We start from the raw sequence: 106,287 nt of genomic DNA, 5'->3' as shown, positions 1-106,287 counted from the left end.
CCTGAAGGGCTCAAGGCGCCCGTCACGATCGACGAAATCCTTGAAGCGCTCTGCGCGTTGGACGAAGGACCGCGTAATCCGCCTGGCGGGAAACCAATGCGACTACGGTCTGTTGAACGGGCAGCAGCATAGACGGCGTAATACATCGCCGCGGTCCGCCCGCCGCCGCGAGGCGCGCCTTGCACGCGAGCCGCTGCAGCAGATGCCGGTGGAGGTGCTGCGGTGTGCTCCGGCAGTGTCATCGAGAAGCTCGCGGCGACAGGCGCCGGCCGACGAGCGTTGCCGTCGGGCACTGGTCAACGAGATCATCGTTGCGTGGTGCATCCAATATTGTATCACCTACGGCGCTGACCACGACCTTCGTTTCGGCGCGCGTCGACGCCGACCCGGCAGCGGTCCGGCGCCGTGACGGTCGTCCGAACCGACCGTGCGGACGCAATGACGCTCTCGGTGAGCTCTGGCCCGTGTTGCCACGTTCTAGCTTCCGATAACCGGCTAGAGCAGAACCTTGCTGGGCACTGGGAATCGCGAGCCGCGCGGAGGTGCATCGAACCTTTATGTCCGGTGGCCGTTAGTTCCCGGGAAAACAGGAGCACTGCCCATGTCCGATAACCTCAAGGAACGCGCCCCCCAGGATGCCAGCCGGATTAGCCTTAGCGAAGACTGGGAGGTTCGGTACTGGACCAAGGCCTTGGGCATCACAAAAGAACGGCTTGAACAACTCGTGAAAGACCACGGAAATTCTGCCGCGGCTGTGCGTAGCGCCCTCGGCAAATGACTTCGTGAAGATCGCAACTTTCAACATCAACAACGTCAACAGCCGGCTTCCGAACCTTCTGCAATGGCTAAAGTCCTCGAAGCCGGATATTGCCTGCCTTCAAGAGCTTAAAAGTACGGACGAGGCGTTCCCGGCTGATGCGTTGCGCAAAGCGGGGTATGGCGCTGTCTGGAAGGGACAGAGGACCTGGAACGGCGTCGCCATCCTTGCGCGAGGCGCGCTCCCAATTGTCACGCGAACCTCCCTTCCAGGCGATCGCGATGACTCGCAGGCGCGGTATATCGAGGCCGCAATCGACGGAATCCTGGTCGGCTGCATCTATCTACCGAACGGAAATCCGCAGCCCGGGCCCAAATTCGAGTACAAGCTTGATTGGTTCAAACGCCTTCAGGCGCATGCTCGTAAGCTCGTGAAGGACAAGACGCCCGTAATTCTGGCGGGCGATTACAACGTTGCTCCGACCGAGATCGATATTTATCCCACCAAATCATGGGATGATGACGCCCTGGTGCAGCCAGAGAGCCGCGCCGCCTATGCCAAGCTCGTAAAGCAAGGCTGGATCGACAGCCTTCGCGAGCGAAATCCGGATAAACGCATATATACCTTCTGGCACTACTGGCGGAATAGCTTTCAGCGCAATGCCGGCCTTCGCATTGATCACTTGCTGCTCAATCCAGCGCTTGCAGGACGTCTCGTGAGTACCGGGGTGGATCTCGGCGCTCGAGGAAAGCCGCACGCAAGCGACCACGCGCCTGTCTGGATTGAAATAAAAGACACAACGGCGCGACCCGCCCGGAAAACCAAACGAGCGGTGAAACGATGATGGACAGCGCGACGCTCATCGGCGGCTTTGCCGCAGTCTGCACGACAATCTCTTACTTTCCCCAACTCAAGAAATGCTGGAACACCGGCGAGACCGGAGATCTCTCGATCGGAATGCTGCTGCTTCTGATCCTTGGTCTCGCGACCTGGGTCGTCTACGGCTTTATGCGCGAAGACATGGTCGTGATCGCTGCCAACAGCATCTCCGTATGCCTCCTCCTCGGTATTCTCGGTTTCAAGCTCCGAGAACTTTTTGGGCCCAACCGGCGCCCGAAGCGCGCATAGCGGGGACTGCCATGGCTTCACTTCCAGATTTTATTCCACCGCAGCTTTGCGAGAACGTTCATCATCCGCCATCCGGCAGCGGCTGGGTTCATGAAATCAAGCTCGACGGCTACCGGATGCAGCTTCAGGTCAAGAAGGGCGTGGCTCGGCTGCGCACGCGCAAGGGTCTGGACTGGACGGCGAAATTTGCGGCCACGGCAGAGGCCGCCGTCAAGCTTCCCGATTGCATTATCGACGGTGAAGTCGTGGCCGTCGATGAACATGGCGCGCCGGATTTTGCGGCATTGCAGGCCGCGCTTTCGGAAGGCCAAAGCCAGGATCTGATCTATTTTGCATTCGATCTTATGGCCGAGAGTGGAAAAGACCTACGCCGCCTGCCACTGAAGGAGCGCAAAGCGAGGCTTGAGACGCTCATTGCCAAGAGGACCGATAGCACGCGCATTCGCTACGTCGAGCATTTTGAGACGGGGGGCGATGCCGTGCTCAAATCGGCGTGCAAGCTTTCCCTTGAAGGCATCGTCTCCAAGAAGGTCAACGCGCCATACGTCTCCGAAAGGACGTCCAACTGGGTCAAAGCCAAATGCCGCGCTGGTCATGAGGTCGTCGTTGGCGGCTGGACAACGACGGGCTCAAGCTTCCGCTCGCTTCTGGTCGGCGTGCACAAAGGCGATCAGTTCGTCTATGTAGGCCGCGTCGGCACTGGCTACGGCAAGGGCAAGCTCGACCAGCTTCTGCCGCGGCTACGTAAAACCGAAGTCAAGTCATCGCCCTTCACGGGCCAGAATGCGCCGCGTCTCAAGCGCGACGTGCACTGGACCAAGCCGGAGCTTGTGGCAGAGATCGAATTCGCAGGCTGGACCGGCGATGGCATGGTGCGGCAGGCAGCTTTCAAAGGTCTGCGTGCCGATAAGCCGGCCGAAGAGGTTGAAGCCGAGAAGCCGGCCAAGCCGCAGAAAGCGACGCTCGCAAAACCGGCCACGCCGAAGCACCATTCTGGCAGGCCTGTCGTCATGGGCGTCATGCTCAGTCATCCGAACAAGGCGCTTTGGCCGGATGCTGGCGATGACGGGCAACTCGTGACCAAGCTGGATCTCGCGAGCTATTACGAAGCCGTCGGTTCGTGGATGATCGAGCATCTCAAAGGTCGGCCTTGCTCAGTTGTTCGCGCGCCCGATGGCTTCGACAAGGAGACGTTCTTCCAGCGGCATGCGATGCCTGGAACGTCGAGCCTCATCACGCTCGCCGCGGTGCGGGGTGACAAGAAGCCTTATCTGCAGATTGACCGTGTTGAAGGGCTTGCGGCCGTCGCCCAAACGGGCGGTCTTGAACTCCATCCATGGAATTGCCAGCCCGGAAAACCGGAAATCCCGGGACGCTTTGTGTTTGACCTTGATCCCGCACCGGACGTCGCATTTGAGGTCGTCATCAATGCTGCGAAGAAGATGCGCGACGTGCTTGAGCTCCTCGGACTCAAATCATTCTGCAAAACGACAGGCGGCAAAGGCCTTCATGTCGTGACGCCGCTTGCCGAGGCTAAGAATTCGCCTGACTGGCCGGCTGCGAAGAAGTTCGCGCGTGATGTTTGCGCGGCTATCGCCGCTCACGATCCTGAACATTTCGTTCTCAACATGGCGAAGAACAAGCGTACGGGACGCATCTTCCTCGATTATCTGCGCAATGACCGGACCGCGACAGCCGTTGCGCCTCTGTCCCCGCGCGCCCGCGCTCATGCGCCGGTATCGATGCCGCTGACCTGGGCGCAAGTGAAGAACGGACTTGATCCTCTTGCATACACGGTACGCACCGTACCTTCGCTTCTGAAGCGCACAAAGGCCTGGGATGGCTATGACGATGCAGCGGAACCGCTGCGCCCAGCGATTGAGCGGCTGAAGGCGGCGCTCTAGACATGAAAGACCTTAGACAAGCATCTCCGCAAAGCTCTGATGCCGGCTTCGTCCGCGTCCGTGGCGCGCGAGAGCACAACCTCAAGGACATTTCCGTCGACATTCCGCGCGATGCGCTGGTGGTGTTCACCGGCGTTTCCGGCTCGGGCAAGTCGTCGCTCGCCTTCGGCACGCTTTATACCGAGGCCCAGCGGCGTTATCTCGAGTCCGTATCACCTTACGCGAGACGCCTGTTTCATCAGATGGCAGTGCCGCAGGTCGATGAAATCGATGGGCTGCCGCCGGCGGTCGCGCTCCAGCAACAGCGTGGCTCTCCTACGACGCGATCTTCGGTCGGAAGCGTCACCACGCTCTCCAATCTATTACGAATGCTCTATTCGCGTGCGGGAGATTATCCAAAAGGCCAGCCGCTGCTCTATGCGGAGTCCTTCTCTGCCAATACACCGGAAGGGGCATGCCCGAAATGCCACGGGATGGGTCGCATTCTTGACGCCACGGAAAAGTCGATGGTGCCGGATGACAGCCTGACGATCCGAAACCGCGCGATTGCAGCGTGGCCGACCGCCTGGGGCGGGCAGAACCTGCGGGATATCCTGGTATCCATGGGATACGACGTGGACACGCCCTGGCGGAATCTTCCAAGGAAGGACCGCCAATGGATCCTGTTTACGGAAGAGCAGCCCACAGTGCCCGTGTATGCCGGATACACCCCGGTGGAGACCCGGCGTGCCCTAAAGCGCAAGGAAGAGCCTAGCTACATGGGCACGTTCACGGGTGCCCGTAAGAATCTGCTTCACACCTACGCCACCACGCAGAGCGCTTTGATGAAGCGACGGGCTTCGCAGTTCATCATCAGCGCCGCATGTCCTGTCTGCCACGGCAAACGGCTGAAAAAGGTAGCGCTCTCGGTAACTTTCGCCGGGCACGATATCACTGAACTCTCGCGCCTTCCACTCAAACAGCTCAGTGCATTGCTGGCGCCTTATTCAAAGCAGGCGAACGCCTTGGAAAGCGAATCCCATCCCGAGAAGATCGTGGTCGTGCAGCGAATTTGCGAGGATTTGCAGGGACGTCTTTCCGTCCTACTCGATCTCGGGTTGGGTTATCTGACGCTTGAACGCAGCACGCCGACCTTATCGCCAGGAGAGCTTCAGCGCCTTCGCCTCGCGACGCAGGTTCGCTCCAATTTGTTCGGAGTCGTCTATGTGCTGGATGAGCCGTCGGCCGGGCTGCATCCTGCGGACACCGAAGCGTTGCTGCGCGCCTTTGATCGTTTGAAGGCGTCCGGCAATTCGCTGTTTGTGGTCGAGCACGAGCTTGATGTCATCCGCCGCGCCGACTGGGTTGTCGATGTCGGCTCCGGCGCAGGCCAGCATGGTGGCGAGATTATTTATAGCGGCCCACTCGCGGGCCTCGCCGAGATCGAGGCGTCGCGTACGCGTCCGCACCTTTTCGAGGAGGCCATGCGCACAAATCGCGACCGTCGCGAGCCGCGTCACTGGCTGACCTTGCGCGGAATTACACGAAACAATCTGAACTCGCTCGATGTCGACATTCCACTTGGTGTGTTCACAAGCGTGACCGGGATTTCGGGATCGGGCAAGTCGACACTTGTCAGCCAGTTTCTGGTCGCGGCGGTCTCTGATGCGTTGGGTCAACGTTCGGAGGCGCTCGAAGCCGACGAGCCTGAAGATGCCGTTGAAACACTCGGCGGCAGAATCAGCGGCGGGGTGGAGCACGTCAGGCGCCTTGTCGTGGTCGATCAGAAGCCGATTGGCCGGACCCCTCGCTCGAACCTTGCGACCTACACGGGCCTGTTCGACCATGTCCGAAAGCTGTTTGCGGGGACGAAGGAAGCTAGATCGCGCCGTTACGATGCCGGCCGCTTCTCGTTCAATGTTGCCAAGGGCCGCTGTGCGACCTGCGAAGGCGAGGGCTTCATATCGGTTGAGCTCCTCTTTCTTCCGAGCGTCTATACGCCATGCCCGACCTGCAAGGGGTCGCGGTACAACGAAAAGACGCTCGAGATAAAAGTCCGCGGCAAGTCCGTGGCGGACGTGCTGCAAATGACCGTTGATGAGGCCTATTCATTCTTTCAAGAAGACGCAGCGCTGGAACGGAGCCTTTCTGTCATCAGACAGGTTGGTCTCGGTTATATCCGTCTCGGTCAATCAGCAACCGAACTCTCCGGCGGAGAAGCACAGCGCATCAAGCTCGCAACTGAACTTCAGCGCGCGCAGCGAGGTGGAACCCTCTACGTTCTGGACGAACCGACCACGGGGCTTCATCCGTCAGACGTTGAAAAGCTGGTCGAGCAACTTAACGGTCTCGTTGATCGTGGCAACACGGTCCTCGTCGTCGAGCACGATATGTCGCTCGTTGCTCAGAGTGACTGGGTCATCGACATGGGACCCGGTGCCGGAGACGAAGGCGGCGCTGTAGTTATCGCCGGGGTTCCTTCGGCCATTGCAAAGGCAGCTAACAGCAAGACGGCGCCTTATCTGACGCGCTTACTCACGGACAAGTCGAAAATTCGGTTTGCGGGCACACTTGGTGCTTCTGGGGACAATTATGGATGACAACAGCCGGCCGGATGATAGCAAAGGCGCGACTAAGGAGACGTTCCTAAGCCGTCTCGGTCCGGGATTGATCACAGGCGCTTCCGACGACGATCCCTCCGGAATTGGGACATACAGCCAAGCTGGCGCTCAGCTAGGCTTCGGCGTCGGCTGGACGATGCTCATCACCTACCCGCTAATGGTCGCCATTCAGGAAATCTCAGGCCGAATTGGCAGGACGACTGGGCACGGAATCGCCGGCAACGTCTGTCGAAATTATCCCGCGCCTGTCATTTGGTCGCTCGTCGCGCTTCTGTTCGTCGCCAATACCATCAATATCGCAGCCGACCTTGGCGCCATGGGCGATGCGCTCAAATTGCTCGTCGGCGGCCCGGCGCCGCTCTATGTCCTCGTCTTCGGCACGATTTCGGTGCTGGCGCAGGTCTTCCTAAACTACGATCGCTATGTTTCGATTCTGAAGTGGCTGACGCTCGTCCTGTTCGCCTATGTCGTCGCGCTTTTTGTGGTCAAGGTACCCTGGAGCGACGCGCTGGCTGGACTTTTCATTCCGAAGATTGAGTGGAGCGGCGCCTTCTTGACGACGCTGGTGGCGATCTTGGGCACGACGATCTCGCCTTATCTCTTCATCTGGCAGTCGTCACAGGAGGCCGAAGAGCAGGATATCGATCCGGACAAGAAGCCACTGAAAAAGGAACCCGAAAAGGAAGCCAAAGAGGTCCGGCGCATCAGAATTGACACGCTCGTCGGCATGGCGATGTCGAATGTGATCGCTATCGCCATCATCCTGACGACTGCGGCCACCCTCCACAGCCAGGGCATTACCAACATTCAATCCTCGTCGCAGGCGGCGGAGGCGCTTAAACCGATTGCTGGCGCATTCGCTGAACTGATCTTTGCGCTCGGGATCATCGGCACCGGTCTGCTCGCCATCCCAGTGCTCGCGGGCGCAACCGCCTATGCCATCGGGGAAGGTCGCAAATGGCCCGTCGGGCTGTCGCAAAAGCCTAAACAGGCAATCGCCTTCTATTCGGTGCTGGCGCTATCCGTGGCCATAGGCATCGCGCTTAATTTCGTGCCCATCGATCCGATCCAGGCCCTCTATTGGAGTGCCGTCATCAATGGCATCCTCGCCGCTCCTGTGATGGTCATCATGATGCTTCTGGTGAGGAAGCAATCGGTGATGGGCGATTTGATCGTAAAGGGACCGGTCTACTGGTTGGGATGGCTCGCGACGCTCGCAATGGCGCTGTGCGTCGTTGGGATGGGATTCTCGTTCTTCTCCTGACCTCGACACGGCCACCCCATCGGTCGACGCGAGAAGACCTGCGAGAATTGAAATACTTGCGCGTCGCTCAGATCGGATGGTGGTAAGAACAACCTGGAGCGGCGATGCTGAAATTTCTGAAGTATTGGCTTTGGGACATCGACAAGCCACCTGATCGCATTGGCCCGATAGGCTATGCGATCATGGGAATTTTCCTGCTGTTTTGCATTTTCATGTGGTTTTACGGGGCTCACCCGGCAGCAAAATAGACTCCGTCACAGGGTCGAGGGCAGCCGCGACAGTGATAAGGAGCCGGCATGAGTTGTGCGGGAAGGCTGTCGGATCGCGCCTACCCCTTTCAGCAGTCAGATGAACGGTTTTCCGCCCGTCACAGCGACCGTTGTTCCAGACGTGTAACTGGACAGCGGATCGGCGAGCATCACGTAGGCGGTCGCCAACTCTGCCGGTTGACCGGGCCGTTTCATCGGCACCTGCTTGCCGAAATTTTTCACGGCGTCTTCGGGCATGGTCGACGGAATGAGCGGCGTCCAGATCGGGCCCGGCGCGACAGCGTTCACACGGATGCCTTTGTCCGCGAGCATCTGCGCGAGGCCGCCGGTAAAATTCTGGATGGCGCCTTTGGTCGTCGCGTAGGCGAGGAGGATCGGGTTCGGCATATCGGAATTCACCGATGCCGTGTTGACGATCGCACTGCCCGGCTTCATGTGCGGAACGGCGGCCTTCGTGAGGTAGAACATCGCATGGATGTTGACCTCGAACGTCGTCTGCCACTCCTCGTCGCTGATATCGCCGATGTCCTTGAAGGTGGCCTGATGCGCGGCATTGTTGACGAGGATATCGACGCCACCCAGTTCTTCGACGGCGCGCTTGACGATCGCCCTGCAATGCTGCGGATTGCTGATATCGCCAGAGATAAGGACTGCCTTTCGTCCCTCTTTCTCCACCAGCGCTTTCACCTCCTGCGCGTCGTCGTCTTCGCTGAGATAGGCGATCAGGATGTCCGCGCCTTCCCGGGCGTAGGCGATAGCGACCGCCCTTCCGATCCCGCTGTCGCCACCGGTGATGATGGCCCTCAAGCCATTAAGCTTGCCGGAGCCCTTGTAACTCTCTTCGCCATGGTCAGGCCGCGGGTCCATCTTGCCGGTCGATCCTGGCATCGGCTGCTTTTGCGTCGGGAACGGCGGCTGTGGGTGTTCGGACGGCATTGCAAATCACTCCGGTTGTTCGACTTCCAACGACTCGCGCTATGTTCCGTTCCGAGCACGCCTTTCGAGCGGCGCCATGACACCCCATATTTGGCGTTATCTCAGCCCCATCTCTGGAATTCCGATTGCCCGACCAGCTCGCCCTCTTTGCCGACGCGCCTGCCCTGCCCGAGGGGCTGAGTTACGCTACGGACTTCATTCCGGAAGCCGTCGAGCGCGACCTCATCGCTCAGGTGGCGGCGCTGCCTTTGCAGCCGTTTCAGTTTGGGCAGTATGAGGGTAAGCGCCGTGTAGCATCGTTCGGCTGGCGCTATGACTATTCCGAGCGGCGCCTGGCGTCGGCAGATCCGATTCCGGACTGGCTCGCGCCTGTGATCAAGCAGGTCGAAGCATTCGGCGGCCCGCAGACTCGGATCGACCAGGTCCTTTGCACCGAATACGAAGCCGGCACCGGAATTGGCTGGCACCGCGACAAGCCGCATTTCGGCCGGATCTTTGGCGTCTCGCTCGGTTCTTCATGCCGGTTACGCTTCCGCCGTCAGGCCGACGACGGCTGGGAACGCCGTGCGCTGGATGTCGCGCCGCGGTCGATTTACGCCATGGCCGGACCATCTCGTTTTGAGTGGGAACACAGCATTCCCGCCGTTGACGCACTGCGGTACTCGATCACGCTTCGCACGCTGAAGGAAAGCGACAGCAAGTCGACGCGCGGCGCAGCAAGCGAGTCGACCTGATGGTGCGGCGAACTGGCAGTGCCGATCTCCCCTTGCACGGCGGCCGCGTTCCGCCGTGGCTCGCCGAGCGCATGGCGTCGCTCGGCGCCGTCATCACGCAGGCGATCGTCCATCACTACGGCCGCGACGAATTCCTTGAGCGGTTGTCTCACCCGTTCTGGTTCCAGTCGTTCGGCGCCGTGATGGGGATGGACTGGCACTCCTCCGGCATTACCACCAGCGTCATCGGCGCACTAAAGCGCGGTCTCGGGCCGCTGCAGTACGAGCTCGGCATCCATGTCTGCGGCGGTCGTGGACGCCACTCGCGGCGCACGCCGGACGAATTGATGCTGCTAGGCGATCGCACCGGCTTTGACGCTGCGGCGCTGACACGGGCGAGCCGGCTGGTTGCCAAGGTCGACAGCGCAGCCGTGCAGGATGGCTTCGATCTTTACCTGCATGGCTTCTTCGTCACTGATGACGGCAAATGGACCGTGGTCCAGCAAGGCATGAATGGCGACAACCGTCAGGCGCGGCGCTACCACTGGCATTCTGAGAGTTTGCAAAGCTTCGTGGAGGAGCCGCACAGCGCCATCGATGGGCCCGCGCAAGGCGAGATCGTCAATCTCACCGACCGGCGGGCCGAGCGATCACGCGCGACGCAGATGGATTTGCTCTCCAGCCTGGGTCCGGGTGGTATCGTCCGCGAATACGAAGCGGTCACAGGGCAACTCGCCGTCCAGCCCGAACTGCCGCATCTTGTCATGCCGGCACATCACGAGGTCCGGTCAAGCGACGTCTTCACCCGCCGGCTCCACGGCACGCTCGCGGCCGCGGCGGAAAGCGGTCCGAAAGATTTCTCGGACCTGTTGCTGACGCCGGGCGTCGGCGCGCGCACAGTGCAATCGCTCGCGATGGTCGCGGAAGTCGTCCACGGCGCGCCGTTCCGATTCCGTGATCCCGCCCGATTCTCGCTGGCCCACGGCGGCAAGGACCGGCATCCTTATCCGGTACCGATCAAAGTCTATGACGAGACCATTCGTGTGCTCAAATCCGCGGTGCAGCAGGCAAAGCTCGGCGCGGACGAGCGCATGACCGCGCTGAAGCGCCTCGACGATCAGGCGCGCCGGCTCGAAACCTCCGCGGATGGCCCGTCCTTTGATGCATTCGTCGCCCGCGAAAGAACTCGCTCGCCATCCCTCGACGGTCGCTCGATTTTTGGTTGGGAGAGCGACCTTTGCGGCCAAGACTTCGCGGGCAAAGACCGATAGACGAAAACGGAAAGAGCGTGAGCGTTTAGGACGTTCGGTCGAGCAGCGCTTGCGGCGATATGAATTTCTGCTGGAGCTGATCCATCGTGCATTGTCGCGCTTGCTTGTCTGGACGCCACCGCAGGATCGTCGTGCCGTGACGAAAACGTCCGCCCGTGAAGTGATCGTAGGACACTTCGATCACGAGCTTTGGCTTCACCGGTGTCCATTCCGACGAACGTTTTGTCGACCATCGGCTCGGCCCACCCGGCATGTTGCCAGTGAAGCTGCGCTCGGCAACGATTGCCTCCAAGCGGTCAGTTAGGCCAGGCTTCTGCGCCGTTTTGAGACCGGAGGTGAAGCCGACGTGATGCAGCTTGCCCTCATCGTCGTAGAGGCCGAGCAGTAGCGATCCTACAAGCTTGCGCCCGCCTGCTTTTCGCTCACCATAACGAAACCCGCCAATCACGCAATCCGCGCTGCGATGGCGCTTGATCTTCTGCATGCCGTCGCGATTGCCGCTCTGGTAAGGCAGATCGAGACGCTTGGCGATGACTCCGTCGCTTCCTCCGCCGGCGGATTGGAGCCATTTCTTCGCGTCCTTGATGTCGCGACTGGCGGGCGACAGACGAAATAGCGATTCAGGGAAGCAACGGCTCGCGAAGGCTTCCAGTTCGCGCCGGCGATCTGGTAGGGTTAGCGGGACAAGGTCCTTCGCCCCGCGCCGCAGAAGATCAAAGGCGAGAAAATGCGCCGGCGTCTCAGCTGACAGTCGTTTGATGCGGCTTGCAGCGGGATGAATGCGCTGAAGCAGAGCATCGAACGAAAACGCCTGTCCGATCGGAACGACCAGTTCTCCGTCGAGGACGAAGCGAGGCTCAGGCAACTCAGCCGCCGATTGTGCCACTTCCGGAAAATAGCGCGTGAGATCCTGGCCGGCTTTTGAGGTCATCATGACGGTCTCGCCATCGCGTGCAAGCAGGCATCGGAAACCGTCCCATTTAGGCTCGTATTGCCACTGCTCGCCGATCGGAATGGCGTCGATGGAGCGCGCCTCCATCGGCTCGATGTGTTTGAGATCGATCTCCTTGATGGACGTCTTCATGCCGCATGCCCCTCCGCGGGTTGATCGCCTGGCTCTGCGCCTTCCCCCTGCGGTCGCTCGCGCTCCTTTTTATGACTCTGTCGGCGTCGATCGACCCAGTTCATCACCGGCGTCGAGGTCACGCCATGCAAGATGACTGAGGCGAGCACAACGAGGGAGGCCAGCGCCCACAGCCGCGGCGCCTCTTCGAAGTGCGCGCGGTTCATGGCATAGGCCAAGTAGTAGAACGTTCCCAGGCCGCGAATGCCGAAGAAGGCGATGAGCGCGCGGCCGGCAGCGGGAAACGGATTGCCGAGAAGCGCGATCCAGCCGGTGATGGGCCTGATCAGAAGCAGCATCGCCGCTCCCGCAAGCGCATCCTCCCAACGCAGCGCCGTGAGGACGCCGGATGCGACTGCGTCGCCGAAGATGACGAGCACGATCACCATCAAAACACGCTCGATCTGTTCGGAAAACTCGGCCATGGCCGAATGAAAATCGTGGCCGCGATCCGTCGCGCGCAAGGTCATGGCGGCGATGAAGACGGCAACGAAGCCATAGCCATGCGCGAGTTCCGTTGCGCCGTACGAGAGCAGGGTGACGCCGACGGCAACCAGCCCATCGCCGGTTTTGGATAGCTTGAGACGCGGCAGTTTGAAGGTCAGCCAGCCGAACGCGCGCCCGGCGATGTAGCCGATGGTGACGCCGCAACCGATCTTCCAGAGTACGATCAGAAGCCAGCCCTTCCAGAGGGTCTCATACGACGCACCGGTCAATCCAATCGCAAGCGCTACAAACGGGAATGCCAGACCGTCGTTAAGGCCAGCCTCCGATGTCAGGCTGAATCGAACCTCACCGCCCTCCTCCTCCCCCGGAGGCCCAACCTGCACGTCGGCGGCGAGTACCGGATCGGTCGGCGCCAACGCAGCAGCGACGAGCAGTGCTGATGCCAATGGAAGTCCCGGCAATACCATGCAGAGGACTGTCATCGCCACGATCGTGAGAGGCATCGCGATGACGAGGAGGCGGAAGGTTAGGTTCCACCTCATCCACGAGAATGGCCGCTCGATGCGCAGCCCGACGCCCATTAGCGCGATGAGAACCACGAACTCGGTGAGGTGCTCCAGAACGGCATCCCGAAACAGACTGCCCGCATATCGCTCCGTGCCGGGGATGTAAGACATTGCGACACCCAGCGCGACCGCGACGATCGGCAAGGAGAGTGGCAGGCGCCGGACGATGAGGGGCAGCCATGCCGTCAGCAGGATCAAAAATCCAAGACTGATCGCTACGACGGCTGGGCTTAGAAAATCGGCCGCCACGTCAGGCTCTGCTGATTAATATGGACAATCCCTGCTGCTGCACCCGGTTCACGCCATCATAAGGCGGAAGTGCGCTGGCGCGACGTGCTCCCCGCCAGTTTCCAGGCAGTGGTTCATCGCCATGCCAAGACACGACTTGTAGCAGTCGAGGCAATTATCGATGCACTTTTGCATTTCGGGGCACAGGGCCATGGCACACCTCGCGTAGGTTCCTGGAGAAACGCGACTCAAATCGCCTCGTTCCCCCTGAGGGTCGGCCGAAGGAATTCACGGAGGCCCCACTGAGCGAAGCCGACCCGGGCAAGGAACCGGCCTCGGATTTGGATGTTTCTAAACTGGTCCAAAAGAGACGGGCGGCAGTCAGCGGCGGAGTCTTGCCGCCGGACAGCGGCATTGTGCTGGCATTTCGCCCCGCGGCTCAGAAAGCATGGAAAGGCGCGGTCACGATGCGGTTCGATGTGAACGGACGCTCCCTGGAGCTGGAATTCGATGCCCGGACCTCACTCCTTGATGTTTTGCGCGAGCACCTGAAGCTCACCGGCACGAAGAAGGGATGCAATCAGGGTGCCTGTGGCGCTTGCACGGTCCTCGTAGACGGAGAACGGATTCTCTCGTGTCTCACCCTAGCGGCCCAATATGAAGGGCGCTCGATTACGACCATCGAGGGTCTGGCATCGGACGGGGCGCTCCACCCATTGCAGCAGACCTTCATCGAGCATGACGGCTTTCAGTGCGGATACTGCACGCCCGGTCAAATCTGTTCGGCGGCCGGCATGATCGGAGAGATCGAACGCGGCGTGCCAAGCCACGTCACCGGCGATCTTGCCAGCCCGACGATCACGCTGAGCCGCGAAGAACTGCGCGAGCGCATGAGCGGCAATCTCTGCCGTTGCGGCGCGCATAACGGGATCGTCGACGCCATCCTCGAAATCTATGGGACGTACAAGGAGGCCGCAGAATGACGCCGCTCGCTTTCGCTCGCGCCGCCGATGCGGCCGAGGCCATCCGCCACGGAGCGGCTGCGCGCACCAAATATCTCGGCGGCGGCACCAACCTGGTCGACCTGATGCGCGAGACGGTCGAGCGACCGTCTACGGTCGTCGACGTGACGAACCTTTCGCGCGACATCACCGAGCGGGACGGCGGACTCGTGATCGGCGGCGCCGTGCGCAATACAGCGGTCGCGGAGCATCCACTCGTGCGCACGCGCTATCCCATGTTGTCGCGCGCCATCCTCGCAGGGGCGTCCGCCCAGATCCGCAACATGGCCACCGTCGCCGGCAACATTCTCCAGCGTACGCGCTGCGCCTATTTCTACGACAACGAAGGTTCACGCTGTAACAAGCGCAGCCCGGGTGAAGGATGCGATGCGCTCGAAGGCTTCAACCGCATGCACGCCATCCTCGGCGCGTCGCCAAGCTGCGTCGCTACCCACCCCTCCGACATGTGCGTCGCGCTGGCAGCGCTGGATGCGACTGTCACCGTCCAGAATGCCGATGGCAATCGCACAATTCCGCTGGAGGGCTTCCACCAGCTGCCAGGCGAGCGTCCCGACATTGAAACCGTGCTCAAGCCGGGAGACCTGATTACTGCCATCAGCATTCCGGCGCTTCCGTTCGCCACCAACTCGACCTACCGCAAGGTGCGAGACCGCGCGAGCTATGCCTTCGCGCTGGTTTCAGTCGCTGGAGCGATTGAGGTCGATGACGGCACCGTCAAAAACGTGCGGCTGGCGCTCGGGGGCGTCGCGGCCAAGCCGTGGCGGGCTCACAAGGCTGAAGCTGCGTTGCGCGGTCAGCCTGCAACCCTTCAATCGTTCCGCGCAGCGGCCGAGGCCGAATTGTCTGCCGCCGTGCCCTTGCAACACAACGCCTTCAAGATCGAACTTGCAGCGCGCACCATCGCGGCGGTTCTTGGCGAACTCTCGGGAGCAACCGAATGAGCATCCTCGACCGCGCCAAGAAGGCTGCGAAGGGCGCCGCTCAGGGCGCGATGAAGAAGGCGATCGAGATCGCGCCGGATCGCATGATCCCAGGCGGTACGCCCGATCCCGCGATCGAAAAGCACGGCCATGTTGGAAAGCCGGTGTCGCGCATCGACGGTCCGCTCAAGGTGCAGGGAAAGGCGCGCTTTGCCGCCGAGTTTGCGGCGGAGAACCTGAGCTACGCGGCTCTCCTGTTCAGCACCATCGCCAAGGGCCGGATTGCGGATCTGGACATCGCGGCAGCAACAGCCGCTCCTGGCGTCATATTGGTCATGACCTACAAAAACGCTCCGCGCATGAAGCCGATGCCGTTGTTCATGACCGATGCGAAGGCCGCGGGCGGTGACAACCTGCCGATCATGCAGGATGACCGCATCCACTGGAACGGCCAGCCGATCGCGCTGGTACTCGCAGAAACCCAGGAGCAGGCCGACCACGCCAAATCGCTGATCAGCGTTACATACGATGCGGAACCGGCCATCACCTCATTCGAATCCGCGAAGGCTGCGGGAACGGACCTCGCGGAATTCCAGGGCGAGCCTCTGAAGCTCGAAATCGGCGATGCGTCAAAAGCTCTGGCAGAAGCCCCGTTCAGCACAGATCAGATCTATCGAACGCCCCGCCATGCGCATAATGCCATCGAGCCGCACGCGGCGACGGTGAGCTGGAGCGGTGACGATTTGATCGTTCACGACGCCACCCAGGCGGTCGTGCACACGGCTTGGTCGCTCGCGCAGGTGTTCGACGTCGACGAGAAACAGGTCCACGTCACGTCGCCTTATGTCGGCGGCGGCTTTGGCTCGAAGACGCTGTGGCAACATCAGGTTCTGGGTGCCGCCGCGGCAAAGCTCGCCGGCCGTCCTGTCCGCATCGCGCTCTCCCGCGAGGGCGTCTACCGAACCGTCGGGGGCCGCAGTCAGACCGAGCAGCGTGTCGCCATCGGCGCCAAGGACAACGGGCATTTCACCGCCATCCTGCATACTGGCACGACCGTCATGACGCGCAACAATGCAATGCCCGAGCCGTTCATCGTGGCGACGCGCAGCGGCTACGCGGCCGACACGTTCAAGCTCCAGGTCGAAGTCGCGTATATGGACATGCTCGCAAACACGTTCATGCGGGCACCGGGCGAAGCGGTTGGAACGTTCGGCCTCGAATGCGCCATCGACGAGCTCGCCGACCGTCTCGGCATCGACCCGATCGAGCTGCGGCTGCGCAACGAACCCGAAAAAGATCCGACCGGCGGCGCGCCCTTCTCGGCACGCCACATCGTGGAGGCTTACAAGTCCGGTGCCGCACGCTGTGGATGGGACCAAAGAGGGCAGCCCGGCGCAAGGCGCGATGGCGAATGGCTGGTCGGGCTCGGCTGCGCGACCGCGACCTATCCCTATTACCGCATGCCGGGCGGCGCGGCCCGCATTACGCTCAAGCGCGACGGCCATGCCACAGTCGCGGTCGCGGCGCACGAGATGGGTATGGGCACAGCGACGACGCAGACGATCGTCCTGGCCGAGCGGCTCGGTTTGCCGCTCGATTACGTCTCGGTCGAGTACGGCGATTCAGTCCTGCCGGGGCTCGTGCTTGCGGGCGGCTCGCAGCAGACCGCCTCCATCGGAGCGGCCGTCATGGCGGCCCAGGCCAAGCTGAACACCGAGCTGCTGAAGCTCGCCGGCAACGACTCCCCTCTCGCAGGCCTGCGAGCCGATGATGTGGAGGGCGCAGATGGCGGGCTGCGCAAGCGCGGCGAGCCCGAGCTCCATGAGAGCTACGAGTCGATCCTGGCCCGCGCCCAACGTGACGAGGTAACGGTGGAGGCTGAAGGGCCAACCCCGCTCGAACTGGTCCACTGGTCGATGCATTCCTACGGCGCAATGTTCTGCGAGGTGAGGGTCAACGCCGTTACCGGCGAAATCCGCGTGAGCCGTTTCCTCGGCTCGTTCGATTGCGGCCGCATTCTCAACCCCAAGACGGCCGCCAGCCAATTCCGGGGCGGGATCATCATGGGGCTCGGCCTGGCGCTGATGGAAGAGACGCAATTCGACGAGCGTAACGGACGCATCATGAATCCGAGCCTCGCCGACTATCATGTGCCCGTGCACATGGACGTCCCCGAGATCGATGTGATGTGGACGGACATTCCCGATCCGCACACGCCCCTGGGGGCACGCGGCATTGGGGAGATTGGCATTACAGGTGTGGGCGCGGCAGTCGCCAACGCGGTCTTCAACGCGACCGGCAAAAGGATCCGTGATTTGCCGATCACACTCGACAGGGTGATGTCGCGGTTGGCTTGAGATTAAGTGCCCGATTGGCTGCCTCGTTTACTATCTGTTCGCATTTTAGACAGAGCATGGAGGTTTCCTGGCACAGGATAACAACATGTCGACTGTGGCCGCACCCATTGCCACGGCCCTGCAGCCGCGGGGCGCCGCGTTGCCGGAAATGGCGACCGCGGTGCTGATCCTGAGCGAGTCGCGCGAGGTCGAGTACGTCAACCGAAGCGCGGAAGATCTCTTCAGCCCCATCGATCCAATCGGATGCAACTTTCCAGACCTGCTGGCCAATTGCGGCGCAACGGCGTCGGGCGACATTTTCGCTCCCGTGGACGCCGGCGAGCCCCCAGCGGAGATACGCATAACGCTCGCTGACGGGCGGCTGCTGGACTGCATGCTCCGCTGCCTGTCAAGCGGCGGCTTCGTCCTCAGCATAGACGACGTGACCGCCCTGGTTCGAAACGCCGAGTTGGCGCGGCGCGACGTGCTGACGGGTTTACCCAACCGAGCAGTCTTCCACGAACAGCTGACTGATCGGGTCATGCGAGCTGAACGCATGGGGGAGCGCCTCGCCGTTCTGTACGTCGATCTCGATCGGTTCAAGGCAATCAACGACACGCTCGGCCATGCGACGGGTGATATGCTGCTGCAGAAGGTCGCTGATCGCTTTCGCAGCGCTCTTCGCGAAGGCGAGCTGGTCGCACGTCTTGGCGGGGATGAGTTCGCGATCATCCAGCCCGGTATGGCGCAGCCGGAGGCCGCCAAGGCGCTGGCGCGCCGATTGGTCGACTTGATCAGCCGGGCTTACGCCATCGCCGGGCATATGCTGCACGTCGGGACCAGTATCGGAATTGCACTCTACCCCAACGATGGCCGCGAGCCGGATGAACTTCTCAAGAATGCCGATCTCGCGCTCTATCGCGCCAAAGCTGATGGTCGCGGTTCGTACCGCCTGTACGAACCCGGCATGGACGAACGCATGCAAGCCAGGCGAGCGATGGAGATCGATCTCCGACGCGCGCTCGCCTTCAAGCAATTGCAGCTGTTCTACCAGCCAAAGGTGCGGGCCGACTCCCGGGAGATCATCGGCTTCGAGGCGCTGATCAGATGGAACCATCCCGATCGCGGTCCGGTATCTCCCGCCGCATTCATCCCGCTGGCAGAGGAGATCGGCGTCATCGTTCCTGTGGGAGAATGGGTCCTCCGAGAAGCCTGCAAGCAGGCGGCGTGCTGGCCCCGGGCAGTCACTGTGGGGGTCAATCTTTCGCCCGTCCAGTTCCGGACGGGTATGATCCTCGAAACGGTGACCTCGGCGCTCGCGCATTCGGGACTGGCGCCGGAGCGTCTCGAGATCGAGATCACAGAAGGCGCGTTACTCGAGAACTCCGAGGCCGTGCTGGAAGTTCTTCACGGCCTACGCGCTCTTGGCGTTAAAATCGCGATGGACGACTTCGGCACAGGCTATTCGTCCCTCGGGTATCTCCAGAAGTTTCCATTCGATACGATCAAGATCGACCGCTCATTCGTAAGCGGCATCGACAAGGACGAGAAGCGACGCTCCATCGTCCGTGCGATCGCGCAACTCGCTTCCGGACTTGGCATGGCGACCACGGCCGAAGGAGTAGAGACAGAATCCGAGCTGGCATGCGTTCGCACAGAAGGCTGCACCAACATCCAAGGCTACCTTACAGGCCGTCCCCAACCCGCCGAGGCTGCGACGAATCTGCTCATCCCGTCGTTTGGTCACCAGGCGACGAAGGAGAGCACGAGATGACGAACAGGCTGAGCAAGCTGGTTTATTACAGCAGAAACCGTGTTGCAGGCGGTCCCGAAGAGCTTGCTGACGCGATCGCATCGATCCTGGCCGCCAGCCGAAAGAACAATGCCGAGGTGGCAGTGACCGGTGCCCTGATGTTCAACGCCGGATGCTTCGCCCAGGTGTTGGAAGGCCCGCAGGGTGCGGTAGAAGGCGTGTTCGAGCGTATCCAGCAGGATGAGCGTCACGGCGACGTGTCGCTGCTCGCCTTCGAACCCGTGCAGACACGGGCCTTCGAGAACTGGTCGATGGGCTTCGTCGGCGCCTCGGTCGCTGACGCTGCCCGTTATGGCTCGATGGCGGACGAAAGCGGATTCGATCCGGCGCGCATGACTGGAGATGCGCTCTTCGAAACGCTGCATCGGCTGGCGATCGAGGAAGAGGGTCGCTCCTTCTAGCTCGTTCCGCCCTCTGGATGGCGATCTCCTGGTCACGTCGAGCGTGATGTCTTGGCGTTTGTCGTCGATACCGCCGATCAGCTAAAGGCTGCAGCCGCCATTGCCGAAATCCGCTTCTTGACGCCTCCCTTGCGTTACTCACGACAGCCGGCCGAGGTTTGACCGGCGAGGCTTCAAATGCAGGACGGCCCAAGCTCTAGCCTTGGCCGTCCTGACTCTGCCCACACCTCTCCCGATCGTCACGCCGTCGCGTTCTGTTTGGAGGCAACGCCCGCTGCGAACTCGCGATAGGAATGCAGCGGCCGACCCAGAATTTTCGTCAGACGCTCGACATCGCCAGGAGCCGGGATCATGCCGTCGCTGACATATCGCTCGGCCATCAGGCGCATCTCGTAGGCCATCCATCTCGGCATGAACGTCGCCATGTTCTGCTCGAAGCCACTGGGATCGTCTCCGCCATAGGCAATCGGGCGGCCGAGCACTTCCGACCAGATCGCGGCCACGTCCGAACCCGTGAGGATATCCGGGCCGACGAGGTTAATCGTCTCGATCGGCAGCTTGCCCGGCGCCCGATCGAGTCGGATCAATTCGATCGCCGCCACCTCCGCGATATCGCGCGCATCGACCATGGCGACACCTTTGCCGCCGATCGGCATCGGATAGACGCCGTGATTGAAGATGACGTCCTTGATCATGACCTCGTTGTCGATGAAGTAGGACGGGCGCAGGATCGTGGCGGAAAAGCCCATCTGCTCGAGCATGCGTTCCGCTCCGGATTTCACGGCGAAATGCGGCACGTTGACGGAGCGGTCAGCGCCGAACACCGACAGGTACACGACACGATCGACCCCCGATTCCCGGGCGACGTTGAGAGTAATGATGGCCTGGGTGAATTCGTCACCCGTCACCGCATTGAGCAGGAACAGGCTGCTGACGCCTTTAAAGGCAGCGCGTAGCGCGTCGACATCCAGCAATTCGCCTTGGGCAACTTCGATGCCGACCGGGAAAGTGGCCTTGGAGGGATCGCGGGTGAGAACGCGGACCGCGGCACCGCGCTGGACGAGTTGGTCGACGACATGGCGGCCAACGCGGCCGGTGGCTCCGATAACGAGGACAGTCATGGGGTGACTCCTGATGTGTGGTTGTTGACACCCCCGAAATTATTGATCCACAGGGAGACCGATAGACGCTATATCTGGACGGATTGTCTCACTGGTGGAACACATGGACCTCCTTGCCCTTGCGGATTTCAATCTCGTTGCCCGCCATGGCGGATTCGGCCGCGCTGCCCGGGCTGCCGGCCGTCCGAAGGCGACGTTGTCGCGTCGGGTCACGGAATTGGAGGCAGCGCTCAATCTGCGTCTTTTCGAGCGTGGCGCGCGGGCGCTCAAGCTGACCGAGGAAGGACGGGCACTGTTCGAGCGCGCAGGTCAGTTGCTGACCGAGTTGGAGGAAACAGCCTCGGCGATCGCCGCCGGCGGCGAACGTCCCCGCGGCCGGCTGCGGATCAGCGCTCCGCTGCTGTTCTCGCAGACCGCGATGGGAAGGATCGCAGCGGACTTCGCCCTGAAATATCCGGAGGTTCGCCTCGAAGTAACGACCGAAGACCGCGCCGTCGACATGATCGAGGAAGGCTACGACCTGGTGATCCGCGTCAACCCGGATCCGGATGAAAGCCTGGTTGGACGCGTCTTTCTACGCGATCGTCTGGTGGTCGTGGCCAGTCCGAATCTCACGCGACCGGTTGCGAACGAAGCTGTGCGTGCTGTGGTGCGCTCGGCCGGCGACAGAGTGCCGTGGCAGGTGAAAACTTCGCACGGTCCTAAAAAGATCGTGGTCGAACCGGTCCTGGCGCTGTCATCCCTCTTGATGGTCAGGGACGCGGTCCGTGCGGGCGTCGGCGCAGGACGTCTGCCCATCTCGCTCGTGAGCCACGACCTGGCGGCCGGCACTCTGGCGCATTGGGCAGATGTTGACGGACCGGAGATCACGTTGTGGACGCTCTACCCCTCCCGGCGGCTACTGAGCGCGCGCGTCGCGGCCTTCCTCGACCATCTCAAACAGGCCTTTCCCATGGGGACGCCAGACGAGTTAGCGGCCTATATCTTCAAGTGAACCAGTTTAACCCAACAGGCCGTTTTGCAATGGCGCCTTAGGCGCGGCGGCATCAGCCACTTGTGGGGCGTTCCGATCAAACGAGACGACGCGTTGATGATATCGCGTCGGCAAGCCATTCCCGGCATCAATCTTCTGGGTGTCCATTCGATAGTTGCGATTTTTCCTGATGAACGGCTCAACCCAATTCTGGTCATGCGCATAGAAAACCGTATCTTCGGCCGAACGCGCGAGAAGTCGATTGATCTCGATTGCCTCTTGCCGAGTGATTTTCTTTCGTTTGAATGAAAAGTTCTTGAAGGCAAAATCGCCGCCACGCTCGTTGATATCTGGCTTGAAGCGAACCGCGATGTGGGGCGCCAGCGGCAACACCCGGTTCACGACGCAGCGATCGTCCGACTGTTCGTTGGCGACCGGGAAATCGCTCGTGAAGAACTGACATTCCTTGTGCTCGTTGATCAGCACATCCCATTGGCAATTTCCGAACGCTGCTACGCGATCGAGGATGTTGGCGATGCCGACCGCTTGCGGCATTTTTGGATCGACGACGATTTTGATGCCGCCGCTGTCGAGCAAATCCGTCAAGTCTTTGCCGCCAAGCTCCGTTGGAGGCGGCGGGAATGCTCCCTTCGCGTCCGCAGCCTTGGCAAAGGCTTCCATATTGCCTTTCACGACCTCGGCGTTCATCCGCATGGCTGCCGGCGAGCATGTGAGAAGGTAGCTCAGGAACCCAGCTATCACATAGACGGCCTCAGTGTTGGGCTTTCCACTCTCAAGAAGCGACACAGAGCCGTTGTACTTACCCTCAATCGTTTTCAAGAACTCTTCGATCGCGCGCGGCTCGGTCAAGAAATCGTTCGTGTTTCCTTCATCCGTGCGGCACACGGCTTTGGAGTTGGGCGTAAACGATTTCAGGTCGCTTTTTCTTGTCGCATGCATCAGTTCGCCGAGTTCCGGCGAATAGAACCGTTTGAGATGGACTTGCGAAACGTAATGATCGAGTGCCATCGGACGCCTGCTAAGCTGCCGCGCCGCGTTTCGGATAGTGGAAATCGAGTTGCGATTGATGTGTCGCAATCCGATGCGCAGACGCGGCGAATAATAGGAACTCGTCGCGGACAATATCTTGCTTCGCCACGCCGAACTTCAGGACATGATTAGTCCCCTCGATCAGGAGCTCTTCCGGCGAGTCATGGAGAATGTGTCTATCGAGGACCGGGACCATGTGGGCGACGTGTTCGGCGATGGTCCGGAATGCCTGTAGCGCCGCGGCGCCGACATCACTCCGTGCCAGAGGGGTCGGAAAAGTCACATCGAAAGTCTGGGTGCGATATCCATCGACAACACGAAGGGTTACCTCATAAATCTTTCCGCCATCGTCCACCGGTGAGTAGCCGGCAATTTCCAGTCGCGGTTCTTCCTGCGGCTCCAGAAGCGCTTTCCAGCCTTGGCCTTCGACCATCTGAACGATCCGCCACTTGTTCGTGAACAGCGCCGCTTCCGCGACTGATCGTCCTTCCACGCCAAGCGGCAGGTTGCCGCGTTGGCGGAGGAGGATCAGCTTGACCTGAACGCCAGGTCGAACATTGCCCAGCTCCCATGCGGCTTTGAGTCCGCCGTGATTGGTTTTTGGTCGCCATAGGTAGAAGCGGCCGTTGCCGTCATTGGCGTCAATCCAGGATGTAACAACGAGGCCGCCGTCTCTGTCGACGCCGCCCCAGAAACCCCGCGCAGTCCCGGTCTCAACCCCCGCTTCGTGGAGCTTGTCGAGAAATTTCCCGAATGGGGGTAGCTGCACAGACATCTGGAGTCCTCCAAGTCGCATCCTACTCTATGTAATAGCTCAGGCAAGTCTATGCCATGTCTCGGCGCCCAACGCGGCTACTTTGAATTGTCGCATTTTTGTCTAGTTGCAATTGACCCAGAGAGGACACATGAAAGTCCCCACTAGCCGGCGCTTTGAATTTTTGCTATATTGTCAATTATGAGTGGACAAGATCGCGCGAAGCTAAAGTTCCTGCTCCAGACGGTCCCCCCGGGCTTTCTGGTCGATGCGGCCTGGATGAAGCGCCATGCCATATCGCGGCAATCCATGTCGGCCTACGTCAAGCAGGGCTGGCTTGAGCGGGTCGCGCAAGGTGTGTACCGCCGCCCGCTCAGTCCAGCTGATTCGATGCCCTTCACGGAGTGGAGGCTTCCTCTGTTATCCGCCCAATGGCTCATGGGTTACAGATTTCATGTTGGGAGCCTGAGCGCGCTCCAACTGCGCGGTCACCAGCACTACCTGCAGCTGGGAGAAGAGCGTCCGATCTCCCTATATGGCGCCGATACGCCCCTGTGGCTCACACGACTGCAAACCGATGTTCGTTTCGTTCGACGGAACGACACATTGTTCGGCAACATGACCGGAGTAGAAGACAGCGAGTTCAGCTTGTCAGTGGAGAGGGATGCCGATTTGGCACTTAGTCCGTGGCGCTGGCCCGTCCGCATGTCCTCACCCGAGCGCGCTATTCTCGAAGCTCTCGACGAACTTCCAACGCATGAGAGCTTTCATGCCGTCGACGTCGTGTTCGAAAGCCTCGTTAACCTACGGCCGAAACTGCTGACCGCACTGTTGCGTGAGTGTCGCAGCGTTAAGGTCAAGCGCCTGTTCTTCATCTATGCCGACAAACACGCTCATGCGTGGCGAAAGCACGTAGACGTGTCGAAAATCGACATGGGCCGTGGAGATCGCGCTCTCACACCGGGCGGTCGCTTGCATCCAATCTATCACCTCACCGTCCCAGCCGATCTCTTGCCAAAGGAGGCAGAAGTTGGCGCGTGAACGATATATGCGACAAGTCGAACTGCTGGTTCGCACGCTGCCTTACATCGCGCGGCAGGAAGCGTTTGCGCTGAAAGGTGGCACCGCCATCAACCTATTCTATCGGAACATGCCGCGCCTGTCGGTCGATATTGACCTCGTCTACTTGCCGATCGAGGACCGGGAGACGACGTTGAACGGCATCGATGCGGGGCTGGACCGCATACGCGAGGATCTTCAGCGCAGTCTGCCTGGCGTCACCGTTCAACGTATCGCCGGCGGCGGCAATAATGATACGCGCGTTCTCGTGCGTCAGGGGGGTGTCGAAATCAAGATCGAGACTTCCCCGGTGGCGCGTGGGACCGTACATGCACCCGAACTGCGCTCCGTGACGGATGTGGTTGCCGATGCTTTCGGTTTCGCGGAGATGCAGGTCGTTTCGTTCGAAGACCTGTTTGGCGGCAAGCTCCACGCGGCCGTCGATCGGCAACACCCGCGTGACCTTTTCGATGTGAAACTTCTTTACGAGAATGAGGGTCTCACAGATGCGCTGTATCGGACGTTCCTCGTCTATGTGGCGAGTTCTGGTCGACCGCCGCACGAACTGATCAAGCCCTCACTTTCCGAACTCGACGAAGCATTTGTCAAAGAGTTCGAAGGCATGACCAACGCTCCGGTCGCCTTGGCCGAACTGAAAGAGGCGCGGTCCCGACTAAACAAAGACTTGCTCGCGCGCCTCGACAATAATGCGATGAAATTTCTTCTCTCGCTTCACGACGGGCAGCCCGACTTCGAGTGCATCGGTTTGTCAGAAGCCGCCAACCTGCCGGCAGTGAGATGGAAACTCCTTAATCTAACAAAACTGAGGGAACAGAATCCGCAAAAGCATGCGCAGCAACGTCAGGCTATCGAGAAATTGTTATCGTGAGCTTCCGGGCGTCCGACAGCTGCTGTGTGGGTGTCAGGCAGCCTAAGCCGGCGCGCGGTCGGTGCTTCAACCGGACCTTTCATGGCATTTACCATCGGTATCGTCTCTGACACGCACGGCCTTCTCAGACCGGAGGCGCTGGCCGCCTTGGCTCATGCCGACCACATCATTCACGGTGGGGATATCGGCAATTCAGAGATTATCAGCGCGTTGCGCACAATAGCCCCCGTCACTGCGATCAGAGGCAACGTGGATACAGGTAAGTGGGCTGCCGACTTTCCTGAGACCACATCCGTAAGACTCGCCGGCCGGCTTTTCTACATCTTGCATGACCTCAATGCTTTGCAGATCGATCCTGCGGCGGAGGGTATCGACGTTATCATTTCCGGGCATTCCCATATGCCGAAGATCAACAACATGAACGGAGTGCTTTACCTAAATCCAGGAAGCGCCGGGCGCCGGCGGTTCAAGCTGCCGGTCACGCTTGCGAGTCTCGAGGTCACGTCCGACGGGCTGAAACCGGCTATCCACAATCTCGTGGTCGCATAGCCCAGCACTACTGACTTAATTCCTCTATCGATTTCGAAGAGCAGGCCGAGCGGCTCGACCCTGCGCGCCCTACTGCTGTCGACTTGGAGGCAGTGTTTTGCTCGCAAAGCTGTCAGGCGACTTCCCGTCTCAACTCGGCTTCGTCAAGGCGATGTAACCGCGCCGTGGGGCACACGCGTTGAACGATTTCGCAAAGATGCTGGTGATGGGTGAGGTAAATCACCTGGCCGACCTCAGCCATTTCCGCGAACAGACGAAATGCCTCTTCAGCGCGGAAATCGTCAAACGTCTCCATGATGTCGTCGGCGACGAACGGCACAGAACTCCGCGCGCGGGCAAACTCGTGATAGCCCGCGACACGCAGCGCAAGGTAGAGCTGGAAGCGCGTGCCTTTCGAGAGCTTATCGGCGGCCTTCGAACCTTCCTCTGCGGAGATCGCGATCAGCGTGTCGCCGTCCTTACCGGGCTGGGCAACAAGGCCGGTATAAGCGCCGCGGCTGATGGTTCGGAACGCCTCCGACGCGCGCGCCATCATCGAGCTGCGATGGCGCTCGCGATAGCTGGCGAGAGCCTGTTGAGTGGCCGAGATGCCGGCACGGAGCTGAAGATATCGCGTGGCGCCATCCTCGATTTCGAGCAAGGTCGTCCGTCGGCGCTCCTCGATGATGGCAACCCTCGCATCTCCACCAATGGCTTCGACTCGATCTTCAGCGGCGGACTTCGCCGCGAACAATTCATGACAGCGCTTGTCCTGGTCTTCCGCCCGCGTCGTCAATTCCGTGAGCTCGCCCTCAAGTGCCGGCCTATCGGCTTGATCGAGCGCCGCCTCCGCACTCTGAATATCCGATGCACGAAGAGCCTCGATGATATCCTGTTCCGCCTCGCGAGCCTGGTTCATGAGGTCGGTTCGTCGCTCGATATCGGATAGCTTCCGGGACACCTCCTCTAGGGAGCCAACCGCGAAAAACGTCGTCATCCGCTGCTTCTGTTGGTCATGAACGGCTTGCGCTTCTGCAAGCTCACGCTGGCGCGCTTCTGCCTCCCCTGCCCGCTGCGTCAGGCTGGAGAGATGATCGCGGGCCGCCGTGGCGCTCCGGACCGTTTCGACGACACGCTGGGCCAGCTCCAGGGCGGGGTGGGGACCCGGTTCAATCCCGAGTAGCCCCGTGAGTGCCGCAACCTCCTCGCTGAACGCGAGCTGGTCCCTTTCCATCTTCTGGATGCGGTCGAGAAGTGCGGCCCGCTTCTCAATGGTGGGAGAAAGCTCAGTGATCGCGGCGAGCACCTCGCGAACTGCGCCGACCGCCGGGGTCTCGGGCCCCTCGCCGAGCCAGCATCCACGGCATGCCGTCACCCACGCCTGCCCCCAGCCCTTCTCGTCCGATGCGGCACGCTCCGCGGCGCGTTCCCGCGCAACAACATCTCGGCGACGCTCGTCGAGCTCGACATCGAGACGGCGCAGTTCGGCTTCGCGATCGAGCGAGGTTTGGGCCATCGCGAGCACGGCATCAAAGCTCGCGTCAGAACCCGGTGCGAGACCCGCACCCGCCATCGCGGTCGTAAGCCGGTCGGAGGCGGCCGCAGCATCACGCTCAGCAGCAGCAATGTCCCGTCCGGCGCTCTGCAACGCGACACGCGCCTCAAGCGCCTTTTCCCGCCGGCTGATCCACGCCTCAAGCTCCACAAGCGACGGTGCCTTGGGAAAGCAGGCGGCTATCGCGCCGGCCCCGGCCACGACCTCGGCGTCAATTGCCCCTAAGGCCGCATCGGCTTGTTGGGCGAGCTCAACGGCGCGCGTCAGATCCGTCTCCGCGACGGCAAGCGCCTGTTCGGTCTGATGCAGCTTTGCGAGCTCGCCCATGTGCGAGAACCGCCCTGCAGTCACGATGTCATCGTGACGCAAGACGGCTTCGAACGTATCTGCAGAAGCTGTGTCGAGCGCCCGACGGTGCGCGGCCCAGGCCTGCTCACGCTGCGAGCGTACTTCCGCGGCCTCGTGATCTGAAACAACGCCGGTCGTCGATGCGAAACTGGCCTTCTCGGCTTCGAGACGCCTGACGATCGTGGTCAGACGTTGAACCTCTGCATCGTAGCGCGACTTTGCCGATACGGCGTCCCCGCGGGTCACCTTCCAATTCTGCAGCGCATCTGCGCTCGGGCAATGCATAGCGACTAATTCATCGGCGGTGCCCTGCCAGGGATGAAGTGCGATGATGCGGTCGTTGAGCGCATCAAGGGCCGCCGCATGATCGCGCTCAGCGAGCCGGCGGCGAACATGATGGTCTGCTGAGCGAAGCGCTTCGACCACGACGGCCAATTCTGCGAATGCGCGCTTTCGCTCGGCCTGGAGCTGAGGATCAGCACCACCCTCCGGCAGTTTCGCGGCGACTTCATCCAGGCGGCGACGCGCCTCGGCAAGCTCTTCAAATGCGTTCCGGTTGGCGGCCTCGATTCCCGAACGAGTTTCAATCAGATCGCGCAGGCGGCCGATGGTCGCGGCGCTCAACACAAGTCGCTTCGGTTCGGCCTCTTCGGGCCGCTCGACGCGCTGAAGGATTCCGGAGATCGCCAAGTCGAGCTCGCGCAATTGGAGCCGTCGCTCGGGGAGATCCTTTTCAGCAGTGACGTACCGTGCGCGCAGGTCGACAAGCCGCTCCACCCGGTCCGCCGTCCGCAAGGCGGTCTCGTCGACGATGACCGCCCGGACCTCGTCGGCGAGTTGGCCTATCTCATCGGCAACCGCGTTGATTTTGACAGCAAGCTCGATCTCCTGCTTTTGAAGCTGCGGCACCTCGACTGCCCAACCCGGCGGTGCATCCGGGATATCCGCCAGGGGTGCGAGCCGTGCTCGGATGCCGCGCAGCGCCGTGAGACGCGGTAACGCAGCGAGATAGCCCCTGATCTCATCGACGCGCCGCTGGACTTCGGCTCGTGCCTTGACCGCGTCATCGTATTGGACGGTTGCCCGGTCCCGGGTGTCCACCAGCCGAGCATGATCCGTCGCCAGTGTGTCGAACTGCTCGCGCTCAGCTTTGAGTTCGGCGAGACGCGCCTTCAGATCCGCGAGTGCTCCGGATCTAGCACGGTATTTGTAGAAGCTGTCCGCGTCTGCCGTCAGGTCGACAAGTCGGTCGCTGAGGTGCGAAAGGCCTGCACTGGCCGAGAACAGCAATTGGCCGAGATCACCCTTACTCGCAAGGATGCTCTCGCCGCCTTTTTCGAGCGTTTCATCATCGAGCGAGAACATGGTCCGATAAGCGTCGCGCTCGATGCCGCCGAGCTCGCCGCGGATCGCGGCTTCAGGAACGCTGCGATCCTGGCCATCGACCAGGCTGTTCTGCGGGCGTTTGAGACGTGCGAACTCCCGTGTCTCGCCTGCGATATCCAGTGCGGCGCCGATGCGCATGGTCGGATAGGGGTGAAGGAAATTGAATGGGCTCTGCGAGCCGATCCCGAACAACAGGTCCAGAAAGGCCGCAAACGCGGTCGACTTTCCCGCTTCGTTTGGGCCGTAGATGATATGCAGGTCCGGCTGTCCATCCACCCGCTCGCCGAAGTCGATGCTGCGGTCGGTGAATTTGCCATATCGGGTCAGCTCAAGGCGGCGAAGTCGCATGCATCACGCTCCTTCGCCCGGAGCTTCGAGGCGTGCCATGACGCCCTCCGCGCCATCGCGCGCGAGCCGGGCCACCGCCTCCCGGAATGACGCCTCGTCCTTGCCAAAGATGTCGCGACATTCCTGCGGCAACTGGCCCCTGATTTCTTCGGCGATGCCCGCAAGTTCATTCTGAAAGGCCGCGGAATCGAGAACGTCGTCTTCGATCAGGCGATGCAGCTCTATAAGCGGATCTCCGGATGCCTCGCTCCGCTGCTCTGCAGGACGGCAGGCGATTTCAAGCTGCTCGATCCAGCAGCTACCGATCACGGAAGCCCGGTCATCCGCCTCGGTTTCTAGCAAATCGCTGTCGCGGCGAATGCGCCATGCCAGCGGCGTCGCACCGGTCACTCGCACGCGGGCGACAAGGTGCTCGGACCGGACAGCATCCCGTTGGTTCTCGAGCGCGCGCGTCACCGCGGACACCAGCTCGCGCCAATCGTCCATTCCTGTGGCATCGACTGACACACGTTCGAACTGCGCGACGCTTGTGACGCGCTCCTCAAGATAGATCGAGCGATCGTCCGCGATGGTCACGAGCGTTACGGATTTCGGCCCGGCTTCATTGATGTCACGGCCCTGTGGCATGCCGGGCATCACGATCGCGCAGGTGCCTTCGGTCGCCGAGCGCTTATGCACGTGGCCGAGCGCCCAATAATGAAATCCGGTTGCCTGCAGATCGGCCAGGCTGCACGGCGCGTAGAGGTCATGGCCGGGAGTGCCGCCGAGGCTCGTGTGCATGAGGCCAATATTGACCGCCCCATCCACGACCGGCCGGAAGCGTCCCAGAAGGCTATCCGGCGCGTGGGGTTGGGCAAAGCTCAGGCCATGGACGACGACAGGCACGTGCCCAGGTGCGCGATCGATCGCGATTGCCTCGCCTCGCCCGCCGAAGATCTTCACGGAATCCGGCAGCACCAATTCCTTGGTGATCTTCGACAGCGCATCGTGGTTGCCGCGGATGATGAAGACACGAATGCCAGCTTGGTCCAGGCGCCGGAGCTGCTCGGCCAGGAAGCGGGCCGTTTTCATCGAGGTCTGATCGCCATCGTAGAGATCGCCGGCGATCAGCAGTGCGTCGACCTGCTCGTCAAGGCACAGATCGATCACCCGGACGAAGGCGCGCCGGGTGGCGTTGCCGATCAGCTCAGCCAGCTCGGAATGCCGCAGCGCAAGCGAGCGCAGCGGCGAATCGAGATGAATATCCGCAGCATGGACAAATCGATACGTCACCCTCGCCTACCCCTGCATTCACGGCCTGCTGGCATGGGTTGGACCTTACCTGCCGGTCAATCGGCGTGATATTGAAATTGCCGAGAAACGCCGGGTTAACCGCGCAATTCACAGAAACAGGCGAGAGTGATAACTTTATCTACGCATTTTGAACCCGTAGCCAGGCGGGAAGTCTTTGAGATCGCGTTAGATTTCGAGGCAATTGCCGCAATCCTTCTGTACCGATACTCGTGTGACGTCGTATCGACATCTAGAACAAACCGAGAGCTTGGCATGGCGCGCGACAGATGGTACCGCAATATCAAGCTTACAGGCAGATTTGTTATCGTGTTTCGCGATATATGATCCGATGTCTCGGACGCTGCTCCCTACACGCTGCTCGATTGCAGCATGATGTGACGGCCTATGCGACGCGTAGGAGTGCCTGTAAGCCTTCTTTCTTCGGTGCTTCACGTTGAGCCTCACGGATCTTCGCGCCACGCGAACCAGACACGAAGTGGCAGCGCTGCTGCGCTATCGCCCAAGCGCCGTGTCGTTCATCGTCCACGCAACGCCGCCGGCGGCCCGCTACACGACCTTCGATATTCCGAAGCGAAGCGGCGGTGTCCGCACCATCGATGCGCCGAACGACCGTCTGAAGGGGCTGCAACGCAGCCTTTCGAAACTGCTTTATGAATGCCTGCGCGAGATCGAAGCGAAAGATCCTCGCCGGAACAAACTCTCCCATGCGTTTCGCCCCGGCGCTTCGATCATCAGCAACGCTAAGACGCATCACCGCCGTCGCTACGTGCTGAACCTTGACCTGAAGGACTTTTTCCCGGCTTTCAACTTCGGCCGCGTTCGCGGCTTCTTTCTGAAGAGCGAACACTTTCTTCTTGCCGAGCCGGTAGCAACGCTTTTAGCTCAGATTGCGTGCAAGGACGGAAAGCTGCCGCAGGGTAGCCCGTGCTCGCCGGTCATCACTGAGTTGATGACGCACTTTCTCGATATCCGGCTGGTGAAGCTGGCGGCGAGGCACAAATGCACTTACACGCGCTACGCGGATGACATCACAATCTCCACAAACCAACGCGAATTCCCATCGGCACTAGCTGAATTGGATGGGACCGAATGGAAGCTCGGCGAGGAGCTTGTGTCGCGCATCAATGACGCCGGCTTTGAGGTGAATGACGCCAAGACGCGCATGCAGCTTCGCGGAAGTCGGCAGATGGTGACGGGGCTTACCGTCAACGAGAAGGCCAACGTAGCGCAGGCATACTACAAACGGGTTCGCGCGACAGCGCATCGCTTCCTGACAACGGGGGCCTATGAACTCAACGGGGTGGCTTGCAACTCCGTGCCGCGCCTCGAAGGTATGATCAATCACATCTATCATGTTCGCGAGCGGCAGATCGACATTGCGATCGCGAACGAAGGCAACAAAGAGAAGCAGCATAAGCTGCACGCCGAGCGCACGAAGATGAAGAATGAGTGGCCTTCGGCGATCCGCGTCGTCTACTACGAACTCATTTTCTTCAAAAGCTTCATCAACCCGCCGCGCCCGTTGATCATCTGCGAAGGGCCGACCGATCCTGTGTACCTGAAGACCGCCATCCGGCGGCTTGCTGCCGCGCACCCACTTCTTGCGTCAGTCGTGGGAGGCAAGCCTGAGCTGAAGGTGAATTTTTTCAAGTATTCTGATCAGGCGCGTGACTTCCTTCAGCTGCGAGGGGGCTCCGGCGATTTGCTGCGGTTTCTGATTTCTTGGAAGGACGCCTTTAACCGCTACAATTTTCGCCCGGCCGAGCATCCGGTCATCGTTCTCATCGACAACGATGATGGGGCTAAGGAGATTTTCAGCTACCTCAATAACAAAAAGAACTATGGCCTCGATATCGCGTGGGACAAGCATGACCCGTTTTTCCATCTCCACGGCCCCCTCTATCTGGTGAAGACGCCGGCGCTCGGCGCGAACCACATGTCTTGCCCCGAGGATTTCTTTGAACCTGCCGTTCTGGCGGAAAAGCTCGACGGCAAATCCTTCAACAAGGAAAACAAGATCAATTCTGCGACCGAGTATGGAAAAGCTGTGTTCGCAACGCGGGTCGTGAGGCCAAGGGCCGGGTCGATCAATTTCGCCGGTTTCACCCCATTGCTCGAACGGATCGAGGCCGTGATCCGGGACTATGCGGCACGAAAGGCCGCGGCGGCGGCTCCAGTGCCAGCGGTCGCAGCAGCCGCTCCCACGCCGTGACGTTGCGATGGTGGGCTTTCGCTGGATGTAGAAGCGATGGGACGATTTCGGAGTCGCGTTAGCTGCACAGCTAGTTCCTCGCGACCGATGAGATCTCAGAATCAGATTGCTGGCACTTGGTAGAGCGAAAAGCCCGCGGGCAGCGAGGCCGATCTCCAATCCATCGCAATAGCTACGCTGTAACGCGCGCGCGTGAGCGCAACGTAAAACGTTGCTCGGCTTTGTGCCGCCAGCTTGCTGTCCGGGTCATTTCTTCTCAGGAGGAAGCCATAAAGCACGTTCGTCATGGATCGCGTCGCCCGGAGACGATCGCGATGATGTTAACGACGGAGGCCGTTGCTTCCAGGCTGATCGCTGCATCTCGGAAACCAGCGGTTCGCTTGTGTGTAGTGTGGTTAGCAAGATCGAGAGCCGAACGCGCGTGCTTTCTGAGTTCCTCGACCGCACCGCCTGCAAGCTCGACAGCGATATAGGCCTCTATCATCCGCTTGAAGTCTGATGGGCCAACGGCCTTGCCGTCGAGAATCGGGTGTCGCGCGGCCACGAAGACTTCCTTGGCTAAGGAAAGAAGGGCCTCACGGCACACCAATCCTACGCTCTGATACTCAACCTCTGTCTGCGCGATTTCCAGCTTCTTGCGCGCAATGCCGATCTGCTGATCGACTAGGCTCCAGCCCGTAGGAGAAACGATGGTAGGCGCCCGTCCGGAGCGCAGTCGAGCAACAAGGGGATCGATCAACTCGGCAATGAATTGGCGGCGTGACTGATAGCTTGGAAGGTCGCCGCTGCTCCAACGCCCATACCACTGCCAAAGATCGGAAAATGGAACCGGGTTCTCTATTCCCTGAGCGGCGAGTTGCTCACTAAGCTCCCCGAAGAGCATGCGGTACTCGGCATCGACCTGCTGAATTCTAGGGCCGCCGGTCGCGACGCCGATCAAAATGTCGCGGGCTCGATCCAGTGCAGCGAGAGTGGGCGCATCGCGTGGCCCGGCGGAGAGATGGGTCTTCTCGTAGTGCTTAATTCCCGTAGCCGTCAATTTCGCGTCGAAGACCATTCCTTCCGGCGCGCGTTGCGTGCTGTGCGTGATCAAACCGTCGCGTCGTAGATCATCGACGACGGCATCGAACAGTTCGTTCTCGTCCGGAACGGTCATTTTTGCGATGGCATTCGCGTCATCGACCGCGACGTCAACAGGGCGCGGCTGCCGCTCATAGAGCTTTGCCAGAATAGCTTGCTTCCAGAGTTCAGATGCCTCGCGTTCAATCATGGATGCTCGCCGATCATCTCCCAGGCCAATGAGGATCTCATATCAGATGATCTCAGGCTTGAGGCGTCCGGCGACGGGCATAAGAGCACCCCACGGGCAAAGTCAGTGCATTCTGGCAAATTTGCTTGGCCTTTCGCTTTCAGAAGAGCAACGCTGGCCAAGCGCAGTGGCAGCTCCGGCACGGTGCCGGTCAGACGTAGGTCGTGTAGCGACGATCATCCACTGCGGATCTAGCGTTTCTGCAGCAGCCAGACCGCAGCTAATATATGCAGGCGTCAAAAGAAAATTTCTCGCTAGTGTCGTCCACACGATTAACCCAGAAGCACCTAGTGCCGAAGTCCGCACTGCGGACGCTGAACGAGGCGATACCGGCGCCGATCTTTGCCTCGGCTTCGGGGTGGCGAAGTATGGCTGCATATAGAAATGCAGCATCCGCGGTGCCGATTTTGTCGCCGAGATCATACTTGTATAGCATCTCCCGGAAGTACGCTGCCGCATCCCCCTTACGTGCGAAGTAGCGGTCACCGATCGTGATTGGCTTGGCAGGCATGCTTTCGCCTCGCTTGTTGCTTAAGCGTCTGTAGTTAGTATTTTTTCTCGTATCTCACGTATGATGATGGACGGAATGTTCATCCCCTCCAAGTGGGTATTGCGGTCGCGCACCCACTCGATACAGGCCTCTTTGCTCAGGTCGTCTCGGGCGATCTCCGCGTAAAGCGTCACCGCTGTCAGTCGAGATAGCCCGAGCTCGACCAGGGAGAGCAGCGTTTGTGAGGAGATGCCGAACTCGAGCTGCGTACCAATATCTAGTGTTTCGTCGACCAGATCTGCTCGGCCAATCTGTCCGAGGTGAAGGTTCAAAACGTCCACATAGGCGGATAGGTACTTTGGAGCGAGGAAGCGTGCGGTGTGCTCGACAAGCTCCATCGTGTTTCGGATCAGTACCGGGAGGCGGAACGGGCGCCCGTTCTCTCTATGCCACCTGATGTTGCGCTGGATCATCGTGGCCAGTGAATAGCCTTGCAACCATTGTGAGACGATCAGCGCATGCAGGGGCACGAGCCCATCCGGCATGAACGCCGGAAAGACGTGCTGATTTATCCTGCGCATGATCGTAATGAACCGATCGTAGGCGTCGCGGCTGGCTATCGGGGCCGGCAGAAGGTTTTCGGGATCGCCCTCGTAGGAGCGAAACGCCACTAGCAACCGCTGGAGACCCAGCGCACTCACGCCTGGGTGTCGTGCCGACAGATCTGAACTAACCTCGATCGTGGCAGCGATTCGCGAGAGGCTCTCCTCTAGGCGGGCGATCCGCTCAGGAGAGTGGCGTTTGGCGAAACTGGCCTGGGCGACGCTTCCCAATCTCATATAGTTGGCCAAAAGATAGGAGCCGACCTGCTCAAACTTTTCAGACTCCTGAAGGGCGTCTTCGCCGTCGGCTGCCCGGCGATCGAGATATGCTGCCATGGCGTCCCCGAGGTCGAGAACGGCATCGCTTTCGCGTCGTATGGGGTATCGGGCGCGGGCCGGAACACCCGATGGCCAAGCCTTGCGATCGCTTGGCTCAATGCAGATGATGTTGCCTTGGAACTCGTTGCCCCAACGTCCGGCGCGTCCTGCTAGGTTCCAGAAATCGTGTGGCTCCATTGGATGGCCCTTGCCTTTACGCGGGCCTCTCACGACGATTGTGCGGCAGGATAGGTTCACGCCCTCGATCAAGGTCGATGTGCAGACCAGAAATCGGATTTTCCCAGATCTGAAAAGCCTCTCGATTTCTTGTCGGATGAGCGAGGGCATGTTGCCGTAGTGGAATGCCACTCCTTTCTCGACAAGAGGCGCCAACTGGTAGTTGGGATGAACCGCCTTCCTCGCCAGATCGGCCAAGGCAGTCACTTCTGGATCGGTGACGTCGCTTTGGGGAAGCAACTGGCCTATCAGGTCGGCCACCTTCTCGGATTCGTCAGCGGTGTTGGCATACACCAGCGTGCCACCGCCTCGCTCACCGACGGCCGCGGCGATAAAGGCCAACCGCTTCCGGACGCCCAGTGGGGAACTTGCGAGGTGCAGTACACCCAGATTCAAGCTGCGGCTGGTCTGAACGGCGGTAAGAGCCCACTCCTTTGGCTTTCTGGGCACCTGCTCGGCGACCACCACGTTCTGGAGCACCGTTGGCGTGTCGCTGGTAACAGAAACCGTAGCCGCGCCCTCCGGTGCATCGGTGAGCAACTCCTCAGGATTTTGAGTTGCCGGGCTTATGAACACTACCTTGACCGAGGGGCTGAGACGGCACACCCGTTCGATTGCGTCCTGAAGGATAACGCCCCGCTGATCGTCGCCGACTTTGTGCGCCTCATCCACGATGAGCAGGTCTAGCTTGACGGCGTCGCCCATCAGGTTAGCCATGAGGTGAAGCCGCTCCTGGGTGAACACCAGAACAAGGCGTTTGCTTTCTGATTTCGTCGTGTCGAACTTGTCTCGCAGCGGCAGCGAGGAGACCTCGATGTTAGATCCGGGGGCAACTATCTGCTTAAGGTTCGCTTCGATCTCCGCAACAAGCGCCCTCGTTGGTGCCAAGTAGATCGCTACGTGGAGATCGTGCGTGAGCATCTGATCGAGCAGCCACTGTAGGACCAAATAGGTTTTGCCTGATGCCGTGGGAGCCGATGCGGATAACCACTGGTTTCTAGCCGCTTCCTCCCAGAACCGCTGCTGAAAGGTGTTTACGCTCAGCCAGCGGCCGCTGGATTCGACAAGAACGGTTTGATCGAGCTGCCTGTGCTGCGCCTCTAACCGCAGTGAAATACCGAGGCGGCTATCCAGGTCCGGAGTGAGGAGCTCTCGGCTGCTTGCGAGATTAATCGCCTGGCGGTTCGAAAGTTTACCGAGCAGTACAGCGCCAGCGTCCTTGATTGGCTGGCTGGAGGAAACCGTAACGGCGCCAGTTGCAATCCGCAGCGCTGCTTCCAGATGGGATCTAACCTCCGAGCGAGCGAGGATGCTTCCCGCAAACACCAGTCGCTGCCAGTCGATGGTGGTCAGCGCGACCGCCTCGGGATCGTGCGCCAGATTGTCGATCTCCGACGCCGCCATGTGTCGCGCCAGCGTTGCCAGATCGGCCTGAACTCCGTCGGTGAGCAACCAGTCCTGAAGCTCAGACAGGCTCATGGCGCCAAGCCCATCGCCTTGAGGAAAGCTGCCCTGAACCCCTCCGCGGATGGTAGAGGGAGGCAGAACAGCTGAATCTCGAAACTGTCGAGCTTTTCGACCGACAGCCGTTCGCCAATTCTCTCCCGCCAACCAGTCAAGGCGGAACGTGCGGCGGTCGCAACTTCCTCGGCAACGAGTGCCAGTTGGTTAGACCCGTAGAAGGGAGCGTCGAATCCGACCAACGCCACGCCGCAGTATCGCACTCGGTTGGACATCGGATCATTGCGGTTAAAGTATCGCCTGATGGCTGCAGTCAGCTTAGGATCGCTTAGATCTGCCTTGTCGCTGAGGAGTACCAGGTCGCGTTCGCGTTCCGCCTCCTCGTGTTCTGGCTCCACCAGGAAGGGAGCCAGCGAGGCTAGGCAGTCCCTTATCGCAGTCGAGGCGTTCCCAAAAATCTTGGACTCCCCCCAGTAGAGTTTCAGAATCCCATCGTCGGTTATTCCGGCATATACGCCATCGGCCCCGTTGTAGTGCACGTTGCCGTCGGTCTTGAGATCCATTTTACAAAGAATCTGGGGTAGTTTCAGAAAGCTCTGGGCGAGAAGAAAGATCAGCATCTCACCGCCTTCGCCGGTCGTCGCAACGTCCGTGAAGCTCCGCTTGGCCTCTTCGACAAGCGCCGCGACGGACTCCGTGCTGTTGAACTTTTCGTCCCGTGCCTTTGCCGCTGCCAGCTTATGTCGTGGGATGGCGTAGTTCGCGACGGAGTTTCGCATGAACTCCGCTAATCTCGCAGGCTGTACCCGACCGTTGCCATCGACAGTGAGGCAGTGGCAATGAACGCGCACCGCGTGGCCATCGATCAGCACATCCTTCTCAATAAGGCTCAAATGTACGTCGAGCGCACCCGGATCTCCCGTCAGTGCAGACGACAAATCAACTGCGGTAATTGTCGACAGGGCGCCCTCCGCGTCGATCTAAATAAATGCAATGGTTATTAGGTAGCTGACTGCCTTCTATGCTGTCTAGCGGTAGAAACTGCGGCCACTTTCTGCCACGCTGCAGAGCGGCCGCTCCTGGCGGAAGCGGTCGTCAGCACTTTGCAACCGGCTGACCGCTTCCCACCCTATCTGAGACATAGGCGTCGCCTCACGGACCGGGAGCTTTCAGGAAATCGCGAAGTCGACCTTAAGGGCCGACATGCGGGCGCATAGCGGTCGTTCTAAGCCCCATAAACCACGTCTGCGCAGGGTCAGAATCCACCAATCGACCGGAAGAAATTCGAACTTTTTGCCGCCAAACGCCGCCGTTTCTACGCTTTTTTGCGCAAGGTTTCGGCGGTTATCGGCGGCAATAGAAAGCCATCGACGGAATTTAGTGCGCCGAACTGAATAAATGTGCGAACACATATGTGATTGAAATTGCGATGTAATTTTCGGAGCCCCCGTACCCTTGCGTGCGGCGATCATTGATCGCCAGCTTTCTTGTAGAGTGTGAAACCTTGCGCATGGCGGTCACCACCACTGCCGGCGAGAACCTCCTGCTGAATGCGGGCGGTCAGCTGGAAATGGCTCGTCCGGAAATTAATCGGGCGCCAACGCCGAGCGGTGAGAGTATCCAGGTGACGGCGGGTTCGGTCGCCCAAGCGCGCGATGTTCTGAGAGGTATGAAGCGCAAGTATCCGAAGTTGGACGTCGAAGCGGCCCTGGCCGGCGCAGAGACCCGTCGATCATATGCGAACGGTGTGATGCGCATTGATTTGAACTTTGGCGGCCCATTGTCTGGCAGGTCTATCGTCAAAACTGCCTTGGCGCTGGCCCACAACGCCAATCTTCCTCTCGATCAATGCCGTGACGCCTTGTCTTATCTACGCCAGGCCGATGCGGCGCCTTGCTTCGGATATTATTACGCCGATGACTTGGTGAGTTGCCGGCTACCGGCCACGCCTCTACACTGCGTTGCGATTGATGCTAACCTGGCGACAGGTTTGATTCTTGGTTACGTAGAATACTTCGGCATCCATCGCGCCGTCGTCTGCCTCGGCCGCAACTATTCAGGGGACCGCCGGACATCCGTCTATGCGTTAGATCCCCGGAGCGGCGAGACTCTCAAAGTTGCGGTTTGCCTCGACTTCGACGACGCGGATGTCCAGGCGATCTATAACTACGAGCGCGACGACGCGGAAAAGCGGCAAGCGGCCTTCGGCGCTGTGTTCGGCCCAGCATTGGCGGCACACCAAGCAGCCGAACGTGACGGAGTGATCCGCGACAGCTTGAACTTCACCTGGGCGAACTGTGGTGGCGTGCCAGATCAACCACTCAGCATTTGGAGAAGCTTAAGGAACTGTCTGCCGATCGTGCGACGCCGTTGTGGAAGCATGTCACTGGGCTGAACGATACCGCGGCACGTCAGCTTGCCCTTGCCTATATCAGCCATGTGCTGGCGGTAGCGCAATCGACGCCGGTTTAGTCCGGCGGTTGGATGTACTTGGGATCTCGGAGCGCGGCATCACCACGGTTTGCGTCAAGAGCCGTTACCCGCCAGGGCGGAGACCCGTCCGGGGCTCCGCGGCGCCGTCTCCGGCGCCGTAGGACCTGACCGTGCGCCGAGGCGCGCGGGGACGCCCTCGTCGTCGTAACCTCCCTGTGCGGATCATTCGGTGCCAGCCCATCGCGCCGGGACGAACGTGTTCCGCGAAACCGTATAGCCGCCTCGCGGCAGCTCAGGATCGTCCAAGCTGCGCAGACGCGATGTACCCCCTAACGGCTGATCAGCCATAAAGTAGAATGATCTCAATATCTTATCATAAGACTTCGGAACGACGCGATTTCTTTCCGGAGGATACTAATTTGGTTCGCAGTCGCTTTGGCTGCGCCTGATGGCAAGGAGAAAATCGCCATGACTGAAGAACTGAAGGCCCTCAAGCAACGCCTGCCCGCCATGAGCCTCGATGAGCTCGACAAGCTCGCCGAAGCCCTGAAGACGCTGAAAGTTGCGGTTGCGACCGAGCAGCGCAAGAAGCGTGGGCGGCGCGGCACGGCGTATTAGGTGTGAACGGCCAGCTGCGCCGCTTCTAGACCTTGTTGTGGGCGGCCACTGCCAGATGCAGTGGCCGCCATTTTTGCGCTGACCCGGGTCCAAGCCTGCCGATTTGCCTATCCGCGCATGCGCGAGGCAAAACGGTGCAAATCGACGCGGTCACTGTCCATCATGACGAAGCCATAAGCCGGATAGTCGGAGACATTGGTTTTCGACACGCGCCGGTCGTCAATCTGCGTGAGCATATAGGCGAATGCGGGATTGAAGCGGCGCAGCGGCCATCCAGATTCTTCATGGAGCGCGGCTGCGCCGATGAAATCCTTCTTGTCCTTTACCAGATCCACGAGCGCCGCGGCATCGACGGCCGGATCCGTCTGAACCGCATGCGGATCAAACGTGAAGTACAGGTTGGGAGTCGTGGTGATGCGCGGGAGGCGCGGGCCGATGTACGACGTCGTCTTCACGAAGTCGTCCCTTGCGAGCTCGGCGACCGCAAAACCAAGTTCATCGATCGTGGCGTCCGGGAATGCGCCGATCAACTCGTCTTCAGGCACGAAATTGCTGTAGCCATGCGTGGACTCCTTCGACGCCCACAAACCTATCCTGATAGCCAGCGGGCTCAGTTCACCGATTTTCAACGGCGCAAGCTCTCTGGCCGCGGGCGCAACCACTGGCTTGCTTGTCACGTTCTCGACTGGCGGCTGCGCGCCATTCGCCAGCCAGCCATCGATGCCGTTGACGACCATTTGGGCTATCTCCGCGAATTGAAGAATATCATCGCCGACCAGCGGGACCGTCTCGCCCAGGCGGGCATCGGCCGCGTGCTCGGCAAAGGCGGCGTCCGCCACGCCAAGATTATGCCCGATGACATGACGCTTCTGGATATTGAGCGTCAGTACCGCCAGTTGGTCCGGCGACAGGGCGCCATACGGATCGAACGCGAACTCAGCGAAACGCTTCCGCCCGCGCTCGATGTTCTGAAATGCGTTTCCGACCGGCTTCACCTCGGGCGAGCTTTTCGGGCACGTTGCCACTCTATGATGATAGACGGTCTTCAGCGTGGCCTCGAAGGCGGTCAGCACATCCTCGTGCGCGTTGCCCAGCAAGCGATACGCCAATTCGCTCTGATCTTCGCCAAGGCTGTCAGCCAGCTTCACTTGGTCGCGGACCAGCGCGACCTCGCGGGCGAAGTGGAGATGGATGTTCGGCGCGCCGCAATCGGGACAGAAGAGCGAGATGGCGAACACGCCATAGTCGCGTCCGCACTCGTCGCAAACCAGTTCGCGCAAAAGATCGCTGCGCACGAAGCGGGGAACGGGCTTGGCGACCGGGCGCGGGCCCGTCTCGACCTTGATGAATTTACTGCCCGAAAATTCCCGCCCGAGATCCGCAAACATGTCATGGAATTGCGCCGCGGCGTCGGCATGAAACGCGTGCTCCACTAGCTTCAAGGCGGCGGCGCGATCGTCCGCGTGACTGAATTCATCATTTTCCGCGACGATGCCGCTGTAAGGGCAGACCGTCTCCGGAATACCCGGCTGGTGTGACATCCTCGGCGTCATGGTTTCAGGCAACGGAAAGCCGCCAACCCGTTGCCCCAGCACGAAGTGCCGCGGATGCGCATCTTCATTGGGTGAGTACCGATAGACCCGACCGTCAGGCGTTTGCGGCAGCGGGATGCTTAGCTGAAGCGTACTGCCCGTCTCCCCGGTCTGATATTTTTCAAGGTTGCGGAATCGCATACGCAAAAACTCCTGCTGGCTCGCCGGCGAGCCTATTGATTCACGTACGGAATCCCGCGCTTTCCCGGCCCTGGAGTCAATGGCCGATATCGGCAGTGGCGGTTATGGGTCAACGCACCACTGCGACGGGGTGACCGGTCATGCGCCAGCCCAGGCCGGGTTGCAGCCAAGGGCTATCCATCGGCCGCAAGGCCAAGAGGCAGCCTCGAAAATTGGTCTTCCGGACTGGCGAGAGCTATTCTCTGCTGTCTGACCAATGCCTTTTCGAGCCCTTATGGACGACCCCACCCAAACAACAGACCTTTCGCGCGAGCAGCAGGACACGACAGCCCTGGTTCGACGGCTGCTCGGCAAGCGTATCGCAGACCGTTATGTCGATTTCTGCCGGCTCGCGGCTGGCGGCTTGCCCTTGCGCGTCTCTGCCCCGCTTGCCGCGCATGCGCTGCGGGAGCTCGAATCCATTCTCCGGCAGACGCTCGATGTCCCGATGGATGTAACCATTCAGCCGACGGAGGAAGAGATTGAGAAACTGGAGGCAGCAAAAACAGCACTGCGGACGCTTGGATATGGTGACGACCTGGTGCTGCGCGCCTCAAACCAATTGAGGCCGCGCCTCAGTCACAAGGAAGAAATCGAGAAAATCGTCACGCGCCTCGACCTCGCACCGGACGGCGATATCGCACGGGCATGGAAGTCGATCTCGCAAGCCCACGGGCAGGCCCATGGGGGACGCGCGCTGCACCAGTCCACGACGGTCGATGACGCCTTTCGCGCCGCGTGGCAGGCCCCGTTCGATGTAGTGCTTCGCGGCCTGATGATTGCCCTCCAAGGAAAATATGCCGCCTTCATGCATAGGATTGACCAACTGGTGGCGATGCCGAACCGAAGCGCTGCGGTCACCAGCTTTTCCAAGGAGATCCCAGGCGCGCTGCCGTTGCTGTGGCATTTCTTCAACAAACTAGAAACGCCGGACTGGCTGCCGCATCTCATGCAGCGAAATCTGCTGACTGCGCCTCCGTCCGAGGAAGACGAGGCTTCCGGTAATGGCCTCCCTTTGCGCCAGTGGCCGGCGGGCCGCTACTTGCTTCACGTGGCAAAGACAGCCGACGAATCTGGCCGGGCGCAAGTCGCTGAAGCGCTCAAACGCGTCGCGTCTTCCAACCATCCGGATGTGCAAATGGCGGGCATGGAAATCATCGCCGCGCTACCCGCCGCTGAAGCCGCGGCTCTCGATGAGATAGCCGAGGGGTGGCTGACGCCAAAGGCGCGCTTCATCATGGCGAAGAGCCCGCACGATCTGATCCGGAATCTTGCAGCAGGCGGCCATGGCGATGAGGCGCTGCGGATCGCGCGGGCGCTGTTTCAGGTTTTTTCCGCGAATGGCCGTCTCGCCACGCTGTTCAGCCAACACATGTACGAGCATTTTCTGCCCGAGACCGTCCGCGCCATTGCTCCCGTTTGCAAACTGGAGGCCGTGCAATTGCTCGCTTGGCTGCTCGATCAAGCGCTCCGGGCGTCGGGTAAGGTGTCGAACGAGCCCCCGCACGACTATAGCTACTACCTGTCCGGCGGCGTGACGGAGCACGGCGTGAAGCACGACGTCATCGATGCTCTCGTCGGTGAGTTGATCCGTGCCGCAAAGCTGGTGATCGAAATCGAGCCATCGGAAACGGCCGATGTGATCGCCTGCATCAAAACCTATGGATGGAAACTTTGCATTCGCATCGCACTGCATGTGCTTTCGTTCGCGCCCGGCTCGGCGCCTGAGACCGCCCAAGCGCTTCTGGCGGACAAGGACCTCATCGACGCCACGTGGGCGCGACCGGAGTACGCGCAACTCGCGCGCAGTTGGTTTCCATCGCTACCACCCAAGGTCCAATCGGATATCCTCTCTTTCGTCGATGCTGTACCTGAGTGCTTCCGCGAACGGTTGAATAAGCGCTTCGAGGAGGTCGAGAAGCGACCGCCGACGGCCGAAGAGCAGAACGAGCGCGACGCCTACATCATCAGGGACATCATCTGGCATTGGCGCGATGTGGTGCCCGAGGGGCGGCGGCTGGCCGCCGAAAAGCTTGGCGACCCGGATGCATGGCGGTGTAGGTTTGATGAGCCCGATGTGAGCCCGTTCGCTGCACCTGATTTCTCTTCGCGTCCGATCGAAGAGATCGTGGCGTTCCTTCAAAGATGGCGACCGACCGCGGAAGAGAAACGCGAAACGACGACTGCGCTTGCTCAGCAACTGCGAGAGGCGGCCAATGCCAACCCGTTCCGCTATTCCAAAGATGCAGGAACGTTTGCCAGCCTGGCTCCAATCTATGTGCGGCGGCTGCTTGAGGGACTTTCACTCGCTTCGAACAATGCAAACAGCATCGCCTGGGCTGGTGTGTTCAACCTCATTGAGGCGATCACGCATTCGGATTTCCGATCCGGCGCAACTGGCATGGAAGGCGACGATCCCGACTGGTCCTGGGCCCGCAAAGCCGCCATCGACATGCTTATGTCCGGCCTCGGGCGGGGCAACGAGGGCATCGCCGCGGCCGACGCGTCGCGTCTTCAAAGTCTCATTCAGGCGCTTTACACAGGTGCGCCGCGCAAACCGGATTCCGATGACTTCGAAGAGAGCTATCGCCAATTCCCGTATCATGGCGCGCGAACGACGTCACGCGGCGCTGCCGTGCAGCTCGTCATGTACTTCCTGTTCTGGCTGAGTAAGACCAATGAAGCTGCGATCGGCCAACCGCCGCGCGGCATGATTGAGAAGCTGCCGGCAATCAGGCAGGTTCTGGAAACAGAGCTGGCCGATATGTCGGCCGATGGCCGCATTCCCCGCGCCATTCTTGGGCGGTTTCTCCAATGGCTTTTCTTCTTCGATGAAGACTGGCTCAAGGATCACCTTGGAGCGCTTTTCCCGGAGCAGTCGCGTACGCTCAGCGACGCGGCATGGCACGCGCACCTTGGCGCCGACAATGGCCCGGTGAGTGTCCTCGCTTGCGCGATGCAGCGCTGCTACGTGACCGAGATTGATACACTCAACGATCCTGACTACGCCCGCGACCAGCGGCATATAGATGACCGGCTCGCCGAGTATCTTGTCATTCTCTACATCGGCGATGCCTTGCCCAACGCGGTGTTCGAGCGCTTCTGGAATACGGCGCCTTCGCGTGCGCTTCAGCACGCCATGTGGTTTCTGGGCGTACAGCTCGAACTGTCGCCGAAGAAGTTGCCCGAGCCGCTTCGCGCTCGTGCGGTGTCGTACTGGGAGCGGCGCTTTGCCGCGGCCAAAGCGTCATCCACACCCGACAGCTTCCGCGAGGAAATCGGCGCGCTCGGACAATTCTTTTTCAGGAAGGGCATCTGCGATGAATGGCTTGTCGACCAAATGATCGCCGCGACTGAGGCCGGCTTTGCACCAAGCGATCTCTACAGTGTTCTCGACCGGCTGGCGAAGGCCTCGCCCAAGCTCCCGGAGCGAGCGGGGCGTGCGCTTGCCGCCCTCGTCAAATGCAAGCATGCCGACGCCTGGACGTATATGACGCAGGGCGCCAGCATGCGGGCCATCTTCGTCAACGGCCTCGCGGCAAATGCGCCAGAGATCACAAACCTCATCATGGAGGCAATCAATTACCTCGCTTCCATTGGTGACACGGGATATCTGGATCTCTTGCCGAAGCGTTCGTGAAAGGCATCGTTAGTCCGCTGCTTGATCAGGCGGAGCCACAGGCTCAGGCTGATCCCCCGGCCATTGCGCCGGCAGTTTGAGCAACGCCGACATCGGTTCGCCTTCGGTGCGGCGATACGTGCCGTCCACTATCTTGAACTCATCAATTCCGAAACCGGTTTCTAGCAGCGGTTTCGCGGCCGAAGGATTGGGGACCAGAACCCCGGTGCGGCCGGCAAAATTCCATGGATCTATTTGGCGAAACGCCATGACCCCGCTTAAGCCCGTGTTTTGCGGCTGCCCGTCGGGAGGGCCATACCAGATGCCGTCCGTCGCGCGACGCTCCTCCACCTTCTCCTCGCCGGAGGCCGTGCGCGAGATGCTAACATAAGGAGTGCCCAGCAAAGCATCGAACACGGCGTCTTCGCGCTGGTGATGACCTAGCGCATTGACCGCCACGAGGTATGGTCGGTCGAGCTTGCCGTAACGTGACGCCTTCTTCTTGAGGGCGCCGTGAACATCCTGGCTTGGCGCAATCTGCGTGACTGGAAAGTGGCGAACTCCGATGGCGCGTGCGTCGTCACCTGCCGGCCTGCTACGCGTCCAGGCTTTCAGCAAGATGGTCATTCCGTGATCTTCATACCGGAACCCGGGTGCATCCTTTGCCGTCTCATCCTTCGGCAGCCCGGCGATCCATGAACGCAACGCCCGTTTCAGTTTCTTCGTGGCGACGGGTGTAGATGGCAGGCCGTGCACGGTAAGATCCAGGAAGTGGTCCGGTGCAGGCGTTGCGTCGATTGCGGCCAGCGCGGTGTTAAGGCGCGCATGCGCCGCAGTCTCGCGTGTCGAACGGCCCGTGGCCATCACGCCTTCAAGGTAATATTGCTCACCGGCCGCGCTCTCGACGAGGAAGTCGGGAGATTTGTCTGTGTGATCGAGTTTCGGCTCGACGGCTAGAACTTTGCCGCCGCGCGCCACTACAAGATGATGCAAGAAGAGTTCGAAGAAGGCGCTTCGGTGCTCATCGTCAATCGACGACCGAAAGCGGCCGATCAGCGTCTTGCGGTGTTCGGCGGGGTACTCGGCAAACCACGCATCGATGAGTTCGCGCACGCGTCCGGCCTCCGGCCGGCCTGACCGGTTCAGATACGCAAACTGCGTGTCGTCGGGAAGCGGCAGCCCCAGGTCATCGCGCGTGATGGCGTCGAAAGCGCTTGGCGCCGGTGTGGCATCTTGCGGTGCTGCATCTGTTTCCGCCATGGTCCGCCCTGATGAAATTGCCGCAACACGTACTTCTACCATGAGCCACAGCATTACTGGACACGGATTGCGGAACCAATGAGTTCAAGATAGTGGACGGCATGTGCAGGTGCACCGAGGGCGAGCCCGAGGGCGCGTCCGTCGCTTCAGGCTATCAGCCAAATCGTCATTCCGTGCCATGAGCACCCGAGCGCGTTCTTCCCTTCTGGCATCATATTGTATTGGCGCGCGAGCGGTAGCGTTTTGGCCATCGAGCCGAAACCGGACCACGCAGATAAATCATCCGGCTTCTTTTGACTTGCTGCGATGAAGCCTCAGAGGATCACCGTACACGTGCATGGCCAAGGCCTTGGCTGGGTCAGCACCGAGTGCCTTCGCAACATGCTGGTTTGCCAGGAAGTTTGCTTCAATCAAAGTCATACCGGTCATCCAGTTATCAAGGAATGTCGGTAGCCACTGGTAGGTAACAACCGAATCCAGTGGCCAAGGCGATGCCACGACCGCTGAACAACCCTGATCGAGAATGGCCTTCGCCAGTCCTGTCGTGGTGACGGCGTCGGGCACCTTATCGGCCCGTCCACCACTGCAAACGAAGAGAACGACAACACCGACATTGCGGAGTGACGCTGCAAGTTCCCGACCGGTCGTGACAAGGCGCCCTTCATCGCTGACCCTCTGGAAAAAGCGTCCATCAAGACCAAGTCCGCCATGCGCGGTGACTATGACAAGCTCGGATTCGGCGAGATTACCTGGAATGACTGGCGCGGTATCAAGTCCGATCCCGTGTTTGTCGAGCGCCTCGCTTATTCGCGCCGCGATTGCAACGAAGGTCTGGCCGAGCCTGTCTTCTTGCGAAATCCAGGCGACCATTTGACCGTTGGTGGTGGGTGGATTTTCACGCGCCGCCTTTAGCCAAGAAAGCGAAGGCGCAGAGGCCATCGGTCTTTTCTGGCCCGCGAAATCGTCGCCTGTCCGAATGATGTTACTGGGCAGTTGCTGCAACTCTGCATCGGCAACCACGACGACAGGACCCTCTGGCAAAGCTGTAACGCGAAGCCGGTCGGTGGTGTTGTAGAATAAATTGACTGTCTTCTCGTCGATCCCGTAGCGAAAAGGAAACTCACTCGTCCAATCACGGTAAGCACTTACGGAGAAGACATCGCTCGGTTCTTTCGTAACGCTGCTATGCCTCTCAACCCAATCAATGCGCGTCAATTGGTGCTTGGCATCGACCCCCAACAAGACAACTGATATACGTTCCTGAGACAGGGCTTGCGCGATATCCGCTGCATCCTCGATCTTTACGAGGCGCGGAAGTGGTTTGGACGTGATTTGCCAACCTGGCGCTGGGATTGCTCTATCAGCGAGCATTTCCACAGCGAATGTCGATATGATCCCATCGTCCCTCGCAGCATCTGTGGCCAACAGACGATGCGCCGCGATGGCGGTAAAACGTGCATCGAAACCACTATCGTCCGCATAGCGCGCGCTCTCGATACTCCGATGGATGTTTAGGATGCCGTTCGCATCAGGCTGGCTCGATGCAAGACTAAGGGCTATCGCTGCGACCGGTTGACTTGTCTTTGGCAAAAGCCTCTCGAATAAATCGACAACAGATTTCGACACGTCCACGTTCGCTAACCGAGACCAGGCTATCAATTGGGCCAATAAGATCGCAGCTGGATCGACGGTATCGAAGCGATCGAGAGCTTGTTGCGCAGCCTGTGCCGCACGGTCCAAGAGGCTGGGAAGTCTCGCTTCAAGATCGTCGGACTGCCTTAATGCTTCTGTCACATCCAAGGACAAGGACATAAACTCATGCCGATGGGCATTGACCTTGGCCAATCCCATGCGCTCTAAAACTTCGCCTCCCTTAACGTGAATTTGCCTGGCCGTCGGTATCATACCAAGGTCTCTCAACAGACGTACCAACCCGTTGATCTCATGCCACGCCTCCTCGCTGGCCACGGCGGTGTCGCCGGCAGCCACGCACGCGAAGGCGATCAAGCTTTCGAGTTTATTTCCCAATCGCTGGTATATATCGGCGACGGCAAACCAGCTCATTCGCATCCGGGCCGAATTGTCTTGGCCCAACCTCAGTGCTTGCTCGGCCATGTCGCGGGCAAGTTGAACGCGTCCGGCGGTTGCAAAGCCACCGGCTGCGACGCGGATCATCGGAAGGTCGTGGTTTTTCGACGCTGTGTGGGCGTTGATCCCGATGCCGAGTCCAACCCACATCATCAAATGATTGACGTCGGCATCCTCTTGAATCTGAGCACTTGTATGCTGAATCATCCGCATGACCGCGGGTGCCAGTTTATCGGCAGGCTCCGTTAGCAGTTCTTTTGGCAGCACGATACGTTCGAGAGAGATCGGCGATTGTTCGGAAAGCCATCGGAACACTGGCTTGAGTGAATCAAATTTTGTCGAAAGTTCTTCAGCAGAAACGCCTTGCTCATCGTCTTCATCAATGAGATCGAGCGGCCGTCCCATGGAATCGAGAATTATTGCCGCGACCAAGGCTATGCCCAGCGTGCCCGTCACATCGAGCGACAACACATGAAGCAGGCGCGTGCGGGTATGAGTGTCGGTCGCATGGCTCGCTAAATATTGGATGACGCGGGCGATCGGGGACTTCAGTTCTTCAGATGAAACCCGGAGCTGGCCGTTCTCGTCACGATCGACTGCCAGCTCCTCGGCCACGTCAATGACCGATCGCGCGGTGATTGACGACACAATCGGTCGACGCGTCGCAATTTCCAGCGCGTGGATCGGCAAGCGGCGTAGCCGCGCATCACGTGTCAGGATGCTAATGATGTGCTGGACTTGGTCACCGAAACGTTTCGACAAACCCGCTTCGATCGCGGCATAGTCTGGAATTCCTTGTTTTGGCAACAATGCGGAAAGTTCGGTAAAGAGATCGCTCGTTCGCGCTTTCCCCTGGCTCTTCGCCAAAGCGGCAAGGCCATCGTAGTCTCCTGAACGGCCTAGCTGCCTCCAGGCCCGCTCCTGCAGGACCGCGTGTTCCGGAAATAGTGTTTCAAGGCGAGCGGCCGCTCGTGCTTCAAGATCCGGCTCTGAGATTTTGGCGGCTGTATCGACTGCAAGCGCAAGCCCTTCCACATTGTTTAGACCATCGATCGCAGGCTCAAGGAATTTGATAGATAGAAAGTCCGCTCCAGCGTCGGCTGCAATACGAGCCAACTTCGTGAGCACGAACGGACCGGTGGCATTGATGGGGTATCTCTCTAACTCTTCGAGAGCCTGGCCGTGCAAGCCGCCGCGATGAAACACCTGAACGCGCTGAAAGGCTTTTTCTTCCGGATTGAGATCGAGCGCTTCTATATCTCGAATGATGACGCCGATGCGCCCCTCCGCAATGAGCTGGTCCCATTTCGCGGTGTTATCACCCAGTATCGCTTCCGTGCTATCGAGCATTTCGCCCCCAAACAAGCCAATCTTGTCGAGCGATTTTAAGGTTTCGATATTCGTTGACCGTCTGGGGACGAACTCGCCCGTATCGAGCACGATGTAGGAATTCTTGCCACTCGTTATCGCAAGCAGATCAGCGCACAGAGATCGGACCTGCGGAACCCAAAAATCCTCGGGCAGACTTGTTCCGGCAGATACCGCCTCGACCTTCTGGTCGCGAAAACTGGCGGCGTCAAAGACAATGATCGCGCATCTTTCTGGAACGTCCCTGACAGCGTCTATCACCGACTGAGATCGTAGGTCGGGCAGTTCGATGAATCGAAATCGTTGGTCAGGATGGTCAGCTTCGGGCTGACGTAGTTCGTCTTTCTCAATTCCTGCGTCCAATTGGGCCTTTAAATGGTCCAATTGCCGGAGGGATCCAGGAGGTGTGATCACCACGATCTGGGTCAATGGCGACTTGTTCTGCTGATCATGAAATCCAAGAAGAAGAAGGATGAGCTTTCCGACGCGCGAGATTATCGATCCGCCGCCGATGCAGAATATGTCTCCTCCGCCGAAACCTAAGCCGTTTTCGCGATAGTAGATTTCCAGCGTGAGGTCGGCGGAGTTCGGTTGAGAATTTTCGCTTTTTTCAGCCATCTGGCGCCGGCTCCGGACGTATCACTATCGTGGGAAAATTTATTCATGCATTAATCGCCGCTGGAAGGGCTCGCTAAGTATTTCGAGATTACGGTTCGCTGCTTCTCTCAAGCGCTTGTAGGCGAGCGCATTGTGAGTGCGAAACTCACATGAACAGGCGGTATGGATAGACGTTCCGCGGCAAGTCCGCAACGTTCGCGCGAGGCGTTGAGAGTAGCGGATGCTGACTGGGACCGGATCGTAGAGAGCGTCATTATTCCAATCCATCTTGGTCAGCGCCAGCGCCTCGTGAGCTGTCAATTCAAGCGGCTGATGCGCAACCGTATCACCGAGGGCGTGGCGCCTGGCCGCAAAGCTTGGATACGTGCCATCGTCGACCGCATCGAGGTCGACCACGATCACTTCCGTATCTTCGGGCGGAAAGACGTTCTGGAACGGGCGATAATGGGCCCCGGTGCCTTTGTGCCGGGTGTTCGCACTTTTGTACCGAAGTGGCGCACCGAGCAGGATTCGAACTATCTGTACCACCCGATCTAGTATCCGGTTAGCTTCGGTTGTTGGGCCTGCGACATCGGATCAAGGTCGTAAGAGACCGAATTTAACCCCGTTAATCTGGACGATCATCCTCTTCAACGAGTTCGGCGGTAGTGATGGGAATGTCCCCACTCAGCATCTTCTCCTTACTGAGCAGGCCGGCGTCCTCGAGCATCTCGATATCCGGCAGATCCCGCAGCGTGTCGAACCCGAAGTGCGACAGGAATGCCTTGGTGGTCACGTAGGTATAGGGCGCGCCGGGCTGCGGGTTGCGCGGGCCGGCCGCGATGAACTCCAGACCGCGCAGGCGGCCGATCGTATCGCGACTGACCTCTTTGCCGAAGAACTGTGACAGCTCGCTGCGGGTGATCGGCTGGTAGTAGGCGATGCAGGCGAGGATTAGGTTTTCGGCCTGCGACAGGGACTTGTCCGCGCCGCCGCCGAGCGCGGTCCGGATCACGACGCCAAAACTCTTCCGGGTCCTGTGCTGCCATCCCCCGGCGACCGAGACCAGCTCGTAGGGCCGGCCGCGCAGTTCGTCGCGGATGTCCTCGATGACGCGATCGAGATTGCAGTCGCGCCCGACGACGCGCGCCAGCACCTCACGTGAGACCGGGCCGGGCGAAGCGAAAATCACCGCCTCGACCCGTCCCATCCATTCACGCCAGCGCAGCTCCGGAGGCAGGTCCGCCAGGTCGAGATCGAGATCCGCTTTTGCGCGCGCCCGCCGTCCCATCTCAGAGCCCGTACAATCGGAAGGTCGGCCGGCCAGTCAGCTCGCGCACGGCGCCGAGCGCCACCAGCCGCTCGAACAGCCGGCGCATGCTGCGGTCGCTGGCGGTCTTGCCGGCGCCGGCGGGCTGGGCATCCTCCATGATCAGGATCGCCACCATGGTGTCGGCGTCCTTGCCGCGCAGTTTTGGGGCCGCCGCCAGCAGACGATCGGCGCGGCGCACCAGGTCGACATAGAGATCGGCCGCATCTGCAGACGCGCGTGCATAGGCCAGGGCGCAGGCCCTCGGCCAGGCGTCGTCCGCCGCGCCGACCTTCGCCGCGGCGCGCAGATCGCCGCGGCGAATCTGACCCGCGATCAACGGCACCGCCATCGGCCATTTCAGAAGCTGGGCGAGCACCATGTCGGCGAGCCACAGCGCGAGCGGTTCGCTTTGCGGGACGAAGCGCAGGCTCGCCGCCGCGATCTCGGCGGCGGCCGCGACGGCATTGCGCTGCCCGGTTATCAGCTTGTCGGCCTGCGCCACGACGTCCTCGAGCGCGTCGCTGAAGTGCACCTCGAACAGCGCCGACAGCCGCAGGGTCCAGTCCTTCGACGCCATGGCGCTGCGCTCGCCGAGATGCCGCCAGGCTTTGAGGATGCGCCCGCCCGGGCCGGGATCGTCGTCTTCGCGGCGCAGATACCAGGCATCGCGCAGCGCCGCCTCATCCTCGGTGCGGCCGCCGTACCGCGCCAGCACTGCGGCATTCGACAGCGACAGCCGATGCCGCCACAACGATCCCAACGGGTGCTCGCTGCGCGCGATCGGATGGAGCGCGGCGAGCGCGGCGCCGGCGGAAAACATCGCATCATCAACGCTTTCGGACGTCACGCCTTGCCGCACCCAGCCCGGAAACGGCGGGAAGGTCGGCGGGGCATCGGGCATGAGTCGCGGGCGTGAGGTCATGTCCGAGGGTAATCCGGCACGGCGCTTTATGCCACATAATTTGGGAAAAACCGCCGCGCCTGTCGGCGAATAAAAATGTCCGATAATGTTGCATTATCGGACGTTTTTTCTCACTATAGCAAAATGAGCCCTGACGCCCCGCGCGACCCGAAAATCAGCCTCCAGGACGGCTCCCCGCCGCAAGAGAGCTCGGCGCGATCGACCGGAAAGAAGCCGGCCGAGGCGCCAGGGGGCCTCCCCTCCCCTCTTCCGGATGTCGCAACGAGCCTTCCGGCGCATCTGGAGCCGCTCGCAAACCGAGCGCGCGACTACATCAAGGCGTCGAGCGCCGAGAACACCCGCCGCGGCTATGGGGCGGACTGGCGCCACTACACGGCCTGGTGCCGGCGGCAGGCGCTCGACCCCCTGCCCCCAGCCGTCCAGACCATCGGGCTCTACATCACCGCCTGCGCGGCTGGAAAGGCCGGCCCGAAGCCTGACGCCGTATCGACGATTGAGCGCCGGTTGTCGGCCTTGAGCTGGCAGTTCCGCCAGCGCGGCGTCGCCTTTGATCGCCAGGATCGCCATGTCGCGACCGTTCTGGCGGGCATCCGCCGCACCCACGGCCGGCCACCGGTCAAGAAGGAGGCCGTGCTGCCCGAGGACATCATCGCCATGCTCGAGACGTTCGATCGCGGCAGCCTCCGGGGCTTGCGCGATCGTGCCATGCTGCTGCTCGGCTTCGCCGGCGGGCTTCGTCGCTCCGAGGTGGTTGGCCTCGATCTCGGACCTGAGCAGACCGAAGATGGCAGCGGCTGGATCGAGATCCTCAAGGGCGGCATCGTGGTCACCCTGCGCGGCAAGACCGGTTGGCGCGAGGTCGAAATCGGCCAGGGATCTTCGGACGCCACCTGCCCGGTTGTTGCCCTGCAGACCTGGCTCAAGCTCGCCCGGATCGGCCACGGACCGCTGTTCCGACGGGTCCGCGAGGCCGGAAAAGATGTCGGGCCGGACCGCCTGACCGACAAGCAGGTAGCGCGTCTGGTCAAATCCGCCGCCCTCGCCGCCGGTGTGCGCGCGGATCTGACGGAAGGCGATCGGCAAGGGAAGTTCTCCGGGCATTCGCTGCGTGCCGGCCTCGCCTCCTCTGCTGAGGTCGACGAGCGGTACGTCCAGAAGCAGCTCGGCCATGCCAGCGCCGAGCAGACCAGGGGTTATCAGCGTCGGCGGGACCGCTTCCGGGTGAACTTGACCAAGGCAGCCGGGCTATAGTTGGCGCAGTCGCGCCGAGCCATCCGCCTGGGACCCGAAGCCTTAGGGTTTTCCAGGCCCCCGCCGCCGACGCCTCCCGAACTCGATGGGCCCTGCCCGGCTTGGCTGGTCCAGTCGGATGAAGACTGTCCGGGACCGCTGAAGCGTGCGACGCACTATCGACAAAGCGTCGCGGCCGTAACTCATCCAATGGCGACCTTCACGGGGGTGAAGCCGATCGCTGTCACTATACCGCGCCCGCTTGATGGCGGGGTCAGTCTGTCCCCCCCCGCGATTCCGGTCTGCGGCTCGACCTCGGCTCTCGGCTAGGACCGCCCCGGCCCACCTTCTGAGCCTGCCGCGAGCTCGGCACTGGAGAGCTGTTCATTCCAGTCGATGGCGTCCGGCCAAAGCCTGAGAAAATTCGCCCCTGTTGCCGTAGCAATGTCTCTCAGCCGCGCTGCGTATGCGTCCCCTTGGTCGTTCGCGTCGGACGCCGCCACTAATTCAGCTCCTGGCCGGCTTGCCAGCATCTTCAGGGCTGTCTCGGCCGCCGGCGCCCAACCCCCGGCCGTGCTCGCGTACAGGGAGTCGGGCCGACAACCCTCGATGCCTGCAAGGCTCATCGCATCGATCGCGGCTTCCGTTACGCAGATTCGACGTGCCGACGTGCTTCCAAAAAGGAAGAGCGCTTTCGCTCCGCCCGTGGCGAAGCCGCGCCAACCAGGCCCCCTCTCCTCCCAGCCGACAAGCCGGCCATCTGTCTCCATATGCGCGGCCCATACCGAACCCCGAGGTCCTTCTCGCAAAATCCCAGCGCTGCTCGCTGCCGCGACGATGGACGATGGAAGGGCCCTCGCTTCTGTGAGGTAGCTCCATGCGGCAGAGCCGGGCGCCGGACGGGGCCGAGCCGACCAACGGCCCAAAACATCCGGAGGAGGAGCGCGGCGGGTTGTTCGCTGCCACGCCGGGTCAGAGGGCTGGAAGCCGATCAGCTCGGCAACCGCCTCGAGCGCCGCGGCAAAGCTTGGCGCACCGAGGTGTTCGGCCAACGAGACGACGTCCCCTTTCGCGTCCGACGTGGGTTCGAACCAGCCGCGGCCCTGATGGATGACGATAACGATCTGCCCCTCTCCGCGACGATACTTGACGGCTTTAGGGGTGCTCTCGCGCAAGTCGATCTTGAAGCCGGCCGCCTCCAGGACAGCGGAACATGGCACCTTGGCCTTGAGAACGGGGATATCGTAATGGGCCATGGCGCTAGCTCCACCGTTCCGGACGACCGATCAGACAGGGACCAGGGTTACAGCTGTTACCCCCCTCACCGAGCGCGTTGAAACAACGCCACTTTCCGGCCTCAAATCGAGCCAGCTCCTCTTCGCCAGTACGACGTGAAGGCCGGCGACGCGCAATAGTTACAGCTGTAACCCCCCGACCGCCGGTCATGGCTTACGCTCCAGGCTACGCTTCAACGCCCCATCGGCAAGCCCGAACAGGCTCTTCTCAAGATGCAGACTGCCTTCGACGCCGCGTTCCACCATCGCGCGGAAATAGCCCCCCGGGCTCGAAATCTGGTCCGGCTGCCGCAGTGCCTTTTCAAGCACGGTAGCGAGGATCGCAGCGGCGGCATAGCGCCCGACGCGACTCATGCCTTCGATCCACGCCGCCTCGGACAGTCCGATCATCACCCTCATGGCCTCGGCCGCGGCGGTCAATTCGGGCCAATTTCTGAACGGTCGTCCGGCAATCTCCGAGGCTTCAGGGCACGCGGCCCTGATCAGGCTAACCGACACCGATCCCAGAATTCGCGTTTGGATTTCGTCCGGTCCTCGCGCGCCCCCGGCTCCGACGCGTGATTGCGGAATCAGGTGGATGTCCGCAGACTTTCTTTCGGTTGATGGGGCGACCGCCGAGCGGTCGTCCTCTTCGGAATAAATTTCTCGCTCGTTAGAGCGAGGCCGTTCATTCTTACTTTCAAATGAGTTTTGAGGGGTTGTATTAATATTAGGAGCGACATCCATGTCACCCTCGCATGACATTTCAGTCGGAACGTACTCATCGGTGACTTCGGAGATGATCCTTTGATGCAGCCGATCGAGCGCCTCGGCTTCATCCTCATCAGTTAGCGCCTGCGCCCGGATCTCCTCCAGCGCCGCCTTCCAGGCCTCGGCCCTCTCTGGATAAGCATCACAAGCGTCAACAATCGCTCGAGAGAGCCGCGTGGTCGCCCGGCGGGCTTCCTGCTCGCTGTGCAGGCGGGCCTGGAAGTCATCGACCAGGCCCTTCAGCTCTTTGATCCGGACACGTGCTGGCGTGAAGTCGAGGCCATAGCCCTTATCGATGCCGCCTTCCTTGTCCCTGTAGACGAAGCGACGGCCGGTGGGACTGTCGCGGTAGGCGACGATTCCGGCTTCAACCAACCGCTTGATGCAGCGGGAAACCTGCCGCACGGAACGCGCGGTGTATTCGGCCAGCTTCGCGTTCGAGATCGCGACGATCGGGCGGTTGGCGCCCTTCCAGTCGTCGGACCGCGAGAGACCGATCAGGATATCCATGATGTGATAAGTCGATCCGTCGATCCCCAAGATAGGGGCGGCCTTCTTGAGGACGATGGCAACCTCCGCCTTCGTCACCTCCGGCACATCATTTGCCATCGCGAGACGAGCGCTCGCGAGAATGGCAGGTGTGACCCGCCGAAACGATGCAATCTCCGTAGCTTGGGCCATAGCCAGCCATTCCGCGGCTTTTGTGGCCGCAGCTCCATCATTCGCGTGGATGAAAAGCCAGCAAAATGGCGCACAACTTCACGCTCTGCCTGGAAAGCAGGGCTTGATTGTGCAAGCGCCTCGTCATAGAATCAGTTTGTCACTGCTGATGCTGACGGAGCGACACCGCTCTGTTGGCCAGGATTACAAGGGCTTGCCGATTGCCGTCGGTGAGCCCTTTTCCTTTGTGGATGTCACCTCATGGTGTGGCCCCTTCTTCTGAGCGCTTGAACTCCTCCACAAGGCTAGGCAGCCGCTCGATCAGCCACGCTGAGAGTCCCGGCGCCGGCGCATGCGGAATGGAAATCTGCGTCACTTTCGGCGTTCGCTTGGCCGTAATCGACAGCCCGTCGCCGACTTCAATTTCCTCGACGCGTGCTTCGGTTGACGGGGCAGGGCGGTCCAAGAGCCCAAGCACGCGTGCAAATCGTTCGTCAGACCCTAGCGATTGCCAATCCACGGAGGCCATCAGCCCGTTCACCGCAGAGTTCGCTGAGGCTGAAAGCTTCTGATCCTTGAAGAACGAACCCAGCTTCTCCCATTTTGGGCGGCCGATGGAGGGAGCGGGCCCGATCTTCCGGATCAGCTCCTCGGGAAGGGCGCCGGCGGTCGAGGTGAGAATCGAGATGTAGGGCAGACCTTTTTCTTCGCTGCGCCCTAATGCCTTCGCGATGGTCTCGCGCGTGAAGCCACGCTTCTTGAGTTCGATGGCAAAGAGCGCCTGCTCGATGAAGGAAAGGTTTTCCCGTTCGGTGTTCTCGATGCCCTGCGCGACCACCAACTGCTCGTCTGTGAGCGGCATGACGATGGCACGAACCGGAATTTCGAGGAGCTGGCACGCGCGCAAGCGGCGATGTCCGTAGGCGACCTGATAGACTCCGGCCTGATCGGGCATCGGGCGGACCAGGATGGGAAGCTTCTGGCCGTCTCTTCGAATACCTTCGACGAAGTCAGGAAAGTGCGGATTCCCTTCGATGTCGAGACGATCTCGAACGAAGGACGGGACGACTGACTTAGGGTCCAGTTCCACGGCGGCTTCCGCCGACTGGAGTTGCGCGCGCAGGCGCTCGTTCTCCGCCTCGACTGCCGAGAACGAAAGCTGCATCGACTTCACTGCGCCCGACATGCCCGACGGATTTGAGCGGGACTTGTCGTTCGAAGGGGAGGGGAGCTGCTTCTCAAGCGCAGCTCGATCAACATTGCCGAACAAGCTCTTCATCCGATTGGAGCGATCCTTGGCGTTCGTCATGTCCGGCCCCAAACGTGCTTGAGGTGGTTCAAAATTTCCTGATTGACCGCATCAACTGATTCAATCGCACGGCTGAGGGTGTCGCGTCCGACCGCTCCTCTCGCCATCTCGTAGAGGCTCTTCTTTTCGAGGCCCGCATTGGCGATGGCCGTCGTCTCGACAACGACAGGTGCGAGCACATCCTCGCCGAAAAGAGACCGCAGCAGCGCGACGATGTTCACCTGGGGGACATCGTGCGGATTATGGCGGGTCAGGACATATCGAACGAAATCGTGCTGCAGCTCGCCGCCAGCATCCTGGATGACATGCAGGATATCGCTCGTCATCTTGAGAAACTGGTTCATGCTCGACACGTCGAGCATCGCCGGATGCACGGTGACAAGCAGTGCTGTCGCGGCGAAGAGCGCACCCAAGGTCAAATATCCGAGCTGGGGCGGCGCATCGATCAAGACGACATCGTAATCGTCCTCGACGGTCCCGATGACCGACCGCAGCCGGCGGAAGAACATGGCTTCGCCGCGACCATCCCCACGGGCGATCGCCTGCGGCGTCTCATGTTCGTATTCCATGAGCTCGAGATTGCCCGGCACCAGATCGACGCCGTCGAAATAGGTCTTGCGGATCACGTCGCGGAGCGAAACGCGAAGGTCCTCGTCATATCGGATCGCGCCGTAAACGGTCTGATTCTCATCGACATCAAGCTCCGGCTGAAAACCGAACATGGTCGACAGTGATGCTTGTGGATCGAGATCGATGGCGAGCACGCGCAGACCCTGCAGCGCCAGGAAATGGGCCAGATGCACCGTCGTCGTCGTCTTCGCCGACCCGCCCTTGAAGTTGGCGATTGCGACGATCTGGAGCTTTTCTCCGGATCTGCGGCGCGGAAGGAAGTCGATCGCATCCTTCGGACGCTTCTTGGCAAGATGTTCGCGGATTTCGTTGATCTGTCCGAGCGTATACGCACGGCGCCGATTGTCCTTGCCGTGAAGCTCTGGCACGACACTCTCGCCATCGAGGGACATTTGCCGCAGTGTCGACTCGGCAATCCCCACCATCGCGGCCGCCTCGCGCGAGGTGAAGGTTTTGAGCGTCTTTTGTGCCTCCGGAGGATACAGTTGCGACCGGAGCGCCTGCAGCTGCGCGGCGAGGAGATGCGAATGCCGCGTGATCTTCGCGATCGACGCCTCGCTGTCGGCTCTGATTGCAACTGCAGCAGTCATCTGGCTCTCGACGGAATTTTTCCGATAATCGCTAAAAAAGCGTCGCCGGACGATTGCCCGATTCCTTCAATCGGTCAAACTTTATTTGGTTAACAGAACCTTAACGGCGGCAGCTGTCGAACGCCCGGCAGAACGCGATTCGCTCTCATTCGCCCAATGTTATCGCGGGTTTATCGCGTAGGCTCTCGCGCGCGAGGCCGCCCCTGTGGCACCCGTTATTCCTACAGTCCAGGCAAGAATTTTTCTGATCATTTCCAAGACCCAAGAACGGCATTTGAGATCTCACTGCGCGACTCAGTCGTTGTTGAAGCTCCCGGAGCCCCCGTTAATTCAACAGGGCAAGCTTTCGTCCGCCACATGCTGACCTGCCGCCGTTCACCTGTCCGGCGGAGGAATCGGCGAAATGCGGGCAATTGCGATCGATGCGAACAACCAGGTCAGCCGAAAATCCCTGCTCGACGAGATGTTTCGCCTACGGGCACGGATCTTCGCTGACCGGCTGGGTTGGCAGGTCCGGATCGAACAGGGGCGCGAGCGGGACCAGTATGACAGCCTGTGCCCCACCTACATCCTCGCCCTGACAGGCGAGGGCGCCGTCGCGGGCTGTGCACGGCTTCTGCCGACGACGGGACCGACCATGCTGTCCGAGACATTCCCGCAGCTTCTCGCCGGCGGGACATTGCGCGGAGCGCGCACAATGGTCGAGAGCTCGCGTTTCTGCGTGGACACAAGGGTGGCGGGGCGGGGACAGCTGCACGAAGCAACCCTCACCATGTTCGCCGGAATCATCGAGTGGTCGATGGCGAACGGCTTCAATGAAATCGCTACCGCGACCGATGTGCGTTTAGAGCGGATTCTTCAACGGGCCGGTTGGCCGATGAAACGCCTCGGGAGCGTGGAGCTCATCGGCGAGACCTTGAGCGTCGCTGGGATATTGCCGGCGGACCAGACGAGTTTCGAGCAGGTTTGTCCGCCGGGCTATCGCTCCGAGCTGCGGCGCGCCCCGCGCGCCGCAGCGTAGGCGATCATTGCCATGGCCCAACTTCGTTCGCATCCGCGGCTGGTCCGCAAACTTCAGGACGCGCTTGGCGACCAGATTTGCGCCGCGCTCGATGATCCCGCCGTGGTCGAGGTGATGCTCAATCCCGATGGACGCCTTTTTATCGAGCGACTCGGTCAGGGAATGGCAGATGCCGGCAACATGCCGGCCGCCACGGCCGAGATCATCATCGGCAGCGTTGCGCATGCGCTGCAGTCCGAGGCCGACGACGAACGACCGATCATCTCGGGAGAGCTGCCGATCGGCGGTCATCGTTTCGAAGGTCTGCTTCCGCCTGTGGTCGGCGCACCCACCTTCACCATCCGAAAGCGGGCTTCTCGGCTGTTCGATCTCGGCGACTACGTCACGCAAGGCGTCATGACGGCCGACCAGCTTGCCGTCATCCGCAATGCGATCGCTTCGCGCTTGAACATAGTGGTGTCGGGCGGAACCGGGTCGGGCAAGACGACGCTCGCCAATGCGGTGATTGCGGCGATTGTCACGCAGGCGCCCGAGCATCGCCTGGTCATCCTCGAAGACACGGCAGAAATTCAATGTGCGGCCGAAAACGCTGTCTGCCTTCATACAAGCGACACCATCGACATGGCGCGTTTGCTCAAGAGCACGATGCGGCTTCGCCCTGATCGCATCATCGTCGGCGAGGTCCGCGATGGCGCGGCTCTGACACTGCTCAAGGCTTGGAACACAGGCCATCCGGGCGGCATCACCACCATACACGCCAACAACGCGTTGTCCGCGCTGCGTCGTCTCGAGCAGCTGACGGCCGAAGCCAGTCAACAGCCCATGCGCGAGGTCATCGGCGAGGCGGTCGATTTGATTGTCTCGATCGAACGTACCGCTCGCGGTCGCCAGGTGCGCGACGTGCTGCACGTCGAAAGCTTTTCGGCTGGTCAATACCAGACGGAATCCTATGCCCGAACGGAGGAGCTTCATGTCGCCTAAGAATGCGATGATCGTTTGTGCCGGCGGCATCCTGCTCGCATCTCTCATGCTCGACCCGGCTTTTGCCTCGACCAGCGGCGGCGGCAATCTGCCGTGGGAAAGCCCCCTGCAACAGATCCAGCAATCGATCACCGGTCCTGTGGCCGGCTTCATTGCTCTCGCGGCCGTCGCGGTCGCCGGCGGCATGCTGATCTTCGGCGGCGAGCTCAACGATTTCGCGCGACGCCTCATGTACGTCGTCCTTGTCGCCGGCATTCTGCTTGGCGCGACCCAAATCGTTGCGCTGTTCGGTTCGAGCGGCGCTTCTATTGGTGACGTGCCGCCGATCGCCGATAGGGCAGGGGATCTCGGTCGTGGCTGAGGTCGGCGCCAATCTTCGACGCAATCGCATTCATCGCGCATTGTCGCGACCGAATCTTCTGTTCGGCGCAGACCGCGAGCTCGTGCTGCTCACGGGCCTCGCGGCGGTCATTCTGATCTTCGTGGTGCTCACCTGGTACGCCGCCATATTGGGCGCCGCAATCTGGATCGTCGTGGTCGCCGCGTTACGCATGATGGCGAAGGCCGACCCGATGATGCGCCGAGTCTATGCCCGCCACATCTCCTATCGGCCATACTACCGGGCGACCTCGACGCCCTGGCGTCGCTACTGAGGTCCCTCATGGTCGTGCTGCGCTCCTTCCGACACACCGGCCCGTCCTTCGCCGATCTTGTGCCTTATGCAGGCCTCGTCGCGAACGGCATTGTGCTGCTGAAGGACGGCTCGCTGATGGCGGGCTGGTATTTCGCGGGTCCCGATTCGGAGAGCTCGACCGACGCGGAACGCAACGAGGTCTCGCGTCAGATTAATACGATCCTGTCGCGCCTCGGCTCCGGCTGGATGATTCAGGTCGAGGCCGTGCGGGTCCCGACGACGGAATATCCGGCCCGGCAGGATTGCTATTTTCCGGATCCGGTGACCCGCGCCATCGACGACGAGCGCCGCGGCCGTTTCGAGCAGGAGAGCGGGCACTTCGAAAGTCGGCACGCGATTATTCTGAGCTGGCGGCCGCCTGCGCGTCGGCGCGCCGGCCTGGCGCGCTATGTCTACTCCGATATCGAGAGCCGATCGGCCTCCTATGGTGATACGGCGATCGAAAGCTTCAGCACCTCCGTGCGCGAGGTCGGGCAATATCTTGCCAGCGTCCTTTCCATTCGCCGCATGGCGACGCGGGAGGTCGAGGAACGGGATGGCACGCGCGTCGCGCGCTATGACGAGCTCTTTCAGTTCATCCGTTTCTGCATCACCGGCGAGAACCATCCGATCCGCTTGCCCGAAATTCCGATGTATCTCGACTGGCTTGCGACGGCTGAGCTGCAGCACGGGCTCTCGCCGATGGTCGAGAGCCGGTATCTTGGCGTGGTCGCGATCGACGGTTTTCCGGCCGAGAGCTGGCCCGGCATTCTCAATTCCCTCGACCTCATGCCGCTGACCTATCGCTGGTCGTCACGCTTCATGTTCCTCGACGACCAGGATGCGCGCCAGAAGCTCGAGCGCACGCGCAAGAAGTGGCAGCAGAAAGTGCGGCCTTTCATCGACCAGCTTTTCCAAACCCAGAGCCGCTCGATCGATCAGGACGCGGCCGCGATGGTGGCGGAGACGGAGGACGCGATCGCGCAAGCCTCGTCGCAGCTCGTCGCCTATGGCTATTACACCCCAGTGATCGTGCTGTTCGACGAGAGTAACGCGCGGCTGCAGGAAAAGACCGAAGCCGTCCGCCGTCTGATCCAGGCAGAAGGATTCGGCGCACGCATCGAGACGCTGAACGCAACTGAAGCCTTCCTTGGAAGCCTGCCCGGCAATTGGTACGCCAACATCCGCGAACCGCTCATCAACACGCGCAACCTCGCCGACCTCATTCCCCTCAACTCGGTCTGGTCCGGCAGTCCATTTGCGCCATGCCCGTTCTATCCGCCGGCGTCACCGCCGCTGATGCAGGTCGCGTCCGGCTCCACACCTTTCCGGCTGAACCTGCATGTCGACGATGTCGGTCACACGCTGGTGTTCGGTCCGACAGGCTCCGGGAAGTCGACGCTGCTGGCTCTGATCGCAGCACAGTTCCGCAGATACGCCGGTGCGCAGATATTTGCCTTCGATAAGGGCCGCTCGATGCTGCCTTTGACGCTTGCAGCCGGCGGCGACCACTATGAAATCGGGGGCGACGACTCGGATGGCGCCGCCCCGCTCGCGTTCTGTCCGCTCTCTGATCTGTCGACCGACAGCGATCGCGCATGGGCGGCGGAATGGATCGAGACGCTCGTCTCGGTGCAGGGTGTGACGATCACCCCCGATCATCGAAACGCCATCTCGCGTCAAATCGGGCTGATGGCCGAAGCGCGCGGACGCTCACTTTCCGATTTCGTATCGGGCGTGCAGATGCGCGAAATCAAGGACGCACTGCATCACTACACCGTCGATGGCCCGATGGGCCAACTGCTCGACGCCGAGCGAGACGGCTTGCAGCTGGGATCGTTCCAGACATTCGAGATCGAGCAATTGATGAACATGGGCGAGCGCAATCTCGTCCCGGTTCTCACATACTTATTTCGACGAATCGAGAAACGGCTGACTGGTGCGCCGAGCCTGATCATTCTCGACGAGGCCTGGCTGATGCTCGGCCATCCCGTCTTCCGCGACAAGATCCGCGAGTGGCTGAAGGTGCTGCGCAAAGCCAACTGCGCGGTCCTGCTTGCGACGCAGTCGATTTCGGACGCCGAACGGTCCGGAATCATCGACGTGTTGAAGGAGAGTTGCCCGACCAAAATCTGTCTGCCGAACGGTGCGGCACGCGAGCCGGGCACACGCGAATTCTACGAGCGCATCGGGTTCAACGAGCGCCAGATCGAGATCGTCGCGACGGCCGTGCCCAAGCGCGAATACTATGTCGCTTCGCCGGAGGGTCGCCGGCTCTTCAACATGGCGCTCGGTCCGGTCGCTCTATCGTTCGTCGGCGCATCCGGCAAGGACGACCTCAAGCGCATTCTCGCACTGAAGAAGGCCGGCGCCGACTGGCCCGTCCATTGGCTCAAGGAAAGGGGGATCAGCCATGCCGAGACACTTCTCGCCATGCCGTAAGACGCTTGTCGTCACCTTGATCGTGGGGCTGTCGAGCTGCGGGCAGGCAATCGCCGGCGCGGCCGGCGGAGGCTCGACCGAGTTCACCCAAATCATGAATAACGGCGAGCTTGTCAGCCTCGTCGGCCAGTCGACGACGCAGATCAACAACCAGATTCAGCAGATTTCACAACTCGCGACACAGATCCAGAACCAACTGAAGATCTATGAGAACATGGTGCAGAACACGGCTCAGTTGCCTGCCCATATCTGGGGCCAGGTTGAGAGCGATCTCACCCAACTGCAGAACATCGTCAACAAAGGGCAGGGCATGGCGTTCTCGATGGGCAACATCGACGATGTGCTCAAGCAGCGCTTTCAAAGCTATTCGCAGTTCAAGACCAATCTGCCGAACGGCACGAGCTTCGCTTCGACCTACCAAAACTGGTCGAACACGAACCGCGACACGATCTCGGCCACCCTGCAGGCGGCAGGGCTGACCTCCCAGCAATTTTCGACCGAGAATTCGACGATGTCGCAGCTCAAGACGGCGTCGCAGAGCGCCGACGGGCAAATGAAGGCCCTTCAGGTCGGCCACGAGATTGCCGTGCAGGAAGTCGCGCAGATGCAGAAGCTGCGGGGCCTGATTTCACAACAGACCACCATGATGGCGACCTGGTTCCAGTCGTCGCAGGCGAGCAAGGATTTGTCGCAGGCGCGCCGCGAACAATTCTTCAACGCGACGGCGCCAGCGACGTCCGGCGGACAGACGATGGAGCCGCGGTGGTGAGATTGCCGATCGTCATCGCCGTCATCGCGATCGGTTCGGGCGCTGTCGTGGCGTGGTTTGTGTTTGCGCCACGCACATCGGGCGCGGGCCAAGACGCCGCCTCGCGGGCGCGCAGTTTCTTCAAGCCTCCACAAGATTACGACACGTCTGGTGGCCAGCAGATGAAGCCGCGCTGGTAGGGAAAGGGCAGGGGGATGCGTGGGGTGAAGCCGGGACTTATTCTCATCGTCGCGATTGGCATCGTCGTCGCCGCGCATCCCGCCCTGGCGCAGCAGGACGGCAGCGTTCTGACGACGCTCGAAAATTCGGTGACAACGGCCGCCAAGGGTTGGCAGTCGACGGTCACGCAGGCCGCAAAATCACTGTTCTGGATTCTGGCGGGAATCGAGGTCGGTATCGCCGCGGTCTGGCTCGGCATTCAGGCCGCGACGCTCGATGCTTGGTTCGCCGAGATGGTGCGGCGGATCATGTTCATCGGCTTCTTCGCGTTCGTGCTCGACCAGGGATTCACGTTCGCCAAGGCCGTCGTCGACAGCCTCTATCAGATCGGAGCAGGGGGCGGCTCCGCTTCGCCGGCCGATGTCTTTAACGCGGGGCTCAAGGTCGCCTCCTCGATGTCGCAGAACGCGCAATTCGGCCTGTTCCAGGACAATGCGCTGGCGATCGCGTCGGTCTTCGCGATGGTCATCGTGGTGATCGCCTTCTCATTGGTCGCGGCGATCTTCGTCGCAGTGATGGTCGAAATGTATGTCGGCCTGCTCGCCGGCATGATCATGCTTGGTCTCGGCGGTTCGTCGTTCACCAAGGACTTCGCCGTCCGCTATCTCGTCTACGCGTTCTCTGTCGGCATGAAGCTGATGGCGCTGGTGATGATCGCCAAGATCGGTTCCGACGTGCTCATGAACCTCGCCAACCAGACTGGCACCGGGAATGACGCGTTTGTGGGGACGCTTGCGATCGGCGGCATCTCGGTCGTGGTGTTCATGATCTCGATTTATGTCCCGAATATCGTCCAAGGCGTCGTGCAGGGCGTTTCGGTTGGCAGTGGCATGGAGGTCGTCAAGCACGGCGCTCAGGTCGCAAGCTTCGCTGCCGGCAGCGCCGCGCTTGCCGTGGGCGGCGCGCGAGCGGGCGCCGCCGGATTCAGCGCGGCGCGCGCCGATGGTGCGTCATTCGGCGCGGCAGCTTTGAAGGCCATGAGCGAAGGCGTCGGCACCACGAGCGGCGCACTCGCATCTGCCGTTCGCGATCACGCCATTGGCGCATCGTTCGGTTCAACCACGCTCGGCCTCGCCAATGCGAAGCTCGATCAATCGCGCGCGGAAAAGAAGTCGAGCGGAAAGACCTGAATGTCCCCAGCCTGACAGATCATGAGTGGAGATTTTTACTCGAATGGCCGCGCCGAATCCGCCTGACAATCCCTATCTCGCTGCTCGCCAGGAATGGAACGAGCGTTATGGCTCCTATGTCAAGGCAGCCGCGGCGTGGCGCACCATCGGGATCGTCGCCATGATCATGGCCGTGATCGGCTTTGCTTATGCGCTGTTTCAAAGCACGCAGGTGAAGCTCGTCCCCTACATCGTCGAGGTGGACAAGCTTGGGACCGCCGCGAGCGCCGGCTATCCGCAACAGATCGAATATGCGGATCCACGCGTGGTGCGTGCGACCCTGGGCAGTTTTGTGTCGAATTTCCGCTCGGTCACCCCCGATGCGGTCGTGCAGAAACAATATATCGATCGCACCTACGCGCTGCTGCGAACGACGGACCCTGCCACCCAGAAGATCAACGACTGGTTTCGCAGCAACTCACCATTCGAAAAGGCAAAGACGACGACGGTTGCCATCGAGGTCAACAACATCGTCGCGCTGTCGAACCAAACCTATCAGATCGACTGGACCGAGTTCGAACGCGACAGGAAGGGAAAGGAAACTGGCGGGCATCGCTTTCGTGGCATCGCAACCGTCACGCTCACTCCGCCCCAGGACGAGCAGACCATCAGGCTCAATCCAATCGGCCTCTACCTGCGTGATTTCGACTGGACGGCGCAACTATGAAAGGGGCGGGGATGCCAATGCCATCAAATTTCAGAAAACGTGGGACGGCCGCCATTCTTGCGGCATCGGCCGTCGCCTTGCTGTGGGGAAACGGGCAGGCGGCGGCGCAGGCCATGAGCGCCAAGGAGCGAAAAGGGGCGACTCTTTCACGGCAATGGCGCGGATCAAACGGGCTCGTGACGCGCGGAGCGGACGGCAAGGTCATCTTCCTATACGGCGAAGTGCAGCCGTCCGTTTTATGTTCGCCGCTTGAGGTCTGCGACATCGAGCTCCAGGCTGGCGAAGTTGTCCGCGACGTGCTGGTTGGCGACACCGTGCGTTGGAAGGTCGAGCCCGCCACGTCAGGCGCGGTCGGCGGCCAGGCCATTCATCTCATCGTGAAGCCCTCGGAGCCGGGGCTTGTCACCTCGATGGTGGTGACGACGTCGAGGCGGACCTATCACATTCAACTGAAGTCGAACGCGAGCCAATACATGGCCCGCGTCGGCTTTGAATATCCGGAGGATGTCGGCAGCAAGCTTGCGGACATCAACGCTCGCCTCGGCTCCGATACGATTCCGGGGGCGGGGGTGCCGGCCGAGCAACTGAACTTCTCCTACAGCGTCAGCGGCAGCGCCTCATGGCGGCCGACCCGCGTCTACAGCGACGGCGAGAAAACCTACATCCAGTTTCCCTCCTCATTGTCCGGTCAGGACGCGCCCGTCCTCTTCGTGGTCTCAGGCGGCCAGAACCGCATCGTCAACTACAGGCTGAAGGGCGACATGATGGTGGTCGACTATCAGATCGACACGGCCATCCTGGTGTCCGGCGTCGGCTTTTGGAATCAGGACAAGGTGACGATCCGGAGGGGAGGTTGATCATGGTCGTGTTCTCGACGGCCCGCCGGTGGCTCGTTCTCTCCCTGCTCGCAGTCTCGCTTGCCGGATGCGCATCTCTTGGAGGTGGAGGTCTGGTGGCGAGCTCCGCGCCGCCCGATTTGACCGGCCCCGCCGCGTCGGCGATCGCCGGCGATCTGGTGACCAAGTTCGCGGAGCAGATCGGGCCGGGCTCCGGCACGATCGTTCTGAAGCCCGATGGCACCCCGTTCGGCCGGGCGCTGGAAACATCGCTCAAGAGTTGGGGCTACGCGGTTGCGACCGACCAGAAGACGGGTGGCGACACAGCCATACCGCTTGCTTATGTGATCGAGTCCTATAACGGCCAGGTCCTCGCGCGATTGTCGACCGGTAGCCTCGAGCTCGGCCGCGCTTATGCGGCCACGGCCGCGGGAGCGTCGCCGGCGAGCCCACTCTCGGTCATGCAGCGCGGATAGGGGACGGTCATGGCGCAATCCTTGAAGCTTGGCGGCAGTCCCGAGGCAGCGGGAACGGGGCTGCGCCGCATCAACCGCCTGCCGATCATCATTGGCATCGTGCTGGTGGTGGTATTTTTTGCGGTCATCTTCTATGGCCTGACGTCGCGAGGTCTGTATTTCCGTCGCGATGCCGGGGTCGATGGCGCGTCGTCGACACCAGCCTCGACCTATGCCGATCAACTCAAGAAAGGGATTTCCAACGGCATCATCGGCGATCCCTCGGATGCTCAAACTTTCCAACCCGCACCGCCGCAGCAGGAGGCACCGAAGCAGCCAAATCCCTTCGCCGAACGAGAGCCGGACCGCTCAGCGGCCTCGCAGCTTGAGCCGGAAGCGCTATGGCGCGCGCGGCTCGATCGGGAGGCGCACGAGCAATACCTCCGGGAGCAGCAGCGCCAGCGGATGGCGAGGGTTCAGGCGAACGGTGCCGCATACGACTCGCCGCTCGCCGTGAACCTCGCCAAGCTCCAGGCGAGCGCCGCGTCCGTCAACTCGGCGACGCCCGGGAACACCGGGGCGTCGCCTGCTGCCGGCCGAGCCTCCGACCTCTACGCGGCGGCGCTACGGGCGGGCTATGGCGTGCAGAACATCGATCCGAACGGTCAGGGGGCAAAGGAAGATTTCTTCAACGCGGATCTAAAAAAGCTTGGATATCTGCCAAACAAGGTGGTCGCGCCCACGTCGGCCTATGAGCTCAAGCGTGGTTCGGTGATTCCGGCCACGCTCATCACAGGGATCAACTCCGATCTACCTGGCCGCATCACCGCCCAGGTCAGCCAGAACGTCTACGACAGCGCCACAGGGCACCTGTTATTGATTCCGCAAGGCGCCAAGCTGATGGGTCGGTACGATTCAAAGATATCGTTCGGGCAAAGCCGCGTCCTGGTCGTGTGGACGGATATAATCTTCCCGAACGGCTCGACATTGCAGATCGGCGGCATGTCGGGAACCGACGCCGAGGGCTATGGCGGCTTTACCGACGAAGTCGACAATCACTATTTCAAGATATTCGGCTCGGCGATCCTCGTTGCCGCCATCGGCGCCGGCATCGATATGTCAATGCCAGCGGGTTCTCCATACGGCTATCGGCAGACGCCGACCGACTCGGCACGCAACAGCTTCGCCGAGACGTTCGGGCGCGTCGCCGAGCAGACCATCAGCAAGAACATGAACGTGCAGCCCACCCTGGAGATTCGACCGGGCTACATCTTCAACGTCCTTGTCGACCAGGACATGGTGTTTCCGTCCGCTTATCGCGGGTGACATTGGGTGCGCCGCAGCTTTCGCCGAATTGTGCGGGCAGGGCAGGGGAAAACAAAACGCACCCGATCGGCTCGATCGGGTGCGTGATGCACGACAGCAAGGGAATGGGCGAAGCGGTAGAGCTCCTCAGAAGCTGCTGAAGTGGTAGTTCAATCCGGCCTTGACCGAACTCATCGTCAAGTCGGTCCAGTTGCGATAGACGTGCCCCACCGGCGGATCGCTGATCGAGGTCTGATTACCCTCGTTCTTCGAGCCAAAGTCGAAATACTGATATTCGACCTTCACGCTGACGGCCGGGGTCAGAAAGTGTTCGACGCCGGCGCCGACCGTCCAGCCGTTGAGGCCCTCCGCGGCGTTGGTGACGAAGCCCGGGTTCGTCGTGGTCTGCGAGGAAGCGCCATCAAAGTAGGCCCAACCCCCCTTTGCGTAGATCAACGTCTGCGGGACGATGGCATATCCAAGCCGAGCAGTCGCATCGGCATAGAAGGCGGAAGACAGTTCAAGGTCCTGGTGTGCTGTTGCGATCGATGAGCCAATGCGGCCTTTTCCGGAGAAGCCCATGTATCCGACGTCCCCCTCGACGCCCACAAGCCACGCCCCACCAATCTGCCAGTTGTAACCGAACTGACCGCCACCGAAGCCACCTGACGGGATGTACTTGAACGGGCCGCCGGGGATGCCATCGGCGACGTTGTCGAGAACCGATACGTCCGAGCCAACCCAACCTGCATGCAGGCCGCCATAAAGTCCGGACCAGTTGAAGCCGACAGGCGGCGTCGGTTCTTTGGCTGGTGATCGAGGTGCGAGATCGGCCGCAACCGCAGCGCTCGTGCCCAGTACGAAAGCAAGTATTCCGCAAGCTAGTTTGTTCAAAGGACTTCCCCCACGTTTGCTGAAACACTTCGTTCTGCGCGCCCCGCGACGCACGAAGCAGATCATGCAAACGGATTACTTGCCGTAAGACTGGAAGCACAGCGACCAAGTGTGACGCGCCGAAACGAAAGCTCGCGACTTCTGTCGAAATTTGTTGCGGTCTTGCCGCATGCAGGCGGAAATGCGATCCGAGCGACGACGACGAATTCTTTGGCCCGTCGGACGTGATGCTTGCGGTCGAAGTTAACTTGACCCGGCGGGGCGCAGTGAAGCTAACACCGGGACATTGCGCTCAGACTTCCAGCCACGCCGATCGAAACGTGACCGGCGGGGGAGTTTGTCGGTTTGCTGCGAATGTCGGGATTTGACCACCTGAGACGTCTTCAAGGGATAAAGGCGGTTCTACGCCAAGGAGACAGGCAGCATGAACGACGCCGACCAGACACACACAGCGTCGCGGCTCATCTCTGCCAGCTCGGCTAGCATCTACGACGCATGCATCCGGCCGGAGAAACTCATCCGCTGGATCGCGCCCGCAGGTGCGCGTGCTGACATCAAGCAGTTCGACGCCCGGGAGGGGGGACGCTTCAGGATTATCTTGTCGTTCAGGGCAGATATTGGAAAGACGTCGTCTCGGACGGACGTGGTGTCGGGACGGTTCGTCAGTCTCGTGCCGGACGCGAGCATTGTTCAAGCGATAGAGTTCTTGTCTGACCGGCCGGAATTTGCCGGCACGATGATCATGAGCTGGGTTCTTCGTCCGATAGGCGAAAAGACGCTTGTGAGCGTTATCGCGGAGCAGGTGCCGCAAGGCATTGGGAGGGCCGATCATGAATCGGGGATGGCATCTTCCCTCGCCAATCTGGCGGCATTTGTGGAAAGCGCCTGGGGACGTTGAAAGGCCGTTGCGATTGCGGGCGTCAGCGTTTCGACGCGTCCAGCTTGGATCGCAGCGGTCCCAAGGGTGGAGCGTCTGGAAAACAACGGCGCGGCCAGCCGGGCGGCTGGCCGCGCGCAAGTGCTGTCATTTAACATCGACCGGGACAGGAGGGTCCGCCAAGACGCTTACAGCTTGGTGACACCCTCTACGACGCCCTGGCTGCCCAATGAGGGCGTTATGCGAGCAGCCATTGATCGTGTCTCGACGTTGAAGCCGTTGGGAGGCTTCGATCATCGAACTGAGAGCGGGTACGAGACTGACGCTACAATCCCACTGTTCAGCGCAACTCTGTCCTATTGAAAGATCGACAAGAACGTCAGCACTTGATTTCGTTATCTCCTCGACAGGAGCTCTCCAGCTTGCGAGCTCGTTAGTGTCCCCATTGTCCCCTCCTTCAACGGGCGCCCGCCGATGACAGCCCCGTCGGTGGAACGGCTGCCGCGTGAGAGGCGCCTTCTTCGCCTCGACATCCCGGCTCGTTCGCTGGAAGAAGAACCGCAGGTGGGTGGCGAGGAACAGAACCGAGAAGAAGGCGAACCCTCGGCCGACGTTCATTCGACCCGTGCTCATCGCAACCACGAGACCAGCGGTGCCACTCAGGAAGCCAATGCGGTTGACGGCGTCGAGCAAGGGACCGAGCGATCGCCGCGCCAACGGCAAGTGCGGAAGTGCCGTCCTGCGCCGGTCACCGTCGTCATCTGGCAGAGCCTTGCCTTTGCGATCTGTCAACGTGCGTGCTGCGCCTCGCATGTGGACGTCCGTGTTTTCCGTTCATCTGTATTGAGGTGCCGCACCGATTTACAGGAATCTTCGTTCCGCGACGTCGCTCCTGACCGTGCAAAGTTGTGTCAAATTTACAGCAGATACATTTGGAGAAAAGCATGCAGTTGCGACGAACTGAAACGACATGGCGACACAGGTGACGATATCTGGAATGCCGTCGCGGCAACGTGGCGGGTCGTGGTGATGACTTGACGCGAGTTGTCGCGGTTCGCGACGAATTGTGTTGCTTCGGTGCACCACGGGCTTTCCAATGCTTCGTCCCGGGCGACAAAGTGTTTCAGCTGATTTGTTTCAGCAGCGAAGCGATCTAAGCTGTTGGCAGGGACCGAGAATTCGCAGAACCTTCTGTAATTTCGCGCAGCTGGTCGTATAATTGGCCCGTCACAAAAAATGAGGGCGAGACGGCAACCGCGAGATAGGAGGCAGATTTTGGACGCTGAGCGGCACCTCGCCGATTGCGTCGCCGCCATTTATGAAGCGGCGACCGGCGGCACAGAATGGGCGGATGCGGGCGCGAGGCTTTGCCAACTGCTGGATGCTCATTCGATTTTCTTTGGCGACAGCAAAGAGGATGGAAGCTTCGACAACATCCTGCCGCCCCATAGCGAGGCAGGTGCCGTCTACGCCTCCTACTTCCACCGTATCAATCCGTATGTCGCGCGTGCGCGCGTCGATTTTGATGCAGGCAGGGCTGTGCACATCGGCACCGCATCACCTGGCGAGGCCCTGGTTGCAGAGGACGATTTCCTCCGAAGCGAATACTATCAGGATTTTGCGCGGCCCTTTGAGTATCGCTTCATGATCGGCGGCCTGCTTGGCGTTCGCAAGCCGACGCCGTTGGCGCTCTACCGCGGTCACGGCCACCACGCGTTCGAGTCCGCGGAAGTCCGAATGCTGGAGATGGTGCTCCCCCATTTCCAGCGGGCTCTCGAGCTCAGAGATCGGCTCGGCCTCGACCGAAGCACGTTGCCATTGAGCCTGCCGATTCTCGATGCGCTGCCGGCGGCCGTGGGAATCGTCGATGGTGGATTGCGGCTGCTTTTTCTGAATGCGGCAGGCCGGCGACTGATCGACACACCGGACGCGCCTGTCTCTACGGTCCGCTCTGGCACGGACGCAACCGGCGGCGTTCACCTCACGATCCGATCTCACCGCCAGACGACGGAGCTCCGCCGCCTCGTCGCATCTGCCGCCAATGGCGGAGCAGGCGGCTGGATGCGGGTCTTCGAGGAAGATGGCGCGACCTATGCACTCCTGATCTCGCCAGCGTTGGGGGTTCTTCTGCCCGATGGCCGAGAGCCCGGCGCACATCGGGGGGCCGCCCTCATCCTGTTAAGGCCGCTACGACGCCTTGCGCCGCCTCCTCTAGCGACACTGTGCGACGTCCTGGGGCTGAGCGTCGCCGAGGCTGAGGTCGCCGCTTCGCTGTTCGGCGGCAGGAGCGCCGAAGAGGTCGCACGGCGACGTGGTGTGTCACTCCCCACGATTCGCAATCAGATCAGGTCGATCCTGTCGAAGGCTGAAGCGGACAATCTTCGCGACCTGGAGCGGCTGCTGACCGACCTGACGGCCATTGCGCCGGCGAGCCCCAGGAACTCGTAGTCAATTCTGATCATGGGCCATTTGGCCGCGTCCGGTAGTAAGCGCAGGGTCGACAATTGCGCGAACACCGGGGTCACCTATGGCGAAAACCTCTCCCGCAAGACTTCACCTGTTGCGTTCATCCGTCGCCGGCTCGCTCGTCGACGATGCCGCAGGCTAACGCCCGCGTCAGTCCGAACCGGATGCGATGGCGCAACTTCAAACTGCAATTCACGACCGTTCGAACGCCCTTGCGCTCGCCGGACCGGGAGAGCCCGTGTCGAAGCGCAGGTCGGCTGACCGCTGGCACGATCGCATCCATCGTCCGCGCCACGTTGGCGAATGTTTCCGCTGATGCCTGGGCCCGCGAATGACCCGGCGCGGCGAATCCGCAAGCGAGACCGCTGAGGTGTCGATTGAACACCTTGCCGAGTTCGTCGCCGATCGGCTGGCACGCTTCCCCGAGGGCGAGCGGCCTGAAGCGATGGCGCGACTGTTCACGCTTGTTGGCGGCACCATCTTCGGCAACGTCGCAGCGAGCCCGCCAAGGAGTCCTCACCGCAACGCTCCGAGCGCCGTGATCCCGCTCAACCGGACTCCGGGTCCGCAGCTTGATCGGTTAAGGTCGCCAGCATTGGCAGTCACGCCGCCTGGTCGACGTCTCGCCGACGAGGTTTCATTGTGGACGCTGCGGCGTGTCGAGCAGAGCTTGGTATCCCCTGACGGCACCTCTGTCCGCCTCTCTGGGCGCGAGTTTATACTGCTCGAGGTGCTGTCGGACTCCCCAGGTCAGCAAGCATCTCGGATCAGCATCGGTCGCTTGTTTGGCTACGATGACCTGAATCCATCGACGCGCAGCCTCGATTCACTTGTCTATCGGCTCCGGCAAAAGGCGCGCGCGATGGATCTGACCCTGCCACTCACGAATATTCACGCGGCCGGCATTCGCTTTACCGAACCGCTTCGTACCGCCTGAGCGACAATGGGCCGTGATGCGAACGCCGTCCGAAAAAGGCTTCCCCCGTGTCGCATCACCCGATTCGAAATGGCGTGTCCGACCGCCGCATCTACGACCGTGCATCGGCCGTCCCGGCTGAAGAAATTGATGTCTCCGATGCGGCATTGCAACAGTTTCCGTCACGAGCATCGAGACCGTCTCACAACTCGTCACAACTGCACGCTGTTACGCGCGCGCGCGCGGTGATCATGTTGAAGGGCAACCAATCTCGCCGGCGGTTGGTCTATTGCATCCCGGCGAATGGCGAGCCGCAACCGTCAATCCAGGCCACGGCAGCATGATGCCATTGATCAGTTTTGTCCGCGGCATCGAGCCGAACCAATCAAATCCTAATCTTGGGGGCCGGTCGGGCGTTGAGGCTCGGCTACCCTCAATACGAGCGAGGCGGACTGAGCATCCATAAGCTGCGCGCGGAACCGCGTTGCGACCTTGCGGAGAATTTCGGGGAAGGGAAGGGGAGTCAGAACAGCCAGCTTATCAAGGCGCATGACGAGTATCGGAGCAAAAGAACAGCAAACAAGGTGATGGCCACGGTCAAATCGCCGACGCCGATGCTTGGAGGTCCAAACTAGGAGGCATTGCCGTTGGATAGTCTGCTACAAGGCTTAATCGATGCTATCGATGTAGCACACGATGAGCGTTCCATCCGTAACGCAATCAGGAATTTCACGGTTGCGTCCGGCTTCGATCGATACGCCTACATTCATGTTCATGCTGATGATGGCGTTGCGTTCACCGACTATCCTGCGGAATGGCAGAAAATCTATCTCGACCGCCATTACACCGTCATCGATCCGGTCGTGACGACGGCGAAGCGCAACATGCGGATGTTCGCCTGGTCCGCGGAAGATTTGGCCGGCCGCAGGAGCTCGCGTGAGATCAGACAGTTCTTTTCCGAGGCCATCGACTTTGGCATCCGGTCGGGGGTTTCCATCCCCATTCGCACGAGCTACGGCCGCACGGCGATGATCACGCTCGCAACGGATCGGCGACGTGTCGAGATGCCACCCTGGGACCCGATGCAGGCCGCCTTGGCGCTGGCCTATGTCCACGTCCATCTCAGCATGGCTGCCGGCGCATCGCTGAAGGCCGGGGAGGTCAGCCTTTCAACGCAGGAAGCAACTTCGTTGAGCTGGTCCTCACATGGGAAGTCGATGCAAGTGATTGCGGAGCTGCTCGGCATCAAGCCACGAACAGTGCAGTTCTATCTCGATAACGCACGCGATAAGCTCGGCGCCAGCAATCTTCAGCAAGCCGTGCGGATTGCGATGGAGAAGAAGCTGATCTGAGTGTTGAGCAGCTCGACCGCTACCCGTCGATGACTTTCGGCACATAGCCGAGCCGTTCGATGAGCCTGTTGAGGACGAGTTGACGCGCACGGTGTTCGGTCTCGGCATGCCGATAAAGCCGTTGGATTTCCGCTCGGCGTTGCGGGCAACATTCCGGGTCGGCCTCTGCGGCCTCGCGCTGCAAGCGGGCCGTCTCGGCAACCGCGACGCTCGCGCGATATTCGCGCACGGCGTCGACCGTGGCCCGCTCAAGCTGAGGTTGCGTCATGGCTGCGAAAATTTCGTCGAGATCGCAATCGAGCCCCGTCTTGGTCGGTTCATCCTGATCCGTTGCCACAACACTCACACAGGCTTGGTCCGCGGTGCGCCTCCGCCGACGTTAATCCCTTGAGCCCAAGCCGGGGGTTAGAAAACCGCGATTAGACGGTCCCTATGACCTTTAGCACCGAGGCGCCTGGACATACGTCACAGGCCCCCGGCCGTTAGGTCAGAGGATTCCGGTGCCGTCACGGCCGGCACCAACCGCTAATCGAGGGGTTTCTAAGCCCCGAGGCAGCGCGTACTGCCTTGTGCTCTCTATAGATTGCGGCCCGCCCAGGCGCTAGCCACCGGCGCGCGATATGTCTCCTACGCACGATCGGTAAAAATGACGCATGGCGGGCTGATGCAGTGGTGGCTTGGGAGAACAAACAGGATCTTGTCCGGGGCGCTCTTCGGTGAGCGTCATATTTCATAATAAAATCAACGGGTTACATTCCATAAAACGAATTATGCGAATCGAATTTTAAGACCTCTGCCTTCGCCTGTGATGGCGACGGCACCGTGATCAGCGGATTGGAGTTCAGCTCTTTTCCTCGCTAAATATTATGACGTTCGCCTTTGGGCTGCCGTCACACCGTTACTTGTCTCGATGATCGACGCCAACAAGGGAGGTAGCGGTCGCAGCCCTTTTCCTTGCAAACTGATGGCAACTTTCCTATATTGCTATCAATGCCATCAACGCACCGAACGGTGATATCGTCATGCCAGCCGTCACCATCCGCAATCTATCCGAGGAGACGCATCGCGCCCTCAAGGTCCGTGCGGCGCACCATGGCCACAGCACGGAAGCCGAGATGCGCGAAATCCTCGAAAGCGCTGTGCGCCCCGCCAATCGGGTCAAGCTCGGCTCGCTCTTGGCGGCCATTGGACGCGAGGCAGGAGGTTTGACCGACGCTGAGGCGGAGCATTTCGCTCGCGTCCGCAACAAGACGCCAGCCGAACCAATTAGCTTCGAATGATCCTTGTCGACACCAATGTGATCTCCGAGCCTTGGAAGCCTCTGCCCGATGCGCACGTGCTCGAATGGATCGATGCGCAGGTGGTTGATACGCTGTACCTGTCTGCCATCACTGTCGCCGAACTTCGCTTCGGAATCGCGGCGCTGCCGGCCGGAAAACGTCGTGAGACGTTGCATCTCCGACTGGAGCAAGACGTGCTGCCACTGTTTGAGGATCGAGTCCTGTCTTTCGATCTCGATGCCTCGCGCGCCTATGCAGATCTGATGGCGCAGGCGAAGGCGGCGGGTAAGGCGATCGGCAATGCGGACGGCTACATCGCTGCCACCGCGGCGTCCCGCGGCCTCATGGTGGCAACTCGCGACACAAGCCCGTTTGTAGCGGCCGGGCTAACCACCGTGAACCCCTGGGAAGCGCCTTTGTAACGCGCGCATTTGAGCGTAGTGCCGTGTGATGTCCTGATTCTGAAGCGCTCAAGAACGCCGACCGCTCCGTCCATCAGCTCGAAGATGGACAAACAGCCTCCGTTCCTCCCCGCTGTTTCTCGAGATCAGTTGTTGGCTCATTTGGAATGTGAGGAGATTGCGCTTGCGGACCTTATCGAATTCCTTCGGGGCGACGCTGCCGGTGAGCACGAATAGGGTCAGATCGGCGCAGCGGCTTGCAGCGGTCGCACACCGCGCGTGACGCCTGCCCTCACAGGTCGTCGAGACAGAGAATCCGACGGAGTGCCTCGAGCAGGACTTGCTGGGGATCCACTGCCCGGATGCTGCTGCACCGCCAGGCAACATGCGCGTCGGGGCGAACAAGCAGACAGCCGTCCTCTGCGATCTCACGCCTGTCGGCCCACTCGAAGTAGAGGTCGGTCGCGTCCAGACCGGGGCCGATCGCGACGGCATTGATCGTGATACCGAGCAGACGCCCGGCGTTCGCGGCGGCCGTGATCCAGGCGTCTCCGCCGATGCCCGTCAGAACCGTGAAGGCCCCCTGCCCGACGAGATCAAGTGTTGAGAGATTGCGGCCATCTCGTTGCAGCCAGGCGTGCGGCAGCCGGGCGCCGGGCGCCGACGTCCGCTGGTAGTTCAGCTCGATGTCGTCGACGTTGCGCGACGCGCGATCCTCGTCCACCAGGACCGCATCTGAACGGTAAAGGTGGTTCAGCTCGACGCCGCGCGCGCCGTATTCATAGACCTTTTGCCCGATCGCTGCGCGCAAGGCCGTGCGCCGGCTCAGCGCGTCCGGGGCGGTCGCCGTGATGTCCGCAATGGTATCGCCGTCGTTTGGCTGTCCGAGGACTCCGAGCGCGTCGAGAATGGGCATATAGCTTTCCAGACTCTTGGTCGCTCGCTCGACAACATGCCTTCCTATCGGCGCCCGCTCTTCGCTGTAGCTGTTGAGCAAGGTCGCATTCGCCCGTCCCTTCAGAACCACATCGATCTTCCAGGCAAGATTGTAAGCGTCCTCGATACCCGTATTCGAGCCCAGCCCGTTGGACGGCACATGGCGATGCACGGCATCGCCGACGCAAAAGACGCGGCCGCTGTGATAGCGGGGTGCGTATAACGCATTCATTGACCATGGATCGACGGCCGTGACATGCGGCTCGAGTTCCGGCGTGCCGAGATAGTCGCGGATGACGCTCGCGGCCTCGCCGCTGGTCAGAGAGGGGGTGCTTGTGCCTACGGCATAGCCTTTGATCATCAGCCAGCTCGTCCAGGGCTTGATGCAACGCAAAATGCCAAGGCCTGGGCCATCTGGATCAGCGTGCGTGCGAACGAGAAAGTAGAGCAGTCCGGGACGGTGCGCGACGTAAGCGCCGAGGTCCGCTTCGAACAAAATGTTGAGGCTGCCGCCGATGAGTCCCGCGCCTTCGAAAGGCAGACCCAGCGCCTCCGCGACTTTGCTGCGCGCGCCATCCGCACCGATCAGATAGTGTGCGCGGATGCGTTCGACCTTGTTCGTAACGCGATTGCGAACATCCACGCTCACGCCATTGGCATCCTGCCGAAACGACACGAATTCCCGGTTGAACTGGATTGTGGCACCGTGCGCCAGGGCGGCGTCACACAGTATCGGCTCAAGAAGATGTTGCGGCAGATCGGCAAGGTCGCAGGGGCTGGCGTCGCGATTCGGTCCTGTCTGGTGTTCCGGTGCGAATCCTTTGATGCGGCCGAACTCTACGCCAGTGAGCGACCGCATGAAGATCAGATCCGGCATCAGCGAATATGGCGTGGCGAGCGCTCTCGCCTTGGCTTCGAGGTCGAAATCCCGCAGAATCTCGAACGTGCGTTGATTGGTGACATGCGCGCGCGGACTCAGCGCGAGGCGGCTGTGCTTTGAGATGGCAAGTGTTCGGACACCTTGCCGAGCCAGCGCCAGCGCGGCCGTGAGACCGGCAGGACCGCATCCGACAACCAGGACGTCGGTATTGATCAATGCCTGCTCCCCTCCGGCCCCTGACGAGGCATTGGATTGCGACAAGCGCCTTTGCTGACCGGGTCTGTTCAGTTTTGTCTCCCAAGCAGCGTCCGCAGCTTCGCCAGATCGGCAGATCTGGTCGAAAGGTCGCCGCGGTTGGCGGCAGCGCGGAGGTCGCGCAGCATCTCCAGCGATCGCATTAAGATCGGCAACGGCGGTCCGCTCGATGTCAGTCCTTCCAGGTCCCGCTCATCGAGCTCGCCTGCAGGACACTCGATGAAGCGCTTCACCAGCAGGTCATGGTGCTGCCGCGCCGTCCGCGCATACACATCGCATACCTCAAGAAACGAGCGGGCGTTCCGCTGAAACCAATCGGCCGCGGCATGATCATCAGCGACGGCGAGCAGCTCATCGAGCAAGCTGCGATAGCTCATGCACTCTCTGAGCCGTGTCTGCTCCTCCGGCCGCAGGAACAACATCTTGTCGAGGAGCAACTGGCCGTAGTGAGGGTCGCTGGCGCGACACAGTCCCAACAGCAAATCGATCTCATTGATGCCGGAAAAGTCCCCGGCATTGGCGCCTCGGTATTCCTGCCGGCCGATCCGATATGGCTTGTAGTAAGGCCGCACGCAAAAGAAGAACCGGTCAATGTCCATCTGCGCAAGCAACCGTTCATTGGCCTGCACCGCCTCAGCCAGGGCGTGCTTCGCGGTATCGAAGAGCACATCGTTCACGGGACTGGAGATCCCCAATGGAACGATCCGGATCAGCGCGTCCGCAGCTTTCTGAAAGGCAAGGATGCCCCGCGTGTTTTCGTCGATAAAAAGGGACTCGTCGGAAAGCGCCGTGAAGCTTTTTCGCGCGCCGGCGAACGCCATGTTGTGAGTCGTCAGATGCGCGGCAACGAACCGTGGCACCATCCCGATCGACGCGGCGACATGGATTGCCAGCGCGGACGCCTCCGGAAAGGGCGAGCGTTGCTCACGGGCCGGATTCGTCAGCTCATGCCGGCGCATGGCGCCAAGATACATTCCGACATTGCCGAGGAGGTCGAAAGCAGCGGCGAACCCATCACCGACTTTGACCTCTTGCAGCAGTCCGACGATATGAGCGTGCCCCTCGTCGCGAAGCTGTTGTTTGAGCTCGCGTCCTATGCCGCGCACCTGGGCACGATGAGGCTGCGCAAAATAGAGATTCTCGAGCGCGGTATTCTGTTCGACGAACGACGTCCGGATCCATCGGTCGAAGGCGTCCGCCCGCTCGCGCATTACTCCACCGCCTGCGGGTGACCGTCGATCCGGATGTGTGACACGGGCATGGGCGCTCGTTGGATAGAGGGGATCGCGACCGCGGGATGCGGTTCACGGGCGGGCAAAGTCTCGGGACCTCCGATCTGCGGAGTCAGTCAGCAAAAGCCGCAAATACCTTGATCAGAACTGATCATGCTCGCGAACGATTTGCCCGTTATCCCGTCGGGACTCTGTCAATCGCGCGTGCGTCGCGGAAATCGGCGCAATGTGCGAGCGGCGCGATGGCGCTGGCCGAGGGTCTTATGGAAAGGCCCTGGCGCAGCCGGATCGTCGCAATCAACGGCTTGGCGGCAATTCCCTCATGAGGGCTAGCGTCCCCGACACGTGCCGGCGTGCATCTCGAGAACAGCAGACTGAGGGGTCAAACAGAACATGGCGATCATGATCGCCGCGGCTCTGACGATGTCCGCCAGTTATCTCGTACTCCGCGCACGGCGAGCGAAACGGCAGGCACCGCTGCTCATTGCCGCCATCATGACGGCGTGCGCCGGCGTCGTCATCCTCGCGTTGTGCGTCGAACCGTCTGTCGCCTTGCTGATCGGGCTAATCACATTCGCCCTCCCCTGGCTGTTCATCTGGGTCAGCGATAAACACCTCCGGCGCATCGCATTCGATAGCTACGTCCGCCAGACTATTTCGGCCGACCATACCGGGTGGTTCGACGGATCCGGCATCGCTCTGGACAGCAAGAACCGGAAGCTGATCCTGGCCGGCACGGCCGGTCGAAAGGTCTATGGCTTCGACGATATCAGGGAATGGAAGTCGAGCTTTCTGTTCGGCGGGACGACGCAGCTTTACGGCAGTGCCGATGGTGACCCCCTCAGCGACCTCGAATGGGCGGCTTTGGATCTCACCGTTCGCGTCCACAGCAGCACGACAAGCAGCCTGTTTATTCGCGTGCGCGACCCAGAGCATCCAGAGTGGCAAATCCGCGGGATTACCGACAAGCAGACGATACGGTGGTTCGATCTGCTGCAGCTGCATGTCGCAAGCGAGCGTGAGCGGGCCTGAGCGCTCGCCGGCCGAGGTCAGGTCGGGAGCCAGCCCTTTGCTATTTCGGCTTGGTGACGCCGATGCCGCTCAGGTCGATCCGTATGCCAGCCTTGTTCGGATCGCCCGGTTCGCTCGGCGGCGGCGCCGCGGTGGCAGCTGGCGCCTTCTCATCGGCATCGCCGCGCTTGACCTGATCCTCGTTCGGCGGCGCCCGCTCGGGCGTCCTGTCGGGCTCGGGCGCGTCGAAGACATACTTTCCCTCGAAATAACCCGTGTTCCAGGCATCAAGCGCGTCGCCGAACGCCTGGTCCGCCGGCGTGCCATACCATTTGACGACGATGCGATAGACCTTGCCGAACAGCGCGGTGCCGATCTTGATGTTGGCGCAGGTGTCGACCAGGTCGGGCTTGAGCTCTGAGACGTCCGCGAGCCCGAGACCGGCTGGATATTGGGTCACCCCGACGCGAACCATCGCGTGGCCAACGTAGCGGCGAAGCAGCTCCATGGCTTCGTCCGGCGTCTTCGGCGGCGGCACCAGGACCACACGGTTGCCTGACCGGACCGTGACGGCAAGCGGGTCGGACACGCCGACCGCCTGGATGAACTTTTCGACGATCGCGGGCTTGAGACCCGGATCGGCGCAACGATGGATGGTTGCGGCGTCGATCATGCCAAATCTCCTTCAGGTGTTGAACGCGAGCACCAATGGCAGCCCGAACAGGCGCGCCCAGGCCTGCGAGCTGGCTTTCTGAATGGCGAGGATGCTGGTGCCGGCGGTCCACCAATCGTTGCCGATCGCGACGACGACATCGGGCTCATGAAGCATCGAGTGCAGGACGGGCCAGACGAGCAGCTGCTCGTAACAGATCAGCGGCGCCAGGCGCCGCCCGGCGGATTCGACCACGGGATTGCTAAAGACATTGGCCCTCACCCCGCCGCTCTGCCCTGCCCATGCCAGCCAGGGCTGCCACATCGAAACCGGTACGGGCATCCGTTCGATATAGAGCCGGCGGACGCGCGCGCCCGTGCTCTCCATCATGACGTTGTCGTAGCCCTCGCGGTCGACGAGGGCCGCGCCGGCGATCACCGTCATGTCGGTCCCCCGCAAGCCGGCCATCCAGAACGCGCTCATCGTCGGCGTCCACATCCCGGCCGCGCTCTCGGGAAGGACCGCGACACGCGTGCCGGAGGCCCGGACGCGTGCCAGCAGCGCGCCGGATTGATCGAGATCGGGCATCCGGCCGAGCGCACTGCCGAAGGTCGTATCGATCCCCACCCATCCTTCCGGCGGCCGCGGCGCCATCCAGTGCGTCGCCGACCAGGCCCAGAACGCGGCCGCGATGACCGCGGCGAACGGCCATCGGGGAGTCGCCATCGCCAGCAGGACGGCGACGGTCGCCGCAAGTCCCCACCACCACCACCCGGGAAACAGGATGCCGGCCGCGGTGATCGGCTGCGCCCATCCGACGATCCCGAATGGCGGCAGGCTCATCAGGACCGCGGCCAAGCCAAACCGGACCGCCCTCCCCGCTCCCGGCCGCCTTCGCCACAGCACCGTATGCACGACGACGAAGGCCATCGCGGCGCCGAGCCACAAGGCGATGCCGGTGCCAAAATCGCTGCCGTAAAAATTCGCGACGCCGAGCGGCAGGCCGCGCGAGGCCGCGAGGAAATAGGCAGCGCCGACCAGGCACGCAGCGAGCCGCGTCGGCGCGAACGCCCATAGCGCCGGGAAGGCACAGGCGAGCGGCAGGGTGAGCGGGTCTCCGCTCCAGGCCACCGTGCCGACGACAGCCGCCGCAGCGGTCAGCACCGTGGTGCGACCGGCGCTAGGGACGGAAAGTGAGGAGTGGCCGCGCGAGGCCGAGAACGCCCGCCGACGGGAGCGGGCCGAAATACCGGGAATCATAGGAACCTGCGAAGTCGGAGTGAAGAAAGAGGTCGCCAGCGGGAATGACACCGCCCGCGAAGGGCGAGAGAGAACGGCCGGCTGCGTCGGTCTGTCGTACGTCGGACGCGGGCAGCGTCCGGCCGTTGATCGAGACGCGTTCGCCGATCGAGACCGTTTCGCCCGCGACGCCGACGACGGTCTTGATCAAGGGGCTCAGACCGCCAGCGCATAGTCCGCGCCGGATGTAGCCGCGGGCGAAGGCGCGCTCGAAGACCGAATTGTCCGGCGGGCAGATGAAGACGAGATCGCCACGAGTCGGCTCTCGATCGAGCGGCTCAATACGCCACAGCCCGCGCGGATAACTTGGCGTCAGGTTCACGCGCAGCCCCCCGGCGAGGCCTGCACCGGCGATGGCCGCCATCAGCCCGGCGCCGATTGCCACGATCACGGCAGGAAGCGGTCTCATGGTCATTTCAGGGTCGGGCCCTGCCGTTGCGACTGGCGCTGCGCGTTGGTCTTGGTCTGGGACTGTTTGAGCGCTTCCGCCGTGCGCTCCTGCGCCGCAAGCTGTTGGGCGGTCCGCATCAGCGGCCAGGCATCCTTCAGCTGCTCGCGGCGCGCCGGATCCATGCCGGCCGCGGCCTTCTCATAACTTTCCCCCCTCGGCTCGCCGGCGGCGTTGGGCAGGAAGGCACGATCGCCGAAGCGCTCGGCGATCGCTTTGTTGAAGCCGTCGATCTCGGCCTTCACCATCCGGTCCTCAAGGGCGAACTCGAGCGCGCTCGGCAGGTCATTGCGATCGATCGCGTCGCGGATGCGCTCGAGGACGCGACGGGCATCGCGCGATAGCGCTGGGATCTCGATCGCAACGCGATATCGGATGGCGCGCTCCTCGGCTTCGTGTTTGTGTTCGGCCTCGGCGCGCAGCCGCAGATACCGCTCGATGTCCCGCTTGAGCGCCGGCACATTGGCCTCGGCGCGCTGGCGTTCCCGCTTGTCCGCTTTGCCCGCCATCAGGCCGGGCTTGCCACGCAGGGCTCCGAACGATTCAGGTTCTGCTGAGAGCCGGTCGAGCGTCGATGTCGCCGCGGCGCTGTCCTTCAGCATGGTGTCGAAATTTGCGGCTCGGAAGGCGCGCTCCGGATCGGCGAAGACGAGACGGAAGCGGCTGGAGACATCCTCCCACTGCTTCTTGATGGCGGGATCGGCGAGGATCTTGTCCTCGACGGTGTCGATCACGGATTTGGGGAATGTCGTGACGCCAGCGACCATGGGTTTCGCCTCCTTGGAATTGGTGTTGATGACGGGTTTGCGGCTGTCCACGAGACCGAGCTTTGCGCCGAGCGCGCGCAGCCGGAGCGCCGCATCGGCCAGGCGCTGCTTCTGCCGAACGGTCCAGCGCAGCCGGTCGTTCACCAGCGTGCGCGCGACCTTGACGATGTGCAGTCCCCGGTTTGCCGCGAAGCGCAGCGCATCGCGGTAATGGGCACCGCGCTCGTAATCGAGGGTGGTTTCCTTGGCCCGGCGCTGCGACAAGATCTGGATCAGGCCGCCCGCCTTCTGGAACGAACGGCGGCCGTAATAGAGCGCGACGTCGTCGCGATGGCGCGTCAGCGCGACATAGGTCAGGTGCTTGTCGAGCGACAGCGAGGCCAGCACCTTGACCCGGTCGACAGTGGCGCCCTGCGCCTTGTGAATCGTCGTCGCGTAGCCGTGGTCGATGTTGCGGTAGAAGCGTTGTTCGACCTCGACGCGCCGGCGGTCGGCGCCCTCGCCGATCAGGACATCGACGCGGCCGGGCGCGGCCTTCACGACCTTCCCGATCATGCCGTTCTTGACGCCGAGGGAGCCCTCATTGCGGAGGAAGACCACCTGGTCGCCGGCTGCGAAATGGCGGACGCCCTCCTCGGTGTGGAAGGTGACACCCGCATCGACGAGACCGCGCGCGACGAGCTTGGCGCGCGCCGTTTCGTTGAGCGTGCGGACGTCGCGGCGCAGATGCGCGAGGATCAAGGTCGAGGTCGCGGGGTCGTAGTCGCGATTCCAGTCGGCGATCAGATTGTCGATCGCCTGCGCCTTGAGATCGGAGCCAAGGACGCGGCCATGCTGTCGATAGGCGGACAGGGCCTGCGCGGTCCTGCCTCGCGCCAGGTCGAGCGAGGCGTCGCGCATCCATGGCGCGCGCTGTCGGTAGATGGTTTCCAGTTCGGCATAGCCGACCCGTTCGACGATCGCGCGGAACGCCGCACCCGCTTCGATCGGCTGAAGCTGTTCGGGATCGCCGACCAGCACGATCTTGGCGCCGGCCTTCGACACGGTTTCGACAAACAGCGCCATCTGCCGGGAAGCGACCATGCCGGCCTCGTCCAGCACGAAGATCGTCCGATCGTCGAGGCGATCGCGGTTGTTCTTCCAGCCCAGCTCCCAGGAGGCGAGCGTGCGTGACGGGATGCCGGCTTCCTTCGCCAACCCCTCGGCCGCCTTGCCCGCCAGCGCTGCGCCGACGACGCGGTAGCCGGCCGCCTGCCAGATCTCGCGTGCGGCCCGCATCATCGTCGTCTTGCCCGCGCCGGCGCGGCCGACGACCGTGGCCATTCTCTCTGCGGATGTCACATGCTCGATGGCGCTGCGCTGCTCAGCGGAGAGGTTCGCATGGCGCGCGAACGCGGCGGCGACGATCGCCGGCGCCACCGCAAACCGACCGCCGCCGGCGAGGTGGATGGCGCGCCGCGCCATCTCGGCCTCAATCCTGATCAGATCCCGCACCGTGTATCGCGCCGGCGCCCGCCCGCCGGTGGCGAAGTCGACGCTCTCCGCCTGCAGCCGAAGCACCTGCGGAAGCTGAAGGATGCGGTGCAGGAGCGTCTGGAACGTGCCGGGATCGTCGACGTAGCGATGCAGCACCTTGGCGATGTCACGCTCGTCGAAGACGCTCTTCTCGCGGGTGACGAGCTCGAGCACGATGTCCGGACGGCGCTGAATGCGGCCGGCGTTTATGCCGCGCCTCTGTTCGAACATCGCCAGCCGGTCGAGGGCCTGCGCCCTGCCCTGCCGCTTCGCCTTGCGATCGATGGCCTTGGTGGCAACACCGATATGGGTCGTCGGCACGAGATCGATGCCACGCTCCGCGTAGGAGCGGCCGTCGACACGGACCTCAAGCCCGGCCCGCGCGAGGTGATGGTTCTGCAGGTCGATCCATCGCGCGCGCTGCGCCAGGAACTCGTCCTTGTCGCCGGCCCAGAGCGCGTAGCGGATTTTGCCGGTCTTGCTGCGGACGGGCTGGCCATCCTTTCCGACCACGACGACCTTCTTTCCGCCGAAGCCCGTTTCGGTCAGCGGACGCAATGTCGTCATCAGATGAGCATGGGGATTGCCCGGCTCGTCGTGATAAACCCAGTCCGCGACCTGCCCGCGGGCGAGGATCTCCTGCGCCACGAACTGGCGCATCAGCGCGATGTTCTGCTCGCGCGTCAGCTCCACCGGCAGGGCGATGATCGCCTCGCGCGCGAACTGGGCGTCGGACCGCTTCTCGAACGCCTCGACCCTGTTCCAGAAGGACTCCGCCGCGCCCGACACCGATCGGTCGGCGATCAGCGTGCGGGCCCAGGCCGGCGCGTCCGGCGGCAGCAGGAATTCCTCATGCGCCATATTGCGCTTGTTGGAATAGTCGACGGTCCGCGCCTCGGCCTCGTGCTCCATGCGCGCGCAGTGCCGGTACGCCGCCGACAGCACGGCGCTGCGGCCGGTGCCGCGGCCGATGATCTGGACGGTGAAATGCGTGATGGCCACAGCCGGCGCGATCCCGAGGTGAACGAATATGAGGTTCGTCGGGATAGGCCCGCCCTTTCGGGGCGGAAGCAGAACGTCGCGTCAGCGACGTATAACTGCGCCCTTGGAGCCGCTCCTTCGGAACGGCGGGATGATCCTTGAAAGCGTCGGCTTCGCCGACCCCGTTAATTACCCGGGTCGCGCTCCGCGCTCCCCCGGGCTTTCGTGCCCTGCGCTTCGCGCCGAACACGACAGGAAAGGTCTTCCGGAATGAAAAAGCCGTCGCGACAGATCAGGGACGAAATCGCCAGGCTTCAGGAACAGTTGAAGCAGGCCGAAACGCGCGAAGCCGAACGGATCGGGCGGATCGCGCTGAAGGCCGGCCTCGGTGAGATGGAGATCGAGGAAGGCGCGTTGCTGACGGCCTTCGAGGAGATCGCGGCCCGGTTTCGCAAAGCCGGCGGCCGGGGCGGCAAGGCGGCCGCGACCGTCCCGTCTGGCGCGCCTGCGGGCGCGGCTGAGCCGGGCTGATCGCATGCGCCGGTCCAACGCCAGCGACGCCCGCAAGAAGGATACGCGGGAGAAAATCGAACTCGGCGGGCTGATCGCCAAGGCCGGGCTGCGCTACGAGAAGCGCGCCCTGTTGCTGGGCGTGCTGCTCGACGCCGCCGAGCGACTGCGCGGCAACGAAGCCGAGCGCGCGCGGCTCATGGCGATCGGGGTGAAGGCATTCGGCCATGACCGCGATGAGGATCGCGCCGGCCGCGGCGACGCAGGCCCCGATGGCACGACGGGCGATGCCGAGATCGCGCGTCCCGACCGCGATGATCACTTCTGATCATGCGATTTTCGCGCTCGCGGATACTGAACTTGGCCGAGTGAGCTGCTTCCTCTCAAAGCTGGATGAGCCATGTCCGACACCACCTCGCAGGCACCCTCCGCTTCCTACCGACTCCCCGCATTGGACAGCGAGTTTCTGCTCAGCCCGGCGATGCGCGGGGCGCGCTTCATGATCGAGTACGCCAAGGCTGAGGAGACCCTTCGGGCGCACCGCATCGTCTCGACGATCGTTGTGTTCGGTTCGCCTCGGGTGGCGCCCGGCGAGGCGCGCTACGAGGCGGCGAGAGCTTTCGCGAAGCTCGCCTCCGAACAGGGCGGCGCCTTGCATGCTCGCGGCGGATACCGGCACAACGTGATCGCTACAGGCGGCGGCCCGGGAATCATGGAGGCCGCGAACCGCGGCGCTTCGGAGAGCGGGGCACCGACCGTTGGCTTCAACATCACCGCCCCGCACGAGCACGTGCCGAACGCCTATGTGACGCATGAACTGACGTTCCTCTTCCACTACTTCGCGATGCGGAAGATGCATCTGGCGATGCGCGCCAAGGCGCTGGTGGTGTTTCCCGGCGGCTTCGGAACGCTCGACGAGCTGTTCGAGCTGCTGACCTTGCAGCAGACCGGGAAAATGCCGCCCTGCCCTGTCGTGCTTTACGACAAGGCCTATTGGACCAAGCTGATCAATTTCCAGCACCTGATCGACGAAGGCTACATTGCCGACAAGGACATGAACCTGTTCCGTCTTGTCGACACGCCGCAGGATGCCTGGGACGCCCTGCTCGCACTCGGCCTCCAGCCGCACACGCCGAAACAGACCCTTCCGGATCGTGTGCTGACCGAGACCAGTCGCATCAAGCGTCTGTTCGCCGTGACCGACGACCAGCATGCGCAGCTCGACGAGTCCTTTAAGGCCCTTGACGCTTTCGCTGATCGCGAGCGTTACGGGTCCTTCGTTCAGGCCCAGCATCTTTTCTATCGCGATCTCGATCCGCTCTATTCGGACGAGCGCCTCGGCGAGCTGATCCCTGGCCTCGCCAACAGCGCGCGCTTGCATTTGCTCGAAAGGGACCTGGCCGATCTCGGCCTCGCGCCGGCGATCGCTGAAGAAGATCGCGAATTCGACCGCCTCGTGGACGCCGATCTGCCGACGGCCATCGGATGGCTCTATGTCGCGGAGGGCGCCAAGCTCGGCGCGGCGCTTCTGCTGAGGCGAGCGGATGAGCTCGGGCTGTCGGAAGCCTTCGGCGCACGCCATCTCGCGGCCGCACCGGATGGCCGCTCTCTTCCCTGGAAGACATTCGCCGGCGCGGTCGACGCGCTGTCGCTGTCCGACGATGAAGACGCGCGCGCGATCGACGGGGCGCGTGCCGCCCTCGCGCGCTTCGATCGCCTTCTCAGCATGTTGATGGTGCAGTCGTGAGTGCGGCGTATCGGACCGCGGCTCGCCGAGTCCGCTGGCGCGCGACAGCACCGGGCCCGCAGTGCCTCTCCGCCTTTGCGTTCGCGTCGATCGGCCTGTCTCTGACAGGCTGCCACGCGACATGCCCACCTCGCCGACCCCGTTAATTACCCGGCTCGCGTTCCGGCTTGTTCCGTCCTTCCCTGTCGACCTTGTCGCACAACGGGAAGCTCCTCGGAATGAACAGGCATCGGTGCCGGACCGGCGATGACATCGCCAAGCTGCAACCTCGATGGCCGCAGTCTCGACCCAGCTCGGCCGCGCGAATCGGCCTGATCCGCGCTGAAGTCGCGCGGCCATGAAGGCCGGCAGGGTCGCGATGGCGGTTGCGCTGGTCGTGCTGATGGCCGGCGTTTGCCTCGCGGTCAGCGGTGTGGAGACCTGGTTGTCTCACTTCGGCGCAACGCCGCATGCGCGGCTCGTGCTGGGTCGGATCGGCATCGCCCTCCCCTATGTGATTGCCGCGACTGCGGGCGTGGTCTTGCTGCTTTCGCTGGCTGGTGCGCAGGCCGTGCGCGCCGCCGGTGCGGGCGTTGCATCCGGCGGCCTGATCGTCGTCGCGATCGCCATCGTCCGCGAGATTGTCCGCCTCCAGTCGATGGCCAATGCCCTGCCAGCCGGCGACCGCTTGCTCGCTTATGCTGACCCGTCGACCGCCATCGGCGCGACCTGCGCCGCAATGGTCGCGGTGTTCGGATTGCGCGTCGCGCTCAGGGGCAATGCAGCGTTCGCGCCGGCGGCGCCGCGGCGCATCCGCGGCCGCCGCGCCATCCATGGCGAGTCCGACTGGATGGCGATGGGCGCCGCCGCGCGGCTGTTCCCGGAGACCGGCGGTATCGTCGTCGGCGAACGCTATCGCGTCGATCGGGACGCAGGGGCCGAGCGCTCGTTTCGGGCTGACGAGCGGGAAACATGGGGGGCAGGCGGCAGCGCCCCGCTGCTCTGCTTCGATGCGTCGTTCGGCTCCTCACATGGCATCGTCTTCGCGGGCTCGGGCGGTTTCAAGACGACGTCGGTGACGGTGCCGACGGCGCTGAAATGGGGCGGCGGCCTTGTCGTGCTTGACCCGTCCAACGAGGTTGCGCCGATGGTGCTGGCCCATCGCCATGACGCGGGGCGCGAGGTCTTTGTGCTCGACGCGCGTGCCTCCGAGACCGGTTTCAACGTGCTCGACTGGATCGGCCAGCACGGGGCGACCAAGGAGGAAGATATCGCGGCGGTGGCCTCATGGATCATGACCGACACGCCGCGCCAGGGCTCGGCCCGCGATGATTTCTTTCGCGCATCGGCCTTGCAATTGCTGACGGCGCTGATCGCCGATGTCTGCCTGTCCGGTCATACGGACAAGACGGTTCAGCATCTGCGCCAGGTTCGGGCAAACCTGTCGGAGCCGGAGCCGAAACTGCGTCAGCGGCTGCAGGCGATCTACGACAATTCCGCCTCCGGTTTCGTGAAGGAGAATGTCGCGCCCTTCATCGCCATGACGCCGGAGACCTTCAGCGGTGTCTACGCCAACGCCGTGAAAGAAACCCATTGGCTGTCCTACGCCAATTACGCTGCGCTGGTGTCCGGATCGAGCTTCACGACGGCCGACCTTGCCGAAGGCCGGACCGACGTGTTCATCAATCTCGACCTGAAGACGCTGGAGAACCACCCCGGTCTCGCCAGGGTCATCATCGGCTCGCTGCTCAACGCCATCTACAACCGCGACGGCGCGGTACGCGGCCGGACCCTGTTCCTGCTCGATGAGGTGGCCCGGCTCGGCTATCTGCGCATTCTGGAGACCGCGCGCGACGCAGGTCGCAAATACGGCATCAGCCTGCTGATGCTCTACCAGTCGATCGGCCAGATGCGCGAAGCGTATGGCGGCCGGGATGCGACGAGCAAATGGTTCGAGAGCGCGTCCTGGATCTCGTTCTCGGCGGTCAACGATCCCGAGACGGCGGACTATATTTCGAAGCGCTGCGGCGACACGACCGTGGAGGTCGATCAGCTCAGCCGCTCGTCGCAAATGTCCGGTTCGTCGCGGACACGATCGAAGCAACTCACGCGCCGCCCGCTGATCCTGCCGCACGAAGTGCTGCGGATGAGAACCGATGAGCAGATCATCTTCACGGCCGGCAACCCGCCGTTGCGATGCGGCCGGGCCATCTGGTTCCGTCGCGCTGACATGAAGGCTTGCGCCACGCAGAGCCGGTTTCAAGCGGGAGGGAAATCGTGACCGCGGCGCGCAGTCTCCTGGTCAGCGCGCTGTTGGCGCTGGGCATCCTTGGCGCGCTGTGGATCGCGAACGATGATCGGTTCGGTCGGCCGGCGCTCCGTCCGCATCACGATCCATCGCGCACGATGACGGTGCCGCCGTCACGGCTGACCGACGCGTTGGGGGCGACGTTCACGCTCTGCGACGGACCGATCCGAACGAATTGCGTCGTCGACGGCGACACATTCTGGTTCAAGGGCGACAAGATCAGGATCGCCGATATCGACGCGCCGGAGATCTTCTCGCCGTCCTGCGACGACGAGCGCCATGCCGGCGAGGTGGCGCGCGACAGGCTGCTCGCTCTGCTGAGGGCCGGTGCGTTTTCGCTGCAGTCGGGATGGCGCGATGTCGACCGGTATGGTCGCAAGCTCCGCACCGTCACGCGCGATGACCGATCGCTCGGCGAACAGCTCGTCGAGGAAGGGCTCGCGCGCCGCTGGAACGAACCGCGGCGGGATTGGTGTGGGCATGATTGACGGCGCAGAGGGAAAGCGGTCGTGGCCAGCCTGATGAATGGCAATGGCTGGCCTTCGTGAACCTCTTGGAGCAAGAGCCCCTCGCCGCCGATCAGGCGGCGCGACGATGGACCTCGGCGGAAGAAAAAAGCGGCCCCGATCAGGGGCCGTGTCGTTATCCGGCGACGAGCCGGCATCGCCGAGGCGGCGCGAGCCTCCCTCAATGGGGAGGCTCGTCCGCCCAGGCGTCGAGCATCGCGTCGCGCTCGGCGATCGCTGCGGCCAGCTCGGCATCGATAACGCGACGCTCGTCGCGCTCGACGGCGTTCCGCAGCTCGGCGCGCAGCTCCTCGATATGCTGATCGATCGACATCGTCATGGTGGTCTCCGTCATGTTTGTGAAAGACGGCGACCACGGTCATGGCGGGGCGGAGGGGTCAGGGACCGCGAAGCGGCCGCGACGCGGCGGGTGGGGGAGCCGGATTTCTGGAGGCGGCCGCAGGGCGCCGGATGAAATTCGGGGGGACCGCCCGTCCTTGGCGCCTCCGCTCCGCCATGGCATCCTCGGACGAACTGAGCAGGCCTTTCACTACGGCCCGGTCCTGCGAGATGGATCGTCACCCGAATGGGCGGAGACCGCTTGCGGGCTCCGGGAGCGCCGCCCTGGCGGCGCGAGTAGAGCCGTCCCCCGAAGGGGGCTCGCCCAAGCCTTTACGTCCGATCGGAAGATAACAGCGGTGCGCGTCACCCGACCGAAGCCCGTCGCGTTTCAAGGCGTGACGCTATGCGGGCGGCCGAGCCTGCGGGTTTGGGTCTGGAAAATTGGCGCGAAGATAGTCCGTCGCCGCTTCCGCTGTCGGGAATGAGGCAAGTTCGAGCATCTGCTCGTCTGGCCGCTGCGGCTGCCGGACCACCGTCACCCGGCCGACGTCAAGACAGGTGCAGGGCTGTTCGCGGAACCGCAGCCACTCGGCCTGTTTCGCTTCGGCCAATGCACAGGCGGCATCGTAGTCATCGGCGATGCCGAGATGGGTCGAGCGGTCCCACGCGCCGCCATTCAGGCACCGGACCTCGATACGGCCATCCGGGCGGGTGAGTCCGAAAGGACGATCCCACCATTGATCGAGCTGCGCCTTGCTGCGCTCCTCGTTCGGCGTGGCGTCGAAGGCCTTGGGCAGTTTCGGGTCGAGGGGTATCCGGCTTGGCATGGCATCCTCTGATCGGGTGGAAAATGCCAGAAAACGGGACAAAATGGGAGCCAAATCTGGTGGGTTCTCAATCTGAACTCGGGCCCGAGAGGTGAGATAACCGCATGTTCTTTGGGCTTCGAGCGCCAGTGAAGACAAGATGCGTATCCGCGCATCAGTTGATGATGTCTCCCCGCTCATCGGAGCGCAGTTTGATCAGTCGTTCTCTCCACATCTGGAGTGCTTCCGGCGTCAATCTGGTCCACCGCGTGATTTCGCCGATGACCTTGATCGGCGCGCTGCTACGATACGACCGGGTGGGGTTGCCGGGAAATTTCTTGTCGGTCACGTTCGGATCATTCTCGAACGTCCCGGTCGGCTCGACGGCATAAACACGTGGAACGGCATCGCCCCCAGCGAGCTCCGCCGCGATTTCAGCGGCAAGTCCGGCGCCGTCCAAAATGGCCGTGAAGTAGATGTGGTTCATCACGACCTCGGGACGATAATTCGATCGATAGCCCGCGGTGAGGAAATCCCCCGCGCGCAAATGCGCGATTGTGCCGTGAAAGAACGGTCCCTCGTCCAGCGCGTCAGTCGTCATCTTGATCTTGTGGGTCCTGCTTGTGGTCAGCGAGCTGAGCGCCGCCAGGAACGGAGGGGTCGCAACCCGGAATTCGAACCGAGACATTACCCGAATTGGCCAGCCCCGGGGCCGAAATCAACCTCACGCTTCGCGGACCGCGCAACCGCGATCTCGGAGGATTTCGCGCAGCCGCAATGGCCTAATCGAGAAAACGAATCGATCGGCCCTGTTCGATTCAACAATCCAATTGGACAGCGATTCGGGAAGACGAAAGAATCGGCGCATGGCTCAGCCTTCGCCGGACCCGGTCCATCTTCGTCGTGTCGACGCGGCGCGCAACATGCGGCGCTTCTATCGGCTGTCCTTGCAGCCGACCCTGTTCGGCGGCGTCGCGGTGGTGCGCAACTGGGGCCGGATCGGCACCAACGGGCAGACCATGATGCAAACCTTCGATGACAGCATGAGCGCCGGCGAGGCGTTTGAGCGCCTTGCGCGGACAAAGCGCCGCCGGGGCTATGCCTCGCCGCCTGAAAGCGTTTGAACGTCCGGCAGAACACCCCATCGTTCGGCGGCCCCGACCGGCGCGGCGCGCCGTCCTGCGCGGCGCCGCCGCTGCTGAGCCTCTCGCGCTCGAAAAAAGAAGAAGGCCCCGCCTTGCGGCGGGGCCCTCTTCGGGAGCCTCAGTCCCGGTTCGGGCGGGACCAGATCATCTGGAGGCCTTCCTCGCCCTCGACCTCGATGAGGGTGGCGTAGATCGGAGCGGGGAAGCTCGGGTCGTCCAGCTTGACCGAGAGGTAGTCGCGTTCGGTGTCGCGGGCGACTTTCTGCCAGGCGGCTCCCAGCTCGACGTTGCCGGAGTAGATGCGGAAGTGCGGACCCTTGTCGGAGGGCGTCTCGACGCGGACGAACTTGGCCTTGACGTTGAGGTTGAGGGTCTTGATGGCGCCGGTGAAGCCGTTGTCCGTCGCGGTGAAGGTGCCGATGGTAGCCATTGTCTCATTCCTTTGGTTTTCTCGGGCCGCGCCCATCGCGACCTCGATGGCGGTCGTGAGACCGGAGGCGATCGACCCGCACCCGGAGGGCCGAAACGAAGTGGAGGGCGGCCGGCAGCGACTTTCTTGTCTCGCGAGGAATGGCGCGCAGCGCCAGGGGAAGAAAGTCGAGGACGGTCGTTGCGGGGACAAGATCGAGGGCCTGCGCAGCGGGACCGTCCTTCGGTCAGACCAGCCGTAATCGAGGACGCAGATGGGCTGCCCGTCGTGAAAACAGCTGGAATGAAGACAGGCGCTCGGCCCTCGCGTCGCACGGTCACCAGCACCGGCAATCAGACCCAATCCTCTCGACCAGGCCGCCTCAAGACCCGCGTCTCCCGCCCGCCAAGGGTCCCCGGTGAGCCAATGCGGCGAGACCGCGCTCACCCGCCGCCGCAAGTCGACATGCACCTGCCGACGGACCCCCGGCATGCGCCGACCCGCTTTCTCCGCTTGCGTTGACGCGGCCATCGTCGACGAGGCCGGCAGCCTCCACGGTCTGGCCCCAGCGCAGCACCGACCACGGCTCCGGGGTCTTCGGCGCAAGGCGGGCCTTCTTCGCTTGACGCGGCGGCGATGCGCATGGGGCGGCACCGCGAGCCGCGCGAGCGCATCGCTTCAGCCTCACACGCCGCACATGCCCTCGCATTCGTTCGGCCACAGATCGAGTTGGCCATGGTCGGCGGCCGTGGCCAGATCGGCCTCGTCCAGCGGCACGCAGGAGCGATGCAGGAAAACCTGGCCGCGGACACCGCGAATGCCGGAGCGCAGCGCACGGTCGGCATCGACAGCGTCGGCCCAGGCCTCGGGATCGTGGTCGCGCATGTCACGCCAGCGCGCGTTGTCGTGAAACGGACACCCGATGCACGCGCTCTTCGGCGGGATCGGATAGCCGTGCCGCCGCAGCCAGGCGAGGCAGTCGTGCCTGCTCATGCGCTGTTCGATCAGCGGGAAGCGTTTGACCTGCCAGGGCTCGAAGCTCGGCTTGGCCCGAACGATTTCGTCTGTCGAGATGCCGATCCATTGCTCGACGACGGCGCAGGCCGGCGAGCGCTTCTTGGTGAGGCCGGCAAGCGCGCGCACTTTTCGCCGGATTGGCACGATCTTGAACTCGGTCGTGCATTGCCGTCGGATCATGCCGATCGACACGGCCTCGGTCGTAGTGCGGCGCCGGCCGATTTCGATCAACGCGCCCTCGTCATCCTCGTCGAGCACCGCCACCTCGGCGCCGGCCGGCGTCACGGTGCGCGTGAACGCAGGGATCGAGGCCCATCGCCTGCCCTGCCCTGCTGCGACGAGCTGCTCGCGGATGTTTCCGGCGGAAACGACGTGAACCGGAAACGGCAGGACGTTGCCTGACATCAGCCAGGCAAGGTGCCGATAGACGGCGGCGGGTTCCCATCCGGTGTCGGCAAAGACGGCGCAATCGGGCATCGGCCCGATCTCTCCATGCGCGGCCAGCAAGGCCAGCGTGGTGGATTGCACGCCGGCGCCGAGACTGAGCACGCGCAGGCGGATCGGGGGGAGCGATGCGCTCTCCCCCGCGGCGACGGGAGCATGAAGCATCAGGCCGCCTCCCGCTCACCATCGCTCTGCGGCTGCAAGCCGTGCAGATAGGTCGCCGCCCGCTGCGCGTGTGCGGCGGCCGAGAAGATGGCCCGCTTGTCGTCAGCAAGGACTTTCAACCAGCTGGCCAGGTAAGCGGCGTGGTCCGGTCTCGGCTCGAGCTCCGGCACGATGCCGAGATCGGCACAGAGCAGCGCGGAGCCGATCTCGGCAACCAGTTCTTCCCTGGCGCGCTCGCTGCGATCCTTGGCATAGCGGCTGAGATCGCGGCCGACGCGGCGGGAATCCGCCGTCCAGTGGATGTGCTCGTGGCTCAGCACGGCGACGTAGGAGGCGGCGTCGCGAAAGCTTTCGAACGGCGGCATCTGGATGTGATCGGTCGACGGCGCGTAGAACGCCCGCGAACCGCCATGCCGGATCACGGACCCGGTATGAGCGAAGAAGCGATCGGCATGGGCGATCCGTTCGACCGGATCGATGACGGGTGCTGGCCGGCCGGCGAACTGCTCCGGCAGTCCGTCGATCTGCTCGACGTTGAACACGCTGTAGGTCTTGAGAAACGGGATATCCCGTTCGACCTCGCCGCCGTGTTCGTCGGTCTCGGTCTTGGTAAACCGGCTGGCATAGATGACGGTCGAGCCGGATTCGCCCTTGCGAACATGGCCGCCGAGCTCGCTTGCCTGCTTGAAGGTCATCCAGACCGGCGAGGTGTAGCCTCGCGCCATAGCCTCCGACCAGAGCAGCAAGACATTCATGCCGGAATACGGCTCGCCATTGTGGCGCAGCGGCCGGGTGATGCGCCCCGCGGCATGGCTGGCGCTCCACGGCTGTACCCAGGGTCGCACGCCCTTCTCGAGCTCGGCGACGATGCGGTCTGTGATCCGCGCATAGATGTCGGATCGATTGGCTTGCCTCTTCTCGCTCATGTCCTGAACCTCCGTTTCGGAGGCCGCGCCGATCGCGGCCCCTCACGGCGGTCCGTGGCCGGGGAATTCAGGGGGACGGCGCACCATCGGCCGAAACGAAGTGGAGGGCGGCGAAGCCGCTGCGCCGTTTCCCGGCCCCGGCAGGACCTGCCGGCCGGGAGGGGCCGCGATGGCCGGCCTTCGCTTCTTTCGTTCCTGCTTCGGTTCCTCTCCTGCGCGGGACGCGCGATCGCCGGCGCGCCTCAGCGATTCGCCGCAGCAAGCAAGTGATTCATTTCGATCGCCCGCGGGATCGGCAGAGCTGTTCGTCGTGCGAAACGCGCGAGCAAGAAGTAGCCTTCCGAAGCGGCATCGCGATTCGACGCTGCCCCTATTTCACCGGCGCGGGAGAGCGATGGCAGAAGCGGCACGACGGCTCGAATTCGCGGACATCGCACAACCTCGCACGTTGCCGCACAACATCGAGGCCGAGCAGGCGTTGCTCGGCGCGATCTTCATCAACAATGCCGCCTTCTTCCACGTGTGTGATTTTCTCAAGCCGGATCATTTCTTCGAACCGCTCCACGGCGTGCTCTACGAGATCGCCAGCGGTTTGATCAGCGCGAACAAGACGGTCACGCCGATCACGATGAAGACCTTCCTGCCCGCCGATCTCGACATCGTAGGCCTGTCGGCATCGCAATATCTCGCACGCCTCGCCGCGGAAGCCACCACGGTGATCAACGCGGCCGATTATGGCCGCACGATCTACGACCTCGCGCTGCGGCGCGAGCTCTGTCGCCGACGAGATGCGCAATGCAGCCTTCGATGCAGCGGTCGATAGCGAGCCGGCCCAACTGATCGAAATGGTCGAACAGCGTCTTTACGGTGTCGCCGAGACCGGCCGCTTCGGCGGCGGGTTCGAGACGTTCGATACGGCTCTCTCCTCTGCCATCGATCGCGCGGCTCAGGCCTATCGGAGCGACGGCAACCTGTCGGGCTTGCCGACAGGCTTGAACGACCTCGACGCGAAGATGGGCGGCCTGCAGCCATCGGATCTGATCGTGATCGCCGGCCGGCCGGCCATGGGAAAGACCTCGCTGGCGACCAACGTCGCCTTTCACGTGGCGCGGTCCTATCAGCCCGGCGTGACGGCCGACGGCGCGCGCAAGGCCGCGGCCGGCGGGATCGTCGCGTTCTTCTCGCTCGAGATGTCGTCGGAGCAGCTTGCGACCCGCGTCATGGCGGAGCAGGCCGAAGTGCCGTCATCGCATATTCGCCGCGGCGCGATCGATGAACGCGACTTCGACCGGCTGGTCGATCGGCGCAACGCGATGCGCCGCATTCCGCTCTATGTCGACCAGACCGGTGGTTTGACGGTCGGCCAGCTTGCGGCGCGCGCCCGGCGCCTGAAGCGGCAGCGCGGGCTCGATCTGATCGTGATCGACTATCTTCAGTTGATGCAAGGACGCATGGTTCGCGCGACGCAGAGCCGCGTCCACGAGATCACCGAGATCACGACGGGTCTGAAGGCCCTCGCCGAGGAGCTCAACGTTCCCATCATCGCTCTCTCGCAGCTCTCCCGCGGGGTCGAGAACCGTGAGGAAAAGCGGCCGCAACTATCGGACCTGCGGGAATCGGGCTCGATCGAGCAGGACGCGGATGTCGTGCTGTTCGTGTTTCGCGAACAATACTATCTGGAGAACCGGGAGCCGAGGCCGGGCACTGCAGAGCACGAGAAGTGGCAGGCGGATCTCGCTGCCGCGCATGGCAAGGCCGAAATCATCATCGGCAAGCAGCGTCATGGCCCGACAGGCACCGTGATGCTCTCGTTCCAGGGCGAGTTCACGCGCCTCGCTGACCTGGCTGGCGATCGCGGCTGACAGGTGCGCAAGCGCGCACGCATCAAGGGCCGCTCGTCAACGGCCGGTGAGCGAAGCGCGTGAGTTGAAGGGCGAGGCTGAAGCCTCGCCCGGGCGGCTCAACCGAAAGCCGCCATCTGAGCCTGGGCCGCCTTGCGGTCGACGGCCTGACCGACGTTGTCGGCCGGACGCTCGAACGGCTTCCAGCGCTCGCCGACGACCTGCTCGTAGGCTGCGACGGCACCCTCGGCCGCCATGCGGAGCGCGTGTGACTGGAGCGCCATGTCGGCTGCGAATTCCCGCTTGCGCTGCGCGGCGCTGTCGAAGCCGACCGGCCCGTCGAGGTCCTCGTCGCGCGCGTCGTTGGCGGTCTTGGCGGTGGCGTCGCGGGCTTCGGTCACCGCGCGGGAGTAGAACTGGCCGGCGCCGTAGGCCGAACCGACATAGGCGCCGACGATCCGCTGTAGGTGGATCTGCATCGCCCGTTCCCCGAGCCCCTCGCTCAGGCCGTCGGCCGTCTCGACGATCAGGCGCTGGTGGAGATCACGGATGCCGTCGCCATCGAGGACTGGAAGGCCGAAACTTTCGGAGATGAGGAGTGCCTGACCGGCGTCCGGACAGCAAAGCCTGACGGTTTCGAGGGTGGCGCCCTTGCGGAGCTGGACGACCTTGGCGGGTTGGCGCGGTGAGCGGATGGACTTGGGCATCGGAATGTCCTTTCGATCGGTTTCCCTGAAGGCCCGGATCGGCGCCTGCCGATCCTCCCTTCGGGTGCGGTCGACAAAAACCGGCGGAAAGACGGGCGCTTCAGGGTCCGGGGACGCTGGATCGAGCGGAGCGGGTTTGCGCGCAAGCAGGGCTTCAGCCCTGCCGCCGTGCGCGGGCCCGCTCTGCCGAGATCGGCGGCTCCGGCCGCAACGCGGCGCGAAGCGGCCTTGAAGCGAGCGGCCGCCGGTTTAAGAGCGCAACAAACCCGAGGGGAGGTTCGGCGAACCGATGAAGCCGAGACCGATCGGCAAGGGATTTCCATGGCAGGCCGGCCCCGCTCCGCCAACCTCGCCGGAGGGCGCCGCCGCGGACACACCGCGTCAGCTTTGGTGCAGCGGTTCAAACCCTCCGCTCGTCATTCGGCTTGCGCTCGCGGCCTGTTGGCACGCTGGAGGGACCCTCCACCATCGACGTCGAGGGCCGACCCGCACGATCGGCGCGAGCGGGACCATGATCCCGCTCGGTCGGCGTTGCCAGGGCCGGCGTGAACCTGCCCGCGCTTGGCGAGGTGGTCCTGCAGATCGCCACGCGATGGCGAACCGGCACGCGGTCCGAGTGGCCGCGCCACCCGGGCCTCGCCGCCTAGCCTCGTGTCAGCCGCATTGCAAGTATCCGTCGACCCAGTAGGCGGCGTAGCAGCGTCGTCGCGTTGATCACGCTGTCGTCGCCGATCGCCGTGAAGCCGCCGTCATGGCCGCTATCGGCGCCGGTCGTGATCGTGATGTTGTGCGGGTCGAGCAGCAGCGTGCCCATGCGGCCGGAGGGCCTCGCCGCGTGCGGGCCTAAAAGCCACCACATATCCAATAATGGCCGTCCCAATATGCGGCATAGCCGTTACACACGTCCTCCGCGAGCGCGGACGCGCTGGTGACGATTATGCCAGCACCAACTGCGACAAGCATGAGGGCAGCCAGAATGGCGCCACGGATGCGGAAAGAACGGGAAGTATTGTTGAGACGAGACATGGCACACCTACAAAGTTTAAACCGAGCGCGTATTGCGCACGGGCCCCAGCGCTTTAGGCACCAGGGCGAGCGTTCGCCTTACTTGTTTGGCGAATATCCGTCATCCGATATCCAGATGCACTGTCCCCGGGAGTCGCAGAGCCAGTGCCCATCCCATCCATCGGCGCGAGCGACGGAGACGCTCAGGCCGATGGTGGCGAGCATGGACGCGGCAAGGATCGCCTTGCGAATGACGCCACGGATGCGGAACGAACGGGACGTATTGCTGAAACGAAACATCGTACACCTCCGAACTTTAAAGCAAGCGCAAGATCGGCGCGCTTCCAATTCAACCAGCTTGGGCGGCGGCACCGATGATCAGAACTGCCTACGAGCGAGAGTGAGTTTGCTTGAGGTTAAGCCGGGGTTGCGCAACGCCATAAAATTCGCCTCACTGTCCCGGCTTGATTGAAATGCGCTCGCCCTGCCGCAATCTTGGTGACCGATTCAAATATATAGGGGCATCGACTCACGACGACCATCGCAGCGGTAAAGGCTGCAAGGACAGTCACGGTGGACGCCGGGTTGCAGAGACGGGCTTGCCGACTGATGATGAGCGAATGAGAGAGGCCCGAGGACGACTCCTCGGGCCTCAGAGTCTTGCGACATGCATCAAGGCCAGAAATCGATGACGCATGAGAAGCAGACCGCGCCGGCGCTCGATGTGGTGAGGCCGAGGGTCGCTAACACAGCCGCTGCCAAGACGGCTGTGCGAATGCGAGACGTCATGCGGGTATGCATGGAACACCTCCAAGTCGAAGCGGGTGTATGATCCCGCTCCGTCCGAACGTTACGCTTCCAAGCGGCTGCGCCAATGATCAGAACTGACCATGGCTGGTGCTGACGGTGTTTGGGGTTAAGTGTCCGTTGCAGCTAACTGTAAAACAGAGCGCAGGTCCTTTTTGATCATGCAGCCGTCGCCGAAGCGGCAGGACCTTTCCTGGTGGGAATGCGACTCATTTCGCAATCCGCGTGCCCAAAGTTCTGGATGTTGATCCATCTCACCGCGCAACCGTTCTCCGCTGTGGGAGATGCAAGGTGTTCTGACCGGGGCCGCGCGGCTGATGAGACGCCGCGGGACGCTCCTCGGGATCACGGGCGAGCCTGGATTGCAGCTGGACCAGATCGGTAAAGACGTCCGCCTGGCGGCGCAATTCGTCCGCGATCATCGGCGGCTGGCTCGAGAGCGTAGACACGACCGTCACGCGAACACCACGGCGTTGAACGGCTTCGACCAGCGGCCGAAAGTCTCCATCCCCGGAGAACAGCACCATCTCGTCGATGTGCTGGGCGAGCTCCATGGCATCGACCGCGAGTTCGATGTCCATGTTACCCTTCACCTTGCGGCGTCCGCTGGCATCGACGAATTCCTTCGACGACTTGGTGACAACGGTATAGCCGTTATAATCGAGCCAGTCGACGAGCGGCCGGATCGAGGAATATTCCTGGTCCTCGATGATCGCCGTATAATAGAAGGCGCGAATGAGAGTGCCGCGGCCCTGAAATTCACCGAGCAGGCGCTTGTAATCGATGTGGAGACCAAGACTTTTTGCCGTGGCGTGAAGGTTCGGACCGTCGATAAACAGCGCGATATTGGGCATGGCAGAGAGCAACCGTAGCTGCGAATAAAATAGGCGCGTTTCCACGCGGCGGCTAAAGCTAGCCCGCCAACTAAGCTAACCCCATGATCACAATTGATCATGCCCGACGCTGATGGCTTTTAGAGCTAAAGCCTCAGCTCCGGCAAACCCCTGGCGCGCGAGGATGGTGAGTCGCGATTTTGAAGCCGCATTTCGGTAACACGACAATGCAAACTGAGATGCCGGCAATCTGATCGCTCAAGGCTGCAATCTCGATCGCGTATCGATTGCGATGGAGATCCTGCCGTCCAAGGCAGCTGCCGCTCCGTCATGCTGGTTCGTACAGAGGAAGGTCTGCGACTGGCGCGGCTCTTCCCGGGCAAGCCCATCTAGCGCTTGAACGAAGCCTTTCGGGGGGAAGGCCAATGCATCTTCATGACCGGCGCCGTCTTGGAACGTGACGCGGGAAGGCTCCGCGCGGGCGCGCAGTCCCTTCAGCATCTCATCGGACACGCCCGCATCCGCGAGGCATCCCCGGGGCAAGCAACGACGCCAGGCGAGATCGAGGGTGACGGCATCAGACGGTGGGTCGTGGCCCGGCTCGACGCCAAGCCAGCGTGCCGGCGCGGCCAGCGTCACGTTGGACGGCATGAGAATTGTCATCAGCAGCGGCTCGCCGCGGGCTGGGCGCCCGTGGAACGGGTGTGATCTGAGCCCGGCACGGTCGACCGAAGCAGCTCAGTTCTTCAGAAGCGCCCTGATCCTGTCGAGGCCGGTGGCGAAGCCGTTCAGCGAGACCGTAAGCGGAAAGTCCCGCTGGTTGTCGGCGGTCTTGGCTGCGACCTTGAGCGCCTTGCCGCTGCGCAGGGCCGTCACCGTGGCGGCGTCGAACACGATATTGATCACGCATCCGCCCGGCACGCAGGTGTTGAAGGCCAGCGGCGCCAGCGGCTTCTGCTCGTCGATCTGAAGCGTCGCGCCAGCGCTGAGCAGAAGCCCGAACGGCAGAACCATAGTGCCGGTTACGGTGTTGTCCGGGCGCGGCTGCAATTCGACGGCGACGACGCGCTGCCCGTTCTGTTGCGCCTGCTGCTGCGCGAGAACACAGACCTTCGTCGTCTCCGCAACCCGGCAGGCGACACGCCAGTCCTGGAACGCCTCCTGGAGAGAAGATGCTCCGCCCGGAAGGGTGGGTGCTGTCTGGGCCAGCGCGGAGGCCGGAGCCAGAGCGCCGGCGAGAAGCAGAGCCGGAACGATCCAGCGACGGAGACCTTCAAAAACGACGTTCTTCATTTCTAGAACTTCACCGAGAGTTTGGCATTGAAGCCGTTGCGGTTGGCGCCGTCGGAGAACTGGCCCTGGTAGCCGATGCCGAAGGTCGCGGTGGGGGAGAGGTTGAGGTCGAGGCCGGCGTCGAAGACGGCGGCATCCTTGGCGATCGGCACCCCGGCGATGGTGAAGGCGTCGGAGCCGGCGAAGGACAGCGTCGAGAGCGGCGTGGTGTCGCCGAAGGCATGCCGCCAGCCGATCGTGCCGCGCAGCGTGCCGGTGATGCCGCCGAGGCCGAAGGGAAGCGAGCCGCGCAGCCCGAGCGTGGTGAAGGTGGTGTCGGTGCTCATGCCGGAGGCGCTGAGTGCCGCCGCACCGCCCTGCTCGGTGAAGCCGTCGGTGTGCAGGCTGACATAAGCGAGGTTGGCGAAGGGCTCGAAGGCGATCGCCGGCGTGTCGATGCGGTAGCCGAGCTCGCCGAAGGCCTGCAACAGGCCGGCATTGTACTTGCCGGTGAGGCGGTCGCCGAACCCAGGGATCGAGACCGAGCGGCTGGTGTCGATGTCGTTCCAGCTATAGGCGAGGCCGGAGCGGAAGCCGAGCGCGCCCCACTGCCTGCCGCCATAGAGGCCGACGTGATAGCTCTCGCTCGATCCGGACGAGGCGCGGTCGCCGACGCTGAAGCTGGTGGCGCTGTAGCCGGCCAGCGCACCGAGACGCCAGTCGCCGACCGGCGCG

Annotated in this window: 94 protein-coding genes and 3 pseudogenes; 52 read left to right on the top strand and 45 right to left on the bottom strand. The window is 62.0% G+C overall.

Going from position 1 to position 106,287, the window contains the following annotated elements; translation table 11 throughout:
• The first annotated feature begins 601 nt into the window (after positions 1 to 601).
• The 7 genes from QM712_RS16790 to QM712_RS16760 all read left to right on the top strand — a co-directional run bounded on the left by QM712_RS16790 (position 602) and on the right by QM712_RS16760 (position 7,901).
• Complete coding sequence (locus tag QM712_RS16790; RefSeq protein WP_415024230.1) at positions 602 to 778, top strand: DUF3606 domain-containing protein; 177 nt, start codon at positions 602 to 604, stop codon at positions 776 to 778.
• 4 nt (positions 779 to 782) lie between these two features.
• Positions 783 to 1,601: an exodeoxyribonuclease III gene (locus tag QM712_RS16785; RefSeq protein ID WP_415024229.1), complete on the top strand. Its 819-nt coding sequence runs from the start codon at positions 783 to 785 to the stop codon at positions 1,599 to 1,601.
• Complete coding sequence (locus tag QM712_RS16780; protein WP_415024228.1) at positions 1,601 to 1,885, top strand: SemiSWEET family sugar transporter; 285 nt, start codon at positions 1,601 to 1,603, stop codon at positions 1,883 to 1,885. The genes QM712_RS16785 and QM712_RS16780 overlap by 1 nt, the downstream gene beginning before the upstream one ends.
• A gap of 11 nt (positions 1,886 to 1,896) precedes the next feature.
• The gene (gene ligD / locus QM712_RS16775; RefSeq protein WP_415024227.1) at positions 1,897 to 3,789 is read left to right on the top strand and encodes a DNA ligase D; all 1,893 of its coding nucleotides are present in this window, start codon (positions 1,897 to 1,899) and stop codon (positions 3,787 to 3,789) included.
• A gap of 2 nt (positions 3,790 to 3,791) precedes the next feature.
• On the top strand, positions 3,792 to 6,368 hold the full coding sequence (locus QM712_RS16770) for an excinuclease ABC subunit A (protein WP_415024226.1): 2,577 nt from the start codon (positions 3,792 to 3,794) through the stop codon (positions 6,366 to 6,368).
• Positions 6,361 to 7,653, top strand: coding sequence for an NRAMP family divalent metal transporter (locus QM712_RS16765; protein WP_415024225.1), 1,293 nt, complete (start codon positions 6,361 to 6,363; stop codon positions 7,651 to 7,653). Before QM712_RS16770 ends, QM712_RS16765 begins: the two co-directional genes overlap by 8 nt.
• Positions 7,654 to 7,757: 104 nt before the next feature.
• Positions 7,758 to 7,901 (top strand): hypothetical protein, encoded by a 144-nt coding sequence (locus QM712_RS16760; RefSeq protein WP_415024224.1) that lies wholly within the window; start codon positions 7,758 to 7,760, stop codon positions 7,899 to 7,901.
• Between the two features lie 96 nt (positions 7,902 to 7,997).
• Here QM712_RS16760 and QM712_RS16755 read toward each other — a convergent pair whose 3' ends face one another.
• A complete protein-coding gene (locus tag QM712_RS16755) occupies positions 7,998 to 8,858 on the bottom strand; it encodes an SDR family oxidoreductase (protein ID WP_415024223.1) in 861 nt (286 codons plus the stop codon).
• Positions 8,859 to 8,983: 125 nt separating this feature from the next.
• On the opposite strand from QM712_RS16755, the gene QM712_RS16750 reads away from it, so the two are divergent.
• Positions 8,984 to 9,592, top strand: coding sequence for an alpha-ketoglutarate-dependent dioxygenase AlkB (locus QM712_RS16750; RefSeq protein WP_415024222.1), 609 nt, complete (start codon positions 8,984 to 8,986; stop codon positions 9,590 to 9,592).
• On the top strand, positions 9,592 to 10,842 hold the full coding sequence (locus tag QM712_RS16745; RefSeq protein ID WP_415024221.1) for a DUF763 domain-containing protein: 1,251 nt from the start codon (positions 9,592 to 9,594) through the stop codon (positions 10,840 to 10,842). Before QM712_RS16750 ends, QM712_RS16745 begins: the two co-directional genes overlap by 1 nt.
• Positions 10,843 to 10,867: 25 nt before the next feature.
• Here QM712_RS16745 and QM712_RS16740 read toward each other — a convergent pair whose 3' ends face one another.
• The 3 genes and pseudogenes from QM712_RS16740 to QM712_RS16730 all read right to left on the bottom strand — a co-directional run.
• Positions 10,868 to 11,881: an ATP-dependent DNA ligase gene (locus tag QM712_RS16740; RefSeq protein WP_415024236.1), complete on the bottom strand. Its 1,014-nt coding sequence runs from the start codon at positions 11,879 to 11,881 to the stop codon at positions 10,868 to 10,870.
• Between the two features lie 41 nt (positions 11,882 to 11,922).
• On the bottom strand, positions 11,923 to 13,227 hold the full coding sequence (locus QM712_RS16735) for a cation:proton antiporter (protein ID WP_415024220.1): 1,305 nt from the start codon (positions 13,225 to 13,227) through the stop codon (positions 11,923 to 11,925).
• A 51-nt stretch (positions 13,228 to 13,278) separates the two neighbouring features.
• Positions 13,279 to 13,419: pseudogene (locus tag QM712_RS16730) on the bottom strand (four-helix bundle copper-binding protein); the annotation flags it as partial.
• Positions 13,420 to 13,673: 254 nt separating this feature from the next.
• On the opposite strand from QM712_RS16730, the gene QM712_RS16725 reads away from it, so the two are divergent.
• From QM712_RS16725 to QM712_RS16705, 5 genes are all read left to right on the top strand, one after another.
• A complete protein-coding gene (locus QM712_RS16725; protein ID WP_415024235.1) occupies positions 13,674 to 14,189 on the top strand; it encodes a 2Fe-2S iron-sulfur cluster-binding protein in 516 nt (171 codons plus the stop codon).
• The gene (locus QM712_RS16720; protein WP_415024219.1) at positions 14,186 to 15,169 is read left to right on the top strand and encodes an FAD binding domain-containing protein; all 984 of its coding nucleotides are present in this window, start codon (positions 14,186 to 14,188) and stop codon (positions 15,167 to 15,169) included. The genes QM712_RS16725 and QM712_RS16720 overlap by 4 nt, the downstream gene beginning before the upstream one ends.
• A 50-nt stretch (positions 15,170 to 15,219) precedes the next feature.
• A complete protein-coding gene (locus tag QM712_RS16715; RefSeq protein WP_415024218.1) occupies positions 15,220 to 17,505 on the top strand; it encodes a xanthine dehydrogenase family protein molybdopterin-binding subunit in 2,286 nt (761 codons plus the stop codon).
• An 85-nt stretch (positions 17,506 to 17,590) separates the two neighbouring features.
• Positions 17,591 to 19,258: an EAL domain-containing protein gene (locus QM712_RS16710; RefSeq protein ID WP_415024217.1), complete on the top strand. Its 1,668-nt coding sequence runs from the start codon at positions 17,591 to 17,593 to the stop codon at positions 19,256 to 19,258.
• Entirely contained in the window at positions 19,255 to 19,698 is a 444-nt protein-coding gene (locus tag QM712_RS16705) for a BLUF domain-containing protein (RefSeq protein WP_415024216.1), read from the top strand. Before QM712_RS16710 ends, QM712_RS16705 begins: the two co-directional genes overlap by 4 nt.
• 239 nt (positions 19,699 to 19,937) lie before the next feature.
• On the opposite strand, the gene QM712_RS16700 is transcribed toward QM712_RS16705, so the two are convergent.
• Positions 19,938 to 20,819: an SDR family oxidoreductase gene (locus QM712_RS16700; protein WP_415024215.1), complete on the bottom strand. Its 882-nt coding sequence runs from the start codon at positions 20,817 to 20,819 to the stop codon at positions 19,938 to 19,940.
• Between the two features lie 103 nt (positions 20,820 to 20,922).
• Here QM712_RS16700 and QM712_RS16695 point away from each other — a divergent pair, with 103 nt between their 5' ends.
• Entirely contained in the window at positions 20,923 to 21,813 is an 891-nt protein-coding gene (locus tag QM712_RS16695; RefSeq protein ID WP_415024214.1) for a LysR family transcriptional regulator, read from the top strand.
• 6 nt (positions 21,814 to 21,819) lie between these two features.
• Here the strand turns inward: QM712_RS16695 and QM712_RS16690 are convergent, their stop codons facing one another.
• Positions 21,820 to 22,821 carry a DUF4238 domain-containing protein gene (locus QM712_RS16690; RefSeq protein ID WP_415024213.1) on the bottom strand — a complete coding sequence of 334 codons (1,002 nt, stop codon included), beginning with the start codon at positions 22,819 to 22,821 and terminating at the stop codon, positions 21,820 to 21,822.
• A 10-nt stretch (positions 22,822 to 22,831) separates the two neighbouring features.
• Positions 22,832 to 23,617 (bottom strand): hypothetical protein, encoded by a 786-nt coding sequence (locus QM712_RS16685; protein ID WP_415024212.1) that lies wholly within the window; start codon positions 23,615 to 23,617, stop codon positions 22,832 to 22,834.
• A gap of 180 nt (positions 23,618 to 23,797) precedes the next feature.
• On the opposite strand from QM712_RS16685, the gene QM712_RS16680 reads away from it, so the two are divergent.
• From QM712_RS16680 to QM712_RS16670, 3 genes are all read left to right on the top strand, one after another.
• Positions 23,798 to 24,637, top strand: a complete 840-nt coding sequence (locus QM712_RS16680) for a type IV toxin-antitoxin system AbiEi family antitoxin domain-containing protein (protein WP_415024211.1) — start codon at positions 23,798 to 23,800, stop codon at positions 24,635 to 24,637.
• Entirely contained in the window at positions 24,627 to 25,544 is a 918-nt protein-coding gene (locus QM712_RS16675) for a nucleotidyl transferase AbiEii/AbiGii toxin family protein (protein WP_415024210.1), read from the top strand. Before QM712_RS16680 ends, QM712_RS16675 begins: the two co-directional genes overlap by 11 nt.
• Before the next feature lie 81 nt (positions 25,545 to 25,625).
• Positions 25,626 to 26,093 (top strand): metallophosphoesterase family protein, encoded by a 468-nt coding sequence (locus QM712_RS16670; protein WP_415024209.1) that lies wholly within the window; start codon positions 25,626 to 25,628, stop codon positions 26,091 to 26,093.
• 112 nt (positions 26,094 to 26,205) lie between these two features.
• Here the strand turns inward: QM712_RS16670 and QM712_RS16665 are convergent, their stop codons facing one another.
• Entirely contained in the window at positions 26,206 to 29,709 is a 3,504-nt protein-coding gene (locus tag QM712_RS16665) for an AAA family ATPase (protein ID WP_415024208.1), read from the bottom strand.
• 3 nt (positions 29,710 to 29,712) lie between these two features.
• On the bottom strand, positions 29,713 to 30,981 hold the full coding sequence (locus QM712_RS16660) for a metallophosphoesterase family protein (protein WP_415024207.1): 1,269 nt from the start codon (positions 30,979 to 30,981) through the stop codon (positions 29,713 to 29,715).
• 454 nt (positions 30,982 to 31,435) lie between these two features.
• On the opposite strand from QM712_RS16660, the gene QM712_RS16655 reads away from it, so the two are divergent.
• Positions 31,436 to 33,214, top strand: coding sequence for a retron Ec67 family RNA-directed DNA polymerase/endonuclease (locus QM712_RS16655; protein ID WP_415024206.1), 1,779 nt, complete (start codon positions 31,436 to 31,438; stop codon positions 33,212 to 33,214).
• Between the two features lie 101 nt (positions 33,215 to 33,315).
• On the opposite strand, the gene QM712_RS16650 is transcribed toward QM712_RS16655, so the two are convergent.
• The 6 genes from QM712_RS16650 to QM712_RS16625 all read right to left on the bottom strand — a co-directional run bounded on the left by QM712_RS16650 (position 33,316) and on the right by QM712_RS16625 (position 39,103).
• Complete coding sequence (locus tag QM712_RS16650) at positions 33,316 to 33,501, bottom strand: hypothetical protein (protein WP_415024205.1); 186 nt, start codon at positions 33,499 to 33,501, stop codon at positions 33,316 to 33,318.
• Positions 33,498 to 34,484, bottom strand: a complete 987-nt coding sequence (locus QM712_RS16645) for a hypothetical protein (protein WP_415024204.1) — start codon at positions 34,482 to 34,484, stop codon at positions 33,498 to 33,500. Before QM712_RS16645 ends, QM712_RS16650 begins: the two co-directional genes overlap by 4 nt.
• Positions 34,485 to 34,743: 259 nt before the next feature.
• Entirely contained in the window at positions 34,744 to 35,034 is a 291-nt protein-coding gene (locus QM712_RS16640) for a DCL family protein (RefSeq protein ID WP_415024203.1), read from the bottom strand.
• Positions 35,035 to 35,054: 20 nt separating this feature from the next.
• Positions 35,055 to 37,649: a DEAD/DEAH box helicase gene (locus QM712_RS16635; RefSeq protein WP_415024202.1), complete on the bottom strand. Its 2,595-nt coding sequence runs from the start codon at positions 37,647 to 37,649 to the stop codon at positions 35,055 to 35,057.
• On the bottom strand, positions 37,646 to 38,482 hold the full coding sequence (locus tag QM712_RS16630) for a DUF1837 domain-containing protein (protein ID WP_415024234.1): 837 nt from the start codon (positions 38,480 to 38,482) through the stop codon (positions 37,646 to 37,648). Before QM712_RS16630 ends, QM712_RS16635 begins: the two co-directional genes overlap by 4 nt.
• 318 nt (positions 38,483 to 38,800) lie before the next feature.
• Positions 38,801 to 39,103, bottom strand: coding sequence for a hypothetical protein (locus tag QM712_RS16625; protein ID WP_415024201.1), 303 nt, complete (start codon positions 39,101 to 39,103; stop codon positions 38,801 to 38,803).
• Positions 39,104 to 39,141: 38 nt separating this feature from the next.
• Here QM712_RS16625 and QM712_RS16620 point away from each other — a divergent pair, with 38 nt between their 5' ends.
• Both QM712_RS16620 and QM712_RS16615 read left to right on the top strand, forming a co-directional pair.
• A complete protein-coding gene (locus QM712_RS16620) occupies positions 39,142 to 40,026 on the top strand; it encodes a hypothetical protein (protein ID WP_415024200.1) in 885 nt (294 codons plus the stop codon).
• A gap of 506 nt (positions 40,027 to 40,532) precedes the next feature.
• Positions 40,533 to 40,682, top strand: a complete 150-nt coding sequence (locus QM712_RS16615; protein ID WP_415024199.1) for a hypothetical protein — start codon at positions 40,533 to 40,535, stop codon at positions 40,680 to 40,682.
• 107 nt (positions 40,683 to 40,789) lie between these two features.
• Here the strand turns inward: QM712_RS16615 and QM712_RS16610 are convergent, their stop codons facing one another.
• Positions 40,790 to 42,415 carry a hypothetical protein gene (locus tag QM712_RS16610; RefSeq protein ID WP_415024198.1) on the bottom strand — a complete coding sequence of 542 codons (1,626 nt, stop codon included), beginning with the start codon at positions 42,413 to 42,415 and terminating at the stop codon, positions 40,790 to 40,792.
• Positions 42,416 to 42,689: 274 nt separating this feature from the next.
• Here QM712_RS16610 and QM712_RS16605 point away from each other — a divergent pair, with 274 nt between their 5' ends.
• Positions 42,690 to 46,094, top strand: a complete 3,405-nt coding sequence (locus QM712_RS16605; RefSeq protein ID WP_415024197.1) for a hypothetical protein — start codon at positions 42,690 to 42,692, stop codon at positions 46,092 to 46,094.
• A 9-nt stretch (positions 46,095 to 46,103) separates the two neighbouring features.
• On the opposite strand, the gene QM712_RS16600 is transcribed toward QM712_RS16605, so the two are convergent.
• Both QM712_RS16600 and QM712_RS16595 read right to left on the bottom strand, forming a co-directional pair.
• Entirely contained in the window at positions 46,104 to 47,387 is a 1,284-nt protein-coding gene (locus QM712_RS16600; RefSeq protein WP_415024196.1) for a hypothetical protein, read from the bottom strand.
• 225 nt (positions 47,388 to 47,612) lie between these two features.
• A complete protein-coding gene (locus QM712_RS16595) occupies positions 47,613 to 51,407 on the bottom strand; it encodes a CHAT domain-containing protein (RefSeq protein WP_415024195.1) in 3,795 nt (1,264 codons plus the stop codon).
• 162 nt (positions 51,408 to 51,569) lie between these two features.
• On the opposite strand from QM712_RS16595, the gene QM712_RS16590 reads away from it, so the two are divergent.
• Entirely contained in the window at positions 51,570 to 51,944 is a 375-nt protein-coding gene (locus tag QM712_RS16590) for a hypothetical protein (RefSeq protein ID WP_415024194.1), read from the top strand.
• A gap of 70 nt (positions 51,945 to 52,014) precedes the next feature.
• Here QM712_RS16590 and scpB read toward each other — a convergent pair whose 3' ends face one another.
• The gene (scpB, locus tag QM712_RS16585) at positions 52,015 to 52,677 is read right to left on the bottom strand and encodes an SMC-Scp complex subunit ScpB (protein WP_415024193.1); all 663 of its coding nucleotides are present in this window, start codon (positions 52,675 to 52,677) and stop codon (positions 52,015 to 52,017) included.
• 1 nt (position 52,678) lies between these two features.
• Positions 52,679 to 53,620 carry a DUF1403 family protein gene (locus QM712_RS16580; protein ID WP_415024192.1) on the bottom strand — a complete coding sequence of 314 codons (942 nt, stop codon included), beginning with the start codon at positions 53,618 to 53,620 and terminating at the stop codon, positions 52,679 to 52,681.
• Between the two features lie 75 nt (positions 53,621 to 53,695).
• Here QM712_RS16580 and QM712_RS16575 point away from each other — a divergent pair, with 75 nt between their 5' ends.
• On the top strand, positions 53,696 to 54,871 hold the full coding sequence (locus QM712_RS16575; RefSeq protein ID WP_415024191.1) for a site-specific integrase: 1,176 nt from the start codon (positions 53,696 to 53,698) through the stop codon (positions 54,869 to 54,871).
• Positions 54,872 to 55,176: 305 nt separating this feature from the next.
• On the opposite strand, the gene QM712_RS16570 is transcribed toward QM712_RS16575, so the two are convergent.
• From QM712_RS16570 to repA, 4 genes are all read right to left on the bottom strand, one after another.
• A complete protein-coding gene (locus QM712_RS16570) occupies positions 55,177 to 56,106 on the bottom strand; it encodes a DUF3991 domain-containing protein (protein ID WP_415024190.1) in 930 nt (309 codons plus the stop codon).
• Positions 56,107 to 56,292: 186 nt separating this feature from the next.
• A complete protein-coding gene (repC, locus tag QM712_RS16565) occupies positions 56,293 to 57,576 on the bottom strand; it encodes a plasmid replication protein RepC (protein ID WP_415024189.1) in 1,284 nt (427 codons plus the stop codon).
• A gap of 238 nt (positions 57,577 to 57,814) precedes the next feature.
• Positions 57,815 to 58,876, bottom strand: a complete 1,062-nt coding sequence (gene repB / locus QM712_RS16560) for a plasmid partitioning protein RepB (RefSeq protein WP_415024188.1) — start codon at positions 58,874 to 58,876, stop codon at positions 57,815 to 57,817.
• The gene (gene repA / locus QM712_RS16555; protein ID WP_415024187.1) at positions 58,861 to 60,084 is read right to left on the bottom strand and encodes a plasmid partitioning protein RepA; all 1,224 of its coding nucleotides are present in this window, start codon (positions 60,082 to 60,084) and stop codon (positions 58,861 to 58,863) included. The genes repB and repA overlap by 16 nt, the downstream gene beginning before the upstream one ends.
• A 403-nt stretch (positions 60,085 to 60,487) precedes the next feature.
• On the opposite strand from repA, the gene traI reads away from it, so the two are divergent.
• From traI to trbI, 12 genes are read left to right on the top strand one after another with little or no spacing between them, the layout of a single operon-like run.
• Positions 60,488 to 61,105, top strand: a complete 618-nt coding sequence (traI, locus tag QM712_RS16550) for an acyl-homoserine-lactone synthase TraI (RefSeq protein WP_415024186.1) — start codon at positions 60,488 to 60,490, stop codon at positions 61,103 to 61,105.
• 12 nt (positions 61,106 to 61,117) lie between these two features.
• Positions 61,118 to 62,086: a P-type conjugative transfer ATPase TrbB gene (gene trbB, locus QM712_RS16545; RefSeq protein ID WP_415024185.1), complete on the top strand. Its 969-nt coding sequence runs from the start codon at positions 61,118 to 61,120 to the stop codon at positions 62,084 to 62,086.
• Positions 62,076 to 62,447 (top strand): TrbC/VirB2 family protein, encoded by a 372-nt coding sequence (locus tag QM712_RS16540; RefSeq protein ID WP_415024184.1) that lies wholly within the window; start codon positions 62,076 to 62,078, stop codon positions 62,445 to 62,447. Before trbB ends, QM712_RS16540 begins: the two co-directional genes overlap by 11 nt.
• Positions 62,440 to 62,739 (top strand): conjugal transfer protein TrbD, encoded by a 300-nt coding sequence (locus QM712_RS16535; protein WP_415024183.1) that lies wholly within the window; start codon positions 62,440 to 62,442, stop codon positions 62,737 to 62,739. The genes QM712_RS16540 and QM712_RS16535 overlap by 8 nt, the downstream gene beginning before the upstream one ends.
• Before the next feature lie 8 nt (positions 62,740 to 62,747).
• Positions 62,748 to 65,201, top strand: a complete 2,454-nt coding sequence (locus QM712_RS16530) for a conjugal transfer protein TrbE (RefSeq protein ID WP_415024182.1) — start codon at positions 62,748 to 62,750, stop codon at positions 65,199 to 65,201.
• Complete coding sequence (gene trbJ, locus QM712_RS16525; protein ID WP_415024181.1) at positions 65,173 to 65,970, top strand: P-type conjugative transfer protein TrbJ; 798 nt, start codon at positions 65,173 to 65,175, stop codon at positions 65,968 to 65,970. The genes QM712_RS16530 and trbJ overlap by 29 nt, the downstream gene beginning before the upstream one ends.
• Before the next feature lie 2 nt (positions 65,971 to 65,972).
• The gene (gene trbK / locus QM712_RS16520; protein ID WP_415024180.1) at positions 65,973 to 66,149 is read left to right on the top strand and encodes an entry exclusion protein TrbK; all 177 of its coding nucleotides are present in this window, start codon (positions 65,973 to 65,975) and stop codon (positions 66,147 to 66,149) included.
• Positions 66,150 to 66,164: 15 nt separating this feature from the next.
• Positions 66,165 to 67,319 (top strand): P-type conjugative transfer protein TrbL, encoded by a 1,155-nt coding sequence (trbL, locus tag QM712_RS16515; protein WP_415024179.1) that lies wholly within the window; start codon positions 66,165 to 66,167, stop codon positions 67,317 to 67,319.
• A 43-nt stretch (positions 67,320 to 67,362) separates the two neighbouring features.
• Entirely contained in the window at positions 67,363 to 68,025 is a 663-nt protein-coding gene (locus QM712_RS16510) for a conjugal transfer protein TrbF (RefSeq protein WP_415024178.1), read from the top strand.
• Positions 68,022 to 68,882, top strand: a complete 861-nt coding sequence (gene trbG / locus QM712_RS16505) for a P-type conjugative transfer protein TrbG (RefSeq protein WP_415024177.1) — start codon at positions 68,022 to 68,024, stop codon at positions 68,880 to 68,882. Before QM712_RS16510 ends, trbG begins: the two co-directional genes overlap by 4 nt.
• 2 nt (positions 68,883 to 68,884) lie before the next feature.
• Positions 68,885 to 69,337, top strand: a complete 453-nt coding sequence (gene trbH, locus QM712_RS16500; RefSeq protein WP_415024176.1) for a conjugal transfer protein TrbH — start codon at positions 68,885 to 68,887, stop codon at positions 69,335 to 69,337.
• A 9-nt stretch (positions 69,338 to 69,346) separates the two neighbouring features.
• Positions 69,347 to 70,642 carry an IncP-type conjugal transfer protein TrbI gene (trbI, locus tag QM712_RS16495; RefSeq protein ID WP_415024175.1) on the top strand — a complete coding sequence of 432 codons (1,296 nt, stop codon included), beginning with the start codon at positions 69,347 to 69,349 and terminating at the stop codon, positions 70,640 to 70,642.
• A gap of 126 nt (positions 70,643 to 70,768) precedes the next feature.
• On the opposite strand, the gene QM712_RS16490 is transcribed toward trbI, so the two are convergent.
• Positions 70,769 to 71,515 (bottom strand): outer membrane protein, encoded by a 747-nt coding sequence (locus QM712_RS16490; RefSeq protein WP_415024174.1) that lies wholly within the window; start codon positions 71,513 to 71,515, stop codon positions 70,769 to 70,771.
• Between the two features lie 424 nt (positions 71,516 to 71,939).
• Here QM712_RS16490 and QM712_RS16485 point away from each other — a divergent pair, with 424 nt between their 5' ends.
• The 6 genes from QM712_RS16485 to QM712_RS16460 all read left to right on the top strand — a co-directional run bounded on the left by QM712_RS16485 (position 71,940) and on the right by QM712_RS16460 (position 77,126).
• Positions 71,940 to 72,413, top strand: coding sequence for an SRPBCC domain-containing protein (locus QM712_RS16485; protein ID WP_415024173.1), 474 nt, complete (start codon positions 71,940 to 71,942; stop codon positions 72,411 to 72,413).
• Positions 72,414 to 72,866: 453 nt separating this feature from the next.
• The gene (locus QM712_RS16480; RefSeq protein WP_415024172.1) at positions 72,867 to 73,430 is read left to right on the top strand and encodes a hypothetical protein; all 564 of its coding nucleotides are present in this window, start codon (positions 72,867 to 72,869) and stop codon (positions 73,428 to 73,430) included.
• 237 nt (positions 73,431 to 73,667) lie between these two features.
• The gene (locus QM712_RS16475; protein WP_415024171.1) at positions 73,668 to 74,840 is read left to right on the top strand and encodes a helix-turn-helix transcriptional regulator; all 1,173 of its coding nucleotides are present in this window, start codon (positions 73,668 to 73,670) and stop codon (positions 74,838 to 74,840) included.
• Between the two features lie 349 nt (positions 74,841 to 75,189).
• Positions 75,190 to 75,795, top strand: a complete 606-nt coding sequence (locus QM712_RS16470) for a winged helix-turn-helix domain-containing protein (RefSeq protein WP_415024170.1) — start codon at positions 75,190 to 75,192, stop codon at positions 75,793 to 75,795.
• Between the two features lie 74 nt (positions 75,796 to 75,869).
• Positions 75,870 to 76,118: a hypothetical protein gene (locus QM712_RS16465; protein WP_415024169.1), complete on the top strand. Its 249-nt coding sequence runs from the start codon at positions 75,870 to 75,872 to the stop codon at positions 76,116 to 76,118.
• Between the two features lie 303 nt (positions 76,119 to 76,421).
• On the top strand, positions 76,422 to 77,126 hold the full coding sequence (locus QM712_RS16460) for an autoinducer binding domain-containing protein (protein WP_415024168.1): 705 nt from the start codon (positions 76,422 to 76,424) through the stop codon (positions 77,124 to 77,126).
• A gap of 19 nt (positions 77,127 to 77,145) precedes the next feature.
• Here the strand turns inward: QM712_RS16460 and QM712_RS16455 are convergent, their stop codons facing one another.
• On the bottom strand, positions 77,146 to 77,463 hold the full coding sequence (locus tag QM712_RS16455) for a transcriptional repressor TraM (protein ID WP_415024167.1): 318 nt from the start codon (positions 77,461 to 77,463) through the stop codon (positions 77,146 to 77,148).
• Positions 77,464 to 78,148: 685 nt separating this feature from the next.
• On the opposite strand from QM712_RS16455, the gene QM712_RS16450 reads away from it, so the two are divergent.
• Complete coding sequence (locus tag QM712_RS16450) at positions 78,149 to 78,406, top strand: FitA-like ribbon-helix-helix domain-containing protein (RefSeq protein WP_415024166.1); 258 nt, start codon at positions 78,149 to 78,151, stop codon at positions 78,404 to 78,406.
• The gene (locus QM712_RS16445; RefSeq protein WP_415024165.1) at positions 78,403 to 78,828 is read left to right on the top strand and encodes a type II toxin-antitoxin system VapC family toxin; all 426 of its coding nucleotides are present in this window, start codon (positions 78,403 to 78,405) and stop codon (positions 78,826 to 78,828) included. The genes QM712_RS16450 and QM712_RS16445 overlap by 4 nt, the downstream gene beginning before the upstream one ends.
• Positions 78,829 to 79,099: 271 nt before the next feature.
• On the opposite strand, the gene QM712_RS16440 is transcribed toward QM712_RS16445, so the two are convergent.
• Together QM712_RS16440 and QM712_RS16435 are read right to left on the bottom strand one after the other, a co-directional pair.
• Complete coding sequence (locus QM712_RS16440; RefSeq protein WP_415024164.1) at positions 79,100 to 80,839, bottom strand: FAD-dependent monooxygenase; 1,740 nt, start codon at positions 80,837 to 80,839, stop codon at positions 79,100 to 79,102.
• Positions 80,840 to 80,907: 68 nt separating this feature from the next.
• A complete protein-coding gene (locus tag QM712_RS16435; RefSeq protein ID WP_415024163.1) occupies positions 80,908 to 82,089 on the bottom strand; it encodes a PrnB family protein in 1,182 nt (393 codons plus the stop codon).
• A 414-nt stretch (positions 82,090 to 82,503) separates the two neighbouring features.
• Between QM712_RS16435 and QM712_RS16430 the strand changes: the two genes are divergently transcribed.
• The gene (locus QM712_RS16430) at positions 82,504 to 83,142 is read left to right on the top strand and encodes a DUF4755 domain-containing protein (RefSeq protein ID WP_415024162.1); all 639 of its coding nucleotides are present in this window, start codon (positions 82,504 to 82,506) and stop codon (positions 83,140 to 83,142) included.
• A 40-nt stretch (positions 83,143 to 83,182) separates the two neighbouring features.
• Here the strand turns inward: QM712_RS16430 and QM712_RS16425 are convergent, their stop codons facing one another.
• Genes QM712_RS16425 through traA form a run of 4 tightly spaced genes read right to left on the bottom strand, consistent with a single transcriptional unit; the run spans position 83,183 to position 88,804 of the window.
• Positions 83,183 to 83,794 (bottom strand): TraH family protein, encoded by a 612-nt coding sequence (locus QM712_RS16425; protein ID WP_415024161.1) that lies wholly within the window; start codon positions 83,792 to 83,794, stop codon positions 83,183 to 83,185.
• A 12-nt stretch (positions 83,795 to 83,806) separates the two neighbouring features.
• Entirely contained in the window at positions 83,807 to 84,934 is a 1,128-nt protein-coding gene (locus QM712_RS16420) for a conjugal transfer protein TraB (protein WP_415024233.1), read from the bottom strand.
• Between the two features lie 19 nt (positions 84,935 to 84,953).
• Positions 84,954 to 85,436 (bottom strand): conjugative transfer signal peptidase TraF, encoded by a 483-nt coding sequence (gene traF, locus QM712_RS16415; protein ID WP_415024160.1) that lies wholly within the window; start codon positions 85,434 to 85,436, stop codon positions 84,954 to 84,956.
• 47 nt (positions 85,437 to 85,483) lie between these two features.
• On the bottom strand, positions 85,484 to 88,804 hold the full coding sequence (gene traA / locus QM712_RS16410) for a Ti-type conjugative transfer relaxase TraA (protein ID WP_415024159.1): 3,321 nt from the start codon (positions 88,802 to 88,804) through the stop codon (positions 85,484 to 85,486).
• Positions 88,805 to 89,053: 249 nt separating this feature from the next.
• Between traA and traC the strand changes: the two genes are divergently transcribed.
• From traC to QM712_RS16385, 5 genes and pseudogenes are all read left to right on the top strand, one after another.
• The gene (gene traC / locus QM712_RS16405) at positions 89,054 to 89,314 is read left to right on the top strand and encodes a conjugal transfer protein TraC (protein ID WP_415024158.1); all 261 of its coding nucleotides are present in this window, start codon (positions 89,054 to 89,056) and stop codon (positions 89,312 to 89,314) included.
• Between the two features lie 4 nt (positions 89,315 to 89,318).
• Positions 89,319 to 89,525: pseudogene (traD, locus tag QM712_RS16400) on the top strand (type IV conjugative transfer system coupling protein TraD); the annotation flags it as partial.
• Between the two features lie 168 nt (positions 89,526 to 89,693).
• The gene (locus QM712_RS16395; RefSeq protein ID WP_415024157.1) at positions 89,694 to 91,040 is read left to right on the top strand and encodes a TIGR00730 family Rossman fold protein; all 1,347 of its coding nucleotides are present in this window, start codon (positions 89,694 to 89,696) and stop codon (positions 91,038 to 91,040) included.
• Positions 91,041 to 91,377: 337 nt separating this feature from the next.
• Positions 91,378 to 93,300 (top strand): Ti-type conjugative transfer system protein TraG, encoded by a 1,923-nt coding sequence (gene traG / locus QM712_RS16390; RefSeq protein WP_415024156.1) that lies wholly within the window; start codon positions 91,378 to 91,380, stop codon positions 93,298 to 93,300.
• Positions 93,297 to 93,815 (top strand): thermonuclease family protein, encoded by a 519-nt coding sequence (locus QM712_RS16385; RefSeq protein ID WP_415024155.1) that lies wholly within the window; start codon positions 93,297 to 93,299, stop codon positions 93,813 to 93,815. Before traG ends, QM712_RS16385 begins: the two co-directional genes overlap by 4 nt.
• 199 nt (positions 93,816 to 94,014) lie before the next feature.
• Here the strand turns inward: QM712_RS16385 and QM712_RS16380 are convergent, their stop codons facing one another.
• From QM712_RS16380 to arr, 3 genes are all read right to left on the bottom strand, one after another.
• The gene (locus QM712_RS16380) at positions 94,015 to 94,173 is read right to left on the bottom strand and encodes a hypothetical protein (protein WP_415024154.1); all 159 of its coding nucleotides are present in this window, start codon (positions 94,171 to 94,173) and stop codon (positions 94,015 to 94,017) included.
• Between the two features lie 403 nt (positions 94,174 to 94,576).
• Positions 94,577 to 95,140, bottom strand: a complete 564-nt coding sequence (locus QM712_RS16375) for a hypothetical protein (RefSeq protein WP_415024153.1) — start codon at positions 95,138 to 95,140, stop codon at positions 94,577 to 94,579.
• 16 nt (positions 95,141 to 95,156) lie between these two features.
• Positions 95,157 to 95,582 (bottom strand): NAD(+)--rifampin ADP-ribosyltransferase, encoded by a 426-nt coding sequence (gene arr / locus QM712_RS16370; RefSeq protein ID WP_415024152.1) that lies wholly within the window; start codon positions 95,580 to 95,582, stop codon positions 95,157 to 95,159.
• 265 nt (positions 95,583 to 95,847) lie between these two features.
• Between arr and QM712_RS16365 the strand changes: the two genes are divergently transcribed.
• Complete coding sequence (locus QM712_RS16365) at positions 95,848 to 96,105, top strand: WGR domain-containing protein (RefSeq protein ID WP_415024232.1); 258 nt, start codon at positions 95,848 to 95,850, stop codon at positions 96,103 to 96,105.
• A gap of 139 nt (positions 96,106 to 96,244) precedes the next feature.
• Here the strand turns inward: QM712_RS16365 and QM712_RS16360 are convergent, their stop codons facing one another.
• From QM712_RS16360 to QM712_RS16350, 3 genes are all read right to left on the bottom strand, one after another.
• Complete coding sequence (locus QM712_RS16360) at positions 96,245 to 96,556, bottom strand: DUF736 domain-containing protein (RefSeq protein ID WP_415024151.1); 312 nt, start codon at positions 96,554 to 96,556, stop codon at positions 96,245 to 96,247.
• A 663-nt stretch (positions 96,557 to 97,219) separates the two neighbouring features.
• Positions 97,220 to 98,161 carry a hypothetical protein gene (locus QM712_RS16355; protein ID WP_415024150.1) on the bottom strand — a complete coding sequence of 314 codons (942 nt, stop codon included), beginning with the start codon at positions 98,159 to 98,161 and terminating at the stop codon, positions 97,220 to 97,222.
• Complete coding sequence (locus tag QM712_RS16350) at positions 98,161 to 99,087, bottom strand: ArdC family protein (protein ID WP_415024149.1); 927 nt, start codon at positions 99,085 to 99,087, stop codon at positions 98,161 to 98,163. The genes QM712_RS16355 and QM712_RS16350 overlap by 1 nt, the downstream gene beginning before the upstream one ends.
• A gap of 394 nt (positions 99,088 to 99,481) precedes the next feature.
• Here QM712_RS16350 and QM712_RS16345 point away from each other — a divergent pair.
• A pseudogene (locus tag QM712_RS16345) lies at positions 99,482 to 100,949 on the top strand (replicative DNA helicase).
• Positions 100,950 to 101,047: 98 nt separating this feature from the next.
• Here QM712_RS16345 and QM712_RS16340 read toward each other — a convergent pair.
• From QM712_RS16340 to QM712_RS16310, 7 genes are all read right to left on the bottom strand, one after another.
• Complete coding sequence (locus QM712_RS16340; protein ID WP_415024148.1) at positions 101,048 to 101,635, bottom strand: hypothetical protein; 588 nt, start codon at positions 101,633 to 101,635, stop codon at positions 101,048 to 101,050.
• Positions 101,636 to 102,278: 643 nt separating this feature from the next.
• Positions 102,279 to 102,449 carry a hypothetical protein gene (locus QM712_RS16335; RefSeq protein WP_415024147.1) on the bottom strand — a complete coding sequence of 57 codons (171 nt, stop codon included), beginning with the start codon at positions 102,447 to 102,449 and terminating at the stop codon, positions 102,279 to 102,281.
• A gap of 290 nt (positions 102,450 to 102,739) precedes the next feature.
• Entirely contained in the window at positions 102,740 to 102,940 is a 201-nt protein-coding gene (locus QM712_RS16330) for a hypothetical protein (protein WP_415024146.1), read from the bottom strand.
• Positions 102,941 to 103,701: 761 nt separating this feature from the next.
• On the bottom strand, positions 103,702 to 104,301 hold the full coding sequence (locus tag QM712_RS16325) for an NYN domain-containing protein (protein ID WP_415024231.1): 600 nt from the start codon (positions 104,299 to 104,301) through the stop codon (positions 103,702 to 103,704).
• Positions 104,302 to 104,538: 237 nt separating this feature from the next.
• Positions 104,539 to 104,943, bottom strand: coding sequence for an invasion associated locus B family protein (locus QM712_RS16320; protein ID WP_415024145.1), 405 nt, complete (start codon positions 104,941 to 104,943; stop codon positions 104,539 to 104,541).
• Between the two features lie 75 nt (positions 104,944 to 105,018).
• Positions 105,019 to 105,573, bottom strand: a complete 555-nt coding sequence (locus QM712_RS16315; protein ID WP_415024144.1) for an invasion associated locus B family protein — start codon at positions 105,571 to 105,573, stop codon at positions 105,019 to 105,021.
• Between the two features lie 2 nt (positions 105,574 to 105,575).
• The coding region (locus tag QM712_RS16310; protein ID WP_415024143.1) for an autotransporter outer membrane beta-barrel domain-containing protein at positions 105,576 to 106,287 on the bottom strand (712 nt) is incomplete at its 5' end.

Source organism: Bradyrhizobium sp. (assembly GCF_047605465.1).
Classification (GTDB): Bacteria; Pseudomonadota; Alphaproteobacteria; order Rhizobiales; family Xanthobacteraceae; genus Bradyrhizobium.
Note: the sequence above shows the minus strand (reverse complement) of the source record. Positions and strands in the feature narration are given on the sequence as shown.

Coding starts and splice junctions, on each gene's coding strand:
- QM712_RS16710 (WP_415024217.1), top strand. CDS start 17,591: ATGTCGACTGTGGCCGCACCCATTGCCACGGCCCTGCAGCCGCGGGGC.
- QM712_RS16780 (WP_415024228.1), top strand. CDS start 1,601: ATGGACAGCGCGACGCTCATCGGCGGCTTTGCCGCAGTCTGCACGACA.
- QM712_RS16645 (WP_415024204.1), bottom strand. CDS start 34,484: ATGATTGAACGCGAGGCATCTGAACTCTGGAAGCAAGCTATTCTGGCA.
- repC (WP_415024189.1), bottom strand. CDS start 57,576: ATGGCCCAAGCTACGGAGATTGCATCGTTTCGGCGGGTCACACCTGCC.
- QM712_RS16365 (WP_415024232.1), top strand. CDS start 95,848: ATGGCTCAGCCTTCGCCGGACCCGGTCCATCTTCGTCGTGTCGACGCG.
- QM712_RS16615 (WP_415024199.1), top strand. CDS start 40,533: ATGACTGAAGAACTGAAGGCCCTCAAGCAACGCCTGCCCGCCATGAGC.
- QM712_RS16480 (WP_415024172.1), top strand. CDS start 72,867: ATGACAGCCCCGTCGGTGGAACGGCTGCCGCGTGAGAGGCGCCTTCTT.
- trbB (WP_415024185.1), top strand. CDS start 61,118: ATGGCCCAACTTCGTTCGCATCCGCGGCTGGTCCGCAAACTTCAGGAC.
- QM712_RS16715 (WP_415024218.1), top strand. CDS start 15,220: ATGAAGAAGGCGATCGAGATCGCGCCGGATCGCATGATCCCAGGCGGT.
- QM712_RS16580 (WP_415024192.1), bottom strand. CDS start 53,620: ATGACCTCACGCCCGCGACTCATGCCCGATGCCCCGCCGACCTTCCCG.
- QM712_RS16640 (WP_415024203.1), bottom strand. CDS start 35,034: ATGCCTGCCAAGCCAATCACGATCGGTGACCGCTACTTCGCACGTAAG.
- QM712_RS16330 (WP_415024146.1), bottom strand. CDS start 102,940: ATGTTTCGTTTCAGCAATACGTCCCGTTCGTTCCGCATCCGTGGCGTC.
- QM712_RS16325 (WP_415024231.1), bottom strand. CDS start 104,301: ATGCCCAATATCGCGCTGTTTATCGACGGTCCGAACCTTCACGCCACG.
- QM712_RS16765 (WP_415024225.1), top strand. CDS start 6,361: ATGGATGACAACAGCCGGCCGGATGATAGCAAAGGCGCGACTAAGGAG.
- trbG (WP_415024177.1), top strand. CDS start 68,022: ATGAAAGGGGCGGGGATGCCAATGCCATCAAATTTCAGAAAACGTGGG.
- QM712_RS16570 (WP_415024190.1), bottom strand. CDS start 56,106: ATGGCCCATTACGATATCCCCGTTCTCAAGGCCAAGGTGCCATGTTCC.
- traG (WP_415024156.1), top strand. CDS start 91,378: ATGAAGGCCGGCAGGGTCGCGATGGCGGTTGCGCTGGTCGTGCTGATG.
- QM712_RS16315 (WP_415024144.1), bottom strand. CDS start 105,573: ATGAAGAACGTCGTTTTTGAAGGTCTCCGTCGCTGGATCGTTCCGGCT.
- QM712_RS16435 (WP_415024163.1), bottom strand. CDS start 82,089: ATGCGCGAGCGGGCGGACGCCTTCGACCGATGGATCCGGACGTCGTTC.
- QM712_RS16575 (WP_415024191.1), top strand. CDS start 53,696: ATGTCCGATAATGTTGCATTATCGGACGTTTTTTCTCACTATAGCAAA.
- scpB (WP_415024193.1), bottom strand. CDS start 52,677: ATGGGACGGCGGGCGCGCGCAAAAGCGGATCTCGATCTCGACCTGGCG.
- QM712_RS16350 (WP_415024149.1), bottom strand. CDS start 99,087: ATGAGCGAGAAGAGGCAAGCCAATCGATCCGACATCTATGCGCGGATC.
- QM712_RS16595 (WP_415024195.1), bottom strand. CDS start 51,407: ATGGCTGAAAAAAGCGAAAATTCTCAACCGAACTCCGCCGACCTCACG.
- QM712_RS16770 (WP_415024226.1), top strand. CDS start 3,792: ATGAAAGACCTTAGACAAGCATCTCCGCAAAGCTCTGATGCCGGCTTC.
- QM712_RS16605 (WP_415024197.1), top strand. CDS start 42,690: ATGGACGACCCCACCCAAACAACAGACCTTTCGCGCGAGCAGCAGGAC.
- QM712_RS16695 (WP_415024214.1), top strand. CDS start 20,923: ATGGACCTCCTTGCCCTTGCGGATTTCAATCTCGTTGCCCGCCATGGC.
- QM712_RS16450 (WP_415024166.1), top strand. CDS start 78,149: ATGCCAGCCGTCACCATCCGCAATCTATCCGAGGAGACGCATCGCGCC.
- QM712_RS16425 (WP_415024161.1), bottom strand. CDS start 83,794: ATGATCGACGCCGCAACCATCCATCGTTGCGCCGATCCGGGTCTCAAG.
- trbL (WP_415024179.1), top strand. CDS start 66,165: ATGCGTGGGGTGAAGCCGGGACTTATTCTCATCGTCGCGATTGGCATC.
- QM712_RS16445 (WP_415024165.1), top strand. CDS start 78,403: ATGATCCTTGTCGACACCAATGTGATCTCCGAGCCTTGGAAGCCTCTG.
- trbH (WP_415024176.1), top strand. CDS start 68,885: ATGGTCGTGTTCTCGACGGCCCGCCGGTGGCTCGTTCTCTCCCTGCTC.
- QM712_RS16670 (WP_415024209.1), top strand. CDS start 25,626: ATGGCATTTACCATCGGTATCGTCTCTGACACGCACGGCCTTCTCAGA.
- QM712_RS16340 (WP_415024148.1), bottom strand. CDS start 101,635: ATGCCCAAGTCCATCCGCTCACCGCGCCAACCCGCCAAGGTCGTCCAG.
- repA (WP_415024187.1), bottom strand. CDS start 60,084: ATGACTGCTGCAGTTGCAATCAGAGCCGACAGCGAGGCGTCGATCGCG.
- QM712_RS16690 (WP_415024213.1), bottom strand. CDS start 22,821: ATGGCACTCGATCATTACGTTTCGCAAGTCCATCTCAAACGGTTCTAT.
- QM712_RS16745 (WP_415024221.1), top strand. CDS start 9,592: ATGGTGCGGCGAACTGGCAGTGCCGATCTCCCCTTGCACGGCGGCCGC.
- ligD (WP_415024227.1), top strand. CDS start 1,897: ATGGCTTCACTTCCAGATTTTATTCCACCGCAGCTTTGCGAGAACGTT.
- QM712_RS16610 (WP_415024198.1), bottom strand. CDS start 42,415: ATGCGATTCCGCAACCTTGAAAAATATCAGACCGGGGAGACGGGCAGT.
- QM712_RS16760 (WP_415024224.1), top strand. CDS start 7,758: ATGCTGAAATTTCTGAAGTATTGGCTTTGGGACATCGACAAGCCACCT.
- QM712_RS16590 (WP_415024194.1), top strand. CDS start 51,570: ATGGATAGACGTTCCGCGGCAAGTCCGCAACGTTCGCGCGAGGCGTTG.
- QM712_RS16740 (WP_415024236.1), bottom strand. CDS start 11,881: ATGGAGGCGCGCTCCATCGACGCCATTCCGATCGGCGAGCAGTGGCAA.
- QM712_RS16320 (WP_415024145.1), bottom strand. CDS start 104,943: ATGACAATTCTCATGCCGTCCAACGTGACGCTGGCCGCGCCGGCACGC.
- QM712_RS16600 (WP_415024196.1), bottom strand. CDS start 47,387: ATGCTGTGGCTCATGGTAGAAGTACGTGTTGCGGCAATTTCATCAGGG.
- QM712_RS16540 (WP_415024184.1), top strand. CDS start 62,076: ATGTCGCCTAAGAATGCGATGATCGTTTGTGCCGGCGGCATCCTGCTC.
- QM712_RS16725 (WP_415024235.1), top strand. CDS start 13,674: ATGCGGTTCGATGTGAACGGACGCTCCCTGGAGCTGGAATTCGATGCC.
- arr (WP_415024152.1), bottom strand. CDS start 95,582: ATGACGACTGACGCGCTGGACGAGGGACCGTTCTTTCACGGCACAATC.
- QM712_RS16395 (WP_415024157.1), top strand. CDS start 89,694: ATGTCCGACACCACCTCGCAGGCACCCTCCGCTTCCTACCGACTCCCC.
- QM712_RS16755 (WP_415024223.1), bottom strand. CDS start 8,858: ATGCCGTCCGAACACCCACAGCCGCCGTTCCCGACGCAAAAGCAGCCG.
- traC (WP_415024158.1), top strand. CDS start 89,054: ATGAAAAAGCCGTCGCGACAGATCAGGGACGAAATCGCCAGGCTTCAG.
- QM712_RS16625 (WP_415024201.1), bottom strand. CDS start 39,103: ATGATCGCCGCACGCAAGGGTACGGGGGCTCCGAAAATTACATCGCAA.
- QM712_RS16335 (WP_415024147.1), bottom strand. CDS start 102,449: ATGGGCACGCTGCTGCTCGACCCGCACAACATCACGATCACGACCGGC.
- QM712_RS16720 (WP_415024219.1), top strand. CDS start 14,186: ATGACGCCGCTCGCTTTCGCTCGCGCCGCCGATGCGGCCGAGGCCATC.
- QM712_RS16360 (WP_415024151.1), bottom strand. CDS start 96,556: ATGGCTACCATCGGCACCTTCACCGCGACGGACAACGGCTTCACCGGC.
- QM712_RS16485 (WP_415024173.1), top strand. CDS start 71,940: ATGAACGACGCCGACCAGACACACACAGCGTCGCGGCTCATCTCTGCC.
- QM712_RS16680 (WP_415024211.1), top strand. CDS start 23,798: ATGAGTGGACAAGATCGCGCGAAGCTAAAGTTCCTGCTCCAGACGGTC.
- QM712_RS16470 (WP_415024170.1), top strand. CDS start 75,190: ATGACCCGGCGCGGCGAATCCGCAAGCGAGACCGCTGAGGTGTCGATT.
- QM712_RS16665 (WP_415024208.1), bottom strand. CDS start 29,709: ATGCGACTTCGCCGCCTTGAGCTGACCCGATATGGCAAATTCACCGAC.
- traI (WP_415024186.1), top strand. CDS start 60,488: ATGCGGGCAATTGCGATCGATGCGAACAACCAGGTCAGCCGAAAATCC.
- QM712_RS16530 (WP_415024182.1), top strand. CDS start 62,748: ATGGTCGTGCTGCGCTCCTTCCGACACACCGGCCCGTCCTTCGCCGAT.
- QM712_RS16510 (WP_415024178.1), top strand. CDS start 67,363: ATGGCCGCGCCGAATCCGCCTGACAATCCCTATCTCGCTGCTCGCCAG.
- QM712_RS16790 (WP_415024230.1), top strand. CDS start 602: ATGTCCGATAACCTCAAGGAACGCGCCCCCCAGGATGCCAGCCGGATT.
- trbI (WP_415024175.1), top strand. CDS start 69,347: ATGGCGCAATCCTTGAAGCTTGGCGGCAGTCCCGAGGCAGCGGGAACG.
- QM712_RS16650 (WP_415024205.1), bottom strand. CDS start 33,501: ATGACGAACGTGCTTTATGGCTTCCTCCTGAGAAGAAATGACCCGGAC.
- QM712_RS16700 (WP_415024215.1), bottom strand. CDS start 20,819: ATGACTGTCCTCGTTATCGGAGCCACCGGCCGCGTTGGCCGCCATGTC.
- QM712_RS16635 (WP_415024202.1), bottom strand. CDS start 37,649: ATGAGCCTGTCTGAGCTTCAGGACTGGTTGCTCACCGACGGAGTTCAG.
- QM712_RS16620 (WP_415024200.1), top strand. CDS start 39,142: ATGGCGGTCACCACCACTGCCGGCGAGAACCTCCTGCTGAATGCGGGC.
- traF (WP_415024160.1), bottom strand. CDS start 85,436: ATGGCGGCCATCGCCGGTGCAGGCCTCGCCGGGGGGCTGCGCGTGAAC.
- QM712_RS16380 (WP_415024154.1), bottom strand. CDS start 94,173: ATGACGATGTCGATCGATCAGCATATCGAGGAGCTGCGCGCCGAGCTG.
- trbJ (WP_415024181.1), top strand. CDS start 65,173: ATGCCGAGACACTTCTCGCCATGCCGTAAGACGCTTGTCGTCACCTTG.
- QM712_RS16355 (WP_415024150.1), bottom strand. CDS start 98,161: ATGCTTCATGCTCCCGTCGCCGCGGGGGAGAGCGCATCGCTCCCCCCG.
- QM712_RS16430 (WP_415024162.1), top strand. CDS start 82,504: ATGGCGATCATGATCGCCGCGGCTCTGACGATGTCCGCCAGTTATCTC.
- QM712_RS16705 (WP_415024216.1), top strand. CDS start 19,255: ATGACGAACAGGCTGAGCAAGCTGGTTTATTACAGCAGAAACCGTGTT.
- QM712_RS16685 (WP_415024212.1), bottom strand. CDS start 23,617: ATGTCTGTGCAGCTACCCCCATTCGGGAAATTTCTCGACAAGCTCCAC.